Annotated in this window: 107 protein-coding genes and 1 riboswitch (2 of these 108 cut by a window edge); of the genes, 60 read left to right on the forward strand and 47 right to left on the reverse strand. The window is 65.7% G+C overall.

Annotated elements, in window-relative coordinates; genetic code table 11:
• Positions 1 to 1,010: the 3' end of a valine--tRNA ligase gene (locus tag IM816_RS13900; RefSeq protein ID WP_250338529.1), read on the forward strand. The gene continues 1,744 nt to the left of window position 1, outside the view; 1,010 of the gene's 2,754 nt are visible here — the last part of the coding sequence; its start codon lies off the left edge, out of view; the stop codon is at positions 1,008 to 1,010.
• Positions 1,011 to 1,218: 208 nt separating this feature from the next.
• On the opposite strand, the gene IM816_RS13905 is transcribed toward IM816_RS13900, so the two are convergent.
• Positions 1,219 to 1,641, reverse strand: a complete 423-nt coding sequence (locus IM816_RS13905; protein WP_250338530.1) for a DNA polymerase III subunit chi — start codon at positions 1,639 to 1,641, stop codon at positions 1,219 to 1,221.
• A 10-nt stretch (positions 1,642 to 1,651) separates the two neighbouring features.
• Positions 1,652 to 3,142: a leucyl aminopeptidase gene (locus IM816_RS13910; protein WP_250338531.1), complete on the reverse strand. Its 1,491-nt coding sequence runs from the start codon at positions 3,140 to 3,142 to the stop codon at positions 1,652 to 1,654.
• Positions 3,143 to 3,240: 98 nt separating this feature from the next.
• On the opposite strand from IM816_RS13910, the gene lptF reads away from it, so the two are divergent.
• Both lptF and lptG read left to right on the forward strand, forming a co-directional pair.
• Positions 3,241 to 4,344: an LPS export ABC transporter permease LptF gene (gene lptF, locus IM816_RS13915; protein WP_250338532.1), complete on the forward strand. Its 1,104-nt coding sequence runs from the start codon at positions 3,241 to 3,243 to the stop codon at positions 4,342 to 4,344.
• Entirely contained in the window at positions 4,344 to 5,441 is a 1,098-nt protein-coding gene (gene lptG / locus IM816_RS13920; RefSeq protein ID WP_072321809.1) for an LPS export ABC transporter permease LptG, read from the forward strand. The genes lptF and lptG overlap by 1 nt, the downstream gene beginning before the upstream one ends.
• A gap of 48 nt (positions 5,442 to 5,489) precedes the next feature.
• Here lptG and IM816_RS13925 read toward each other — a convergent pair whose 3' ends face one another.
• Complete coding sequence (locus IM816_RS13925; RefSeq protein WP_250338533.1) at positions 5,490 to 8,954, reverse strand: hybrid sensor histidine kinase/response regulator; 3,465 nt, start codon at positions 8,952 to 8,954, stop codon at positions 5,490 to 5,492.
• A 142-nt stretch (positions 8,955 to 9,096) separates the two neighbouring features.
• Between IM816_RS13925 and IM816_RS13930 the strand changes: the two genes are divergently transcribed.
• The 5 genes from IM816_RS13930 to IM816_RS13950 all read left to right on the forward strand — a co-directional run bounded on the left by IM816_RS13930 (position 9,097) and on the right by IM816_RS13950 (position 13,780).
• Positions 9,097 to 10,563 (forward strand): GTPase, encoded by a 1,467-nt coding sequence (locus IM816_RS13930; RefSeq protein ID WP_250338534.1) that lies wholly within the window; start codon positions 9,097 to 9,099, stop codon positions 10,561 to 10,563.
• Between the two features lie 105 nt (positions 10,564 to 10,668).
• Positions 10,669 to 11,298, forward strand: a complete 630-nt coding sequence (locus tag IM816_RS13935; RefSeq protein WP_250338535.1) for a YceI family protein — start codon at positions 10,669 to 10,671, stop codon at positions 11,296 to 11,298.
• Positions 11,282 to 11,866, forward strand: a complete 585-nt coding sequence (locus IM816_RS13940; RefSeq protein ID WP_072321812.1) for a cytochrome b — start codon at positions 11,282 to 11,284, stop codon at positions 11,864 to 11,866. The genes IM816_RS13935 and IM816_RS13940 overlap by 17 nt, the downstream gene beginning before the upstream one ends.
• Complete coding sequence (locus IM816_RS13945; protein WP_072321813.1) at positions 11,863 to 12,423, forward strand: YceI family protein; 561 nt, start codon at positions 11,863 to 11,865, stop codon at positions 12,421 to 12,423. Before IM816_RS13940 ends, IM816_RS13945 begins: the two co-directional genes overlap by 4 nt.
• 7 nt (positions 12,424 to 12,430) lie before the next feature.
• Entirely contained in the window at positions 12,431 to 13,780 is a 1,350-nt protein-coding gene (locus IM816_RS13950) for a GTP-binding protein (RefSeq protein WP_250338536.1), read from the forward strand.
• A 6-nt stretch (positions 13,781 to 13,786) separates the two neighbouring features.
• Here IM816_RS13950 and IM816_RS13955 read toward each other — a convergent pair whose 3' ends face one another.
• Positions 13,787 to 14,026 (reverse strand): glutaredoxin family protein, encoded by a 240-nt coding sequence (locus IM816_RS13955; protein ID WP_250338537.1) that lies wholly within the window; start codon positions 14,024 to 14,026, stop codon positions 13,787 to 13,789.
• 73 nt (positions 14,027 to 14,099) lie between these two features.
• Between IM816_RS13955 and IM816_RS13960 the strand changes: the two genes are divergently transcribed.
• Entirely contained in the window at positions 14,100 to 15,482 is a 1,383-nt protein-coding gene (locus tag IM816_RS13960; protein ID WP_250338538.1) for an L-serine ammonia-lyase, read from the forward strand.
• Between the two features lie 239 nt (positions 15,483 to 15,721).
• Here IM816_RS13960 and IM816_RS13965 read toward each other — a convergent pair whose 3' ends face one another.
• Complete coding sequence (locus IM816_RS13965) at positions 15,722 to 16,102, reverse strand: hypothetical protein (RefSeq protein ID WP_250338539.1); 381 nt, start codon at positions 16,100 to 16,102, stop codon at positions 15,722 to 15,724.
• 160 nt (positions 16,103 to 16,262) lie between these two features.
• Between IM816_RS13965 and IM816_RS13970 the strand changes: the two genes are divergently transcribed.
• Positions 16,263 to 17,933: an APC family permease gene (locus tag IM816_RS13970; protein ID WP_250338540.1), complete on the forward strand. Its 1,671-nt coding sequence runs from the start codon at positions 16,263 to 16,265 to the stop codon at positions 17,931 to 17,933.
• 231 nt (positions 17,934 to 18,164) lie between these two features.
• Here the strand turns inward: IM816_RS13970 and IM816_RS13975 are convergent, their stop codons facing one another.
• From IM816_RS13975 to metX, 3 genes are read right to left on the reverse strand one after another with little or no spacing between them, the layout of a single operon-like run.
• Complete coding sequence (locus IM816_RS13975) at positions 18,165 to 19,232, reverse strand: homoserine dehydrogenase family protein (RefSeq protein WP_250338541.1); 1,068 nt, start codon at positions 19,230 to 19,232, stop codon at positions 18,165 to 18,167.
• Positions 19,229 to 20,443 (reverse strand): cystathionine gamma-synthase, encoded by a 1,215-nt coding sequence (gene metB / locus IM816_RS13980; protein ID WP_425602646.1) that lies wholly within the window; start codon positions 20,441 to 20,443, stop codon positions 19,229 to 19,231. Before metB ends, IM816_RS13975 begins: the two co-directional genes overlap by 4 nt.
• A complete protein-coding gene (gene metX / locus IM816_RS13985; RefSeq protein ID WP_250338543.1) occupies positions 20,425 to 21,462 on the reverse strand; it encodes a homoserine O-succinyltransferase MetX in 1,038 nt (345 codons plus the stop codon). The genes metB and metX overlap by 19 nt, the downstream gene beginning before the upstream one ends.
• A 95-nt stretch (positions 21,463 to 21,557) precedes the next feature.
• Positions 21,558 to 21,670, reverse strand: a riboswitch (SAM riboswitch).
• Between the two features lie 213 nt (positions 21,671 to 21,883).
• Between metX and IM816_RS13990 the strand changes: the two genes are divergently transcribed.
• Positions 21,884 to 22,900, forward strand: coding sequence for a cysteine synthase A (locus IM816_RS13990; protein ID WP_250338544.1), 1,017 nt, complete (start codon positions 21,884 to 21,886; stop codon positions 22,898 to 22,900).
• A gap of 81 nt (positions 22,901 to 22,981) precedes the next feature.
• Positions 22,982 to 24,583: a peptide chain release factor 3 gene (locus tag IM816_RS13995; RefSeq protein WP_072321822.1), complete on the forward strand. Its 1,602-nt coding sequence runs from the start codon at positions 22,982 to 22,984 to the stop codon at positions 24,581 to 24,583.
• Between the two features lie 43 nt (positions 24,584 to 24,626).
• Here IM816_RS13995 and IM816_RS14000 read toward each other — a convergent pair whose 3' ends face one another.
• Positions 24,627 to 26,285 (reverse strand): FAD-dependent oxidoreductase, encoded by a 1,659-nt coding sequence (locus IM816_RS14000; protein WP_250338545.1) that lies wholly within the window; start codon positions 26,283 to 26,285, stop codon positions 24,627 to 24,629.
• A 132-nt stretch (positions 26,286 to 26,417) separates the two neighbouring features.
• Between IM816_RS14000 and IM816_RS14005 the strand changes: the two genes are divergently transcribed.
• From IM816_RS14005 to IM816_RS14025, 5 genes are all read left to right on the forward strand, one after another.
• A complete protein-coding gene (locus IM816_RS14005) occupies positions 26,418 to 27,323 on the forward strand; it encodes a CPBP family intramembrane glutamic endopeptidase (protein WP_250338546.1) in 906 nt (301 codons plus the stop codon).
• 96 nt (positions 27,324 to 27,419) lie between these two features.
• Entirely contained in the window at positions 27,420 to 31,073 is a 3,654-nt protein-coding gene (locus IM816_RS14010; protein ID WP_250338547.1) for a response regulator, read from the forward strand.
• Between the two features lies 1 nt (position 31,074).
• Positions 31,075 to 31,914: a CheR family methyltransferase gene (locus IM816_RS14015; protein ID WP_250338548.1), complete on the forward strand. Its 840-nt coding sequence runs from the start codon at positions 31,075 to 31,077 to the stop codon at positions 31,912 to 31,914.
• Entirely contained in the window at positions 31,911 to 32,480 is a 570-nt protein-coding gene (locus IM816_RS14020; RefSeq protein WP_250338549.1) for a chemotaxis protein CheB, read from the forward strand. Before IM816_RS14015 ends, IM816_RS14020 begins: the two co-directional genes overlap by 4 nt.
• Complete coding sequence (locus tag IM816_RS14025; RefSeq protein WP_250338550.1) at positions 32,477 to 33,466, forward strand: diguanylate cyclase domain-containing protein; 990 nt, start codon at positions 32,477 to 32,479, stop codon at positions 33,464 to 33,466. The genes IM816_RS14020 and IM816_RS14025 overlap by 4 nt, the downstream gene beginning before the upstream one ends.
• A gap of 12 nt (positions 33,467 to 33,478) precedes the next feature.
• Here IM816_RS14025 and IM816_RS14030 read toward each other — a convergent pair whose 3' ends face one another.
• Positions 33,479 to 34,354 (reverse strand): LysR family transcriptional regulator, encoded by an 876-nt coding sequence (locus tag IM816_RS14030; protein ID WP_250338551.1) that lies wholly within the window; start codon positions 34,352 to 34,354, stop codon positions 33,479 to 33,481.
• Positions 34,355 to 34,446: 92 nt separating this feature from the next.
• Here IM816_RS14030 and IM816_RS14035 point away from each other — a divergent pair, with 92 nt between their 5' ends.
• Entirely contained in the window at positions 34,447 to 35,460 is a 1,014-nt protein-coding gene (locus IM816_RS14035) for a YeiH family protein (protein WP_250338552.1), read from the forward strand.
• Here the strand turns inward: IM816_RS14035 and IM816_RS14040 are convergent.
• Genes IM816_RS14040 through IM816_RS14055 form a run of 4 tightly spaced genes read right to left on the reverse strand, consistent with a single transcriptional unit; the run spans position 35,420 to position 39,497 of the window.
• Positions 35,420 to 36,322 carry an arginase family protein gene (locus IM816_RS14040; protein WP_250338553.1) on the reverse strand — a complete coding sequence of 301 codons (903 nt, stop codon included), beginning with the start codon at positions 36,320 to 36,322 and terminating at the stop codon, positions 35,420 to 35,422. The two genes, IM816_RS14035 and IM816_RS14040, sit on opposite strands and share 41 nt — an antisense overlap.
• On the reverse strand, positions 36,300 to 37,364 hold the full coding sequence (locus IM816_RS14045) for a GNAT family N-acetyltransferase (RefSeq protein WP_250338554.1): 1,065 nt from the start codon (positions 37,362 to 37,364) through the stop codon (positions 36,300 to 36,302). The genes IM816_RS14040 and IM816_RS14045 overlap by 23 nt, the downstream gene beginning before the upstream one ends.
• Positions 37,365 to 37,380: 16 nt before the next feature.
• Positions 37,381 to 38,784, reverse strand: a complete 1,404-nt coding sequence (locus IM816_RS14050; RefSeq protein WP_250338555.1) for an aspartate aminotransferase family protein — start codon at positions 38,782 to 38,784, stop codon at positions 37,381 to 37,383.
• Positions 38,781 to 39,497 (reverse strand): MtnX-like HAD-IB family phosphatase, encoded by a 717-nt coding sequence (locus IM816_RS14055; RefSeq protein WP_250338556.1) that lies wholly within the window; start codon positions 39,495 to 39,497, stop codon positions 38,781 to 38,783. The genes IM816_RS14050 and IM816_RS14055 overlap by 4 nt, the downstream gene beginning before the upstream one ends.
• A 133-nt stretch (positions 39,498 to 39,630) precedes the next feature.
• On the opposite strand from IM816_RS14055, the gene IM816_RS14060 reads away from it, so the two are divergent.
• Positions 39,631 to 40,401: a MipA/OmpV family protein gene (locus IM816_RS14060; RefSeq protein WP_250338557.1), complete on the forward strand. Its 771-nt coding sequence runs from the start codon at positions 39,631 to 39,633 to the stop codon at positions 40,399 to 40,401.
• A 22-nt stretch (positions 40,402 to 40,423) separates the two neighbouring features.
• Here IM816_RS14060 and IM816_RS14065 read toward each other — a convergent pair whose 3' ends face one another.
• The 8 genes from IM816_RS14065 to IM816_RS14100 all read right to left on the reverse strand — a co-directional run bounded on the left by IM816_RS14065 (position 40,424) and on the right by IM816_RS14100 (position 47,053).
• Entirely contained in the window at positions 40,424 to 40,738 is a 315-nt protein-coding gene (locus IM816_RS14065; RefSeq protein ID WP_072321835.1) for a non-heme iron oxygenase ferredoxin subunit, read from the reverse strand.
• Complete coding sequence (locus IM816_RS14070; protein ID WP_250340770.1) at positions 40,735 to 41,262, reverse strand: GNAT family N-acetyltransferase; 528 nt, start codon at positions 41,260 to 41,262, stop codon at positions 40,735 to 40,737. The genes IM816_RS14065 and IM816_RS14070 overlap by 4 nt, the downstream gene beginning before the upstream one ends.
• Before the next feature lie 66 nt (positions 41,263 to 41,328).
• The gene (locus IM816_RS14075; protein WP_250338558.1) at positions 41,329 to 42,576 is read right to left on the reverse strand and encodes an aminotransferase class V-fold PLP-dependent enzyme; all 1,248 of its coding nucleotides are present in this window, start codon (positions 42,574 to 42,576) and stop codon (positions 41,329 to 41,331) included.
• 16 nt (positions 42,577 to 42,592) lie between these two features.
• On the reverse strand, positions 42,593 to 43,915 hold the full coding sequence (gene sufD / locus IM816_RS14080; protein ID WP_250338559.1) for a Fe-S cluster assembly protein SufD: 1,323 nt from the start codon (positions 43,913 to 43,915) through the stop codon (positions 42,593 to 42,595).
• The gene (gene sufC / locus IM816_RS14085) at positions 43,912 to 44,697 is read right to left on the reverse strand and encodes a Fe-S cluster assembly ATPase SufC (RefSeq protein WP_072322303.1); all 786 of its coding nucleotides are present in this window, start codon (positions 44,695 to 44,697) and stop codon (positions 43,912 to 43,914) included. The genes sufD and sufC overlap by 4 nt, the downstream gene beginning before the upstream one ends.
• Before the next feature lie 18 nt (positions 44,698 to 44,715).
• Positions 44,716 to 45,123 carry an ACT domain-containing protein gene (locus tag IM816_RS14090; RefSeq protein WP_250338560.1) on the reverse strand — a complete coding sequence of 136 codons (408 nt, stop codon included), beginning with the start codon at positions 45,121 to 45,123 and terminating at the stop codon, positions 44,716 to 44,718.
• A 2-nt stretch (positions 45,124 to 45,125) separates the two neighbouring features.
• Positions 45,126 to 46,586 (reverse strand): Fe-S cluster assembly protein SufB, encoded by a 1,461-nt coding sequence (gene sufB / locus IM816_RS14095; RefSeq protein WP_250340771.1) that lies wholly within the window; start codon positions 46,584 to 46,586, stop codon positions 45,126 to 45,128.
• Positions 46,587 to 46,600: 14 nt separating this feature from the next.
• Complete coding sequence (locus IM816_RS14100) at positions 46,601 to 47,053, reverse strand: SUF system Fe-S cluster assembly regulator (protein WP_250338561.1); 453 nt, start codon at positions 47,051 to 47,053, stop codon at positions 46,601 to 46,603.
• Positions 47,054 to 47,277: 224 nt separating this feature from the next.
• Between IM816_RS14100 and IM816_RS14105 the strand changes: the two genes are divergently transcribed.
• A complete protein-coding gene (locus IM816_RS14105) occupies positions 47,278 to 47,616 on the forward strand; it encodes a P-II family nitrogen regulator (protein ID WP_250338562.1) in 339 nt (112 codons plus the stop codon).
• On the forward strand, positions 47,606 to 48,928 hold the full coding sequence (locus tag IM816_RS14110; RefSeq protein WP_250338563.1) for an ammonium transporter: 1,323 nt from the start codon (positions 47,606 to 47,608) through the stop codon (positions 48,926 to 48,928). Before IM816_RS14105 ends, IM816_RS14110 begins: the two co-directional genes overlap by 11 nt.
• Before the next feature lie 53 nt (positions 48,929 to 48,981).
• On the opposite strand, the gene IM816_RS14115 is transcribed toward IM816_RS14110, so the two are convergent.
• The 3 genes from IM816_RS14115 to IM816_RS14125 are packed head-to-tail and all read right to left on the reverse strand — an operon-like array spanning position 48,982 to position 51,485.
• Complete coding sequence (locus tag IM816_RS14115; RefSeq protein ID WP_250340772.1) at positions 48,982 to 49,467, reverse strand: RidA family protein; 486 nt, start codon at positions 49,465 to 49,467, stop codon at positions 48,982 to 48,984.
• A 9-nt stretch (positions 49,468 to 49,476) separates the two neighbouring features.
• Positions 49,477 to 49,887 carry a c-type cytochrome gene (locus tag IM816_RS14120; protein WP_250338564.1) on the reverse strand — a complete coding sequence of 137 codons (411 nt, stop codon included), beginning with the start codon at positions 49,885 to 49,887 and terminating at the stop codon, positions 49,477 to 49,479.
• Positions 49,884 to 51,485, reverse strand: a complete 1,602-nt coding sequence (locus IM816_RS14125) for a flavin monoamine oxidase family protein (protein WP_250338565.1) — start codon at positions 51,483 to 51,485, stop codon at positions 49,884 to 49,886. Before IM816_RS14125 ends, IM816_RS14120 begins: the two co-directional genes overlap by 4 nt.
• A 143-nt stretch (positions 51,486 to 51,628) precedes the next feature.
• On the opposite strand from IM816_RS14125, the gene IM816_RS14130 reads away from it, so the two are divergent.
• Both IM816_RS14130 and murU read left to right on the forward strand, forming a co-directional pair.
• Positions 51,629 to 52,642: an aminoglycoside phosphotransferase family protein gene (locus IM816_RS14130; RefSeq protein WP_250338566.1), complete on the forward strand. Its 1,014-nt coding sequence runs from the start codon at positions 51,629 to 51,631 to the stop codon at positions 52,640 to 52,642.
• The gene (gene murU, locus IM816_RS14135) at positions 52,639 to 53,316 is read left to right on the forward strand and encodes an N-acetylmuramate alpha-1-phosphate uridylyltransferase MurU (protein WP_256470180.1); all 678 of its coding nucleotides are present in this window, start codon (positions 52,639 to 52,641) and stop codon (positions 53,314 to 53,316) included. The genes IM816_RS14130 and murU overlap by 4 nt, the downstream gene beginning before the upstream one ends.
• Before the next feature lie 26 nt (positions 53,317 to 53,342).
• On the opposite strand, the gene IM816_RS14140 is transcribed toward murU, so the two are convergent.
• Complete coding sequence (locus IM816_RS14140; RefSeq protein ID WP_250338567.1) at positions 53,343 to 53,570, reverse strand: hypothetical protein; 228 nt, start codon at positions 53,568 to 53,570, stop codon at positions 53,343 to 53,345.
• Positions 53,571 to 53,655: 85 nt separating this feature from the next.
• Positions 53,656 to 55,470, reverse strand: a complete 1,815-nt coding sequence (gene recQ, locus IM816_RS14145; protein WP_250338568.1) for a DNA helicase RecQ — start codon at positions 55,468 to 55,470, stop codon at positions 53,656 to 53,658.
• Between the two features lie 173 nt (positions 55,471 to 55,643).
• On the opposite strand from recQ, the gene IM816_RS14150 reads away from it, so the two are divergent.
• Positions 55,644 to 55,934 (forward strand): hypothetical protein, encoded by a 291-nt coding sequence (locus IM816_RS14150; protein ID WP_250338569.1) that lies wholly within the window; start codon positions 55,644 to 55,646, stop codon positions 55,932 to 55,934.
• Positions 55,935 to 55,949: 15 nt separating this feature from the next.
• On the opposite strand, the gene IM816_RS14155 is transcribed toward IM816_RS14150, so the two are convergent.
• Positions 55,950 to 56,318, reverse strand: a complete 369-nt coding sequence (locus IM816_RS14155; protein WP_072321848.1) for an MGMT family protein — start codon at positions 56,316 to 56,318, stop codon at positions 55,950 to 55,952.
• A 75-nt stretch (positions 56,319 to 56,393) separates the two neighbouring features.
• On the opposite strand from IM816_RS14155, the gene IM816_RS14160 reads away from it, so the two are divergent.
• On the forward strand, positions 56,394 to 56,798 hold the full coding sequence (locus IM816_RS14160) for a hypothetical protein (protein ID WP_072321849.1): 405 nt from the start codon (positions 56,394 to 56,396) through the stop codon (positions 56,796 to 56,798).
• A 36-nt stretch (positions 56,799 to 56,834) separates the two neighbouring features.
• On the opposite strand, the gene IM816_RS14165 is transcribed toward IM816_RS14160, so the two are convergent.
• Complete coding sequence (locus IM816_RS14165) at positions 56,835 to 57,959, reverse strand: inorganic phosphate transporter (RefSeq protein ID WP_072321850.1); 1,125 nt, start codon at positions 57,957 to 57,959, stop codon at positions 56,835 to 56,837.
• Positions 57,960 to 57,972: 13 nt separating this feature from the next.
• Entirely contained in the window at positions 57,973 to 58,602 is a 630-nt protein-coding gene (locus tag IM816_RS14170) for a DUF47 domain-containing protein (protein WP_072321851.1), read from the reverse strand.
• Positions 58,603 to 58,718: 116 nt separating this feature from the next.
• Here IM816_RS14170 and IM816_RS14175 point away from each other — a divergent pair, with 116 nt between their 5' ends.
• Positions 58,719 to 60,038 (forward strand): hemolysin family protein, encoded by a 1,320-nt coding sequence (locus IM816_RS14175; protein WP_250338570.1) that lies wholly within the window; start codon positions 58,719 to 58,721, stop codon positions 60,036 to 60,038.
• Between the two features lie 56 nt (positions 60,039 to 60,094).
• Entirely contained in the window at positions 60,095 to 60,703 is a 609-nt protein-coding gene (locus IM816_RS14180; RefSeq protein ID WP_250338571.1) for an exopolysaccharide biosynthesis protein, read from the forward strand.
• A gap of 6 nt (positions 60,704 to 60,709) precedes the next feature.
• Here the strand turns inward: IM816_RS14180 and IM816_RS14185 are convergent, their stop codons facing one another.
• A complete protein-coding gene (locus IM816_RS14185) occupies positions 60,710 to 61,483 on the reverse strand; it encodes an RNA methyltransferase (RefSeq protein ID WP_250338572.1) in 774 nt (257 codons plus the stop codon).
• A gap of 135 nt (positions 61,484 to 61,618) precedes the next feature.
• Between IM816_RS14185 and IM816_RS14190 the strand changes: the two genes are divergently transcribed.
• Entirely contained in the window at positions 61,619 to 62,425 is an 807-nt protein-coding gene (locus tag IM816_RS14190; RefSeq protein WP_250338573.1) for an inositol monophosphatase family protein, read from the forward strand.
• A gap of 139 nt (positions 62,426 to 62,564) precedes the next feature.
• The gene (locus tag IM816_RS14195; RefSeq protein ID WP_250338574.1) at positions 62,565 to 63,605 is read left to right on the forward strand and encodes a metallophosphoesterase; all 1,041 of its coding nucleotides are present in this window, start codon (positions 62,565 to 62,567) and stop codon (positions 63,603 to 63,605) included.
• A gap of 4 nt (positions 63,606 to 63,609) precedes the next feature.
• On the opposite strand, the gene hda is transcribed toward IM816_RS14195, so the two are convergent.
• From hda to IM816_RS14210, 3 genes are all read right to left on the reverse strand, one after another.
• Positions 63,610 to 64,305: a DnaA regulatory inactivator Hda gene (gene hda, locus IM816_RS14200; RefSeq protein ID WP_250338575.1), complete on the reverse strand. Its 696-nt coding sequence runs from the start codon at positions 64,303 to 64,305 to the stop codon at positions 63,610 to 63,612.
• The gene (locus IM816_RS14205) at positions 64,302 to 65,444 is read right to left on the reverse strand and encodes an AI-2E family transporter (protein WP_072321858.1); all 1,143 of its coding nucleotides are present in this window, start codon (positions 65,442 to 65,444) and stop codon (positions 64,302 to 64,304) included. The genes hda and IM816_RS14205 overlap by 4 nt, the downstream gene beginning before the upstream one ends.
• Positions 65,445 to 65,540: 96 nt before the next feature.
• On the reverse strand, positions 65,541 to 66,527 hold the full coding sequence (locus tag IM816_RS14210) for a DUF2066 domain-containing protein (RefSeq protein WP_250338576.1): 987 nt from the start codon (positions 66,525 to 66,527) through the stop codon (positions 65,541 to 65,543).
• A 138-nt stretch (positions 66,528 to 66,665) separates the two neighbouring features.
• Between IM816_RS14210 and purM the strand changes: the two genes are divergently transcribed.
• From purM to IM816_RS14225, 3 genes are read left to right on the forward strand one after another with little or no spacing between them, the layout of a single operon-like run.
• Positions 66,666 to 67,703 carry a phosphoribosylformylglycinamidine cyclo-ligase gene (gene purM / locus IM816_RS14215; protein WP_250338577.1) on the forward strand — a complete coding sequence of 346 codons (1,038 nt, stop codon included), beginning with the start codon at positions 66,666 to 66,668 and terminating at the stop codon, positions 67,701 to 67,703.
• A gap of 7 nt (positions 67,704 to 67,710) precedes the next feature.
• Entirely contained in the window at positions 67,711 to 68,358 is a 648-nt protein-coding gene (purN, locus tag IM816_RS14220) for a phosphoribosylglycinamide formyltransferase (RefSeq protein WP_250338578.1), read from the forward strand.
• A gap of 48 nt (positions 68,359 to 68,406) precedes the next feature.
• Positions 68,407 to 69,108 carry a DUF3108 domain-containing protein gene (locus IM816_RS14225; RefSeq protein ID WP_250338579.1) on the forward strand — a complete coding sequence of 234 codons (702 nt, stop codon included), beginning with the start codon at positions 68,407 to 68,409 and terminating at the stop codon, positions 69,106 to 69,108.
• A 267-nt stretch (positions 69,109 to 69,375) separates the two neighbouring features.
• Here the strand turns inward: IM816_RS14225 and murA are convergent, their stop codons facing one another.
• Positions 69,376 to 70,635, reverse strand: coding sequence for a UDP-N-acetylglucosamine 1-carboxyvinyltransferase (gene murA, locus IM816_RS14230; protein ID WP_250338580.1), 1,260 nt, complete (start codon positions 70,633 to 70,635; stop codon positions 69,376 to 69,378).
• A 54-nt stretch (positions 70,636 to 70,689) separates the two neighbouring features.
• A complete protein-coding gene (locus IM816_RS14235) occupies positions 70,690 to 70,929 on the reverse strand; it encodes a BolA family protein (protein ID WP_250338581.1) in 240 nt (79 codons plus the stop codon).
• 172 nt (positions 70,930 to 71,101) lie between these two features.
• Here IM816_RS14235 and IM816_RS14240 point away from each other — a divergent pair, with 172 nt between their 5' ends.
• The 12 genes from IM816_RS14240 (at position 71,102) to ptsP (ending at position 81,073) form a co-directional block, all read left to right on the forward strand.
• Complete coding sequence (locus tag IM816_RS14240; RefSeq protein ID WP_072321865.1) at positions 71,102 to 72,115, forward strand: KpsF/GutQ family sugar-phosphate isomerase; 1,014 nt, start codon at positions 71,102 to 71,104, stop codon at positions 72,113 to 72,115.
• A 55-nt stretch (positions 72,116 to 72,170) separates the two neighbouring features.
• Entirely contained in the window at positions 72,171 to 72,719 is a 549-nt protein-coding gene (locus tag IM816_RS14245; protein WP_250338582.1) for a KdsC family phosphatase, read from the forward strand.
• On the forward strand, positions 72,716 to 73,315 hold the full coding sequence (lptC, locus tag IM816_RS14250) for an LPS export ABC transporter periplasmic protein LptC (protein ID WP_343124043.1): 600 nt from the start codon (positions 72,716 to 72,718) through the stop codon (positions 73,313 to 73,315). Before IM816_RS14245 ends, lptC begins: the two co-directional genes overlap by 4 nt.
• On the forward strand, positions 73,278 to 73,853 hold the full coding sequence (gene lptA / locus IM816_RS14255; RefSeq protein WP_250338583.1) for a lipopolysaccharide transport periplasmic protein LptA: 576 nt from the start codon (positions 73,278 to 73,280) through the stop codon (positions 73,851 to 73,853). The genes lptC and lptA overlap by 38 nt, the downstream gene beginning before the upstream one ends.
• A 4-nt stretch (positions 73,854 to 73,857) precedes the next feature.
• Positions 73,858 to 74,577 (forward strand): LPS export ABC transporter ATP-binding protein, encoded by a 720-nt coding sequence (gene lptB, locus IM816_RS14260; protein ID WP_250338584.1) that lies wholly within the window; start codon positions 73,858 to 73,860, stop codon positions 74,575 to 74,577.
• Positions 74,578 to 74,677: 100 nt separating this feature from the next.
• Entirely contained in the window at positions 74,678 to 76,165 is a 1,488-nt protein-coding gene (locus IM816_RS14265; protein WP_250338585.1) for an RNA polymerase factor sigma-54, read from the forward strand.
• Positions 76,166 to 76,284: 119 nt separating this feature from the next.
• Positions 76,285 to 76,632, forward strand: a complete 348-nt coding sequence (gene hpf, locus IM816_RS14270) for a ribosome hibernation-promoting factor, HPF/YfiA family (RefSeq protein ID WP_072321870.1) — start codon at positions 76,285 to 76,287, stop codon at positions 76,630 to 76,632.
• A 109-nt stretch (positions 76,633 to 76,741) separates the two neighbouring features.
• Positions 76,742 to 77,692, forward strand: coding sequence for an HPr(Ser) kinase/phosphatase (gene hprK, locus IM816_RS14275; protein WP_072321871.1), 951 nt, complete (start codon positions 76,742 to 76,744; stop codon positions 77,690 to 77,692).
• 20 nt (positions 77,693 to 77,712) lie between these two features.
• Positions 77,713 to 78,594 (forward strand): RNase adapter RapZ, encoded by an 882-nt coding sequence (rapZ, locus tag IM816_RS14280; protein ID WP_143144518.1) that lies wholly within the window; start codon positions 77,713 to 77,715, stop codon positions 78,592 to 78,594.
• A 38-nt stretch (positions 78,595 to 78,632) separates the two neighbouring features.
• On the forward strand, positions 78,633 to 79,025 hold the full coding sequence (locus IM816_RS14285; protein ID WP_072321872.1) for a PTS sugar transporter subunit IIA: 393 nt from the start codon (positions 78,633 to 78,635) through the stop codon (positions 79,023 to 79,025).
• Positions 79,018 to 79,287: an HPr family phosphocarrier protein gene (locus IM816_RS14290; RefSeq protein ID WP_072321873.1), complete on the forward strand. Its 270-nt coding sequence runs from the start codon at positions 79,018 to 79,020 to the stop codon at positions 79,285 to 79,287. Before IM816_RS14285 ends, IM816_RS14290 begins: the two co-directional genes overlap by 8 nt.
• 31 nt (positions 79,288 to 79,318) lie before the next feature.
• Positions 79,319 to 81,073: a phosphoenolpyruvate--protein phosphotransferase gene (gene ptsP / locus IM816_RS14295; RefSeq protein WP_250338586.1), complete on the forward strand. Its 1,755-nt coding sequence runs from the start codon at positions 79,319 to 79,321 to the stop codon at positions 81,071 to 81,073.
• Positions 81,074 to 81,398: 325 nt separating this feature from the next.
• On the opposite strand, the gene IM816_RS14300 is transcribed toward ptsP, so the two are convergent.
• Both IM816_RS14300 and IM816_RS14305 read right to left on the reverse strand, forming a co-directional pair.
• The gene (locus tag IM816_RS14300) at positions 81,399 to 83,870 is read right to left on the reverse strand and encodes an acyl-CoA dehydrogenase (protein ID WP_250338587.1); all 2,472 of its coding nucleotides are present in this window, start codon (positions 83,868 to 83,870) and stop codon (positions 81,399 to 81,401) included.
• A gap of 71 nt (positions 83,871 to 83,941) precedes the next feature.
• Positions 83,942 to 84,799: an alpha/beta hydrolase gene (locus IM816_RS14305; RefSeq protein WP_250338588.1), complete on the reverse strand. Its 858-nt coding sequence runs from the start codon at positions 84,797 to 84,799 to the stop codon at positions 83,942 to 83,944.
• A gap of 161 nt (positions 84,800 to 84,960) precedes the next feature.
• Here IM816_RS14305 and IM816_RS14310 point away from each other — a divergent pair, with 161 nt between their 5' ends.
• The 5 genes from IM816_RS14310 (at position 84,961) to IM816_RS14330 (ending at position 89,466) form a co-directional block, all read left to right on the forward strand.
• The gene (locus IM816_RS14310) at positions 84,961 to 85,551 is read left to right on the forward strand and encodes a TetR/AcrR family transcriptional regulator (protein ID WP_250338589.1); all 591 of its coding nucleotides are present in this window, start codon (positions 84,961 to 84,963) and stop codon (positions 85,549 to 85,551) included.
• A 97-nt stretch (positions 85,552 to 85,648) separates the two neighbouring features.
• The gene (locus IM816_RS14315) at positions 85,649 to 87,439 is read left to right on the forward strand and encodes a phosphoenolpyruvate carboxykinase (GTP) (RefSeq protein ID WP_250338590.1); all 1,791 of its coding nucleotides are present in this window, start codon (positions 85,649 to 85,651) and stop codon (positions 87,437 to 87,439) included.
• A gap of 120 nt (positions 87,440 to 87,559) precedes the next feature.
• On the forward strand, positions 87,560 to 88,114 hold the full coding sequence (locus tag IM816_RS14320) for an RNA polymerase sigma factor (protein WP_072322312.1): 555 nt from the start codon (positions 87,560 to 87,562) through the stop codon (positions 88,112 to 88,114).
• Positions 88,111 to 88,533 carry a hypothetical protein gene (locus tag IM816_RS14325; RefSeq protein ID WP_250338591.1) on the forward strand — a complete coding sequence of 141 codons (423 nt, stop codon included), beginning with the start codon at positions 88,111 to 88,113 and terminating at the stop codon, positions 88,531 to 88,533. The genes IM816_RS14320 and IM816_RS14325 overlap by 4 nt, the downstream gene beginning before the upstream one ends.
• Before the next feature lie 24 nt (positions 88,534 to 88,557).
• Positions 88,558 to 89,466: a DUF4097 family beta strand repeat-containing protein gene (locus IM816_RS14330; protein ID WP_250338592.1), complete on the forward strand. Its 909-nt coding sequence runs from the start codon at positions 88,558 to 88,560 to the stop codon at positions 89,464 to 89,466.
• Positions 89,467 to 89,564: 98 nt separating this feature from the next.
• On the opposite strand, the gene IM816_RS14335 is transcribed toward IM816_RS14330, so the two are convergent.
• A complete protein-coding gene (locus IM816_RS14335) occupies positions 89,565 to 90,512 on the reverse strand; it encodes a hypothetical protein (protein ID WP_250338593.1) in 948 nt (315 codons plus the stop codon).
• A 258-nt stretch (positions 90,513 to 90,770) separates the two neighbouring features.
• Between IM816_RS14335 and IM816_RS14340 the strand changes: the two genes are divergently transcribed.
• Positions 90,771 to 93,665, forward strand: coding sequence for a bifunctional diguanylate cyclase/phosphodiesterase (locus IM816_RS14340; RefSeq protein ID WP_250338594.1), 2,895 nt, complete (start codon positions 90,771 to 90,773; stop codon positions 93,663 to 93,665).
• Positions 93,666 to 93,705: 40 nt separating this feature from the next.
• Here the strand turns inward: IM816_RS14340 and hslO are convergent, their stop codons facing one another.
• Positions 93,706 to 94,629 (reverse strand): Hsp33 family molecular chaperone HslO, encoded by a 924-nt coding sequence (gene hslO, locus IM816_RS14345; protein WP_256470181.1) that lies wholly within the window; start codon positions 94,627 to 94,629, stop codon positions 93,706 to 93,708.
• 96 nt (positions 94,630 to 94,725) lie between these two features.
• Between hslO and mtgA the strand changes: the two genes are divergently transcribed.
• From mtgA to IM816_RS14360, 3 genes are all read left to right on the forward strand, one after another.
• Positions 94,726 to 95,466, forward strand: coding sequence for a monofunctional biosynthetic peptidoglycan transglycosylase (gene mtgA / locus IM816_RS14350; RefSeq protein WP_250338595.1), 741 nt, complete (start codon positions 94,726 to 94,728; stop codon positions 95,464 to 95,466).
• A gap of 8 nt (positions 95,467 to 95,474) precedes the next feature.
• Positions 95,475 to 96,419, forward strand: a complete 945-nt coding sequence (locus tag IM816_RS14355; RefSeq protein ID WP_250338596.1) for a glycosyltransferase family 2 protein — start codon at positions 95,475 to 95,477, stop codon at positions 96,417 to 96,419.
• A gap of 78 nt (positions 96,420 to 96,497) precedes the next feature.
• Entirely contained in the window at positions 96,498 to 96,926 is a 429-nt protein-coding gene (locus IM816_RS14360) for a CBS domain-containing protein (RefSeq protein WP_072321882.1), read from the forward strand.
• A 288-nt stretch (positions 96,927 to 97,214) separates the two neighbouring features.
• On the opposite strand, the gene IM816_RS14365 is transcribed toward IM816_RS14360, so the two are convergent.
• On the reverse strand, positions 97,215 to 98,495 hold the full coding sequence (locus IM816_RS14365) for an NTP/NDP exchange transporter (RefSeq protein WP_250338597.1): 1,281 nt from the start codon (positions 98,493 to 98,495) through the stop codon (positions 97,215 to 97,217).
• Positions 98,496 to 98,680: 185 nt separating this feature from the next.
• On the opposite strand from IM816_RS14365, the gene IM816_RS14370 reads away from it, so the two are divergent.
• Positions 98,681 to 100,021 (forward strand): serine hydrolase domain-containing protein, encoded by a 1,341-nt coding sequence (locus IM816_RS14370; protein WP_250338598.1) that lies wholly within the window; start codon positions 98,681 to 98,683, stop codon positions 100,019 to 100,021.
• A 166-nt stretch (positions 100,022 to 100,187) separates the two neighbouring features.
• Here IM816_RS14370 and IM816_RS14375 read toward each other — a convergent pair whose 3' ends face one another.
• From IM816_RS14375 to gcvH, 3 genes are all read right to left on the reverse strand, one after another.
• A complete protein-coding gene (locus IM816_RS14375; protein ID WP_250338599.1) occupies positions 100,188 to 101,219 on the reverse strand; it encodes an energy transducer TonB in 1,032 nt (343 codons plus the stop codon).
• A 258-nt stretch (positions 101,220 to 101,477) separates the two neighbouring features.
• Positions 101,478 to 102,065 carry a met regulon transcriptional regulator MetJ gene (gene metJ, locus IM816_RS18805; RefSeq protein WP_072321885.1) on the reverse strand — a complete coding sequence of 196 codons (588 nt, stop codon included), beginning with the start codon at positions 102,063 to 102,065 and terminating at the stop codon, positions 101,478 to 101,480.
• A gap of 429 nt (positions 102,066 to 102,494) precedes the next feature.
• Positions 102,495 to 102,893 (reverse strand): glycine cleavage system protein GcvH, encoded by a 399-nt coding sequence (gcvH, locus tag IM816_RS14385; protein WP_250338600.1) that lies wholly within the window; start codon positions 102,891 to 102,893, stop codon positions 102,495 to 102,497.
• A 285-nt stretch (positions 102,894 to 103,178) separates the two neighbouring features.
• Here gcvH and IM816_RS14390 point away from each other — a divergent pair, with 285 nt between their 5' ends.
• Positions 103,179 to 104,462, forward strand: a complete 1,284-nt coding sequence (locus IM816_RS14390) for a DUF3103 family protein (RefSeq protein WP_250338601.1) — start codon at positions 103,179 to 103,181, stop codon at positions 104,460 to 104,462.
• Between the two features lie 63 nt (positions 104,463 to 104,525).
• Here IM816_RS14390 and gcvT read toward each other — a convergent pair whose 3' ends face one another.
• Positions 104,526 to 105,632, reverse strand: coding sequence for a glycine cleavage system aminomethyltransferase GcvT (gcvT, locus tag IM816_RS14395; protein ID WP_250338602.1), 1,107 nt, complete (start codon positions 105,630 to 105,632; stop codon positions 104,526 to 104,528).
• A 126-nt stretch (positions 105,633 to 105,758) separates the two neighbouring features.
• On the opposite strand from gcvT, the gene IM816_RS14400 reads away from it, so the two are divergent.
• The 4 genes from IM816_RS14400 to IM816_RS14415 are packed head-to-tail and all read left to right on the forward strand — an operon-like array spanning position 105,759 to position 109,236.
• Complete coding sequence (locus IM816_RS14400; protein WP_250338603.1) at positions 105,759 to 106,901, forward strand: MlaE family ABC transporter permease; 1,143 nt, start codon at positions 105,759 to 105,761, stop codon at positions 106,899 to 106,901.
• 8 nt (positions 106,902 to 106,909) lie between these two features.
• Positions 106,910 to 107,692, forward strand: a complete 783-nt coding sequence (locus tag IM816_RS14405) for an ABC transporter ATP-binding protein (RefSeq protein ID WP_250340776.1) — start codon at positions 106,910 to 106,912, stop codon at positions 107,690 to 107,692.
• 3 nt (positions 107,693 to 107,695) lie between these two features.
• Entirely contained in the window at positions 107,696 to 108,634 is a 939-nt protein-coding gene (locus IM816_RS14410) for an MlaD family protein (protein WP_072321890.1), read from the forward strand.
• A complete protein-coding gene (locus IM816_RS14415) occupies positions 108,631 to 109,236 on the forward strand; it encodes an ABC-type transport auxiliary lipoprotein family protein (protein WP_250338604.1) in 606 nt (201 codons plus the stop codon). The genes IM816_RS14410 and IM816_RS14415 overlap by 4 nt, the downstream gene beginning before the upstream one ends.
• 13 nt (positions 109,237 to 109,249) lie before the next feature.
• On the opposite strand, the gene IM816_RS14420 is transcribed toward IM816_RS14415, so the two are convergent.
• Positions 109,250 to 109,831, reverse strand: coding sequence for an alpha-ketoglutarate-dependent dioxygenase AlkB family protein (locus tag IM816_RS14420; RefSeq protein ID WP_250340777.1), 582 nt, complete (start codon positions 109,829 to 109,831; stop codon positions 109,250 to 109,252).
• Positions 109,832 to 109,836: 5 nt separating this feature from the next.
• A complete protein-coding gene (locus tag IM816_RS14425; protein ID WP_250338605.1) occupies positions 109,837 to 111,237 on the reverse strand; it encodes an amidase in 1,401 nt (466 codons plus the stop codon).
• A gap of 160 nt (positions 111,238 to 111,397) precedes the next feature.
• Between IM816_RS14425 and IM816_RS14430 the strand changes: the two genes are divergently transcribed.
• A protein-coding gene (locus tag IM816_RS14430) for an electron transfer flavoprotein-ubiquinone oxidoreductase (RefSeq protein WP_250338606.1) crosses the window boundary here: on the forward strand, positions 111,398 to 112,826 show its 5' portion. Its footprint extends 176 nt past the window's final position; only the first 1,429 of its 1,605 coding nucleotides appear in the window; the start codon lies at positions 111,398 to 111,400; its stop codon lies off the right edge, out of view.

Raw genomic sequence — 112,826 nt, forward strand, 5'->3', positions numbered from 1 at the left:
TCGGTGCCGATGCGCTGCGCTTCACCTTTGCCTCGCTCGCCACCCATGGCCGCGACATCAAGTTCGACCTGGAGCGCTGCGGCGGCTACAAGGCGTTCGTCAACAAGCTCTGGAACGCGTCGCGCTTCGTGCTGATGAACCTCGGCGACGGCGCCGTGACGCCCATGGCACCGGCCACGGAAGCCGAGCGCTGGATCCTCACCCGTCTCGGCGAGACGCTGGCAACGGTGAAGGAGCAGCTCGCGCTGTACCGTTTCGATCTCGTGGCGCAGGCGCTGTACGAGTTCACCTGGAACGAGTTCTGCGACTGGTTCCTCGAACTGTCGAAGCCCGCGCTGCAGGGCAGTGACGCGCAGGCCGTGGCGTCCACCCGTTACACACTCGTCCACGTGCTTGAAACGCTGCTGCGCGCGCTGCATCCGCTCGTGCCCTTCGTGACCGAAGAGATCTGGCAGCACGTGCGGCCGCTGCTCGGCATCGACGGCGACACGATCATGCTGCGCCCCTACCCCGAAGCCTCCGACGTCACCGCCGACGCTGCGGCCACAGCGGAGATCGAATGGGTCAAGGACGTGCTGACCGGCGTGCGCCGTATCCGCGCCGAGATGAACATCGCTCCGGGCAAGACCATTCCGCTGCTGCTCGCCGACGGCGATGCGGCAGATCGCGCACGGGCCGAGAAGTTCGCCGCGCAGATCGCCTTCCTGGGTCGTGTCGAGTCCCCCGCCTGGGTGGGCGCCGATGAACCCGCCGCCGCGGTTGCCGTCGTCGGCGGCATGCGTGTGCTGATCCCCCTCGAAGGGCTGATCGACGTCACGGCGGAAAAGGCGCGCCTCGCGAAGGAAATCGCCCGCGTGGAAGGCGAGGTTCGCAAGTGCGAAGCCAAGCTCGGCAACGCCAACTTCGTGGCGAACGCACCGGCCGAGGTGGTGGAGCAGGAACGCCAGCGCATCGCGGACTGGACCCGTCAGGCGGATGCCATGCGCGAGCAGGCTCGCAAGCTGGGCTAAGGACGCTTGGTGGGAACCGCTTCAGCGGCGATGAGGTCCTTGCGGCCAGCTCGCCCGCTGTCGCAGGATCGCCGCTGAAGTGGAAGAAGGTGCGGCCCGCCTGGCATCTGCTGGTGGGAGCCATCCTGATGGCGATGGGGGCCTGCCTCACTCCTACACCGCTCCGTTGGCTTTTCGCCACCAGGGTGGCTCCCACCAACGGCACCGCTCACATGTCGTGCTTGGTGACCTCGAAGCCCAGTTTCTTGTACTGAGTCCAGCGGACGCGGGAGCCGTCGCGCTCCGCCGGGTCGGCTGCGACCACTTCGAGCACGCGATCGAAATGCCCCGGCGCGCAGGTGTCGCGCAGGTTGATCACCAGCGGACGATCCGGCGTGTCGACACCGGGAGGCACGATGAGGACCGCGCAGATCGCGTCGTCCTCGTCGCCCGCCAGTTGGTGCGGCACGTAGACGTCCTCGCCCAGATCCCACAGGCGCTCGTCGATGGCTTCGGCCTGTTCGAAGTCGCGCGTGAGGATCAGCGTGGGCTGCTGCGCGCCGACCGCTCGCTTGGCGAGTTCGCACACGAGCAGCAGCGGATCCTCGCGAAAACGCGGCTTGTCGATCAGGTAGAAGTCCGCGCGCGGCATGCCGAAGCGATCAGCCGGCCGCGACGCGGTCGAGCAGCCACTGGGTCAGCAGCGGCACCGGGCGGCCGGTGGCCATGCCCTTGCGCCCCTCGTCCCACGCCGTACCCGCGATGTCGAGATGCGCCCAGCGGCGCCCCTCGGTGAAGCGGGCGAGGAAGCAGCCAGCCGTGATGGCACCGGCGTACTTGCCGCCGATATTCGCCACGTCGGCAAAGGTGGACTCTAGCTGGCTCTGGTAGTCGTCCCACAGCGGCAGGCGCCATGCACGATCGAGCGTGGCCTCGCCGGCGGCGAGCAACTCGGCCGACAGGGTCTCGTCCTTGGTCATGAGGCCGCTGGCATGCTTGCCCAGGGCGACGACGCAGGCGCCGGTCAGGGTGGCGGCGTCGATGAGGGTGTGCGGATCGAAGCGCTTGCCCGTGTAGGTCAGCGCATCGCAAAGGATGAGGCGGCCTTCGGCGTCGGTGTTCAGCACCTCGATCGTGATGCCGGCGAGGCTCGTGAGCACGTCGCCCGGACGGTAGGACGCGCCGTCGGGCATGTTCTCTACCGCGGGCACCACGCAGACCAGGTTCACCGGGAGGCGCAGCTTCACGGCGGCCACGAAGGCGCCGAGCACGCCCGCCGCACCGCACATGTCGAATTTCATTTCTTCCATGCCGGGGCCGGGCTTCAAGCTGATGCCACCGGTATCGAAGGTGATGCCCTTGCCGACGAAGGCATAAGGACGCTCGCCCTCCTTGCCACCGTTCCACTGGAGGATGACCAGGCGCGGTGCGTTGGCGGAACCGCGGGCCACGGCAAGCAGCGAGCCGAAGCCTTCGCGCTCCATGTCGGCGCGATCCAGCGCCTCGTAGGTGACGCCTTCATGGGCTTCCGCGAAGGCGCGGGCCTGTTCGGCGATGTAGTCCGGATTGCAGATGTTCGGCGGCAGATTGCCCAGCTCGCGGGCATAGCGCACGCCCTCGGCGATGGCACGCGCCTCGTTCAGGCCGGCTTCGCCCTCGGCGGGACCCACCAGGGTCAGGCTGGTCAGTTCCGGCTGGGCCTTGTCGCGCGGCTTCACCGTGGCGGTGTACCGATACGCGGCGTGGTCGGTCGCGAGGGCGGCCACACGCAGGCGCCACGCGGCGTCGCGCCCCGGAACGTCGATTTCAGGCAGCCAGCTCACGGCCTCCGACACCGGCAGCCGGCCGATGGCGCGAGCCGCTTCCATCGCGACCCGCTGGTAGCGCGCGGCATCGAACGACTTCTGCGGGCCCAGGCCCAGGACCAGCACGCGCTCGGCGGACACGCCGGCCGGATGCAGCAGGGTAACGACCTGGCCCACCTTGCCGTTGATGTCGCCAGCCTCGACGAGGCGCTTGATCGCCCCGCTGGCGGCGGTGTCGATCCGTGCCGCGGCACTGGTCAGGACACCGTTCTCGTAGACGCCGACCACGGCCACCGGGGTGGCGGTCGATTCGGGAGCATTGGAACCGAGGCTGAACTGAACCGTCATAGCTAACTGCCTTGCGAAAGCCCGCCGGGGGTCCGGACAGGCTAGACTTGTGGTTTGCCGGCCGGGACTGACGCGGCACGAACCGCCAATTCTATCAAATGCTCAGCATCCTCGACCGTTATTTCCTGCGCGAACTCGCCTATGGGGTCCTGGCGACAGCCATCGTGCTGCTGGTGATCTTTGCCGGCGGTGCCTTTGCGACCGTGCTGCAGAAGGTGGCCAACGGCAGCATCCAGCCCAGCGTCATGTTCGAGGTGCTCGGTCTGCAGATGGTGGACCTGCTCTCGACCCTGCTCCCCATGTCCGCCTTCCTGGGCACCCTGATCGCGCTCGGCCGCATGTACCGCGAGAGCGAGATGCACGTACTCGCCTCCTCCGGCATGGGCCCCCGCGGCATGCTGCGCCCGGTCACCCTGCTGGCGGTGGTGGCGACCATCGTGGTCGGCCTCGTCTCGCTCTGGCTGGGGCCTCTTTCGTCGCGCACGGCCGATCAGGTGATCGCCGCGGCCAACAAATCGGTCATCGCCGCCGGCCTCGATGCCGGCCGCTTCACCGAACTGCCCGGCAAGGGCGGCATCATCTTCGTCGACACGCTCAGCCGCGACGGCACCGTGCTGGGCAAGACCTTCCTCGCCACGGACCGGGTGGACAGCGACGGCAAGCCCCAGGTCCGCGTCGTGAATGCCAAGCATGGCCAGATGTATCAGGAAAGCGATGGCCAGAACCGGTTCCTCGCCTTGTTCGACGGCTGGCAATACGAAATCCCGCTGGGCGCCGACAACTGGCGTCGGATGAAGTACGAGCGCAACGACATTTCGCTGTCCAACATCACCGACGATGACGACGACACCGATCCGGCGCACGAGGCAAGCACGACCGATCTGTTCAAGATGAATACGGCCGATGGTCTGGGCGAGCTGGTATCCCGCTTTGCCGCGCCGGTCAGCACGCTCGTGCTGATGATGATGGTGCTGCCGATGTCGCGGCAGGCGCCCCGCGACGCCCGCTACGGGCGCCTGCTGATCGCTGTGCTGGCGTATTTCCTCTATGTGGTCTGGCAGTTGATCGCGCGCGCGCAGATCATCAAGGGTCACCTGCATACCTCCGCGCCGATCTGGCTGTTGCACGCCATCGTGTTCGGTGTGGCGGCCTGGTACTTCTGGCGACAGAACACCGCCCGGCGCGTGAAGGGAGCTGGCTGATGGCGACGTTGACGATCAAGCGCGCCGATCGTCTGATCGGCGCCAGCGTGCTCGGCACGCTGTTGCTGGTGTGGCTGGTGCTCACCGGCTTCGATGCGCTCACGCAGTTCGTGCGCCAGTTGGGCAACATCGGCAAGAACGGCTTCACCCTGTACGACGCCATCGCGTACATCATGCTCACGGTGCCGCGGCGCCTGTATCAGATGTTCAGCAATGCCGCGCTCATCGGCGGCCTGCTCGGCCTCGGCGGCCTGGCCGCCACCGGCGAGCTGACCGCGCTCCGCGCAGCAGGCATGTCGAAGCTGCGCATTGCGGCATCGGCAGCCGGCGTCATCGCCGTACTGACTGCGGGCGTCGTCGTCATGGGCGAGACTGCGGCGCCCTATGGCGACCAGCACGCCCAGGCCATCCAGGTGAGGATGCGATCGAGCAACCTCGGCTCGACGAGCAGCGGGCTGTGGGCACGCGACGGCGGCAAGATCATCAACGCGAAGTCGGCCATCGCGACGCAGGACGGCGATCGCACCACGGTCAAGCTGGTGGACGTTCGCGTGTACTCGTTCACCCCTGACGGCCAGGTGACCACGTTCGCGCACGGCGACAGTGCCATCCACGACGGCAACCACTGGATCATGACCAACGTGCGCACTACGGCACTCGATGCCCAGGGTACGCATTCCTCCCACGCGGACACGCAGACGTGGGAATCCCGGCTCAATCCGCACGTGCTCGAGCAGTCGGTGATCCATCCCGAATACCTGTCGATGGCGGACCTTCGCCGCAACATGCGCTACCTGGAAGCCAACGGACAGAATCCGGGTGCCTACGCCGTCGCGTTCTGGGGCCGGGCGCTGTTCGCCCTGAATACGCTCGTACTCGTGCTGTGCGCCATGCCGTTCGCGTTTGGCTCGCTTCGCTCGGGCGGCCTCGGCAAGCGCCTTTTCGTCGGCATCATCCTCGCCATCGGCTGGTACTTCCTGCAAGGCGCCATGGTGAACTTCGGCACCGTGTACGGATTGCCGCCGTTGCTCGCAAACCTTCTGCCAACGTCGCTGCTGATCGTCGGCGCACTGGCTTACTTCAGACGATTCGGTTAGCCGGTCTCTTCGCCATTCGGTGAACAAGGCGAAACAGCGCGCCGCATTTCACGACGCGCGCGCGGCGCAGACGCTTTCCAGCGTGGCGTCGAGATCGTCGCCCGTCATAGGCTTGCGCAGCAGCGCATTCATGCCGGCTTCGCGGATGGCCGTCACCTCGTCGCCAGCCGATCGCGCGGTAACCGCCACGATCGGCAGGCCGTCGAGGTGATCCATGCGCCGCACGAGACGCGCGACCTGAAAGCCGTCCACCACGGGAAGATCGAGGTCGAGCAGCAGCGCATCGAAGTTACCCTGGGCCAATTCGGTCATGGCGGCAAGACCGTCGCCCACCGCGTTGACGACGTGGCCACGCTGGCGCAGCAACCCGGCGATGACGTCGCTGACTACCGGATCGTCTTCGACGAGCAGCAGGCGCTTACCCGACGTCACCGTCGGAGTGGCAGGAGCCGCACCCGATGAGCACGCCTCGCACGTGCATGGCAGCAAGGGCAGTCGAACGATGAAGGCGCTGCCACTGCCCGGCTCGCTGCGCACATGGATGTTGCCGCCCATAAGGGTGCAAAGCTCGTGGCAGATCGCGAGACCGAGACCGCAGCCCTGCGACCGTTGCGGCGACCCGCCCTGCTCGAAACGAGAAAACACGCGAGCACACAGCTCCGGACACATGCCCGGCCCCGTATCGTTTACCGTCATGACCAGCCACGTACCGTCGCGCGCCACGTGTACGGACACGCCCCCGCCGTCCGTGAACTTCACGCCGTTGTTCACCAGGTTCTGCAGGATCTGACGAAGGCGAATGGCGTCGCCACGAAGGGTCGCAGGCACATCGGCATCGACCGATGAGGTGAGGGTCAGGCCTTTGTCCTTCGCCGCGCCCACCGCCAGCGCAACGACCTCTTCCGTCAGGATGCGAATGGGCACGCACTCCGATTCGAGCACCAGGCGACGCGCTTCGATGCGCGTAATGTCCAACGCGTCGTTCACGAGCCGCAGCAGTGTCGTGCCCGATCGACGCACGGCTTCGACATAGGCGCGCTGGGTGTCGTCGAGCGCCGTCTGCGCCATCAACTCGGCCATGCCAAGCACGCCGGTCATCGGCGTCCTTATCTCGTGACCCAGCGTCGCCATGAAGTCGGTCTTGGCCGCATTGGCTTCTTCCGCGAGCCGCCGCTGTTGCTCCGCGAGCTTGAGCCGCATGGCCTGACGGACGCGGCGCCGTGCGCCGATCACGATGGTGCCGACCGCCGCGAGGGCGAGTGCGGCATACGTCAACCACGCCCACCAGCGCAGCCACGGCGGCGCATCGACCACGATCGTGAGCGGGCGATCGAGCGACCCGTTCACGCCGTCGCGTCCCGAGCCCGAGATCGCCAGCCGGTACGTGCCCGCGGCGAGCGGGCCGAACGCGCGCCGTCCATACTTGTCCGTGTGCAATTCCGTTGTCTCACTGCCCTGAGCGAGGGTGAACACGAGATGGTTGCGGTCGGGATTGACGTACGAGAGCGCGCGCGCACGCACGATGAGTTCCCTGTCGTTCCAGCCGAGCCGCAGGACGCCGCCCTCCATGGCGATGGGCTGGCGCATACCGTTGCGGGATACGCTGGCACCGAGCACGACGATGGAAGGCTTGCGTGTGTGATCGCGCTGACGATCGGGACGGAAGCCCACCAGACCGCCGAGGGTGGCACCGTACATCGTGCCGTCGTCGAGCTGGACCGTGGTGCCATTGGTGAACTCGCCGCTCGCAAGACCGTCCGCGAGGCCAAAGGGGCGGAACGTAGCGGTACCGGGATCGAAACGCCACACGCCGGTCTCGCCGTATAGCCATATGCGGCCTGCCACATCCCTGCGCACGTTCAATATGTCGGCTGACGGGAAGCCCTCGGTGCCGCCGATGCATCGATCCCGCTCGGCACGTCGACCGTCCCAGCGATAGTGTTCCAGCGCGTCCGAGCGCACCAGCCAGAAGCCGTCTTCGTCCGGCTCGAATGCATTGATGCGACCACGCGCCACGCCGTCGACGAACTCCATCCGGCCCGACGCCCTGTCCAATCGCGTGAGCCCGGCAAGGCTCGCCTGCCACAGTTCATCACCGACGACCTCGATCTGGCGCGTGTCCGCCACACCGCGCTGCGCGACGGCGAACGGAATCTCGCGTGCGCGGGACAGGCTGCTGTCCAGTGCGAACAACCCTTGACCGAGCGCAGCCGCGTAAACCGTCCCGTCAGGTGCCGACACCAGCGAGATCACGGGATGATGGATGGCACTACGCAGCAACGGCCGTGACTTGCCGGCATGCGCGATGAAGAGTCCTTCAACGGTGCCGACGAGCAAGCCACGCGGCACCTCGAGCAACGATTGCACGCGCAGCGAATCGAGAGTGAAGCCCTCGGCGGTCTTGCCGGTGGCAGGGTCGAAGCTGCGGACCCATCCGCGCAGGCCGCCCACCCAGAGCTGCGTATTGCCCTGCGCGGCGACGGCCGTCACGGTGCGGCCGGGGAAACTGAAAACATCGGTCGCCACGTGGGCGAAGCGGGTGAAGTCCTCCCAGGCAGGACCGAGATACGCGAGCCCGCCGTCACTCAGCGCAAACCAGAGTCCATGTTCGCGGTCCTCCAACATGCCGCGAACCGCGCGTCCCGGCAGTCCGCCCGACGCCGTCCACGACCCGCGGATATCATGCAGGCGCCCGTAACGATCGAGCATGGAGAGCCCATGCGGACCCGCGACCCATAACGTGCCGTGGCTGTCGGCGAGCGATGCGTGGAAGGCCGATATCGGCAGCCGGCGATCGCGTCGCAGCTGCCCGTCATGAGCGAGCCGGTACAGGCCACGGTCCGTGGAAAAACGCAGCTCCGCGGCGTGTCCGTCGATTCGCAGGACGCGAGGCCGGCTGCCATCTTCGAACGGCACGGGCGTCATGACGCCCATGGCATCGACAACGTCCACACCAGCGTCCGAGCCAATCCATACTCGGCCGTCATCCGACGCGTGCAGCGCGTGGACCGAGGGCGAGGAAGGTCCGTCTTCGCCCGCAGCAAGACGCGTGAGCCCACTGCCATCGGCGCGCATGTGTGCAAGCCCACCCGACGTACCGACCCAGATCGTGCCGTCACGCGCCTGTGCGATGGCGCGCACATCGTCGTCGATGAGACCATCGCGCCAATGCACGAAACCGCCGGTCGCCGGGTCGTAGCGCCCCAGGCCCATGTCGGGGCCGCCGATCCAGAGACGATTTTCCGAATCCACCAGCAAGGCATTCACACTGCCCGACGGGAGCGGATGCGAGCGGTCCGGGCCGATCGCCGGCGTGGTGAATTCCACGCCGTCGAAGCGCGAAAGGCCAACGGCTGTGCCGACCCAGATGAATCCGTGACCATCCTGCGCCACGGCCTGCACCTTGCTGCTGGGCAGGCCCTCGTGCAGACCATAGCTGCGGAATTGCGGCGTGGGCACGGGCGGCATGGTGGCTGCCGTGGCGATCGGAAGGGTCACGATCGAACCGATCATGACCACGAGGATCCATCTCGTGATGAGCGTGCAGTGCATTCGCGGGTTCCTGGTGCGGCGCCGATCATGCCATGCGTCACGAAGGGAAAAAACCTGAATGGCACGTAGGTGGATACCCACACCGTGCGCTTAGAATGCAGACATGTCCCGTCGACTCCGCCTGCTCGTGACAACCGTAGGCCTGGCCGCTCTCGCCTGGCTCCTGCTGGCGTCGATCGAGCGCGCCATAGCGCTGGCAGAGCGCTTCGAGGGCCTTCCGCAAGGCGTGCGCTGGCTCGTGGGCGGTGTGTTGCTGTTGCTCGTGAGCCTCGGCGCGGCGGTGACGGTATGGTGGTTGCGGCCGCGCAGACCGCGTGCGCCCGTGACGGCACCGGATCGCACGTCGCTCGAAGCGCGCATCGCGCAACTGCGCCACGACGACGCCGGCGTTGAGGAACTTCGTAGTGAGCTGACGGAACTCGACCGCCGTCGCGCGAGTGCCCGCACGTATCTCGCCGTTTTTGGTGAGATCTCGACGGGCAAGTCGTCGCTGATCGCAGCCATGGTGCCCGGCGCGGCGCCTGCAAGCGATGCGCGCGGGGGCACCACGCGCGAGGTCACGCATTACGAGACGTCCGCGTGGGGCGACGGGTGGACCATTGCCGACGTGCCCGGCTCCGCCGAGGCAGGTGGCGAAGCCCGCGAACGTCTCGCACGCGCGGAAGCGCTGCGCGCGCATGCGGTGGTCTACGTCTGCGCTGGCGATCTCACCCGTTCGCAGGCCGAGGAACTGCGCTGGCTCGGCGACTTCGGCAAGCCGCTCGTGCTGGCGGTCAACAAGGCCGATCAATGGACTGACATCGAACGCGACCAGATTCTGCAACACGTTCGCGAACAGGCCGACGGCATCCCGGATGCCGTGCTCGCGATCAGTGCCGGCGGCGAAGAGCGCTTCACCCGTCGGCTTGCGGACGGCAGCACTGAGGACGTCACGCGGCGCCGGCCCGCGCAATGGCAGCCGTTGCGCGACGCCCTGCGCCGCCTGCTCGCCGCGGGCCCGTCGGCGCTGGAAGCGCAGCGCGAGAACGCCGTGCTGGCGAGCCTTCACGAACGCACCGGCGAACGCGAGCGCGCCTATCGCGCCGACGAGGCGGAACGCATCGTCAGCCGCTACGCACGGCGCGCCATCGTCGGGGCGATGGCGGCCGTAGCGCCGGGCAGCGACCTCGTCATCCAGGGAGCGCTCGCCGCCAGCATGGTGCGGGCGCTGGCGTCGCTGCACGACGTGCGCGTCACCGACGTGGAAGTGGACAACCTTTTGCGCCAGGTTCGCATGACCTTGCGCACCGGAACGTCGGTGGTCCTCGCCGTGGCGGGCAACGCCCTCAAGGCGTTTCCAGGCCTCGGCACGCTGGGCGGCGGCGTGCTGCACGCCTTCGCCTACGCCTTGATCTTCGACAGTTTCGGTCGCGCGCTCGCGGCCACGCTTGCCGAGCGTCAGGCGCTCGACCAGGCCGATGCGGGCGAGCGCATGCGCGAACTGCTGAACGAGGTGGACGCCTCGCGGCTGCGACGATTGGCCGACCTCACTGGTGAGGCGCTGCGGTTGCGTCACGAACCTTCCGATTAGGTGAACAATCCGTTCGCGGCGGCCCCCGCTGACAAGGCCGCCGCGCTCGGCCACACTTGGCTCCCACGGCCGCTCGACGGCCCTTCGCGCGACAGGCCAGCCCGTATGCGTCACGCCCGTTACCTGATCCCCATCGCGCTGGCGACGCTCCCCGTCGTCTCGATGGCCGCCCCCGTCGCCTACACCATCGACCCGGTGCACAGCCAGGTCGTGTTCAACGTCGATCACAACGGGTTCTCCCGCTCCTTCGGACGCCTGCGCATCACCGAAGGCACGATCGTCTTCGATCGCGACGACTGGTCGAAATCGTCGGTGCAGGCCACCGTCGACCTTGCGTCGGTCGACATGGGCGATGCCTCATGGGACAAGGCCGTTCGCGGCTCCAGCCTGCTCGACAGCGATCGCGCATCGACCGCACGCTACGTCAGCGAATCGGTAGAGAAGCGCAACGACGACGAAGGCGTCGTCCATGGCAAGCTCACCCTGCGCGGTACCACGTTGCCGCTGGACATCCCGTTCCGCGTGAACCGCATCGGCAAGACCATCTACGGCCTGCATACGGTGGCGGGCTTTTCTGCGCAGGTGACGCTCGACCGCACCGCCTACGGCATGACATCCAATCGCAATTCGATCGGCACTAACGTATCCGTCTGGCTGGAGATCGAAGGCATTCGCAGCGGCGAAGCCAGCCGCACATCCGACGAGAAGGAGACTACCCATGCCCCTGCGCAGTGACGCCACCCGCTGGAGCACCATCACCAAGACCTTCCACTGGACGATGGCATTGCTGATTCTCGGCAACGGCTTCTTCGCCCTGTGGATGGACGGCCTCAAGCCGTCGATGGAAAAGATCAACATGTTCGCGCTGCACAAATCGATCGGATTGACCGTGCTGGCGCTGTTCTTCCTGCGTCTGGTGTGGCGCCTGGCCGATCGTCGGCCGCCGGAGGATGCGGCGCCCCGATGGCAGCGTGTCGCTGCACAGGTGGTGCATGGTTTCCTCTATCTGCTCATCGTGGCGTTGCCGCTTACCGGCTGGGCCTTCAACTCGGCACACGGTTATCCGCTGCAGTACTTCAAGCAGTTCAACCTGCCGGCGCTGGTGGAAAAGAACGACGCCTTGTCCAGCGTATTCGGCGAAGTGCACGAATACCTGTTCTGGTTCCTGATCCTCGTGCTCGTCGCTCACGTCGGCGGCGCGCTGAAGCATCACCTCATCGACCGCGACGACACGCTTCGCCGCATGCTGCCCTTCGGTCGCGCCAAGCGCGCCACCCCCACCCTGCCTGGAGACACGCCATGAATCCGACCATCCGCCGCCTGTCCGCTCTTGCCCTCGCGCTCGCCTTGCCTTTCGCCGCCAGCGCGGCCGACTACAAGGTGGGCCCGGGCAGCACCCTCGGCTTCAGCGGCAAGTTCCAGGGCCAGCAGTTCGACGGCAGCTTCGGCAAGTTCGACGCCGCCATCAGCTACGACCCCGCCAATCTCGCCACGGCAAAGTTCGACGTGACGGTGGACGTCGCCACGGCCAAGACCGGCGACAACGACCGCGACAATGCCCTGCCCGGCAGCGATTTCTTCGACGCCGCCAAGTATCGTCAGGCGCATTACGTCACCACGGGCTTCAGCAAAGACGCCAAGGGAAATGTCATCGCCAACGGTAACCTCACGCTGCACGGGGTCACCAAGCCGGTGCAACTCAAGGTCGTGTTCAATCCGAATGCCGGTGGCGCGCGTCTGTCGGTGACCGGCACGCTCAACCGCCTCGACTTCGGCGTCGGCAGCGGTGAGTACAAGGACACCTCGACCATTGCGAACGAGGTGCTGGTCAACGGCTCGCTCAATCTGCTGCCGAAGTAAGCGCCAAGTGACCGACTGGCGCGAACGCCTGCACGGCCTCACGTCGCGCTTTCGTCGCGGCGGGCACACGCGGCCCGCCGATGACGAACGCGGTGGCGCGGTGGCCGCCAGCCTTCGCGACCTGCTCCACGATGCGTCGATCCCGGCCGACGTTCGCGCCGCCATGGCGGCAGATTTCGAACGCGTGGAGCGCATGCTCGACCGACTGGAGAGCGACGAGCTTCACGTGGCGGTGTTCGGCCGCGTCTCGGCGGGCAAGTCGGCGCTGTGCAATGCCTTGCTCGGCCGCGACGCGTTCGCGGTAGGCGTGTTGCATGGCACGACCACCGAGGCGGATGCCGCGCGGCTCGACGAGGCCGCGTCGGCCGGGCTCGTGCTCATCGACACGCCGGGCATCAACGAACTGGGTGGCGAGGCCCGCGAGAAACTCGCCTTCGAGGTCGCAGAGGTCAGCGACCTCATCGTTTTCGTGGCCGACGGCGATCTCACTCGCGAGGAACGCGATGCGCTGCGCACGCTGGCCGCCACCCGCCGTCCTCTGCTGCTGGTACTCAACAAGGCCGACCGGTACGGCGACGACGAGCGCGACGGCCTGCTGGAAAGGTTGCGTGAGCATGCCGCGGGACTGATCCGTCGTGAGGACGTGCTGGCGACGATGGCACGCCCCGCACCACAACACGTGGTGGAAGTGGACGCGCAGGGGCACGAGCGGCGCTTGAGTGAAGCCCGCGCGGCTGACGTCGAAGCACTCAAGGCCCGGCTGCTCGCCATCGCGGAGCGGGAGGGCAAGACCCTGTCGGCCATCAACGCGGGCCTGTTCGCCGGCAAGCTCACCGATCAGGTCACCGCGCGCATCGCCAGCACCCGACGCGAGGTCGCCGATGGCGTCATTCGCCAGTATTGCATCGCCAAAGCGGTCGCCGTGGCACTCAATCCCGTGCCGGTGGCGGACCTGCTGCTGGCCGGCGGCCTCGATGCCGCGATGGTCGTGCAGCTCGGCCGGGTCTACGGGTTACCGCTCACGCGCAGCGAATCCGGCCGGCTCGTCGCCGTCATCAGCACGCAGCTCGCCGCGCTCATGGGTGCGGTGTGGGGCGTGCAACTGGCGGCGTCGGCGCTCAAGGGCCTGAGCGGTGGTCTGTCCGTCGTGGTGACCGCTGCCGCCCAGGGCGCACTCGGCTGGTACGCCACGGTGCTCATCGGCCGGGTCGCGGAGCATTACCTGGTGTCCGGCAAGTCCTGGGGCGAGCACGGGGCGAAGCGTGCCGTGGCCGATATCGTGGCGGGACTCGACCGGGATTCCATCCTCCGCGAGGCGCGTGAGGAAATTCTGCGGCGGCTGAAGACGGCGCGCTGATCGCGCCTAGGGCGCATCCACTGCGATAGAGAAAGCCTGCACCGTCGCCACATCGAACGGCCAATCCAGTTCGGCGCCGTCGGCCCGGCGTAGAACAGGCACCCGCGCACCGTAACTCGCTTCCAGCGCGTCGTCCTCGTCGATCCAGATCGACGTGAAATCCGGAAAGCGGGCCTGCGCCAGCACGGCCAGTGCCTGATCGCAGAGATGACAATCGTCGCGCTGGTAAAGAGTGAAGGCGTGCATGCGCGGGTGTATGGGGTCGGTGGACACGGCAGCGTAGAATAACCGGTCATTCCCCGCAGCCCACCTCCCCGCCATGGCAGTCAGCGTCTTCGACCTTTTCAAGATCGGCATCGGCCCGTCCTCGTCGCACACGGTAGGTCCGATGCGCGCGGGTGCGCGTTTTGCCGAGCATTGGCTGGAGGAAAAGGGCGTACTGGATCGTGTGTCGCGGGTCCGCTGCGAACTGTTCGGCTCGCTGGCGATGACCGGGCGCGGCCATGGTACCGACAAGGCCGTGCTGCTCGGTTTCGAGGGCGAATGGCCGGACCGCGTGGACCCCGACAGCATTCCCGCGACGCTGGAACGCATCCGTTCCAGCAAGCGCATACGCATCCTGGGCCGGCACGAGATTCCGTTCGACGAGAAGGCCGACCTGGTCTTCAACAAGCGGCAGAAACTTCCGTTCCATACGAACGGCATGCGTTTCTCGGCGTACGACCACGCCGGCAACGAACTCGCCACGCGCGACTACTACTCGGTGGGCGGCGGCTTCGTGGTGAATCCCGACGAAGCGGCGGAAGATCGCATCGTCGCCGACACCAGCGAACAGCCGTTCCCGTTCTCCACGGGCGACCAGCTCATGTCGCTGTGCAAGGAACACGGGCTCACGATCGCGCAGCTCATGATGCGCAACGAAAGCATCTGGCGCCCCGAGCACGACACCCGAGCCGGTCTGCTACGCATCTGGAAGGCCATGCAGGACTGCGTGGCGCGTGGGCTGCGCTCGCCTGGCGTATTGCCCGGCGGCCTCAAGGTGAACCGCCGCGCGCCTGCCATGGCCGCCGAACTCCGTGCGCAACCGGAAGCGTCGCTACGCGACCCGCTGACGATCCTCGACTGGGTGAACCTCTACGCGCTCGCGGTCAACGAGGAAAACGCTGCGGGCGGCAGCGTCGTCACGGCACCGACCAACGGCGCCGCCGGCATTGTGCCGGCCGTGCTGCATTACTACCGTCATTTCTGCCCGAGCGCCTCGGAAGACGGCGTCATCGAGTTCCTGCTCACGGCCGGTGCCATCGGCATCCTCTACAAGGAAAACGCCTCGATCTCCGGCGCCGAGGTCGGCTGTCAGGGCGAGGTGGGCGTGGCCTGCTCCATGGCCGCAGGCGGTCTTGCCGCGGCCCTCGGCGGCAGCGTGACCCAGGTGGAAAACGCCGCCGAGATCGGCATGGAGCACAACCTGGGACTCACCTGCGATCCCATCGGCGGCCTGGTGCAGATCCCGTGCATCGAGCGCAACGCCATGGGCGCGGTAAAGGCGATCAACGCCAGCCGCATGGCGCTCAAGAGCGACGGCAAGCATCACGTGTCGCTAGACAAGGTGATCGCCACCATGCGCGACACCGGCCGCGACATGAAGGACAAGTACAAGGAAACCTCCCGCGGCGGCCTGGCAGTGAATGTCATCGAGTGCTGAAAAGCACGGAGCCGCCAACAGAGCGCATGTGGGAGCCGCTATAGCGGCGAGAAGCCAACAAAGCGAGGGTAGGAGCCACCCTGGTGGCGAAAAGCCAACGAAGCGGTGTAGCCGTGAGGCAAATTCCCATCGCCAGCAGGCTGGCTCCCACCCGCAAGTTCCCATCGCCAGCAGGCTGGCTCCCACCGGCAAGTTCCCACCAGCAGGTTCCCCACCATAGGCTCCGACCGGCAGGACCGTCAGCGTGACGGGCACAGCCGCGGGAGGCGGTCCACCGTCTCCACGCGCACCGGTTCGTCCTCGCCCCACCAGTTCGCGACCGCCGTGTAGCAGATCCGCAGCTTGCCCCGGCGGGTGTCGAACCGCTGCTTGCTGGTGTAGGCGAAGCAGGACACCGAGGCCAGATGCCCCAGTTCGCGCATGGCAATGGCGCAGCGCCGCACGGATTCCACCGGATCTTCGCCAGGGTACAGCGTGAAGTAAAAACCCTTGGCGGTACGGTCGTAGGACTCCGAATCGATCAGTCGACCCTTGTCGCTCCAGGGCTCTTCGGCTGCGGCAACGCCGCATACCGTCAAGGCCATGAGCAACATGCCGCTGGCGACCACCTTCGAACGCATCCGAACCCCTTCGTCCCTACCGCGTCGGCCAGTGTATATCGATGACGTGGCGGTTGGGGTGGGCCATCGCTGGCTGACATGAGCGGCCGGGGCTGTCATCATCCGGCCCTTGTGCCGCCCTGGGTCGGGTTCCAACCCGTCCCGTCCGACCGGAGTCACCATGTCTCACAGCGCTATCCGCCGCGATGTCGGCGCCTTTGCCCTCATGCTTACCGGCCTGGGCTCGATCATCGGCTCAGGCTGGCTGTTCGGCGCCTGGCACGCGGCGCAGCTCGCCGGCCCCGGCGCCATCTACGCCTGGATCATCGGCGCCGTCATCATCCTGTTCATCGCCCTCACCTACGCCGAACTCGGCGCGATGTTCCCCGAATCGGGTGGCATGGTGCGCTACGGCCACTATTCGCACGGCTCGCTCGTGGGCTTCATCGCCGGCTGGGCAAACTGGATCGCGATCGTGTCGGTGATTCCGGTGGAAGCCGAGGCCTCCGTCCAGTACATGGCGTCGTGGCCGTGGGAATGGGCTGCGTGGACGAAAGAACTCTACGTCGTCACCAACGGACACGGCGAGCTGACGCCTCCCGGCCTCGCCATCGCTGCCGTGCTGGTGATGGTGTATTTCTTCCTCAATTTCTGGAGCGTGAAGCTCTTTGCCAAGAGCAACACCGCTATCACGGTCTTCAAGCTCGTGGTTCCCGCCGCCACCGGCATCGCGCTGATCGCCACCAGCTACAACCCGGGCAACTTCGACATCGGCGCGCATGGCGGCACCCACGCCATCGACATTTCGTCGATCCTGACCGCCGTTGCCATCTCGGGCATCGTCTTCAGCTTCAACGGCTTCCAGAGCCCGGTGAACCTCGCCGGCGAAGCGCGCAATCCGGGCCGCAGCGTGCCGTTCGCGGTCATCGGCTCGATCCTGCTCGCAACCGTCGTTTACGTGCTGCTGCAAGTGGCCTTCATCGGCGCCGTGCCGCCCGACCAGCTCGGCAAGGGCTGGGCCGGCCTCGAATACGCGTCGCCCTTCGCCCAGCTCGCCACCGCACTGATGATCAACTGGATGGCCATCCTGCTCTACGCGGATGCCTTCGTCAGCCCGAGCGGCACGGGTGCCACCTATACGGCGACCACCGCGCGCATGATCTACGCCATGGAGCGTAACGGGCAGTTGCCGAAGATCTTCGGCCACATCCATCCGCGCTTCGGCATTCCGCGCCCGGCGATGTGGCTGAACCTCGTGGTGAGCTTCATCTTCCTGTTCTTCTTCCGCGGCTGGGGCACGCTGGCCGCGGTGATCTCGGTCTCCACGATCATTTCGTACCTGACCGGCCCGGTCAGCGTGATGACCCTGCGTCGCACTGCGCCGGAACTCAAGCGCCCGCTGCGTATCCCCGGCCTGCCGATCCTCGCCGCACTCGCCTTCATCTTCGCCACCGAACTGCTGTACTGGGCGAAGTGGCCGCTGACGGGCGAGATCATCCTGCTGATGGTCGTGGCGCTGCCGATCTACTTCTACTACACCGCCAAGAGCGGCTGGGAAGACTTCCGTCGGCACCTGAAGGGCGCGTGGTGGCTGATCGTGTACCTGCCGGTGATCGCCGCCGTGTCTTGGGGCGGCAGCAAGACCTTCGGTGGGCACGACTACATCCCGTACGGCTACGACCTGGCCCTGGTCGCCGTGATCGGTGTGGTGTTCTATTTCTGGGGCATTGCCACCGGCTGGCGCACGCCGATGGTGGAAGCGGCGCGCTTCCACCACGACGACGGTCTGCCCGGTGACCCGGAGCTTCCGCCGAGCGTGGACGAGGCCGAGCGAGTCACCGGCCACCGCTGACCAAACCTCGAGGCAAGTTCCCCTCGCCGCCATGGCGGCTCCCATCTTTGCTTGGGAGCTACCCTGATGGCGAAGGGAATCTGCTGGTGGGAGCCAGCCTGCTGGCGATGGGGATCTGCCTCACGGCTACACCGCTCCGTTGGCTTATCGCCACCAGGGTGGCTCCTACCTTTGCGCTGGTGGGAGCCGCCATGGCGGCGAGAAGCCAACAGGGCGGCGACGCCGGAACCCTTAGACGGCCAGGATGTCGCCCAGCAAGGCCTGCGCCGTGATTTCGGGGCCTGCACCGGGCCCTTGGATCACCAGCGGTGTGGCGTGGTATCGCGTGGTGGTCAACGCGAACTGATTGTCGGTGCCCGAGAGCCGCGCGGCGGGGTGATCGGCGTCCACCTCGACGAGGCCCACGCGCGCCCGTCCGCGCTGGTTAAGTCGTGCGAGATAGCGCAACCGCTTGCCGTTGGCCTTGGCTTGCGCATGACGCGCGCGCAGCGGTTCGTCCAGTTCCTCGAGGCGATCGAGAAACGTCTGCGTGTCGACGCCACGAAGCGCCTCGGGTACCAGACTCTCGACCTCCACCTCGTCGCTGCCGAGCGCAAAGCCGGCATGGCGGGCGATGATCAGCAGCTTGCGCGCCACGTCCTCGCCGGAAAGATCCGAACGCGGATCGGGCTCGGTGAAACCAAGCCGGCGCGCATCGCGCAGCAAGGCTGAAAACGGACGACTTCCGTCGTACTGGTTGAACAACCACGACAGCGAGCCGGAAAACACGCCTTCGAGCGTGAGCAGGCTGTCGCCGCACTGGCGCAGGCGTCGAAGCGTGGACAGCACCGGAAGGCCCGCGCCAACCGTGGCGGCGTCGCCGTAGACTGCGCCGTGGGCAAGCGCCTTCTGCAGGGCACGCCAACCGGCAAGCTGCCCCCCGGCCAGCGCCTTGTTCGCTGTGACGACGTGGTATCCCGCGGCGAGCCAGTCCGCATGACGCCCTGCTTCGATTGTGCAGGCCGTGGCATCCACGACGATCTTGTGGGTCGCACCGGCTGCGTCCAACGCCGCCAACAAGGGTCCGTTGTCGCGCCCTTCGTGGCTGCGGGCGAGGTGTTCGACGGCATCGCCGGGTAACGCACCATCGGGCAGCACATGCTGGCGCCTCGAATTGGCAGCGCCGACAAGGCGCAAGGAGGCTGCCGCGGGTGTTCCGAGCAACGTCAGCAAGGCACGTCCGACGACGCCCGTGCCCAAAAGGACAAGCGCGCTGCGCGGCGCGGTATCGACGCGCGGAGCGAAGGCCACCGCGCTCATGCGCCAACCAGACGCTGGGAAGCGACGGCGCCCGCGGCGGCAGCACGCGCCAGACCGGCTTCCAGATCGGCGAGCAGGTCGTCGCCGTCTTCGATGCCGATCGACAGACGCAGAAGATTGTCGGCGATACCGGCAACGCGACGGGCCTCCGGTGCCATGGCCGCATGCGTCATCGTGGCCGGATGGGCCACCAGGCTCTCTACGCCACCCAACGATTCGGCGAGCGAGAAGAAGCGCAGGCCATCGACGAAGGCCTCGATCGCGGGAATGCCACCGGCGATCTCGAAGCTCAGCATGGCGCCGAAGCCAAGTTGTTGGCGCTGCGCCAGCGCATGCCCCGGGTGCGACGCGAGACCGGGGTAGTACACCCGCTCCACCACCTCATGCGCATCCAGGCGTGCCGCAATACGCCGCGCATTTTCCTCGTGCGCGCGCAGTCGCACGGCCAGGGTACGTACGCCGCGCAACGTCAGAAAGCTGTCGAACGGCGAACCGGTCAGGCCATTGCAGTTGCCCCACCACTTCAACTGCTCGGCCACGACGGGGTCGGCGGCGATCACCGCGCCACCCACGACGTCGCTGTGTCCATTGATGTACTTCGTGGTCGAATGCACGACGATGTCGGCACCCAGTTTCAAAGGCTGCTGCAAAGCGGGCGAAAGAAAGGTGTTGTCCACGACGACGAGCGCGCCCACGGTATGCGCGGCCTGGGCCACATGGCGGACATCGGTGATACGCAGCAACGGATTCGACGGGGTCTCGATCCATACCAGCGCGGGGCGGGCGGCGAGGCCATCCGCAAGCGCCGTCGGGTCGGTGAAATCGACGAAGCGGACCGCAAAGCGGCCCTTCTTCGCCCACGCGTCGAGCAGACGCCAGGTGCCGCCGTAGCAATCGTGCGCCGCCAGGACCAACGCGCCGGCCGGAACCAGTTCGAGAGCCAGGGCGACGGCAGACATGCCGCTGCCGGTGACGACGGTGCCCGCGCCCTCTTCCAGCTCGGTGAGCGCTTCCGCGAGCAGATCGCGCGTGGGATTGCCGCTGCGCGAGTAGTCGTAGGCGCGCTTGCGACCGAATCCCTCGAACGAGTAGTTGGTGGACAGGTGCAGGGGCGGCACCACGGCCCCATGCTGGGTATCGGATTCGATGCCGGCGCGCACGGCACGGGTACAAAGACGGGAATCGGTCATGGTCAGCGGTCTCCGCGACAGTCGTTGAGTGCGTGACGCAGCACGGGAGCGAGCTGCACGGTCTCTTTCAGAAAGGCATCGTGGCCGTAAGGCGAATCGACGACCTCAAGCGTCGCGGTGCCACCGAGGCGGCGCTGCAGTTCGCACAGGTCGGCAAGCGGCACGAGGCGGTCGGAAGGAAAGCCGACCAGGGTGGTCGTTGCGTGGATGCGTTCGGGTGCGATGTCGTGCAGATCGATCGATTCCGACAGTGCGAGGAATCGCGACGCATCGAAGCGCTCGACGAAACGTCGGCCGGCGTGCTCCAGGTAATCCTCCACAGGGAAGTGGAAGCGTCCCTCGCGCAGCTCCGGGCCGGCGGCGAAGCGGCGGGAGAACTCCTCGCTGCCGCGATAGGTGGTCATGGCCAGTTGCCGTGCCAGCGCGAGCGCTTCGTCCGTGCATCCCGTGGCAAGACCCAGCCGCACGATGCCGCGCTGTACCGAGCGCTGCGCCGTGGCGAGCGGATGCGGACGATGGGCGCCGGCCAGCAGCACCAGTGACTTCACCTTGTCGGCATGGTTCGCCGCGAAGGCCAGCCCGACCATGGCGCCGTAGGAACTGCCGACGAACGCCTGCACGCGACCGATGCCGAGTTCGTCCACCAGTGCCGCAAGCGCCGCGGCCTGATCTTCGCTCGAGACCGAGGGCACGCCTTCGAGTTCCGCGGGCACGATCCAGTCGATCGAGAGCACGCGGCATTCCAAAAGGTCGATGGCCGCACCCTGCCCCACCAGATCCTGCCACCATCCTCCGACGCGCTCACGGCCAGCGCAGACGTCGCGATCGGCCGATATGCCACCCTGGACGATGACCGTCGGGGCATGTGGCGCGCCGCACCACAGATAGCGAATGTCGACCTCGACCGGACCGCTGCCGTACTTCGGCGTAAAGACGACGCGGCGCGTACCGCGGTGTTCGGTGAGATCGGCCGCGCGTCGCGCCGCAGCGGGGGCAGCCACTTCAGGGAGGGAGATCACGGTAAGGGGCTCTGCTGACATGTCCGGAGGTTCCTGCGTTCGGGATCGAGGCCCCCGCGGATACCGGCGTCGGATTGTCTGCGCCACGGGTACGCCAAAGCGCGCCCAGAACGGACATCCCATCTATCGGCTGGCGTGAAACACGCCCCGCAGGAGTTGGCACCGTCGCGGAAATCCGCAGGTTGCCCCGGCTTCAAAGGGCCTGTCCCTCAGCCGGTCTCGATGAGTGAAACCGACGATACGCTCGCCAAACCATGCTGTCAACAGACGTTTAGACGTCCAGATGTCCAGACGTCCTATCGCAATGCCACTGCTTGGATTACCGCCCATCGCTTGGCGCGCATGGCTTCCAGCGCCAATTCATGCGCCACGACAGCGCACATATCGAGACATCAGCCACGATCTCGATCACCCGCGGACTTCTGCGGGTTACGATCCACCCATGACTATCCATGCCAACTTCGCGGCCGCCATCGGCCATACGCCGCTCATACGCCTTCGCAACGCCTCCGAAGCCACGGGCTGCGAGATCCTCGCCAAGGCCGAATTCCTCAATCCCGGCGGTTCCGTGAAGGACCGCACCGCCCTTGGCCTGGTCGACGACGCCGAGCGTCGCGGACTCCTCCGCGCCGGAGGCACCGTGGTCGAAGGCACCGCGGGCAACACAGGCATCGGGCTGGCCCTGCTGGGCGCCAGCCGCGGGTATCGCACCGTGATCGTCATGCCCGAGACGCAGAGCCGCGAGAAGATCGACGCCTTGCGCGTCACGGGTGCCGAGGTGCGCCTCGTGCCCGCCGCACCATACAAGGACCCCGGCCACTACGCGCACGTCGCCCGCGCGTTGGCCGAGGCATTGAACGCCCGCGATCCGGGCAGCGCCTGGTTCGCCAACCAGTTCGACAACACCGCCAACCGGGACTGGCACGAGGTCCATACCGGCGCCGAGATCTGGGCCCAGACGGACGGCCGCATCGATGGCTTCGTCTGTGCCGCAGGTACGGGAGGCACGCTGGCCGGCGTCGGTCGCGCCTTAAAGGCACGGCGTAGCGACATTCGCATCGCCCTGGCAGACCCTTGTGGCTCGGCCCTCGCCCATTTCGTTACCCATGGCGAACTGCACGCGGAAGGGAACTCGATCAGCGAGGGCATCGGCAGCAGTCGGATCACGGCCAATTTCGCCGATGCGCCCGTGGACCTGGCCTGGTCCATCCCCGACGACGAATCGCTGCCCCTGGTCCACGACCTGCTGCATGCGGAAGGCTATTGCGTGGGCGGCTCCAGCGGCGTCAACGTGGCCGGGGCGATCCGCCTGGCGCGGGAACTGGGCCCCGGCCACACCGTCGTCACGGTGCTGTGCGACGGCGGCATGCGCTATCAGGGCAAGCTGTTCAATCCAGCGTTCCTGCGCGGGAAAGGCCTGCCAGTGCCCGACTGGCTGGACGCCGCGTTTCCCGGCTAGCCGCCCGTACGAGCGTTGCCTGAGCGCCGGCCCTAACCCCCTGATACAATTCGCGGTTAGCCCTTCGATCCGGCCCGCCTCATGTCCTCACACCTCACCGAAACCCGCCGTCGGCGCAGCTTCGCCATCGTCAGCCATCCCGACGCCGGCAAGACCACGCTGACCGAAAAGCTCCTCCTGTTCGGCGGTGCGATCCAGATGGCCGGCTCCGTGAAGAGCCGCAAGGCCGCCCGCCACGCCACCTCGGACTGGATGGCCCTTGAAAAGGAGCGCGGCATTTCCGTGACCTCCTCGGTCATGCAGTTTCCGTACAACGACGCCATCGTGAATCTGCTCGACACCCCGGGCCACGCGGACTTCTCGGAAGATACCTACCGCGTGCTCACCGCGGTGGACTCCGCTCTGATGGTGATCGACTGCGCCAAGGGCGTCGAGGAACGCACGATCAAGCTGATGGAGGTCTGCCGGCTGCGCGACACGCCGATCATGACCTTCATCAACAAGCTCGACCGCGAGGGCCGCTCGCCGATCGAACTGCTCGATGAAGTGGAATCGGTGCTCGGTATCGCCTGCGCCCCGCTCACCTGGCCGATCGGCATGGGCTCGCGCCTTAAGGGCGTGTATCACGTGCTGCTCGACGAAGTGCACGTGTTCGAGCCGGGCAAGAACTTCACGCGCCAGGACTCCACGATCTTCAAGGGTCTGGATCATCCGGACCTTGCCGGCCGCATCGGGCAGGCCGCGCTCGACGAACTGCGCGACGAGCTGGAACTGGTGCTCGGGGCGTCCAATCCATTCGACGTGGAGGCCTATCTCGCCGGCACGCAGACGCCCGTCTTCTTCGGCTCGGCCGTGAACAACTTCGGCGTGCAGCTGCTGCTCGACTTCTTCGTGGAGCACGCGCCGTCGCCGCGTCCGCGCAACACGCTCACGCGTGAGGTGAAGCCCGAGGAAGAAAAGCTGACCGGCTTCGTCTTCAAGATCCAGGCGAACATGGACCCGGCACATCGTGACCGCGTGGCGTTCATGCGCGTCTGTTCCGGCACCTATACCGCCGGCATGAAGATGCAGCAGACGCGCACGGGCAAGGAAGTCCGCATCGCCAACGCCCTCACCTTCATGGCGTCGGATCGCGAAATCGTCGAGCGCGCCTATCCGGGCGACGTCATCGGCCTGCACAACCACGGCACCATCACCATCGGCGATACGTTCACCGAGGGCGAGCCGCTGTCGTTCACCGGCATCCCCAACTTCGCGCCCGAGCTGTTCCGCCGCGCACGGCTGCGCGATCCGATGAAGATGAAGGCGTTGCAGAAGGGCCTCGCCCAGCTCTCCGAAGAAGGCGCCACGCAGTTCTTCCGTCCGCTGATGTCGAACGACCTCATCCTCGGTGCGGTCGGTGTGCTGCAGTTCGACGTGGTCGCGTATCGCCTGAAGGACGAATACAACGTCGACGCGACATTCGAGCAGGTCGGCGTCGCCACGGCGCGCTGGATCCACTGCGACGATGCGAAGAAGCTGGAGGAGTTCCGCGAGAAGAACGCGGGCAATCTCGCCATCGATGCCGCCGGTGAACTGGTGTACCTCGCGCCGACGCGCGTCAACCTGCAACTGGCGCAGGAACGCTGGCCGGGTGTTCGCTTCTCGGCCACGCGTGAGCACGCGGCCTCGGTAGAAGTCTGATGGCGATGCCGGCGGCGCAGGGGAGGCGCCGCCGCGACCCGCGTTACAAGGGCGACGGATTCAGGAAGCGATGGATCGCCTGCACCACCACCGAGCCCTCGCCCACGCTCGATGCCACACGCTTGATCGAACCCGAACGCACGTCGCCCACGGCGAACACACCGCGCAGCGTGGTCGCGAAGGGCGACGGCGTGGCGTAGCCGTCAGCATCGCGACCCGTGACCACAAAACCCTTGCGGTCAAGATCGAGACAACCTTCCAGCCAGGCGGTATTCGGCTCAGCACCGATCATCACGAACAGGCTTCCCGCCTTGACTCGCGTCTGCGTGCCGTCGACGCAACGCCAGCCCACCTCGCGCAGATAGGCGTCGCCGTCGAGATGGTCGATCGTGCAGCGCGTGTGCAGCGTGATCCGCGGCGATTGAAGAATGCGCTGTACGAGATAGTCGGACATGGTGGACGCGAGGCCATCGCCGCGCACGAGGATGTGCACGTGCTTCACGGTACGCGCGAGGAACACCGCGGCCTGGCCTGCACTGTTGCCGCCGCCGACCACCACGACGTCCTCGCCGGCGCAGAGGGTCGCTTCCATCGCCGTGGCGGCATAGTGAATGCCTTGCCCTTCGAAGCGCTCGTAGTCGAGATGATCGAGCTTGCGATAACGTGCGCCCGTCGCCACGATCACCGCGCGGGCGCGCACCGATGTGCCGTCGTCGAGCATCAGGCGGTAGGGGTGCCTGCTGCAATCCATCGCCTGCACCGATCTCGCCATCGCCATGTGCGCACCGAACTTCATGGCCTGGACCTGGGCGCGCCCCGCCAGGGCTTCGCCCGAGATGCCCGTCGGAAAACCGAGATAGTTTTCGATCTTCGAACTCGTACCGGCCTGCCCACCGGGCGCGAGCGCTTCGAGCACCAGCGTGTCGAGTCCCTCGGACGCGGCATAGACGGCTGCTGCCAACCCGGCTGGCCCTGCCCCGATCACCGCCACATCGTGAATGTGCTCGCTGTCGAGGTGAATGGAGATACCAAGCTCGTCTGCCAGCTCGCGCGTGGTGGGGCAACGCAGCACACGGCGGTCGGGCATGATCACCACCGGACACTCGGACGGATCGAGCCCGAACCCGTCGATGAGGTGCCTTGCGTCTTCGTCGATGTCGGTATCCAGCAGGCGATACGGATAACCATTGCGGATGAGGAAGCTGCGCAGGCGCACGGTATCCGCCGCGTGCGCGGAGCCGGCAAGCGTGACGCCACCCTGCCCGCTCTGGATGAGCCCGACGCGCCGCAGGATGAAGGCGCGCATGATGACTTCGCCGATGTCCGGCTCGCCGGAGACCAGCTTGCGGAAGTTCACCGGGTCCACGCGCACCAGCCGCGTCTCGGAACCGGTGCGGCCGTTGACCATGATCTGGCGTTCGCTGAACAGATCGACCTCGCCCGTGAACTGGTTGGGCCCGTGTACCGTGAAGACGTTGGGCTGGCCGTTCTCGTCGAGATCGTAGACCTCGATGCAGCCCTCGATCACGAAGAAGTAGTCGATCCGCCGATCGCCGCGCCGGAACAGCACGGTACCTTCGGGAACCACCTCCTCGACGCCGTACTTCACCAGCCGCGTCGCCATGTCCTCGTTGAGACGCGGGAAGGTCTGCTCCTTGCGGTTCTGCGGGCTGGCGGGATCGTTCTGGGACGGAATGGCCATCGGGGGGTCCAGGTGGTCGGGGCGGGCACGGCCGAGACCGCAACCCTAACGGAAGCGACGCGACACGATCTTGTATCGGAGCACCATCATGCCTGCGTAGACTGCGGCTGCAAGCCCCTCCACGAGCCCTCCATGCCCACCGAACCGAACGCCGTCACGACATCATCCCTGCCTCTGCGCCTGCTGCGATCGCCGCTTGGACGCATCCTCGTCTTCTTCCTCACGCTGACCCTCATCGGCATGGTGCTGGGGCGCATCTACAGCGGCCTGAACCTGCCGCAGGGCCATCTCGCCATGCGCGACGTCACGCCCCTGCTGGCGGCATTCAAGATCGCGCCCGCCGTGCTCGCCTACTGGCTGCTCGTACGTACGATCGAGAACCGGCGGGTCGACGAACTGGCGCCCCGCAAGGCCCTGCCCCATCTGCTTGCCGGCATCGCCGCGGGCGCGCTGGTGTTCTCGCTCGTCGTCGGCAGCCTGTGGGCCTTCGGCGCCTATGTGGTGGACGGTACGAACCGCGACGTGGCCTGGCTCGGGCCGATCCTCGTGCTGGGCGTGGGCGCGGGCGTGGTCGAGGAAATCATCAGCCGCGGCGTCATCTTCCGCATCGTGGAGGAAGGGCTCGGAACCTGGGCGGCGCTGTTCATCTCCGCGGCGCTGTTCGGCGGGCTGCATATCTGGAATCCCAACGCCACGGCATGGAGCGCCATCGCCATCGCCCTGGAAGCGGGCCTGCTGTTCGGCCTGCTCTATCACGTCACCCGCTCGCTGTGGGTGTGCATGGGCGCGCATGCGGCGTGGAATGTCACGCAAGGTCCGGTCTACGGCATTCCGGTATCCGGCTTCGAACAGCAAGGCCTGCTGAGATCGCATATGCAGGGGCCGGACTGGCTGACCGGCGGCGCGTTTGGCGCCGAGGCTTCCGTGGTCGCTCTGGCCATCTGTTCCATGGTGACGGCGGGCTGCCTGGCCGTTGCCGTCCGCCGCGGCTCGCTGGTAGTACCCGCATGGCGCCGGAAACGCGTCACGTCGGCCTGACAGCATCCCCGTTATGTGGTCCCTGCCATGGAAGGCGGCACGACCGGATGTCACAGTTGCCACGCCCTCGCCTTATCGAGAACCGACGGTCCACGCATGAATTCTTCCGACAATCGGCATACCTGGCTGGCCGACCAGCCGCTGCAGCGCAAGATCGTCTTGGTCATCGGCGCCTTGCTTGCCCTCTTCGTGGCGACGAATCTCGGCAATCTCCTGTCGCTGTCGCGCGATCAGGAAGTCCGCGGGTGGACCGCACATACCCACGACGTCCTGCTCTCGCTCGAGACCCTGGACAGCGCTGCACTGACCCGACAGGTCGCGGTGCGAGGCTACCTCTTGAGCCAGGCCGAGAGTGAATACGCCGACTTCGAGACCTCCGACCGCGCGGTGACACGCGAACTGGCGAATCTGAGGGCACTCACCTCCGACAACCCGCTGCAACAGGCGCGGATCGATCGCCTCCAGGACATGCTGGAGCGCTGGAAAACCGAAGCCGTGCAGATCGGCCTGGAACCGATACGCGCGGTCGGCAGCGCCGACTCGCCCAGCCTGGTGGAAACCCGCGTCGGCATTCAGCGGAATTACCTCGCCCATCGCACCGTCCATATGGAGGAGATCCGCGCACTCCTTGCCGAGATGTCAGCCACGGAGCGCACCTTGCTGGCGCAGCGCAGCGCGGCGGTGGATCGGCAACAGACGATCACCACGTACTTCGACATCGGCTCGCTGGTGCTGTGCCTGATCTTTGGCGGCTTCGTCATCGGCATGACCTTCCGCCTGATCACCCGGCCGATCGTGCGAATGACCGGGCTGATGACGCGGCTCGCCAACCACGATCACACGATCGAGGTGCGTCAACTGAACCGCGCCGACGAGATCGGCGAGATGGCCCGCGCCCTGCAGGTGTTCAAGGAAATGGCGATCGAGACGGCGGGACAGACCTGGCTGAAGTCCACCGTCACCCGGATCTCCAATCGCCTGCAGGAAGCCACCTCCTATCGCGAGTTCGCCGGCACGCTGATGTCGGAACTGGTGCCCTGTGTGCAGGCTGGCCTGGGCATGTTCTACGTATTCCGCGAAGACATGGCGCGACTCGAACTGCTCGGCAGTTACGGCTACAAGGAACGTCGCCACGTCACGCCCGAATACGCCCTGGGCGAAGGGCTCGTCGGCCAAGCCGCCATCGAGCGGCACATGATCGTGCTGCAGGACGTACCCGACGATTACGTGCGCATCCATTCCGGCAGTGGCGAGGCGTCGCCGCGCAGCGTCGTGGTGGTTCCCGTGCTGTCGCGCGATACCCTGCTCGGCGTGATCGAGATCGCGAGCTTCGCGCACCTCACCGGCTTGCATGAACGCCTGCTCGAAGAACTCATGCCGATCGTCGCGCTGTCGCTGGAAAATCTCGCGCGCGCCCTGCGCACCAGCGACCTGCTGGAACAGACCCGCAGCCAGGCCGACGAGTTGCGCGCCTCCGAGGAGGCCCTGCGTTCGCAGCAGGAAGACCTGCGCACGACCAACGACGAACTCAAGGCGAAGACAATCGAACTGCAGGAGCAGTCGCAGCGCCTTGTCGCCTCCGAAGAAGAGCTCCGCGTGCAGACCGAGGAACTGCACGCCTCCAACGAGGAGCTGCGCGAGAAGGGCGTCGTGCTCCATCGCCAGAAGGAGGCACTGGAAGCGCTGCAGAAGGACACCCAGGAGAAAGCAGAGGAACTGGCGCGCGCGAGCCAGTACAAGTCGGAATTCCTGGCGAACATGTCGCACGAGCTGCGCACGCCGTTGAACAGCCTGCTGATCCTGTCGCGCAGCCTGGCCGACAACGATGACGAGAATCTCAATGCCGAGCAGGTGGAATCGGCGCGGATCATCCACGATGCGGGCTCCAACCTTCTGCGCCTCATCAACGACATTCTCGATCTGTCTAAGGTCGAGGCCGGGAAGATGGAACTGGCGGTCGAGCCGTTCCCACTGGCCGACCTGGTCCGCACACTGGGGCGCACCTTCAACCACGTCGCCCAGGAAAAGAAGCTCGCCTTCCAGGTGCACCTGTCGCCCGACCTGCCCGGCACGATCCGCACCGACGGCGGCAAACTCGAACAGGTGGTCAACAACCTGTTGAGCAATGCATTCAAATTCACGGCCAACGGCGGCGTCACGGTGACGATCGGCCGACCGGCCCCGGGCGACGAGGTACCGGAGGGGATCGACCGGGCACGGAGCATCGCCCTCGCGGTCACGGATTCCGGCATCGGCATTCCGCCGGAGAAATTCCAACGGGTCTTCCACGCGTTCGAGCAGGTGGATGCCAGCACGAGCCGCCAGTACGGCGGTACCGGCCTGGGGCTTGCCATCTCGCGACGCATTGCCATGTTGCTCGGCGGCGATATCGCGCTGCGCAGCGTGCCCGGCGAAGGCAGCACGTTCACCGTCTACCTTCCCGAAGAGCCCACCCACAGCGGAAGCGGCCCCGTCTCGGTGCCCCTGGAGCAGGCCGCCGCGGAAGCCACGCTGCCGCTTTCACCGGGCTTGCTCGCGGAGCGCATCGACGACGATCGTGACACGCTCGCCCCTGGCGACACGGTCATCCTCGTGGTGGAGGACGATCCCGCTTTTGCCCGCATCCTCGCCGACATGATCCACCGCAAGGGCCATCGCGTTCTCGCCGCAGCCGACGGCGAATCGGGGCTCGCACTGGCTCGCCGCTATCGCCCCACCGGCATCCTGCTCGACGTGATGCTGCCCGGCATGGACGGCTGGACCGTCATCGATCGGCTCAAGCACGATCCCGCCACGCGGCACATCCCGGTGCACTTCATCTCAGCCACCGACGACGCGACGCGCGGCCTGGAACTCGGCGCGGTAGGCTTCCTGACCAAACCTGTCAGCCGCGAGGCGATCACGACCGCCTTCGATCGCCTGATGCATTTCGCCGAGGGTCGCATGCGCCACCTCCTGGTGGTCGACGACGACGCCAGCGCGCGCGCCGCGGTACGCACGCTGCTCAAGGACGATGCCGTGGCTATCGAGGAAGCCTCGTCCGGCGAAGAAGCGCTCGCCAAGACGGCCAGCGAAGCCTACGACTGCATCGTGCTCGACCTCGGCCTGCCCGGCATGTCGGGCTTCGAATTCCTGGAGCAGATGGCACAGCGAGGGCATACGCCGCCCGTGGTGGTGTATTCGGGCCGCGACCTTTCACGCGAGGAGAGCCTGCGCATTCGCCAGTACACCGACAGCATCGTGGTCAAGGGCGCGCGCTCACCCGACCGCCTGCTCGACGAAGTGAGCCTGTTCCTGCATTCGATCCGCCACGGCAACGCCACGAGCGCGGATGAGGCGCGGCCGGCGGGGGGTGTGGACGAAGCCGATCTGCGCGGCCGTCGCGTACTGATCGTGGACGACGACATGCGCAACCTCTTTGCGCTGTCGAAAGTCCTGCGCACGAAGGGCGTGGACGTCGCCATGGCCCAGGACGGCCGCAAGGCAATCGATACGCTCGAAAAGGACCCGGCCATCGAGCTGGTCCTGATGGACATCATGATGCCGGTGATGGACGGCTACGACACGATGCGCGCCATCCGCGAGCAGCACGCCTTCGCCAGGCTGCCGATCATCGCGCTCACGGCCAAGGCCATGCGTGGCGACCGCGAGAAGTGTCTCGAAGCGGGCGCGAACGATTACCTGTCCAAGCCGATCGACGTGGACCGCCTGCTTTCGATGATTCGCGTCTGGTTGCCCCCGCGGAGTTGACATGGACGTCGAGGACATCGAGATCCAGCTCTTCATCCAGGCGATGCAGTTGCGCCACGGCCATGACTTCAGCGGCTACGCGCCAGCATCGTTAAAGCGACGCGTGCTGGAACTCGTGCGCATGCACGCCACCGGCACTATCAGTGAATTGAATCGACGCGTGCTGCACGACGAGGGTTTCGTCAGCAGGGTGATCGAAGGACTGTCCGTGCCCGTCTCGGAGATGTTCCGCGATCCGTTCGTGTTCAAGACCTTGCGCGAGACGATACTCCCCGTACTCGCCTCGCATCCGCAGATCAACGTCTGGCAGGCCGGTTGCGCGCAGGGGCAGGAAGTCTATTCGCTGGCGATCCTGCTCGAAGAGGAGGGACTCTACGAGCGCACGCGGATCTACGCCACCGACTTCAACGACGCCGCACTGGCGGCGGCCGGCGAAGGCATCTACGCCACGCGCGACGCACGCGACTGGTCGCGCAACTACCTCGAAGCCGGTGGCAAACGCTCCTTCAGCGATTACTACAGCGCCCGCTACGATTTCATCAAGCTCGACCAGCGGCTGCGGCGCAACGTCACCTTCTTCAACCACAACCTCGTCACCGACGTCGTGTTCTGCGAGGCGCATCTCATCCTTTGCCGCAATGTGCTGATCTACTTCGGCAATGCCTTGCAGGACCGAACACTCGGACTGTTTCGCGACAGTCTCGTCCGTGGCGGCTTCCTCTGCCTCGGAACGCGCGAGAACATCGACTTCTCGCCGCTGGCGGCCGATTTCCAGGAAGTGGACTCGGCGGCACGCATCTACCGTGTCGGTAATCAGGGCACACGGCCATCGGTGCGATGAGCCACCATGCCGCGATCGTCATGGGATGCAGTGCCGGCGGCCTGACCGCCCTGCAGCGCGTGCTACCGCGCCTCGATGCACGCCTGCCGGTTCCCATCGTGATCTGTTGCCACACCGGATCGCCGGACGTGTCGTTACTGGTCGAATTGCTGGCACATGCATCGTCGCTTCCCGTCGTCGAAGCGCAGGAACGTTCGATGGCGGCGCCAGGCGTGGTTCACGTCGCGCCCACCGGCTACCATCTGCTGGTCGAAGCGGACCTGCACTTTTCTCTCAGCGTCGATCCGAAGGTCACCTATGCGCGACCATCGATCGACGTCTTGTTCGAAGCGGCCGCAGACGCATGGCGCGAGACGCTGATCGCCGCGTTGATGACCGGCGCGAATTCCGACGGCGCAAACGGGTTGCTCGCGGTTCGCCGAGCGGGCGGTTACGCGATCGTACAAGACCCGGACGAGGCGGAATCGGATGTCATGCCACGAGCGGGACTGGCGGTAGCGGGCGCGGACGCTTGCTTGCCACTCGATGAAATTGCCACGAGATTGAACGCACTGTGCCTGCCATGACTTCGAACCGTCCCAAGATCCTCGTCGTCGACGATACGCCTGCGAATCTGGTGGCAATGCGTCGCCTGCTTGCGCGGGCGGATGCCGATATCTTCGAAGCCGCCAGCGGCAACGAAGCGCTGGCGCTGTGCCTCGATCACCAGTTCGCGCTGGTGCTGCTCGACGTCAACATGCCTGAGATGGACGGCTTCGAGGTGGCGAAGCTGATTTCCGAAAGCGATCATCTGAGCGAGACGCCCATCATCTTCGTCACGGCCGCCTACGCGGATGACGTCAACCGGATCAAGGGCTATACGTCGGGCGCGGTCGATTACATCGCCAAGCCAATCAACGACGTGATCCTGCAGTCGAAGGTCCGGGTTTTCCTGGAGCTGTACCGGGCGCGCGCACTGCTTCAACAGGCGCTCGACGAACTGTCGCTGCGCAACGAGCAGCTCAGTGCAGAGGTTGCCGAACGTACGCGCATGGAGGAGCTGGTTCGCCATCAGGCCACGCACGACGCGCTCACGGGCATACCCAACCGCGTGCTGTTCCGCGATCGCCTGGAAGCGGCTATCGCCCTTGCCGAGGAACGGGATGCGCCGTTCGCCCTAGCCTATATCGACATCGACGGTTTCAAGGGCGTCAACGACAACGAAGGCCATGCTGCCGGCGACGCGCTGCTCAAGGTGATCGCTGCGCGTATCGCCGGCCGCACGCGGGCGTCCGACACCGTGGCCCGGCTGGGCGGCGACGAGTTCGCCGTGCTGCTGCACGACGCCCCGGACGCCTCGACTGCCCTTGCCCGCTGCCAGACGCTCTGCGACGTGATCGCGCAGCCGTACACGCTGGACGTGGGCGACCGCCATGTGCCTGCGCAGGTCGGCGCAAGCATCGGTGTGACGCTCTATCGTGCCGGTGCCGCCTACGACGATATCGTCGCCGCGGCCGACGAAGCGATGTACACCGCCAAGCGCAGCGGAAAGAACCGCTGCGTGCTCGGCTGACGGCGGCGTCGATCAGACGCTTGCCAGGAAGGCGTCCAGTACCGGACCGCGATAGCGCTGCCGGTGCAGAAGTACCGAAAGGGTCCGTTTGAGGTCGAGGAACGGCGTCGGCAGCACCGCGATTCGCCCTGCCTGCACCGCGTCGCCGACGGCGACTTCGGGCACGCAGGCAATGCCCAGACCTGCGATCACCGCCTGCTTGATCGCTTCGGACTGATCCAGTTCGAGCACCGTGCGCCCTTCGGGCAACGCCGCGAGCGCCCGCTCGCTCAGGGCGCGCGTTGCCGAACCGCGCTCGCGCAAGACCCAGTGCTGACCGGCGAAGTCCTCTCGCCGCAGACGTTTCTTGGCCGTGAGCGGGTGGCCCGGCCGTGCGCACACCACCAGCCTATCCTCGCGCCAGGGCCTCACCTCCAGCGAAGGATGCGTCACGGGGCCCTCGACGCAACCCACGTCGAAGTCGTGATCGAGCACGCCCTGCGCAATCCTCGCCGTGTTCGCCACGCCCAGCCGCAGCGAGACAGCGGGATGCGCCGAAGCGAACGGCCCCAACAGATCGCCGACGAGGTAATTGCCGATCGTGTTGCTGGCGCCCACCCCGATCTCGCCACTCAGTTCCGCCGCGGTGCCGCGCGCGCGCCGGCCGAATTCCGCCTGCCGTTCCAGCAGCTCCCGCGCCAGAGGCAGCAGGTCGCGTCCGCGATCGTTGAGCCGGAGGCGTCCGCGCTCACGGGCGAACAGGGGAAAGCCGATCTGCCGTTCGAGTTCGGCCAGCGCCATGCTGGCGGCCGGTTGACTGAGGAAGAGCCGTTCGCTCGCGGCTCGCACGCTGCCGGTGGTCGCGATAGCGACAAAGACCTCGAGCTGTCGGGGACTGGGCGATTGCATAACCAATGCTTATGGGATGGATAAAGTATTTTCAATATACTTTAAGCCACCCCAGCGTCGACAATGCGTCCACTTCTTCAAGGATCGCCGCCGTGTCCGCCGCTTCCCTCCCCGTTGCCTCGCCTTCCCGCCTTCCGGGCATCCTGCTTGCCTTTGCTGTCGCTGCCGTAGCCTACGGGCTCGGCCGCATGCTGCCGCTGGTCGGCGGCGCGGTCTTCGGCATCGTGCTCGGCATCGTGGTGCGCCAGGTCGTACCGCTCGATGCTCGCTTCCAGTCGGGCATTCGCTTCGCCTCCAAGCAGGTGCTGCAGTGGTCGATCATCGCGCTGGGGTTCGGCCTGAGCATCACGCAGGTGGCGCGCACGGGACTCGAGTCCCTCTCGGTCACGCTCGCTACGGTGACGGCCGCCGGCCTGGCGGCCTGGGGTCTGGGCCGACTGCTGCGTGTGCATGACGCACTGAAACTGCTGATTGGCATCGGCACGGCGATTTGCGGTGGCTCGGCCATCGCCGCTGTCGTACCCATCCTCAAGCCCGACGAGCACGACACGGCCTTCGCCATATCCACGATTTTCCTGTTCAACCTCGTGGCCGTGCTGACCTTTCCCGCGCTGGGGCACTGGATGGGCCTTTCCGATCTCGGCTTCGGCTTGTGGGCTGGCACGGCCATCAACGATACGTCCTCCGTGGTGGCTGCCGGCTACGCCTATAGCCACGCCGCGGGCGACTACGCCACGATCGTGAAACTCACCCGCGCCACGCTGATCATTCCCATCTGTCTCGTGATCGCGCTCGTCGTGGCGTGGAAGCACAAGCGCAGCGGCGCCACGGATTTCAGCCTGGCACGCATCTTTCCGTGGTTCATCCTGTGGTTTCTGGTGGCCTCGGCCATCCGCACAGCCGGCGTGATTCCTGCCGCGGCCTTGCCGGTGATCCACTTCGTTGCCGAGTGCCTGATCATCGTGGCGCTGACCGCCATCGGTCTGTCTGCCGACCTGCGCCGCATGGCATCCACCGGTCCGCGACCGATCCTGCTAGGGCTGGGCGTATGGGCTGCGGTGGCGCTTACCAGCCTGCTGGTACAGCACCTGATCGGGCGCTGGTGAGGTTCGCCTCGATCAGCGCAAGCAGGCGCAGGTTCAGTGCATGCTGCTGCGCCTGCCAGGTCGCAAGCAGCGCAGCATCGGGTTCCACCTGACCATCCATCGCACTCAATCGGCGTTTCCACCAGGTGCGATAGCGGTAGCGGGAGATGTCACCGGTCACGTCGCTGCCAACGATACGACCACGCAGCGATGTGACGATCGCGGCACCGCCGGCCTCGCTCAGGGTGCCCTGGTCCCAGTTCGTCATCGCCACGTCGGGCGCGTAGGCGTCCTTGTCGATCGACAGGTACGCCGGGCGGGATCCGCCCCCCTGCTCGCTCACGAAAGCATCGACCATGGCATCGGCCGACGGAAATGTACGGAACGCCGCGCCGAGACCGAGGCGCTGTGCCCAGCCGACATCCACACCATTGGACCAGTAGGTGAGCTTGCCGGCGCGCAGCGGACCGAGGTAGTTCTCCCACGCGTGGCCGCGGCCGATGTCGCCCGAGGTGATACCGATGACGTGCACGTGCGCTACCTGCGGCAGCATCGCCACGCGACGGACCCACGAACCGCAATGCACGCCGAAGGGAAAGCGCATGTTGTCGGGATGATTGTCGAGCACCACCACCTCGAAGCGCTCGCCGAGGTCCACGCGCTCGACAAGCGGCCAGGTGAGATGGTGGAAATCGCCACTGCCAAGGAACACCGTGCCATGCTTGCGCGGCAGCGTCTCGTCAAGCATCCGTTGAAAGCGACGCATGCGACCGAGCGAACAACCGAAGCGGATCGACTCCTCCCACTCGCGCAGCACGAGTACCGTGGCGTGAGTCAGACGTCCGACCGAACCGTCGAGATCAAGAACGACTGGCGACCGCATCCGGCGTTCCCCATTGGCTGTCAGATTCAAAATGATGCGCGAAGCGCCTGAGCACCGCGCGAAGCAGCGGATGGCGCACGAACACCGCGTGTCGCGTCAGGTGGAACTTGGCACCGAGCGAGGCCTTGACCTCCGGATCGGTCCATCCCGCGACATAGAACTGCAGCCCGCGTTCCAGGGCGTATTCCAGATTGACGAACCAACTCACGAAGTAGAGATCGAGTTCCCGCGCCATCGGGTAGGCAAACCCGACGTACTTGTCGAGCAGGTTCCCGCCATGCTCGTAGCAGAGGTTCCAGCCGATCAGTGTGCCTTCCGCTCGGTAGCTGAACACGATGCCGCCGGGTTGCCGCAACACGGCCGCGAAGAACTCGCGCGTGGGCTTGTCGAACTGCATCTCGCCCTGTGCGCGAACGTTCTCGAACAGTGCGTAATACGCATCGACGACGGCATCGCTGGCGAAAGTCGCCCCCGTCTCCAGGCGGTGGATATCGAGGCGTTCGCGCGAACGCAGCTTGCGCCGGAGGTTCTTCCGCCGCGACGCGGACAGCCGTGAAAGATAGTCGTCGATCGACATGAAGTCGATCGGCACATAGGCCAATGCCTGTCCCTCGACGATGAGATAGCCGGCATCACGCGCGGCATCGAGAAAGCGCGCTGTCCACGACCGATCGGCCTGCGTGGTGAGCGGCGAATCCAGTGCGAGATCCTTCACGATCAGCAACGGATACTCGCGACCGAACGTGCGCGCCCACGCCGTGGGCACGGTCGTCGGATCGCTCGACGCCGAGAACAGCGCATATTCCGAGATGGTCGTACCGGCGAAGCAGGTTCGCGGCGTAAGCAGGCGACGAAGCCAACGCTGCAGCGGCAGCGACGCGACGCGCTTGCGCAGGTCGGCGTCGGCGGTGGTCAAAAGATCGAACGGCGCCACGAAAAGTGGCGCGCCATCCGCCGCACGAACGGGGACGAAGTCGTGCGGCGGATGGCGCTCGAACTGCTCGAGCAGCGCGTCAGGCTCGAGCTGGTTTACGAAGGCCACCGAGGGCTGCCGGAGATCAGCCGCGCTTGGCCAGCGTGATGAGCTGGTCGAGCAACGCGATGGCGAGGTCGATTTCCTCGTGACTGATGTCGAGCGACGGGGCGAACGTGATCACGTTCTTGTACCAGCCGCCCACGTCGAGCACGAGACCGATCTTCTTTCCTTCGTGTACCAGGCCGCCGGCCAGACCGATGTCGACCATGCGGTCGAGCAGCGCCTTGTTCGGCGTAAAGCCATCGTCGGTGCAGATTTCGGCACGCAGGGCGAGGCCCAGGCCGTCCACGTCACCGATTTCCTTGTGGCGCTTCTGCAGGTCGCGCAGGCCGTCCAGGAAGTGCTTGCCCTTCTCCGCCACCTTGGTGCCGTAGTCGAGCTCGTAGCCCATCTTGATCACTTCCAGGCCCAGCGCCGTACCGAGCGGGTTGGAATTGAACGTGGAATGCGTGGAGCCGGGCGGGAACACCGTCGGGTTGATGAGCTCTTCGCGGGCCCAGATGCCGGACAATGGATTGAGGCCGTTGGTCAGCGCCTTGCCGAAGACGAGCACGTCCGGCTGCACGCCGAAATGCTCGATCGACCAGAGCTTGCCCGTGCGCCAGAAGCCCATCTGGATTTCGTCGACAACCATCAGGATGCCGTACTTGTCGAGCACCTTCTTCAAGTCGATGAAGAAGTTCTTCGGCGGTACGACGTAGCCACCCGTGCCCTGGATGGGCTCCACGTAGAAGGCCGCGTATTCCGCCTCGTTGACCTTGGGGTCCCACACGCCGTTGTATTCGGTTTCGAACAGACGCTCGAACTGGCGCACGCAGGCGTCCGAGTATTCCTCGGGCGTCATGCCCTTCGGGCGACGGAACGGATACGGGAACGGGATGAACATCGCGCGCTCACCGAAGTGGCCGAAACGGCGACGGTAGCGGTAGCTGGACGTGATGGCCGAAGCGCCGAGCGTGCGCCCGTGATAGCCGCCCTCGAACGCGAACATGAGGCTCTTGCCGCCGCGCGCGTTGCGCACGAGCTTCAGGGAGTCCTCGACCGCCTGAGCGCCGCCGACGTTGAAATGCACGCGACCGTCCAGACCGAACTTCTGCTTGGCATCCACGGCGATCGTCTTCGCGAGTTCGATCTTGCCCTGGTGCAGGTACTGGCTGGCTACCTGCGGCAGCAGGTCGATCTGCGCCTTGAGCGTGTCGTTGAGGCGCTTGTTGCCGTAGCCGAAGTTGACGGCCGAGTACCACATCTGCAGATCGAGGAACGGGATGTTTTCGCTGTCGTAGATGTAGCTGCCTTCCGCGTGACGGAAGATCTTCGGCGGGTCCACGTAATGCACCGTGTCACCGAAGGAGCAGTACTTCGCCTCGTCGGCGAGCAGGGTCGCGTCGTCGATGACGAGCTGCGGATTCTTGGCGAGGATGTTCATGCGAGGGTTTCCTGGTGAATCGGCGCGGGAACAGGCAGGACGGTGCGCGGCGGGAGCCGGCCGTCGAGAAGGTCGGGAAGCAGGGCCAGGGCTTCGTCGAAGCTGGCGATCGGCGCGTACGGAATACCGGCGGCGCGGCAATGTTCGATAAGGCGGTTCTTGGCGAAGACGAAGTCCACGCGGTCGGCGGCGCAGAAGTCCGAGGCACCGTCGCCGATCAGCAGCGTCTTGCCACCGCGCTGGCGTGCAGCGTCCACACGCGCGCACTTGCAGGTACCGCTGCGGCAACCGGGCACCGAGAACGGCGAGGTCAGTTCCCAGCGGCGGGCAGCGGACTGGCGCAGGTGATTGGCCGATGCCGACAAGCCGTCGATACCGTGATTGGCGAGGATCGCGTGGATGGCGTGATCGAGTCCGTCGCTCACGATTTCCATCGGGATGGCATGCTCGATGGTGGCGCGCACGAACGCAGCAAAGCCGTGGTCGATGCGCAGCCCGCCCAGGTGTTCCTGGAGTTCGCCGTGGCTCATGTCGAGCAGCGCCACCTGTCCCGCCATGCACACGGCAGAACCGATGAGGCCCGCACGCCAGTCGCGTTCGAGCACCTCCCAGCCGGGACGGCCGAAGCGATCGAGCAAGGAGTCGATCACGTCCTCCACGGCGATCGTGCCGTCGAAGTCGCAGAGAATGTTCCAGGAGGGAGAGCTGAGCACGAGGGATGCGCCATTGGCCATTTCGATGCGGAGGCTAAAGGGGTATCCTTTCCGAGCCCTTTCCCACGCAGAAAGCCATTCGTAAGGCGCTTGTGCCACCGTTTGGCTGATGATCCGCACCGGCTCTCCGCGCATGCGTCTTACTCGCGTCTCCCTCGTTCTCCCGCTGCTGCTCTTGACGATCACCGCTGCGCGGGCGGCTGACGACAGTGCGCCAAGCTATGCCTTTGGCGCCGGTGTCCAGCGCATGCCGTCCTGGATGGGCGCCAAAGACCAGCGCAACCAGGCGATCCCGTACGTGGATATCGAGCTTCCCGGCGTCGGGGAGCTTTCCACCGCGGACGGGCTGACCCTCGATCTCATCGACGGGGAGCACTGGCACGGCGGAATCTATGGCAATTGGCTCTGGGGCCGCACACACAACGACCTCGGCACGCTGGGCGGCAAGGTGGCCTCGCTGTCGCCGCGCTTCCAGGGTGGCGGCTACCTCGAATATGCCTTCGACAAGCGCTTCAGCGTCGGCGGCCACCTGGCCCACGACACCGACGGCGCGGGCGCATACGCCGCGCTGTACGCCGATTACACGCTGCCGAACATCTGGTACATCGAGCATTCGCTTGAAGTGCAGGTGGAGGGCATGAACGGCCCGGCCATGCGCCGCTTTTTCGGCGTCACGCCCACCGAGGCCGCCGTGCTTGGCACCTCGTCATGGCGTCCGGGAGCCGGCTGGCAGGCAGCCCACATCGAATACGACGCCTTCGTGCCCACCTCGCAACACACGGGCTTCGCCCTTTCCGTCTCGTACGGAAAGCTGTTCGGCAATGCGTCGGACAGCCCGCTCGTGCGCCACTTCGGCTCGACGCGCCAGGTCACCGAGACGCTGGCGTTCGTCTACCACTTCTAGTCGAAACGCTCGCGCTTGCCGCTCAGCGGTCGTCGCGCGTCCAGATGAGTCCGTCGGCTTCACGCACGGGAAAGGTCGTCACCGGCTCGTAGGCCGGCGGGCAGGTTACCGCGCCGGTACGCAGGTCGAAACGCGCGCCGTGACGCACGCATTCCACCTCGAAGCCCTCGACCGGACCGCCAGCCAGTTCGCCGCCGTCGTGCGTGCAGACGTCCTCGATGGCGTAGAGGTCGCCGTCGATGTTGTAGACGGCAATGGCCGTATCGCCATCCCAGACCACGCGAAATTCGCCCGGAAGCAGCTCACCACGTGTACCGACACGCACCCAGCCGTTCATGCCAGCGCCTTCGTGAGGTATTCGAAACGGAGATCGTCGCGCTGCGGCAGGCCGAAATGGTCGTCATCGTACGGGAACGGCTTGGTGATGCCCGTGCGGGCATAACCGCGGCGTTCGTACCAGGCGATCAATTCGGCACGGATGTCGATCACGGTCATTTCCACGCGACCGCATCGCCATTCGTCCCGCGCGATGCGTTCCACCTCCGCCAGCACGAGGCGACCGATGCCCGAGCCCTGCAGGGGCGGATGCACAGAGAACATGCCGAAATAACACGCACTGCCCTGCTTCTCGATGTAGCACGACGCGACCACGGTGCCGTTCCGTTCAAGGAGCAAGAAGCGCGCGTTCGCCTTCGCCATCAGCTCCTCGATTTCCGCAGCGTCGGTGCGCCGTCCATGCAGAAAATCGGCCTCGGTGGTCCAGCCGACCCGGCTCGCATCCCCGCGATAGGCGGATTCGACGAGCGCGGCAATGGTCGGGACGTCAGCCGGGGTGGCAAAGCGAAAGATGTCTGTGCTGATCATGCGGCCATGTTAGCGCCAGCCAGCCGGCGCGTGCATACCTCGCGGCGAGCCGCCGTACGCCATTTACATCAGCAGCTTGCGGACGCGCCCGATGGCATCGACGAACCCGTCCACTTCGGCCTTCGTGTTGTAGAAGGCGAGCGAGGCACGCAACGTGGCAGGCACCCCGAAGAAGTGCATCAGCGGGTGAGCGCAGTGGTGGCCCGAACGAACGGCCACGCCTTGCAGATCAAGCAGGGTCGCCATGTCGTTGGCATGCGCACCTTCCAGCAGGAACGAGATGACAGGCTCCTTTTCCTTCGCGCGCCCGAAGATCCGAATACCTGGCAGGTTTTCGAGCGCCGCCGTGGCGTACGCCAGGAGATCCTGCTCGTACGCCTTCAGGCGATCGAAGCCGATGCCTTCCAGATACTCGATGGCGGCGGCCACGCCGGCAAAACCGGCGATGTTCGGCGTGCCCGCCTCGAAGCGATGCGGCGGATCGGCGAACACCGTCCCTTCGAAGCGCACTTCGCGGATCATCTCGCCGCCACCGAAAAACGGCGGCATCGCCATCAGGTGCTCGCGCTTCGCCCACAGCGCGCCCGTACCCGTCGGGGCGAGCATCTTGTGGCCGGTGATGGCGTAGAAGTCGCAGCCCAGCGCCTGCACGTCGATCGGACGATGCGGTGCCGCCTGCGAGCCATCGACCAGCAGCGGGATGCCACGCTTACGGCATTCCCTGGCGATCTCGCGAATGGGATTCACCGTGCCGAGTACGTTCGACACGTGGGTGACGCAGGCGAGCTTGACCTCGGGGGTCAGCATTTCCACGAACCGTTCGACGATCAGTTCCCCGTTGGCATCGATCGGCGCCGCTTTCACCGTAGCGCCCGTGCGCTCGGCCACGAGCTGCCACGGCACGATGTTCGCGTGATGCTCCATGACCGTGGTGAGGATCGCGTCGCCCGCCTTGAGGCGCGGCAACGCGTAGCTGTAGGCCACGAGATTGATCGATTGCGTGGTACCGGAGGTGAGAATCACCTCGTCACGCGAAGGCGCGTGGATGAAGCGGGCGATCGCGTCGCGTGCGCCCTCGTAGGCTGCCGTGGCCTCCTCACCCAACAGATGGACCGCACGCGCCACGTTGGCGTTGTGCTCGCGATAGTGCCGGTCCACCGCCTCGATCACCGAACGAGGTTTCTGCCCGGTGTTCGCGTTGTCGAAATAGATCAGCGGCTTGTCGTGCACCTTGCGCGCCAGCAACGGGAAGTCGGCGCGGATGCGCTCGACGTCCAGCGGCGGCAGGAGGGGCTCGGGCTTGGCGTTCATGGCGTGGCTCCAGGCGTCAGTCGGCAGCGGGACCGGTCGGCAGATGCGCGACCAACCGCTCACCGAGATGCTCGCGCAGGACGGCGTTGGGCAAGGATTCGAGCGCGGCGCGGCAGAACGCCAGCGTCAGCAGGCTGCGCGCTTCGGCGGACGGAATGCCGCGCGAACGCAGATAGAACAGCGAACGTTCGTCGAGCTGGCCGATGGTGGCGCCATGGGCGGCCTTCACCTCGTCCGCGTAGATTTCCAGTTCGGGCTTCGTATCGATCTCCGCCTGACCGGACAGGAGCAGATTCTTGTTGCTGAGCGAGGCGTCGGTACCGTCGGCGCCCTCGGCAACCACGATAGCCCCGCGGAAGACGCCACGCGAGCGACCGTCGGCCACGCCGCGCCAGAGCGCATCGGAGGCCGTGTCGCGGGCCATATGGCGCACCTCTAGCTGGGTGTCCACATGCTGGCGGCCGGACAGCGCGAACACGCCGCGGGAATCGAAGCGCGAGCGATCGCCCGTCAGTTCCGCCTGCAGTTCGTGCCGGACCATCGCGCCGCCGAGTTCAAGCGCATGCACCGTCGCTTCGGCACCGGCATCCAGGCGTACCTGGGTGCGACGAACCAGCGTCGTGGCGGTGGAGGCATCCTGCAACGCCATGAGACCCAGCCTGCCGCCTTCGCGCACGTTAACGTTCGCGACCACGGTACCGAGTTGCGCGGCGTCGCCAGCGGTGGCGAAGTGCTCCACCACATCGAGGGCGGCGTGCTTGCCGATCTCGATCAGCAAGCGAACGTGCCAGGCGCTATCCGGCTGGACACCACTGGAAAGATGCACGACGTGCAGCGGCCGGCTCGCGACCACGCCGTCCGTCACGCGGACGACCAGACCATCCGTCGCCAGGGCGGCATTGAGGTGAGCGAACGCGTCCGCGGCACCGTGCGGGTAGCGATGAGCGAGCGCGAAGCGCAGGGGCTCGGGCTGCTCCGCAAGCGCGACGGCGAGGGGAACGAGTTCGATGCCGTGCCCGTCCAGCGAGGACAGATCGCCGCGGAACGCACCGTCGACAAAGACCACGCAAGCGCCTTCCACGCCCGGCAAGGCGTAGTTCGACGGATCGACCGCGAGACCGGCGGCCACCGTGCGATCGGCCAGCGCCAAGGCGCGTTGTGACAGCGCGCGCAACGGCGTGTATTTCCAAGCTTCGTTGCGTCCTTCGGGCAGGCCCGCCGCGGCAAAGGCTTCCAGGTTCTCGCGACGCGCGGCGTCCAGCCAGGCGATGCCGCTGGCCGGCGTGGCGGAAGCGGCATCCAGGGCCGCCCGCACGAACGGGGACGGCACGGAGTTCATGCCGGCGCCCCCGTGAGGTCGGCCTTGCGCAGTTCGGGATGCGCATCGGCGAGCCATGCGTAGCCCTGCTCTTCGAGCTTGAGCGCCAGATGCCGATCACCACTCTCGACGATGCGTCCGCCGGCAAGCACGTGCACGAAGTCGGGCTGGATGTAGTCGAGCAGGCGCTGGTAATGCGTGACGAGCACGAACGAGCGCTCCGGCGAACGGAGCGCATTCACGCCTTCGGCCACCTGCTTGAGCGCATCGATGTCGAGGCCGGAATCGGTTTCGTCGAGGATGGCGAGCTTCGGTTCGAGCACAGCCATCTGGAAGATCTCGTTGCGCTTCTTCTCGCCGCCCGAGAAGCCTTCGTTCACGGCGCGATGCAGCAACTCGTCGGAGATCTGCATCACCTTGAGCTTCTCGCGCACGAGCTTCAGGAAGCGCATGGAATCCAGTTCGTCTTCACCACGGTACTTCCGCTGCGCGTTGAGCGCGGCACGCAGGAAGTAGGTGTTGTTCACCCCGGGGATTTCAACCGGGTACTGGAAGGCGAGGAATACGCCGACCGCGGCGCGCTCTTCAGGCTCCAGCGAGAGCAGGTCGCGACCCGCGAAGTCCACGGTGCCGGCGGTGACCTCGTAACCCTCGCGGCCGGCCAGCACGTTACCGAGCGTGGACTTGCCCGCCCCGTTCGGGCCCATGATGGCGTGCACCTCGCCCGGGTTCACCGTGAGCGAGAGGCCTTTGAGGATCTCCTTGCCTTCGACGCGGGCGTGGAGGTTGTCGATCTTGAGCATGTGCATGGCGCGGTCCAATCAGGGCGTGAGGTGCGAGAGCGCATCGAGGGCGTCGTCGCGGCGTTCCCAGGGCACGAAGAGGTGATCGTGCAGGAACGCGGATACGGGGTTGCAGGGAATGCCGCGCTTCGCGAGCGCAGCGGATACGGCGGCCATCATGCCCACCGCGGTGAGGCTGGACTGCACGCGCAGGGTGATGTGCGCCCAGAGCATCCGCTCGCCGCCCGACGCCTCGGGATCGACGTCGACGATCAGCGTGCTGCCCTCGGCCTCGCGAAACATCATCAAGGCTTCGGGAAGCCGCTCGCGCGCCTTCTCGTGCGACACGTGCAGGAAGCGCTTCGGAATGGGGTCCACCTCGGGATCCAGCGCAGCGAGCAACGCGCGCAGATCGGTGACGCCCGGTGCAGAGCCGGCGATACCCATCGTCAGCCCACCGCGCCTTCGAGAGAGACCTCGAGCAGCTTCTTCGCCTCCACCGCGAACTCCATCGGCAGTTCGCGGAAGACCTGCTTGCAGAAGCCGTCGACGATCATCGAGACCGCGTCTTCCTCGCCGATGCCGCGCGAGAGGCAATAGAACAACTGGTCGTCCGAGATCTTGGAGGTGGTGGCTTCGTGTTCCACGATGGCGCCCGGGTTCTTCACTTCCATGTACGGGAAGGTGTGGGCACCGCACTTCTTGCCGATCAACAGCGAGTCGCACTGCGTGTAGTTGCGTGCGCCATCCGCGCCCTTCTCGATCTTCACGAGGCCGCGATAGCTGTTCGAACTGCGTCCGGCGCTGATGCCCTTGGCGACGATCTTGGACTTGGTGCCCTTGCCGATGTGGATCATCTTGGTGCCGGTGTCGGCCTGCTGACGATGGTGCGTGAGCGCCACCGAATAGAACTCGCCCACCGAACGGTCGCCGCGCAGCACGCAGCTCGGATATTTCCAGGTGATGGCCGATCCGGTTTCCACCTGGGTCCACGAGATCTTCGAGTCCGCGCCGCGGCAGTCGCCGCGCTTGGTCACGAAGTTGTAGATGCCGCCGACACCGTTCTCGTCGCCCGGGTACCAGTTCTGCACCGTGGAGTACTTGATCTGCGCACGCTCCAGGGCGACCAGTTCCACCACCGCGGCGTGCAACTGGTTCTCGTCGCGCATCGGCGCGGTGCAGCCTTCGAGGTAGGACACATAGGAGTCGTCTTCGGCAACGATCAGCGTGCGCTCGAACTGCCCGGTATTCATGGCGTTGATACGGAAATACGTGGACAGTTCCATCGGGCAGCGCACGCCCTTGGGAATGAACACGAAGCTGCCATCGGAGAACACGGCCGAGTTGAGCGCGGCAAAATAGTTGTCGCCCGCGGGCACCACGCTGCCAAGGTACTGGCGCACCAGATCGCCGTGCTCGCGGATCGCTTCCGACATCGAGCAGAAGATCACGCCGGTTTCCGCCAGTTCCTTGCGGAAGGTGGTGCCGACAGAGACCGAATCGAACACGGCATCCACAGCCACACCGGCGAGACGCGCGCGCTCATGCAGCGGTACGCCCAGCTTTTCGTACGTTTCCAGCAGCTTCGGATCGACCTCGTCGAGCGACTTCGGACCGGCCTTCGGTGCCGAGTAGTAACTCACGGCCTGGTAATCGATGGGTGCAATCTCGAGCTTCGCCCAGTCCGGCTCCGGCATGGTGAGCCAATGCCGGTACGCGGCGAGGCGCCACTCGGTCATCCACTCCGGCTCGCCCTTGATCGCGGACAACTGGCGCACGGTGTCCTCGTTGAGGCCCGGCGGCAGGGTCGTGGACTCGATGTCGGTGACGAAACCGGCCTCGTAGCGACGATTGAGGGCCGCTTCGACTTCGGCGTTGTCGTGCACCGGCGCTGCCACTTCGCGTGTCATGTTCTCGCTCTCGTTCATGCGTTTGCCTGTGCGGCGTGTGCCGCCTCCGTGGCCGGCGCCGTCGGGCGCGCAGCCAGCATCTGTGCAAGGGTCATGGCGCGCAGCAGGCCATCGATCGCCCCGGAAACGGATCGCCAGCTACCGCTGACGCCGCACTGCGACTGCCGCTCGCACTGGCCCTGAGCCATGCTGCATTCGGTGAGGCCGATCGGCCCTTCCATCGCTTCGACGATCTCGGCAAGGCTGATCGCCTCGGCCGGCCGTGCGAGCCGGTAGCCACCGTTGACCCCGCGAAACGATTCCACCAGCCCTGCGTGACCAAGCAGCTTCAGCAGCTTCGACACGGTGGGCAGCTCAAGGCGCGCCTCTTCCGCGATCTGGGCAGTGCTCAGAACGTCATTCGGGTGGGCGGCGATGCAGGTCATCACCACCGTCGCGTAATCGGTCAGTCGGCTGACACGCAGCATGGGGAAAGGGGAGTCGTCAATACCGGACCAAAATGGTACTGATTTTGGCGCCCTGGCGCAATGGCGGGGCTCGCTGCGCATAGCCCTTGTATAGGGCGAAATGCACCAATATGGTGCGCCAGTTTGCTACCTACGGCGCGCCATGCCGCATTGCACAAGGGCCGAGGCGCTGGCACGCATCCTGCTCTACCCCTCGTAGGCCAACGATAGGGGACGCACGCTCCATGAAGTGGATCAACGCGATTATCAAGCCGTTTACGCTGGACGACGTCCGCGAGGCCCTGGCCGAAGTCGGCGTGCAGGGCATGACAGTGACCGAGGTGAAGGGGTTCGGCCGCCAGCATGGCCACACGGAGCTATATCGGGGCGCGGAGTACGTGGTCGATTTCCTGCCCAAGCTGAAGATCGAGATCGCCGTGACCGACGAGCAGGTCGAACGCGCGGTCGAGGCGATCGGCACCGCCGCGCGCACCGGCAAGATCGGCGACGGCAAGATCTTTGTGATCGACCTCGAACAGGCCATCCGCATTCGCACGCAGGAGGTGGACGCCGATGCGCTCTAAGACCATCGCCACCCTCGCCGTCTCTGCCCTGCTTCCCGGCCTGGCCTTCGCCCAGACCACCACCCCCACAAAACTGGACAGCGGCGACACCGCCTGGATGCTAACGTCCAGCATGCTCGTGCTGTTGATGACGATTCCCGGCCTCGCCTTGTTCTACGGCGGCATGGTGCGGGCGAAGAACCTCCTGTCGGTGCTGATGCAGTGCTTTGCGATCACGGCGCTGGTGACGGTGCTGTGGGTCGTCTACGGCTATTCCATGGCGTTCGACGCGACCGGCATGGCCGTGGGTACGACGGGACTGCATTCGTTCGTCGGCGGACTCGGACGCGCGATGCTTGCGGGGCTCGCGCCAGGGAGCCTCTACAACACGGTGCCGGAAGCGGTGTTCGTGATGTTCCAGATGACCTTCGCGATCATCACGCCTGCCCTCATCGTCGGTGCCATCGCCGAGCGCATGAAGTTCTCTGCCCTGCTCGTCTTCACGGCGCTGTGGTTCACCGTGGTCTACCTGCCGATGGCGCACATGGTCTGGGGCGGCCCGGGTTCGTTCCTCGGCGACCTCGGCGTGATCGACTTTGCCGGCGGCACGGTGGTGCACATCAACGCGGGCATCGCCGGCTTGGTGGGATGTCTGGTCATCGGCAAACGGCGCGGCTATCCCACGACGCCGATGCCGCCCCACAACCTCGGCTACACCCTCGTGGGTGCGAGCATGCTCTGGCTCGGCTGGTTCGGTTTCAACGCGGGCTCCGCGGTTGCTGCCAACGGCAGCGCCGGCATGGCGATGCTGGTGACGCAGATCGCCACCGCCGCCGCAGCGATCGGTTGGACGGCCGTCGAGTGGTTGACCCACCGTCGCCCGAGCGTCCTGGGCATCGCATCCGGTGCTGTGGCGGGCCTCGTGGCAGTCACTCCCGCCGCGGGCACCTGCGGCCCGGGTGGCGCCCTGCTGATTGGCTTTGCCGCCGGCATCGTGTGCTTCTTCTGCGCCACGCGGCTCAAGCGCCGGTTCGGCTATGACGATTCACTTGACGTGTTCGGCGTGCATGCCGTCGCCGGCATCATCGGCGCGCTGCTCACCGGTCCCTTCGCCGCGCATGCGCTCGGTGGATTCGGCACGGTGACAGACCTGGGCCTGTCGCTATGGGTCCAGTTCAAGGGCGTGGCCTTCACCGTGGTCTACAGCGGCGTGCTCAGCTACGCGATTTTCAAGGGCATCGCAGTGACCATGGGCCTGCGCGTGGACGAGGAACAGGAACAGGTGGGCCTGGACATCGCGTTGCACGAAGAGCGCGGCTACAACCTCTCCTGATCGCACCGCGCTTCGTACGATGGCCCGGCCAACCGGCCGGGCCTGGTGACGCTCTAGTGGCGCACCGCGGTCACTTCGATCTCGACAAGAAACGCGGGTGACGCCAGTCCTGCCACCTGCATCGCGGAACGCGACGGCAGGTTCGGCTGCGTCGGCGTGCCGAAGAACTGCGTGTATCCCGCCATGAAGCCGGCGAAGTCCATCTTGCCGCCCTTCGCCGGATCGCCCACCAGGAACACCTGCATCTTCACCACGTCGCTCATCGACAGACCCATGTCCTTGAGCTGCTTCTCGATCGAGCGCAACACGCCGATCGTCTGCGTCTTCGTATCGCCGTAGGCCTGCGGGCTGTCCTTGGACGCGTTGCTGTCCGCCACGGGCGGCACCACGCCACTCAGAAAAACGAGCGTGCTGCCGGCGGGCACTTCGACGGCTGCCGAAATCGGGAAGGTGCTGTTGGGAATCTTGTGCCGGACCACGTCGCCGCCGAAGGCCGGCGCCGCGAGGGCGAACGAGAGGGACAACAAGGCGGCGTGCATACGCATGGATCAATGCTCCTCGGGATGGGGGGCGGGTCGGAACGCTTTCACGTCTTCCGCCGTCAGCGCGTCTTGGTAGGTATTGCCGAAATGGGTACGGACGTAGTTCACCACGTCTGCCACCTGCGCGTCGCTGAGAAGCATACCGAACGGCGGCATACCGCCGCGGCCGTTGATGACCATGGCCGCAGGATAGGCCGCGGAGGCCAGCTTGGGATTGCCGGCCAACGCGGGATATCTGCCCGCACCGACCGCGCCTTTCGCGTCGGGCATGTGGCAGCCCTGACATACGTGCGTGAAGATCTGTTCCCCAGTGACGTGCGCGGCGTCCTTGCGGTCAATGAACTCGGCATCCGTCGCCTGCGCCGATGCAGCGCTGCACACCAACAGCAACGCCAGGCCAAGACGTACGGCGTTCATGCGGCGGCTCCCGCCGTGGCGCGCCGATGCAGCGCATCGATGGCCGAAAGCGACGAAAGAATCGCCCCCTCCTGCCACGCGGGAAGATAGGACGCGTGCTCGCCGGCCAGCACGATGCGGCCATCCATCGAGCACAGGTTGGCGTAATGCTTCTCGCGCAAGGCATCCGTCCACCAACCGAAGCAGCCGAGCGTGAACGGTGCACGATGCCAGGCGACGGCCATCCCGTTCTCGAAGGCTTCCGTGTACTGCGGATGGATCTGCGCACCGTATTCCACGGCCTTGCGAATCCGTGTGGCGGGATCGAGCGCGGTGAATTCGTAGGCTTCGAGAAAGAACGTATACGAACCCAGCAACACGCCCTTCTTCGTACCGATGCCATGGCTGGGATAGGCAATGAAACCGATCGGCAGATCGGTGGTAGTGATGCCGCCGTAGATCGCCTCGTCCTCTTCCCAGAAACGGCGTTTGAACTGCAGGCCGATCTTCGAGGAGGCCATGTAAGGCACGGCCGAGATCGCCGCCCGCTTCGCATCGGATACCTGGACCGGAAGCTGGCTCAGGATCGACAACGGAATCGTGCAGACGCACCAGTCTGCCGTGGCCTGGTGCGTCGTGCCCGGCGACGCGGTGTCTTCATAGGTAACGGTCACGCCGCGATCGTCCTGCGCAATGGCGGTGACCTTCGCGCCGTAACGAATCACGCCGCCGCCAATCTCGCGCACGAATGCCTTGCCGATCGCATCCATGCCACCGACAGGCTGCAACAACGTGGTCTGGTATTCGTAAAGCTCGCTCATGCCCAGCGCCTTCCACAGACGCGCATTGAGCATGTCGGAGATGCCGATGGGCTGGGAGAACGTCGGCTTGCCATCGGGACCGCCGCCCGGTGGCTTTGCGTAACCGCGGTGCTCATTACTCTCGCGGCCGGCCACGTAGCGAAACTGGTGATCGAGCCCGCCGAAGTCGCGCAAGGCTTCGAGCAGGATCTCGCTATCCTCCTTACTCACCGCATCGTCCAGGCCACCCTTCCCCGCCACCTTCGCCAGCAGCTCGGCGATGCCGCCGTGGAAATCCGCCTGCACTTCGCGAAGACGTTGCGGCTTGCCACCGAATGCATTCGTTCCATGCGCATAGGCGTTGTAGTTCACCTGCACGAAGGGTTCGAGGGTGACGCCGAACTGGCGACAGTAATCGAGCACGCCATGGTGGTGATACGGAATGCGCCACGGGCCGGGATTGAAATACTGACCTTCGTCGTAGCGGCACTCCTGGCGATGGCCGCCAAGCTCGGTGTAGACGTCGCCGCCGCGCAGCGTCCAGTTACGCCCGCCAGCGCGATTGTTGTACTCGAGCACCTGCACGCGATAGCCCGCCTTGCGCAGCTCGTACGCCGCGACGAGGCCCGCCAGCCCGGCACCAAGCACGAGCACGCTGCCGCGACCGGACCCTTGCAACGGAGCGGGACGCTTGTACGTCGAAGGGCTGGCGAAACCGAGACCGGCCATCGCCTGGTACATCACGGCGCCACCACCGGCGAGGCCGATCATGCGCAGGAGGTCGCGCCGCGTGATGGGCGCCGTATCCTCGTGTTTCATCGACCCATTCCCCGATGCCACCCCGACGACCGAGCATAGACACACTCGGGATGCACAACAATAAGACCGACGGCCAGCCTTGCCATGACAGTCATGCCCAAAGGCTCTAAGCTCCCCGCGGCATTCGCTTATCAGTGACCCGCATGACTCCGATCGCCGACCGCTCCGCCGCACGACTCGCCTGGGCCCGCCACGCAACGGGTGCGCCCGCGCTCGTTCTGGAACCCGCTTCCGCCGACGCGAGTTTCCGCAGCTATTGGCGCGGCTACGTGGACGGGCAGCCAGTGATCGTGATGGATTCGCCGCCCGATCGCGAAGACCCCGCGCCATGGGTCGAGATCGGTCAGCGACTGGCCGCGGCAGGCCTGCACGTGCCGACGGTGATGGTTGCCGACCTGACGCAGGGCTTCCTGCTGATCGAGGATCTGGGCACGCGCACCTACCTGCCGGAGCTGAGCGACACGACAGTGGACGCGCTCTACGGGGACGCGCTGGACGCCCTCCTGCGCATGCAACGGCAGGTGGACACCGCGGGCCTGCCTGCGTTCGATCACGCCTGGCAGACGATGGAACTCGAACTCATGCCGACCTGGCTGATCGAGCGACACCTGGGCATGAGCCTCGCGTGCGAGGAATGGGACGTGGTGGAATCCGCGTTCACCGCGATCATGCACGCGATCGCCGAACAGCCGCGTGCCTTCATGCATCGCGACTATCACAGCCGCAACCTGCTGGTGACGGCGGAACGTTCGCCCGGGATCATCGACTTCCAGGGCGCGATGTCCGGCCCGATCACCTACGACCTCGCCTCGCTGCTTCGCGATGCGTACGTGGTATGGGACAACGAGCGCGTGGAAGGTTGGGTGGAGGCCTATCGCCTTCGCCTGCTCGATGCACGACTGCTCGACGAGACCGTGGACACCGACCGGTTTCGCCGCTGGTTCGACCTCACCGGCCTGCAGCGACACATCAAGATTCTTGGCCTGTTCTGCCGCCTCTGCTATCGCGACGGAAAACCCGGTTACCTCGACGACCTGCCGCGTGTGCTCCGCTACGTGCTCGACACCGCGCGCCGCCATGCAGACATCGCACCGCTGGCCGACCTGATCGAGGCAAAGATCGGCGATCGTGACATTCGCCAGGCGACACACGCGTGAGGCACGCACTCATTCTCGCGGCGGGCCTCGGCGAACGCATGCGGCCACTGACCGATCACACGCCGAAGCCACTGCTTCACGTCGCCGGCAAGCCACTCATCGTTCACCACATCGAGAAGCTCGCCGCCGCCGACGTGCGCTACATCGTCGTCAATACGTCGCACCTGGCCGAACACTTTCCCGAGGCGCTGGGCGACGGATCGCGCTGGGGTGTCCGCATCCGTTATTCGTATGAAGGGCCGACGCCACTGGAAACCGGGGGTGGCATGTTGAAGGCGTTGCCCTTGCTGGGTGCCGATCCCTTCATCGTGGTGAGCGCGGACATCTGGAGCGATGTCGATTACGCCGCGCTGCCGCGCGAACCGCAGGGTGTGGCGCACCTGGTCATGGTGCCCAATCCCTCGTTCCATCCACATGGGGACTTTTCACTCGCCGACGGTCGCCTTTACGACGCCAACGGTCCCGCAGGCGCCGAACGCCTGACCTTCGGCAACGTGGGGGTCTATCGCCGGGAAATCGTGGAGCACGAGCAACCCGGACGCTTCAAGCTGTTGCCGATGTATCGCAAGGCCATCGCCGAAGGTCGCCTGACTGGCGAACGCTTCGACGGTTTCTGGCGCAACGTGGGCACGCCGGCACAACTGGACGAACTGCGCGCCATCGCCGGCGCGTAGCGCTGTGAAAGCGATGCCGCCGGGATTTACTGCACGGTATCGACGCCGAGTTCGCGTAGCCGCTCGTGCCCGAGCGCGAACGCTTCATTGAAGGCGCTGGTGATATCCGAGAAATCGTTGGTGCCCGTGCTGGCTTCGATTTCCTCGCCGATATGGTCGAGGATGCGGTAGCTGGCTCGGTAGACTTGCTCGCCCGCCTGGCCGTTATGTTTTACCGCCTTCGCTACCACTCTGTATTTACTGTGATTTTCCACTGCGCGTCCCCTCCCCTGTTCCTCGATACTGCCGGGGCGGGGTGACCGTTGCAAGTGACTTCGATGGCGATCCTGCGTCAGCCCGTCAGCCGGCCGCGGTCAGCACGGCGAGGAAATCCCTGCCGTAGCGCTTCAGCTTGTTCTCGCCCACGCCACTGATCGAGCCCAGTTCTTCTTCATTACCGGGCAGCGCACGCAACATCGCGAGCAATGTCGCGTCGTGGAAAATCACATAGGCCGGGACGCCATGCTGCTTGGCAAGTTCCGCACGCACCCGGCGCAGTTCGTTCCACAGCGGCAGCTCGATCTCCTCGATGCCCAGCGACGTACCCGTCGCAGCAGGCGTGGCACGTGCCGCGCGACGTCCCTTCGCAGGACGCGCATCCTCGCGCAGCCAGACCTTGCATTCACCCTTCAACACCGGGCCGCTCTGCGTCGACAAACGCAAGGTGCCGTAGCCGTCGGGATCGGCTTCGATCAGTCCTGCTGCGAGCAACTGGCGAAACACCGAGCGCCATTGCGTCGCATCCATGTCGGCACCCACGCCGAAGACGCGCAATTGATCGTGACCGAGATTGCGCAGGCGCTCGTTACCCTCGCCTCGTAGAACGTCGATGAGATGGCCCGCGCCGTAACGCTGCCCCGTGCGATAGATGCACGACATGGCCTTCTGCGCAGCGAGCGTGGCATCCCACGTCTTCGGCGGCGCCAGGCAGTTGTCGCAATTGCCGCAGGGCTCGGGATAAATCTCCGCGAAGGCTTCGAGCAGAAGCTGACGACGGCAACGCGTGGCTTCCGCATAGCCCAGCAAGGAATCCAGCTTCAGGCGTTCGATGCGCTTGCGATCGTCGCCCGCTTCCGACTGCGCGATCATCTGGCTCATCGTAACGACGTCGCCGAGACCGTAGACCATCCACGCCTCGGCCGGCAGGCCATCGCGACCGGCACGACCGGTCTCCTGGTAATAGCCTTCCATGCTGCGCGGAAGATCGAGGTGGGCGACGAAGCGCACGTCGGGTTTGTCGATGCCCATACCGAAGGCCACCGTAGCGACCATGACGACACCGTCTTCGCGCAGGAACCTTTGCTGGTGCCGCGTACGCGTTTGCGCGTCGAGGCCCGCGTGGTAAGGCAGCGATTCCACGCCCGCCTCGGCGAGCCACGCGGCGGTCTCATCCACCTTGCGCCGGCTGAGGCAATAGACGATGCCCGCCTCGCCGCGATGCCCGTCGAGAAAGTCCAGCAACTGCCGGCGCGCGTTCTGTCGCGGCGCCACGCGATAACGGATGTTCGGGCGATCAAAGCTTGAAACGAAGCGTCGTGCCGCCTGCAAACCGAGCCGCTCGACGATCTCCTCGCGAGTGCGCTCATCGGCGGTGGCCGTGAGTGCGATGCGCGGCACCTCCGGAAAGCGCTCGTGCAGGATCGCCAGCTCACGGTATTCCGGACGGAAGTCGTGTCCCCACTGGGACACGCAGTGCGCTTCGTCGATGGCGAACAGCGCAATCGGCACGCGATCGAGCAAGCCAAGAAAACGCCCGGTGAGCAGGCGTTCGGGCGCGACGTAGAGCATGTCCAGTTCGCCCCCCAGCATGAGGTCTTCGACCTCGCGCTGCGTCATCGCGTCCAGGCTGGAGTTCAGATACCGCGCCTTCACGCCTGCTTCGTTGAGCGCATCGACCTGGTCCTGCATCAGAGCGATCAAGGGCGAGACGACGATGCCGATACCTTGGCGTATGAGAGCAGGAATCTGGAAGCACAGCGACTTGCCACCGCCCGTGGGCATCAGCACGAGGGCGTCGCCACCCTCGGCGACGTGTTCGACGATGGCCTGCTGTTGACCGCGGAAACCGGGGTAGCCGAAAACGGAATGGAGAAGATCGAGGGCTGGGGAAGACATGTGCGCCATGCTAGCAAACCCGTGATCTGCGCCTTCACACAGTGCGCGCTGAACGGGCGGTTTTCCTACACCGATTTGAGACAAAGATCGTTTTATTTTTCCTGGCGCCAGCAGGTAATGAGGCCGGGGTTCCCACCTATCAACAGCGTTTCCATGTCCCAGAAGGGGATGCCATGAAGCAAGCGCTCGTACGCACCGTCCTGCTCGCCGTCAGTGTCTTTGCCGGCGCCCTTCCCACGCATGCTGCGGAGGGCCACCTCGGCTTCCAGGGCGCCATCACGGAGGTCACCTGTCGTGCCGATGGCGCGAGACTCGCCTGCCCTCAAGGGCGATCCATTCCAACAAACGTTCGCTGGTTCCACACCGGCACCGCCGCCGGCCTGGACCACACCGCCTTGTTCGCCTATGCCCGGCAACGGGACGCTTCGACCTCATGGCGAATCATGGAGATCACCTACCGCTGACCGCCGGCCAGCCGGTCAAGCCGGTGAGCCCCAGATGGCGCGATCCAGATCGTGATCGAGGCCAAAAGCGCTCATCGGTACGCGTCCTTCCTTCACCGTCACGCCTTCCGAGGTGAGCCGCCGGCACTGCTCGCGGTAACCGCGCGTGCCCGCGGGAATGCCTATACGACCGTCGGCACGGAGCACACGGTGCCAGGGCAGGTCGGCGCGGTTCGGCGCATCGCCGAGCACCTTGCCGATCAGCCGGGCGCGACCTGGGTAACCCGCGCGCGCCGCGATGGCGCCGTAGCTGGCAACGCGGCCGCGCGGAATGGCTGCGACCGCGTCGATGATCCGTTGCGCACGCAGCGCGCGGGCTTCGTCATCGTCGACTTCATCGTTCATGGTGATTTCGTGCATGTTTGGTCTCGCATGTCAGCGTACCATCAGGCTTCTCTGACGACGGACCGGTACAAGCCCATGCGGCACTTCGAAGCGATTCGCTCCCATGTCGGCAGCATCCACAGGCTCCGCCAGAACGAGCCCTACATCATCAGCTTCGACCTCGAGCTACCCGACGGGCGGCATCAGGGTATCTATCTCGCCGAACTGGAAGACGCGGACGGCCAACGCTTCCTGCGCCTGTCCACGCCGATCGGGCCGCTGGTAGGCGTGGATGCGCGGCGCTGCCTGCGCTTCAACTGGGAGCAACGCACGGGCTACCTGGCCGAGGCCGATCTGGACGGCTCTCCCTATCTGCACCTGTGCGAGAACCGTCCCTACGACTATCTCGACGAGCGCGAGCTGGCTCGCCTGATCGAAGAACTGGGCGCGACCGGCGATCAGCTGGAACAACTGGTCAACGGGGAAGCGGACGCGCTCTGAGCGTCCGCACGCAGCAAGAGCCTCAGAACAGCGGCCTCAGAACAGCAGGTGGCCCAGCTTCACCAGGCCGTAGCCGATGCCGGCCGTGATGGGCAGCGTGAGTATCCAGGCCCAGACCATGCGCTCGACCACCGACCAGCGGATGGCATTGAACCGCTTCGCCGCACCCACGCCCATGATCGATGCCGACACATTGTGCGTGGTCGAGACCGGCACGCCGAGCACCGATGCCGTGAGAATCACGGCGGCCGAACTGCCTTCCGCAGCGAAGCCGTTGATCGGATGCAATTTCACCATTTTGTGGCCGAGCGTCTTGATGATGCGCCAGCCGCCACCTGCCGTGCCGCCCGCCATCGTCAGCGCGCAAACGACCTTGACCCAGATCGGAATCGGAAAGCCGCCCGCGGCGGCCGGGTCGTGCGGAATGCGGAGGAAATGCAGAAAGGTCGGCAGGTGATCGAACTGGCCCGCGGCGGTGGCGCCGGCAAGCGCCAGCGCGATGATACCCATGCTCTTCTGCGCATCGTTCATGCCGTGGGAGATGCCCATGGCGCTGGCCGAGAAGATCTGCGCCTTGCCGAAGAAACTGTTCACGAACGGCGTGCGGCCGAATCGACGCAGGGGACCCTTGCGGCTGGAGAAGAAGCCGAGCAGCGCGTACAGCCCGCCCATGATCAGGAAACCGATCACGAAGCCCAGGAACGGCGAGACGATCATCGGCACGATCACCTTGGGCAGCACGCCCTTGCCGAGCCACCAGTGCGCGCCGCCCTCCCACCAGATGATGGAATGGAAGTTGTCGCCCGCCGCGGCCAGGGCGGCACCGCACAGGCCGCCCACGAGGGCATGGCTGGAACTCGACGGCAGGCCGAGCCACCAGGTGATGAGGTTCCAGATCGTGGCGCCCAGCAGCGCGCTGATGAGCAGTTGCGAGCCGACCTCGACGACGCCGGTGTCGATCAGGCCGGACGCGATCGTCGCGGCGACGGCGGTGCCCCACAGCGCACCGGCGAGATTGGTGACCGCCGCCAGCAGCACAGCCTGCCCCGGCGTGAGTACCTTGGTGGCGACCACGGTCGCAATGGAGTTCGCCGTGTCGTGGAAGCCATTGATGTACGTGAACGCGAGGGCGATCAGAACGACCGCGATGACCATGCTCATGGGACGCCCGCCGTCAGGAGTTCTTGAGCACGATGGAATAGACGACGTTGCCCACGTCCCGGCACTTGTCCACGGCTTTCTCGATCAGCTCGAACAGATCCTTGGCGAGAATGGCGCGCAACGGGTCCGACGCCTCGGCGTACAACGTGCGGTAGGGGTCGAGAAGAAGCCGGTCGGCTTCCGATTCCAGAGCCTGGAGCTGATCGCGCAGCTTCTTCACCGGGTCGATCTTCAGCCCATGGCGCAACTGGCCGATCATCGCCACCACCACGTCGGCCGACCGTTCGAGCAGCGCGGCGCGCTGGCTGAAATCGATGCCCTGGAGGCGCTCGGCGACGATCACGTAGCGCTCGGCGAACTTCTCGATGGTCTTGGGGATCTTGTACAGCGCCGAGTTCAGCGCCTCGATGTCTTCGCGGTCCAGCGCGGTGACGAAGGTGTTCACCAGTTCCTCGCCGATCTGCGCGTGCAGGGCCTTCTCGCGGGCGCGTGCCGTGCTGAAGGCGGCCATGACGGGGGTGCGATCGGTCTGGATGACCAGCTCATGCATGGCCTTGGCGCTCTCGCGAGCAGCCTCGGCGCTCGCTTCGAGCAGGCCGTAGAACTTGTCGCCCTTACCGAAGATCGTCTGGAGTGAAAACATGGCGTCGCCTGGGGAACCTGGGGATTTGTGACGACAATGTTACCGGACTGGCCCGTCGCTGGGGTGGGCGAGCCCCTGCAGGACCGATCCGGCCCCATCTGCTATATAAGCGGCCGATGCTCACCGAACTCCTGCTGGTCCTCTTCTTGTCCCTCGGCAACGGGTTCTTCGCCCTGTCCGAAATGTCCGTGGTCGCCTCCCGCAAGAGCCGCCTCAAGCAGCTCGCGCGGGACAGCCGGCGCGCGCGGGTGGCCCTGCAACTGGCCGAAGCGCCGGAGCGCTTCCTGTCCACCGTGCAGGTCGGCATGACCTTGATCATCCTGGTCACCGGCGCCGTGGCAGGCGATGGCCTGGGCGAACGGTTCACCGACATCGTCCACGGCGACGGGCCCGCCTGGCTGGAGCCTTATGCCCGTATCGTGGGCTGGCTGCTCGGCTTCCTGCTCATGTCGCTGGTGCAGATCGTCATCGGCGAGCTGGTGCCGAAGCGCGCGGCGCTCTCGGCGCCCGAGCGGATCGCCTGCCAGATCGCCGTGCCGATGCTGATCGTGTCGCGGATCACGCTGCCCATGGTCTGGCTGCTGAACCACCTGTCCACCGGCATTCTGCGCGTGTTGCGCCTGCACCGGGCCGGCGCCAATGCCGCCACCGAAGAAGAGATCCGCCTGCTGGTCGCCGAAAGCGCGGAACAGGGCATCCTCGACAGCGACGAGCGGAACATGGTCAACCGCGTGTTGCGCCTGGGCGATCGCAGCGTGGACTCCGTGATGACCCCGCGCATGAAGATCGCCTGGCTGGACATCGCCGCGTCGCGCGAAGACAACCTGGACGTTCTGAGGGAAAGCCAGTTCTCCCGCTACCCGGTGTACCGGCGCGACGAGAGCGAGGTGGTCGGCACGGTCGAGGTGAAATCGCTCATCGGATCGCTGGAAGGTGGCGAGGCCGATTTGTTCGCGCACATGGCCCGCCCCTTGTTCGTGCCCGCGACCGCTCGCGCGCTCGACCTCCTCGAAGCCTTTCGCGACGCCGACACGCAACTGGCGCTCGCCGTGGACGAGTACGGCGACATCGAAGGCCTGGTCACGCTGAACGACCTGCTCGGCGCGGTCATCGGTGCCACGGCTCCCGCAGCGGACGATGCGACCCAGGATGGCCCCATCATCCGGCGCGACGACGGCAGTTGGCTGATCGATGGCTCGCTGCCGGCGGACGACCTGCGCGAGCTGCTGCAGCTCGACCGCCTGCCCAATGAAGAGGCGCACGATTTCCGCACGGTCGCGGGCATGGTCACGACGCAATTCGGCCACATCCCCCGCGCAGGCGAATCCTTCCTATGGCAAGGCCGCCGCTTCGAAGTGATGGACATGGATGGCGCACGCATCGACAAGATTCTCGTGAGCGAGGCTACCGTCGACGAACCGGCCATCGAGGAATAGCGCCCCCCCCGGTACGATTCAATACCGGTTCAAGGCGGTGCAGCGAGAGTCACCGCATGGACCCCGCCGAGCCCCGCGAAGAAAAGACCGTCGCCCTGCTGAGGGCGGCACTGATGGCGGCTTCGGACGAGCGCATCTCCGTGGAGGAACTGCTCGATTCCTTGAAGCGCCGGGCCTTCGGTTTCGTGCTGCTGCTACTCGCCATTCCGAACTTCATCCCCGTGCCGCTGGGCATCGGCGGCATCATGGGCGTGTTGGTGATTGGCCTGGGGCTCGAAATGCTGATCGGCCTGGAACATCCGTGGATTCCGGGCTTCCTGCGCCGCCGGACGATTTCACGGGAAGGCCTGCTGCGCTTCCTCGACCGCATCGCCCCGTTCAGCGGGCGCCTGGAGCGGATCTGCAAACCGCGGCTGCAACGGCTCACGCGGCGGCCATTCACCTTCGTGTCCGGCGCGATCATGCTCCTCGTCGGCATCCTGCTCGCCCTGCCGATCCCCTTCACCAACTACGTGTTCGGCGGCATGCTCATCGCCTTCGCCTTCGCGCTGGTGGAGCGCGATGGCGTCCTGCTGGCCATGGTCTGGGTGACCACGGTGGCGATCGTGATTGCGTCCGCCACGTTCAGCCACGCCCTGGCCGGGTTCTTTCGCGACCTGTTCTAGCCGCCCCTACGGCGTCTTGTCGCCTTCGTGCGCGATGCTCGCCATGCGCTGGGCGTCCGCCAGAATCCCGTGCAGAATGCGCAGCTCGCGCAATTCGGGCCTCGCGCGAAGGAACAGCTTGCGCAGTTTCAGCATGATGGTCGTGGGCGACCGCCCCTTGTGAAACTCGATGTCATCGAGCGTCTGGCCGAGATGATCGAAGAACCGTTCGAGCTGCTCGGCGTCGGCCGGCGCCTCGTCGGGGTCCAGTGTGACGACCGGGGCAGCAGCTTCGTCGGCGAGCAGGGCCAGGCGCACCTCGTAGGCCACCACCTGCACGGCCTGCGACAGGTTGAGCGAGCTGAAGTCGTCCACGCTGGGGATACGGACCATGGCATGGCAGCGCGACAGCTCGTCGTTCTCCAGCCCCGTGCGCTCGTTGCCGAACACGAGGGCCACCTGCTCGCCGCGCTTCGCGGCGGCTACGGCCTGGGCAGCCCCTTCCCGAGGGTCCAACTCCGGAAGGTTCACGCCGCGACGGCGCGCGGAGAGGCCGAGCGAAAACGTCGCACCGGCCAGACCCGACACGAGATCGTCGTGAATCGCCGCCTGGGCGAGCACATCGTCCGCGCCCGCCGCGAGCGCCGTCGCCTCGGGGTCGGGAAAACGGTGCGGCGCCACGAGGGTCAGACGGTCGAAGCCCATGGTGCGGATGGCGCGCGCCGCCGAACCGATGTTCCCCGAATGCGAGGTGCGGACGAGGACGAAGCGGAGGCGGTCGTGAAGCTCGGAAAGGGCCATGGCGGGCGGGGTGGCTGACGGCAGGACCGGAAAGTCTACAACGGCAATGACTTGGGCGAGGCGCGAGGGGATGGTAAACTCCCCGGCCGACGCGGCTTTCGACCGCTCCTTCGTTCTTTTGCCAAGCCGATCCCCATGCCAAGACCCGCCGTCAACGTCGCGGCGCGCGCCGCGCGCTCCGCAGGAAACATCATCCTGCGCTACATGAATCGCATCGAAGGCCTTGCGGTCGTCGAGAAGCAGCGGATGGACTTCGCCTCCGAGGTCGACCGGCTCGCCGAAGCCGAGATCGTCAAGGAACTCCGCCGCGCCTACCCCACCCACGCCATCGTGGGCGAGGAATCGGGGCAGACCGGCAAGGGCGGCCCGCTCACATGGGTGATCGATCCCCTGGACGGCACGCACAATTACCTGCGCGGCATCCCCCATTTCAGCGTATCCATCGCGCTGCTCGACAAGGGCGAGCCCGTATACGGCGTGGTTTTCGATCCCCTGCGCGATGAACTGTTCACCGCGAGCAAGGGCGATGGCGCCTACCTCAACGACCGCCGCATTCGCGTAGCCAAGCGCGAGAACCTGACCGGCGCATTGATCGGCACCGGCTTCCCGTACCGTGTGCGCAACCATCTCGAATCGCAATTGGCCATGACGGCTGCCCTGCTCAAGGAAGCCGAGGATGTCCGCCGCATGGGCTCCGCAGCCCTCGACCTGGCCTACGTGGCCACCGGTCGTCTCGACGGCTACTTCGAGCCGGGCCTCAACGTGTGGGACATCGCTGCAGGCGCCCTGCTCGTGCGCGAAGCCGGCGGCGTGTACGGCGACTTCGCCGGACGCGAAGGCCTGCCCGAGAGCGGCAACATCATCGCAGCCAACCACAAGGTGGCCGCCGCCATGACCGAGGTCATCGGTGCCAACGCCACGCCGCGCCTGCTCGGCGTGTAAAGGCCTCACGGCGGTGTAGGAAAACCCTGCACCGCCGCCTTCCCTGCGCCTACATACGGGCGCGGGCACGGCCCCTAATCTGTCGCCGCGAACGGGACGTTCGCTTTCCCCTACGACGGATCAAGGAAACTACGCCGTGATGTACCCCCCATCCCCCTTCGGCCGCCTGTCGGCCGCGCTGACGCTTGCCTTGGCTTCGGCCTGTCTTGTCCCGACGGCCTCCGCCGAAGTACGCACCATGATCGTCACCTCCGATCCGCAATACCCGTGGACGAGCAAAACGGATGCCAAGCTACCGGAGAGCGACGCGCAGACACAGGCAGAGTCGGAGCGCCTCATCGAGGAACAGTACCGCAGCATTGCCGCTTACCGTGCCGCACGACCGGATCAGCAGATCCCCGTCTTCATCAATGGCGACCTCACCGCGTACGGGCACGGTTGGCAACGCGCAGTCATGGAGCGCATGTACCGGATTCTGGGCGACAACGTGCACCTGGGTCTCGGTAACCACGACTACGCGAACAATATCCGCGAAGCCGACGGCAGTGGCTGCTACAACAATGGCTGTGCCCGCGACAGCATCAACGATCTCGTTCGCCACGTTCGCAACAAGCGGAGCACCGTGGCGTTCGACTTCGCCGACATGTCGCAAGGCCTTTTCAAGAAGAGCTACTACGGAAGCCTGGGCTATGCCGTCGAAACACCGGGACTCGAACGCGTACTCAACGTGCAGCTCAACTACCACCCGACCTACACGGTGAGCTTCGACACCACCGAAAAGCTCCGGCCCGCACACTACGAGATCGTGTCATCGCTGCCATGGCTGGACGGTCTGCTGGACACGCACCTGTCGGTACCGCGCTATGGCACGCCCGCCGATCGTGCCTACGACTTCGCCATCCTGCACATGCACGATCCGCTTGAGGATGCCTGGGAACTGGAAGGGCTGCCCGATCGCGAGCACATCGCTGCCATCTTCGGCGGGCATATCCACGCACTCATGGGCCGCTATCCCAACGAAAACGGCATACCGATCTTCTTGAGCGGCTCGGCGTCGCAACGCACGTATCTCGTCGTCGAACACGATACCGATGCGGCCGTACTCCGCGTCTACGGCGTGTACCGAAACGATCCCGAACGCAAGCAGTTGCTGAGTGTCGTCCCCGTCCCGACGTCCTGACGTTTCAGTCGCTGCGCAACAGATGCCGCAGGAACGGCACCGTCACTCGTCGCTGTGCGGCGAGTGAGGCGCGATCGAGGGTATCGAGCAGATCCAGCAAGGTGCCGAGATCACGGGCATGGTGAGCGAACAGCCAGTCCAGCACCACGTCGTCCAACTCGATGCCACGCGCACTCGCCTGCTCGCGCAGCACCGCGCGGCGCTCGCTGTCGTCGAGCGGTTTCAGCACGGCCTGGGTGAGCGAGCCCAGGCGCGAGCGCAGATCGGGCAAGGCGATCTCCAACGACGCCGGCGCCCCGTTCGCGGAGAAGAGCAAGGTGCATCCTTCGGCGCGATAGCGGTTGAACGTGTCGAACAGCGCATGCTCGGCATCGCCTTCACCCGCAATGGCATCGATGTCGTCGATGGCGAGCAGATCGCTGCCGGCCATGCCACGAATCGCTGCTGCACGCGGGCCGCGCATGCCTGCCAGTGGCAGGTATTGCGCAGTACGCCCCGCGTCGATCGCCGCCTGGCATGCTGCGATCAGGAGATGCGTGCGGCCGCTGCCGATCGGTCCAGCGACAAACACCCAGGGAGCATCCGCGTGCGTAGCGGCAGCGCGGACCGCTTCGACGGCCACCGCATTCTCACCCGCGCGAAAATGCTCGAAGCGCTGGCGTCGCGGCCAGCGCAGGGCGAGAGGAAGCTGGGTCGTCATGGCGCCTCGTCGCGCGGCGACGGCGGCCGTTCGTCGATGGTGACTTCAACATCCACCTCGATCGCTTCCGCGTTGGCGGCCGGCTCGGTATACAGCTGGCTTTCCCGGTAGCGCTCGACCATGTAGCGCAGCAGCACCACCACCACCGATGCCGCAGGCAGCGCCAGCAGCACGCCGAGAAAACCGAACAGATGGCCACCCGCGAGCACGGCGAAGATGACCGCCACCGGATGCAGGCCGATCTTGCCACCCACCAGTCGCGGCACGAGCACGTACCCTTCGAGCAACTGGCCGATGGTGAAGACGACGACCACCAGGATGACGTGCATCCAGTCGCCGTACTGCACGAGCGCGGCGATCATCGCCGCCACGAAGCCGATCATGAAGCCGAGGTAGGGCACGAAGCTCAGCAGTCCGGCGACCATGCCGATCAGCGGGCCGATGGAGATACCCACGAGGGTAAGACCCAGACCGTAGAACACGCCGAGAGCGAGCATGACCAGCAACTGGCCGCGCACGAAGGCGCCGAGCACGTGGTCCGACTCGCGCGCCAGATGCACCACCGTCGGCTCGATCGAACGCGGCAGCAGGCGCTGGATCTGCGCAATCATCTTGTCCCAGTCGCGCAGCAGATAGAACGCCACGACCGGAATCAGCACCGCGTTCGTCAACCAGGTGACGATGCCCATGCCGGACTGCGTGACCTTCGCCACCGCCTTCGCGGCGACGCTGCCAACCGAACCGATGTGCTCGCGCACGGTAGCAAGCAGGCGATCCGTATCGAAGACGCCCGGATCAAGTCGCAGCCGCGCCTGGATCCACGGCAAGGCGGTACCGCGCACCCAATCCACGTAGCGCGGCAGGTTCTCGGCCAGGCTCTCGAACTGGTGCTGGATCAGCGGGATCAACAGCAGCACCACACCGATGAAGACCAGCGAGATCACCGTGAAAACGATGCTGACCGCCCACGTACGCCCCATGCCGAGGCGCTGCAGGCGATCAGCCAACGGATCGCCGAGATAGGCCAGCATCGCTGCCAGGGCGAAAGGCATGAGCACCGGCGCCAGCAGCCAGATGACGAAGACGATGACGGCGGTGATCGCGAGCAGTTGCCAGCGGCGCGAAGTGTCGTGGTTCATGCGAGTCCAGGTTCGGCAAAGGGGCACCGGCCGCGTTCCGTGGCGGCGGTGAGGCGATTGTCGCGGATCGGCCCCCTCTCGGCGAACATGCGGCCGTCAGGGTACCCAGCGAACGGCGAGGTCGGCGCCGTCGTGCCCATCGGCGGCCAGGATATGCCCGCCTGCTGCGTAACCGGCGACAAGTCGGGCGAGCGGGGTCGAGGCGTTCACGGTCAGCATCACACCGTCCGCGGTGGCACCGATCGGCGCCACGGATTTCACCGACGGATCGTTCTGGAACGTGGACAGCAGGCCGGCGTAGTCAGCGGCGGAGTGCAGGCCCGATACCCAGACCTTGCCGCTGGTGCTGCCGCCCTGGGTGGCGGCGAGCTGACGGTCGAGCTTGTCGGCCATGGCGTTGGCGCCGTTGCTGAGCAACGCCGCACGGGCTTCGCCGCTGTCCTTCCAGCTCGTGGTGCGGCCCGCCGAAACGAGCGTCCAATCGGTCTGGTCGTCGCCGATCTTGCCGACGAGCACGACGGCGGTGTTGTACTGACGTGCGGCCGCGGCGACCGCGGCGGCGTCGCCACTGGCCAGGGCGGCCGGGTCGGCGATGGTGCCGTCCTTCGGCACCACGACCTGATAGCCGCGCGTATCGGCCATCTGCGCCAGCGGGACAATGTCCTGCTGACCAAGCAACTTTCCGCTGGCATCGCGCGCCACCACCAGCACCGACGGCTTCGGCGCTGCAGCTGTGGCGTCGCCGACGGCCAGGACGCGACGGATCGCACCCGGATCGAACACGATCTCCAGGCTCAGCGGCGCGCCGTTGGCGCCGCCCGTGCGGGAGTAGTGGTACTGCTGAACAAGCCCGCCCGGCTGCTTCATGGCGTCGGTATAACCTGGTTTGCCGCGTGGATCGGCGCCGTTGGAGGCTCGTGCGAGCACCTGGGTCAGCCCGTTGGCGAAGGCCTGGTCGCGGACCGCGGCGCTGGTATCCGGCACCGGTACAGCCACCGTATAGATGGTCGTCTGCGCTACGGCGACGCCGAGGCTGGCCGCCAGGAGGAACATCATGGAAACGATGAGGCGGACTGGGCGCATGGGCTTTGGGTGTCGCTGTGTGAGGGCGGGAAGTCTGCCCAAACCTTGCCATGGCGTCCATCCAAGCGGCGTGCAGGGCTGGCCGGGCGCCGCTTGCTGCTATCATGCGCGGTTTCCAACACGCGCCGGTTACCGCTTATGTCCTCCGACCAGGGCTCCCTCACCTACCGCGACGCGGGCGTCGACATCGATGCCGGCAATGCGCTCGTCGAGCGCATCAAGCCCCTGGTCAAGCGGACCTTCCGTCCCGAGGTGATGGGCGGGCTCGGCGGCTTCGGCGGCCTGTTCGACCTCTCCGGCCGCTACCGCGAGCCGGTGCTGGTATCCGGCACCGACGGCGTGGGCACCAAGCTCAAGCTCGCCCAGCAGTTGGGCCGGCACGACACGATCGGCATCGACCTGGTCGGCATGTGCGTCAACGACGTGCTGGTCCAAGGTGCCGAGCCCTTGTTCTTCCTCGACTACTTTGCGACCGGCAAGCTCGACGTCGATACGGCGGCTGCCGTCGTCGGCGGCATCGCGCGCGGTTGCGAACTGGCCGGCTGCGCACTGATCGGTGGCGAAACGGCGGAAATGCCGGACATGTACCCGCCGGGCGAATACGACCTCGCCGGCTTCACCGTCGGGGCGGTAGAGAAATCCGCGATGAACGACGGCTCGTCGATCGTGGCGGGCGACGTCATCCTCGGCGTTGCCTCGTCCGGCCCGCATTCCAACGGGTACTCGCTGATCCGCCGCATCCTCGAACGGGCCGGCTCGCCGCTGGAGACCGACCTGGGTGGCGTAACGCTGGTCGATGCCCTGATGGCGCCGACCACGATCTACGTGAAGCCCATGCTCGACCTGATCGGCAAGGTGGACGTGCATGGCATGGCCCACATCACCGGCGGCGGCTTGAAGGAAAACATCATCCGCGTGGTGCCCGATGGGCTCGGCCTGCGCATCGACGCTACCTCGTGGGAACCGCCGCCCGTCTTCCAGTGGCTGCAGCGCGAGGGCAACGTCACGCACGAGGAAATGTGGCGCACCTTCAATTGCGGCATCGGCTTCACGGTGCTGCTGGCGCAGGATCAGATCGGAGCGGCCAAGGCCGTGCTCGCCGCTCATGGCCTCGACAGCCGCGTGATCGGCTCGGTCGTCGCCGCTACGGGCGACGAACGCGTCCACATCGCCTGATCCAAACATGGCTCGCCCGCTTCGCGTCGCCGCCCTGGCCTCCGGGCGCGGCAGCAATCTTGCCGCTCTGATCGCCGCGCGCGACGCCGGGCAGCTGCCGATCGAATTCACGCTGGTCGGCAGCGATCGCGCCCAGGCCGGTGCGCTGGACGTTGCGACGGCTGCGGGCATTCCGACCCTCGCACTGAACCCGAAGGACTACCCCTCGCGCGCCGCGTTCGACGCGGCACTCTTCGACCGCATCGCGCAGAGCGGCGCCGAGTTGCTGGTGCTGGCCGGTTTCATGCGCATCGTCGATGCCGCCGTGGTGTCGGCGTGGGAAGGTCGCGCCATCAACGTGCATCCTTCCCTGCTGCCGAAGTATCGCGGCCTGCACACGCACCGCCGCTGCCTGGAAGCGGGCGACGCGGAGCACGGCGCGAGCGTGCATTACGTCACCGCAGAACTCGACGGCGGCCCGGTCGTCGCGCAGGCACGTATCGCCGTCCGTACCGGGGATACCGAGGCCGACCTTGCCGAGCGTCTGCTCGTCGAAGAACACAAGCTGCTGCCGGCCGTCGTCGGCGCGATCGCGATGGGTCGACTGCGTTGGCAGGACGGGCCGGTGTTCGACGAAGCACCACTGACGCGTCCGCTCGATCTCGGCGAACTGTAACGGTCGGCGCTCGCCCGGGATTCAGGCGAGGTGGCTAAACTCGGCGGCATGACGACCAAGACCCTGTTCCGCGCCGGCCTCGCGCTGGCTCTCGCCCTGCCCGTCGCCGCGTTCGCCGCCGACGTCCCGCAGTCCTTCACGGCTACCTATCAGGTCCTCAAGGATGGCGGCCCGCTCGGCGAAGCCACGGTCACGCTGAAATCCGCCGGTGGCGGCCAGTTCGAATACACGAATCAGACCAAGGGCACGTCCGGCCTCGCGGCGATGCTCGGTGCCAACGTTTCGGAGACCTCGCGCTTCACCTGGGCCGGCCAGGTACCGCAGGCCGTCAGCTACCACTACCAGCTCGACGCAGCGGTCAAGTCCAAGACGCGCGACCTCACCGTCCAGGGCGGCAACGTCCAGGTGCAGGACAACAAGAAGAGCTTCACCTATACCGCCGTCCCAGGCATGGTCGAGCGCAATACCTTGCCGCTTGCGCTGGGCCTGGCGCTTCGCTCGGGACAGCAGCAGGTCGCATTCCCCGTCGCCGTGAAGCAGCAGGTGGAGAACCAGCAGTTCAAGGTGTCGGCGAAGGAAAAGATCACGGTGCCGGCGGGCGCGTTCGATGCCATCCGCGTCGACCGCACCGACGCCGACCGCGGCTTCAACGCGTGGTATGTGCCGTCGAAGTATCCGGTGCCGGTGAAGCTGGCGCAGAAGGACGGCGGCGACCTGACGATGGAACTGGTGAAGTACGAGGCACGCTGACGCGTGATCTCGCGAGCGTCGACGCCGCGATAGTGCCTGTTGGCAAGAACCCTGTGGGAGCCGCCATGGCGGCGAGAAGCCCACGAAGCCATGAAGCGGAGAGGTAGGCTTCCTCGCCGCTTTAGCGGCTCCTACAAGGCACGAGTTGCGGATTGCCGCTAGCGTTGTGGGAGCCGCCATGGCGGCGAGAAGCCGACGGCGCGATGAAGCGGAGAGGGAGCATTCCCTCGCCGCTATAGGCACCGATGCCAACCCATACGGGCTGGATCAGCCCGGCAGGCGCCTGATCCGCGCACCGAGTACGCCGAGCTTTTCCTCGATGTTCTCGTAGCCGCGATCGATGTGGTACACGCGGTCCACGGTCGTGTCGCCTTCGGCCACGAGCCCGGCGAGCACCAGGCAGGCGGAGGCACGCAGATCGGTGGCCATGATCGGCGCACCGCTCATCTTCGGCACGCCGGTGATGATCGCGGTATTGCCTTCCAGGCGAATGTCGGCCCCGAGGCGCTGCAATTCCAGCGCGTGCATGAAGCGGTTCTCGAATACCGTTTCGGTAATGACGCCCACGCCTTCGGCCACGCAATTCAACGCCGTGAACTGCGCCTGCATGTCGGTGGGGAACGCCGGGTAAGGCGCGGTCACCAGGTTCACGGCCTTCGGCCGGCGGCCCTGCATGTCCAGCTCGATCCAGTCCTTGCCGGTGCTGATGTGCGCGCCGGATTCCTCGAGCTTCTGCAGCACGGCGTCCATCGTGTCGGCCCGCGCGCCGCGTGCACGCACCTTGCCGCCCGTCATCGCGGCGCCCACGAGGAAGGTGCCGGTCTCGATGCGATCGGGCAGCACTTCGTAGTGCGCGCCGTGCAGGCGTTCGACGCCCTCGACGACCAGGGTGGACGTGCCGATGCCGTCGATCTTCGCGCCCATCGCCATCAGGCAATACGCAAGATCGACCACCTCGGGCTCCTGCGCGGCGTTCTCGATGATCGTGGTGCCCTGGGCGAGGGTGGCCGCCATCAGGATGTTTTCGGTACCGGTCACGGTGACCATGTCCATGACGATGCGAGCGCCTTTCAGACGACCCGCGCGAGCCTTGATATAGCCATTCTCCACGCTGACCTCGGCGCCCAGCGCCTGCAGGCCACGGATGTGCTGGTCGACTGGGCGCGAGCCGATGGCGCAGCCACCGGGCAGCGACACTTCCGCCTTGCCGTAGCGAGCCACCAGCGGGCCCAGCACCAGGATCGACGCACGCATCGTCCGGACCAGGTCGTACGGCGCGACGCAGGAATTCTCCGGGCGCGGATCGATGTGCATCTTCATGCGATCGTCGAGGACGACCCGGACGCCCATGCGGCCGAGCAGTTCGATGAAGGTGGTGACGTCATGCAGGTGCGGCACGTTGCCGATGCTGACCGGCTCGTCCGCAAGCAGGCAGGAAGCGAGGATGGGCAGGACGGCGTTCTTCGCGCCGGAAATGCCGACCTCGCCATGAAGCGGCTGACCGCCGCTGATCAGGATCTTGGCCATGGGAATGCCTTGGATGTGGGATGACGGGGACGAAGGGCGATGCGGCGCGCGTGCTCAGCGGCGACCGGCGGCTTCGTCGGGAGTGAAGGTCTTGAGGCCGAGTGCATGGATGGCGCCACCCATGAGATCGCCCAGGGTCGCGTAGACGAGGCGGTGACGAGCCAGGGGCAATTTGCCGGTGAACTGCTCCGAGATCACCTCGGCCTCGAAATGAACGCCGTCGTCGCCGCGAACGTCCACCCGCGCGCCGGGCAAGCCGGCCTCGATCAATGCCTGGATGCGCGCAGCGTCCATGGATACTCCGGTAGGGGGTTGCCGCGGGTGCGAGGGTTCCGAAACGGAGCCTGAACCGCCCATCGATGGCAGCAACGATATAATGAGAATATGTAATGGTAATGGAAATCCGGTGTCGCAGAAATGGACATCCCGGGTAACCAGGGAGTGCCCACCCGGAACAAGAGGTCGCATGAACGCCCGCACCGCCCCGCCCACCGACCACCGCCTCGTGAATGCCGATACCGTGATTCGCAGCGCCCGCAACGTCATCAAGACGGAGGCGGCCGCCATTCGTGCGCTGGAAGCGAAGGTGGACGCGGCCTTCGTGCAGGCCTGCCAGATGATCCTGGCCTGCAAGGGCCGGGTGGTCGTCTCGGGCATGGGCAAGTCGGGCCACATCGCGCGAAAGATCGCCGCGACGCTGGCCTCCACCGGCACCCCCTCTTTCTTCGTGCATCCGGGCGAGGCCAGCCACGGCGACCTCGGCATGATCCAGCCGGACGACCTCCTACTGGGCATTTCCTATTCCGGCGAGACCGACGAGCTTCTCTACATTCTCCCGGCGATCAAGCGCCAGGGTATCGGCCTCATCTCGATCACGGGCAACCCGAAATCCTCGCTGGCGACGCAGGCCGACCTCAACCTGGATGCCAACGTCGCGTCCGAAGCGTGCCCTCACGGCCTGGCGCCGACGGCCAGCACGACGGCGGCCCTGGTCATGGGCGATGCCCTGGCCGTGGCGCTGCTGGAAGCCCGCGGCTTCACCTCCGACGATTTCGCCCGTTCGCATCCCGCCGGCAGCCTCGGGCGCCGACTGTTGCTGCACATCGCAGATGTGATGCATTCGGGCGACGACGTGCCGCGCGTAACGCTGGAGGCAACGCTGAGCGAGGCCCTGGTGGAAATGTCGCGCAAGCGCCTGGGCATGACCGCGGTGGTCGATGCCGATCAGCGCCTGCTCGGCGTGTTCACCGACGGCGACCTGCGCCGCGCATTGGACGACGATGGCGTAGACCTGCGCAGCGCGTCGGTGGCGCAGCTCATGACGCGCGGTCCGAAGACGATCGGCTCGGACAAGCTCGCCGTCGAAGCTGCCCAGCTCATGGAAAAACACCAGATCAACGCCCTGCTCGTCGTGGACGCGGAAAACCGTGTGGTCGGCGCACTCAACATCCACGACCTGCTCCGCGCCCGCGTCGTCTGACGACCGGGCCAGCCGGCGCTCCCATCGGCGCCGCCACGTCCCCATATAGCGAACCATGGCCTACACCCACTACACCGAGATCCCCGCCGACGTTGCGGAACGCGCCGCCAAGGTGCGCATCGTCGTCTTCGACGTCGACGGCACGCTCACCGACGGCCGGCTCTGGTACGGCGAGGATGGCCGGGAGACCAAGGTCTTCCACGTCCATGACGGACTCGGCCTGAAGGCCCTGGAACGGAACGGCGTCAAGGTCGCGATCATTACCGCACGGATCAGCCACCCCGTGTCGTTGCGGGCGGAGGAACTGGGCATCGCCCACGTGTACCAGGGCCAGAAGGACAAGCGCGCCTGCCTGACCGGCCTGCTCGAAGCGCTGCGCCTGGCGCCCGAGCAGTCCGCCTTTGTCGGTGACGACCTGCCCGACCTGCCTGCCATGAGCATCGCCGGTCTGGCCGTCGCCACGGCGAACGCCCATCCGTGGGTCGCCGAGCGGGCGCATTGGCGCACTCGGCTTTCGGGCGGCTACGGGGCGGCCCGTGAAGTGGCCGACATGATTCTTGCCGCGCAAGGCAAGGCTGAAGCCGAGCGGGACCGCTGGCTGTGAGTGTGCTCAACCTGTTCAAGGATCGCAGCGCGACGGGCATGGCGGGCATGCTCGCCGTCGCCCTGGGCGCCAGCGTCCTGCTCTATTACTGGGCGGCACCGGAGAAGAAGGTGCAGGACTTCGTCGGTCCACCGCGTTCGGGGTACGTGCTCACCAACTTCGACCTCGACTCGTACAACGACCAGGGCAAGCCGGCGTTCAAGCTGATCGCGCCGCACCTGGAGCGCCGCGAAGGCGACGAGTCGCTGTACATCAATGCACCGGATTTCGTCCTGCCCTCCACGACCGAGACGGACGTCCCGCCGTGGAAAGGACACTCGCAATATGGCTGGGTGAACAAGGATGGCAGCCTCCTGAAGCTGCAGGGCAAGGTCCACATGGATCGCCCCGCCTTCGGTACCACCCAGGCCGCCAGCATCGACACCTCCGAGGTCACCGCCTGGCCGAAGGAGAACCGCCTTGAGACGGCCGAGGCAGCCCGCATCGTCCAGGGAACCTCTACAATGGACGGCGTTGGCATGCGCGCCAATCTCGACACCAAGCACCTGGAGCTCCTCGATGCAGTCCACACGACGTATCAGCCGCGTAAGCGCTAACGCCCTCCTCGCGCTGCTCGGGGTGGCACTTGCTGCCAGTTCGCCGGTCATGGCGAAGCAGTCCGACCGCGATCAGCCGGCCGATGTCACGTCCAAGTCGTTCGACGGCTCGCAGCAGCCGAATGGCAAGGTGATCTGGACGGGCAACGTGGTGCTCACGCAGGGCACGCTGAAGATCACCGGAAGCAAAGCCACCGGATACCTCGACAGCGACAACTCCATCATCCGTGTGGTCGTCGATGGCTCCCCCGCCACCATCCACCAGCTGGACGACGCTAACCAGCCGATGGACGGCAAGGCCGCCAACATCGACTACAAGATCGACCAGGATTTCGCCGTGCTCACGGGCAAGGCGGAAGTCCACCAGCCGGTCAAGGGCAGCGCCGAAGGCGACAAGCTCACCTACAACACGAAAGACAGCACGATGACGGGCGAAAGCAACGGCGGCGCCCCCGTGCACATGACCTTCCAGCCGAAGAACAAGACGCCAGGCGCCGCACCTGCGACGCCAGCGCCGCCTGCCAAGAAGAAGCCCTGACCCGATGCTCTCAGCCCAAGGCCTGCAGAAGCGCTTCCGTGCGCGCCAGGTAGTCCGCGATTTCGCATTTTCCATTCGCGAAGGTGAAGTGGTGGGTCTGCTCGGCCCCAACGGTGCCGGCAAGACCACCTGCTTCTACATGGTGGTCGGCCTCATCCAGGCGGATGCCGGGTCGATCAAGCTCGACGAGCAGGACATCACCGGCCTGCCCATGCACTCGCGGGCGAAGCTCGGTATCGGCTACCTGCCGCAGGAAGCCTCGGTGTTCCGTCGACTCAGCGTCTCCGACAACATCCTGGCCGTGCTCGAGTTGCGCGACGGCATGACCCAGAAGCAACGCGAGGACGAGCTGGAAAGCCTTCTCGACGAACTCAAGATCGCCCATATCGCCGAGCAGAAAGGCATCAGCCTCTCCGGTGGCGAGCGTCGTCGCGTCGAGATTGCCCGCGCCCTGGCGGCGCGCCCGCGCTACATGCTTCTGGACGAACCCTTCGCGGGCGTGGACCCGATTTCCGTCGGCGAGATCCAGCGCATCGTCCGCCACCTGAAGGAACGCGGCATCGGGGTACTCATCACCGACCACAACGTCCGCGAGACGCTCGGCATCTGCGACCGGGCGTACATCCTGAACGACGGCGAGGTCCTCTCCCGGGGCACACCTCAGCACATCCTCGCCGACGAAAAGGTGCGCGAGGTGTACCTGGGGCGTGAATTCCGTATCTGACACACGCGTCGCATTCCGACGGGCGGCCTAGCCGTAACGGTGCTGGTTTGCGCGGCCCGTAAGGGGTTACGATGGCTGCGTAACCCAAAGCGCCGAAGGCATGAAACCCGGACTTCAGTTTCGCCTCCATCAGCAGCTCACGCTGACCCCGCAGCTCCAACAGGCCATCCGCCTGCTGCAGTTGTCACAGCTCGAGCTCGAGGCCGAACTCCGCCAGATCGCGGAAAGCAACCCGCTGCTCGAATTCGCGGAAGACGCCGAGGCCGAGCCGGAGGCGGAGGGCGAGGCAGACGAGGGTTACGAAAGCCCCGAGTTCCTCTCGCGCGAGCAGCAGCCCACCAAGGCGTCGAAAGAAGACGAGGAATCGACCGCCACGCCGTCGGAAGAACTGGCGCCCGAATGGGATGACGACCGTTTCCACGGTGAAGCAGGCGACTACTCCGGCTCGTCCTCGCGGACGGGAGGCGGCGACGAAGATGGCTTCGAGCCTCAGAACGCCGCACCGGAAAGCCTTCAGCAGCACCTGGAGTGGCAGCTCAATCTGTCGCAGTTCTCGCCGCGCGATCACGCCATCGCCATGGCGATCATCCACGCACTGGACGAGGACGGTTACCTGCGTGACGGCGTGGCCGCTGTCGAAGCCGCCCTGCCCGCTCAACTGCATGCCAGCGCCGAGGAAATCGAAGCGGTGCGGCAGCGCGTACAACGGTTCGACCCTACCGGCATCGCCAGCCTCGATCTCCGCGATTGCCTGTTCTGCCAGCTGTCCCAGTTCTCGTTCGAGACGCCGCATCGCGAACTCGCGATCCGCATCGTCAACGAGGAGCTGGAGCTGCTGGCGCGCAACGACGCGGCGAAGATCGCCCGCCGCCTGAAGGCGCCCGAGGCAGACGTTGCGGCAGCCGCCGCCCTGATCCGCAGCCTGGACCCGCGCCCCGGTGCGGCACTGGATGCCACGCCCGTGGAATACGTGGCGCCGGACGTCTACGCACGCCGGGAGAACGGACGCTGGCAGGTCAGTCTGAATCCGGATGCCCAGCCGCGCCTTGGCCTCAACCAGCACTACTGCAACCTCATTGCCCGCGCGCGCGGCGACGATGCCACGTGGATGAAGGGCCAGCTGCAGGAAGCCCGTTGGTTGCTGAAGAGCCTGCAATCCCGTGCGGAAACGCTGCAGAAGGTGGCGGAGGTGATCGTCCGGCGGCAAAGCGCGTTCCTCGACTACGGCCCGGAAGCCATGCATCCGCTCGTGCTCCGCGAGGTCGCCGAGGAAGTGGGCATGCACGAATCGACCATTTCCCGCGTCACCACCCGCAAGTACATGCACACGCCACGCGGCACCTTCGAGCTCAAACACTTTTTTTCCAGCGGCGTCGCCACCGAAGACGGCGGCAGTGCGTCGGCCACGGCCATCCAGGCCATGCTGCGCAAGCTGATCCTCGGCGAAGACGCGCGCCGCCCCCTGTCCGACCAGGCCCTGGCGGAAGAACTGCATCGACGCGGCATTCAGGTCGCCCGACGTACGGTGGCCAAGTACCGCGAAGCGATGCGCATCCCCAGTTCCAGCGAACGTATTCGCGCCAGTTGACGACCGAGGGAACCCCAAAGCACACCTACGGTCCCACAGATTCAGGCTAGAGAGGCGGTGTTTCCGCCGCCTCGATCTCGTCGCCGCGAGGCGGCACCCTCAGCAAGAAGGAGGCGTCAATGCAAATCCAGATCAGCGGCCAGCACATCCAAATCACCCCGGCTCTGCGTGAGCGCGTGGAACAGCAGATCAGCCGCTTCGAACGCCTTTTCGACAACATCAAGGGCCTCGACGTCGTTCTTTCCGTGGACAAGAACGAGCACAAGGCCGGTGGCACCCTGCATTGCGCCGGTACGCGGCTGCATGCGGACGGCATTGCCCGGCTCGAGGACGACAACAAGAACGACACGATGTACACGGCGATCGACGCCATGATCGCCAAGCTGGCGGACCAGCTCCGCAAGCATAAGGAAAAGCTCAAGGATCACCACAACAGCGAGGGGCGCGACGCCCGCGCAGCGAGCTGAGCCCCGCCGGGCAGACGCCCGGGCCGCCGCCCCACCGCCCTTGATGGCACAATAGGACCCAGGCCGGCACGCCTTGCGTGCCGGCCTTTCCATCTCAAGGGACCCAAGCGTGGACCGGCTTACCGCCAGACAACTCTTCGACGGGGTACACGAGCGCATGGCCTTGCGCTGGGTGGCGGGCATGCGTGGCGAGTCCCGCGTCCTCGAACCCAACGCCAAGCAGAGCCGCCGCCCGTCGCTGGTGGGCTACCTCAACGTGATCTACCCCAACAAGGTGCAGATCATCGGTACCGAGGAGCTCAACTACCTCGATGGCATGGACTCCCGCCAACGCTGGGAAGCGATCCATAAGATCGCCGCCTACCAGCCCGCCGCGCTGATCGTCACGAAGGATCAGCCGATCCCGTCGGACCTGCGCGAAGTGGCGGAAGAAACCGATACGCCGCTGTGGCAGAGCACCAAGCGCGGCCACGAGCTGCTTACCTACCTGCAATACCACCTGGCGCGCACCTTGGCGCCGCGGGTGACGCTGCATGGCGTGTTTCTCGAAGTGTTCTCCATCGGCGTGCTCATCACCGGCGAGCCGGGTTCGGGCAAGAGTGAGCTTGCGCTGGAACTGATCAGCCGCGGTCATCGCCTGGTCGCCGACGATGCCACCGAGTTCACCCTGATTGCACCCGACGTCATCGACGGCGCCTGTCCGGAGCTGCTGCAGGACCTGCTCGAAGTGCGCGGTCTCGGTGTGCTCAACATCCGCGAGATGTTCGGCCACACGGCGGTGAAACCGTCCAAGTACCTGCGCCTGGTGGTTCACCTGAAACCGCTGCGCGACGGTGAGGAAACCGACGCCATGACCCGACTCACCGGCGACGTCAGCCGGCGCAACGTGCTCGACGTCGACGTGCCAAAGATCACCATTCCCGTCGCGCCCGGCCGCAACCTCGCGGTGCTGGTCGAGGCCGCCGTGCGCAACCACGTGCTCAAGAGCAAGGGCATCGACCCGGCACAGACCTTCATCGATCGACAGGCGCACCAGATGCGTCGCTTCTCCCCGTGGTGACCTCCGTGACTGACGACCTCATGAATCCGATCGTCGACCCCGACGGCATCCATCTGGTGGTGCTTACCGGCATGTCCGGCGGCGGTAAGACCGTGGCGCTGCGCGCGCTTGAAGACCTCGAGTTCTATTGCGTCGACAACCTGCCCGCGGAACTGATTCCGCAACTGGTTGCCGCCGTGAGCCAGGGCGAGCACGGGCCGCGTCGGCGCATCGCCGTCGGCGTGGACGTTCGCAATCGCCGGGTCGATCTGTCGCGCATGCCGCACGTGCTCTCCGAGCTGTCGACGGCCGGCGTACACGTGCACCTGATCTTCCTCGACAGCCGCGACGACGTCCTGATCAAGCGCTATTCGGAAACGCGCCGTCGCCATCCGCTGGCGGCGGAAAAGCTCTCCCTGGCCGATTCCATCGCCCAGGAACGCAAGCTGCTCCGGCCGCTGGTGTCGATCGCCGAGAAGGTCATTGATTCCAGCGATCTCAACGTCCACCAATTGCGCCGCCTTTTTGCCACCGGCTACGCGGCGGCGTCGGACGGCACCACCATCCTCTTCGAGTCCTTCGCCTACCGGCGGGGGCTGCCTTCCGACGCAGATTTCGTCTTCGATGCGCGCTGCCTGCCGAATCCCCACTGGGATCCCCGGCTTCGTCCGTTCTCCGGCAAGGATCTCCCCGTCCGGGAGTTTCTCGACGCGAACCCGCTCGTGGGCGAGTACTATGCCGACGTGGCCCGGTGGCTGGACACGTGGCTGCCGCGCTTCGAGGGGGAGGACCGCAGCTACGTCACGGTTTCCATCGGCTGCACCGGCGGGCGCCATCGTTCGGTTTACCTGGTCGAGAAGCTTGCACAGCATTTTCGCTCCGAACGCGGCAACGTACTGACCTTCCATCGCGAGCTCGAGTGACCCATGATCCTGCCCAAGCCATTACGAGATACCGGGCGATGAGCGTCGGCGTCCTCCTCATGACCCACGAAGCCGTCGGTAAGGCGCTGATTTCGGCCGCCCGCCACGTGATGCCCAAGCTGCCGCTCGAAGTGGACGCCGTCGAGGTACCTCCGAGTGCCGACCCGGACGTCATGCGCACACTTACCGCGCACCATGCCCGAGAACTCGACCACGGCGAAGGTGTGCTCGTGCTAGCGGATCTCTATGGCGCCACACCGTGCAACATCGGCCTGTCGCTGAGCGAACTGGGCGTGCATCTGCGCTGCGTATCCGGGCTCAACCTGCCCATGCTGCTGCGCGTCCTCAACTATTCGGAAAAATCGTTGACCGAGCTGGCCGAGATTGCAGCCAGCGGCGGTCGCGGAGGGATATTCATCGATCATGCTTGAACGGGACATCGTGGTATCCAACCGGCTCGGCCTTCACGCGCGAGCGTCCGCCAAGCTCGTACAGCTCGTTTCGGGATTCAAATCGACCGTCTGGCTCATCAGTCGCGGTCGCGAAGTCAACGCGCAGAGCATCATGGGCGTGATGATGCTGGCAGCCGGCATCGGTACGGCACTCACCGTTCGCGCCGAAGGTGAGGACGAGGAAGCGGCGGTCCAGGCCGTCGTCGATCTCTTCGACCGCAAGTTCGACGAAGGCGCCTGAGCATGGACCGCTCGCCACGGCCGAGGTCTCCATGAGAATCGTGCTGAAAGGCACCCCTGCCGCACGCGGCATGACGCTTGGCCGAGCGCGCCTCGTCCAGCCGAGCATTCTCGCCGTCGACATGCGGATGCTGGAAGACGCCGAGGTCGGCCCCGAGATCGAGCGCCTGCACAAGGCCATCGATACGGCCCGTACGGAACTCCGCGAACTGCGCGGCAAGCTGCATGGCGCCCTCGCTCGCGAGGTCGGCGACTTCATCGATGCGCACAGCCTGCTGCTCGACGACGAAGAACTGCTGCGCGGTCTCGATGACCTGGTGGCCGTCGGCCATTACACGGCCAGCGCCGCGTTGAAGATGCAGCGCGACCGGCTCGCTGCCGTGTTCGACGCCATGAACGACCCGTACCTCAAGAGCCGCGGCGAAGACATCGACCAGGTCATCGGACGCGTCATGTCCGCGCTCAACCAGCCTTCGAGCCGCGAAGAGCGCAAGCTGGCCTCGCGCGTCGGCGAGATCGTCGTCAGCGATACCGTGGCGCCGGCCGATATGGCAGGTATGGCCGGTCAGGGCATGCTCGGCGTCATCGCCAGCGCCGGCAGCATCTATTCGCACAGCGCCATTCTGGCGCGCAGCTTCAATCTGCCGATGCTCGTCGGCACCCGCGATGCGCTTGCCACGATCAACGACGACGACCTCGTCCTGATCGACGCGGAACTCGGCGAGGTCATCGTGCATCCCACGGCACAGGATCTCGCGCGATACCGGCAATGGCAGCGCCAGGCCGCTGCCGAAGGTCGCCGCCTGGCGGCGCTCGCCACGGCGCCCACGCTCACCCGCGACGGTGCACACGTGCGGCTTTACGCCAACGCGGAACTGGCGGGCGACATCACTCTGGCGCGCGCGCGTGGCGCGGATGGCATCGGCCTGTACCGCTCCGAATTCCTGTTCCTGCGCCAGCGCGGCTTGCCGTCGGAAGACGAACAGTTCGCCGCCTATCGTGACGTCGTGCTCGGCATGGGCGGGCTTCCCGTCACCATTCGCACGCTCGATCTGGGCGCCGACAAAGCCGATTCCGCGGGGCTCGCGCTACGTGGCGAGGAAAATCCGGCTCTGGGCGTACGCGGCATCCGGCTGTCCTTACGTTACGCCGACATCTTCAGCGTGCAATTGCGCGCCATCCTGCGCGCCGCCTGCTATGGCCCGGTGCGCATCCTCATTCCGATGGTCACGCATCTGGGCGAACTCACCGCGGTTCGCAACCTGATCAAGAAGGCGCGCGAGGATCTCGCACGGCAGGGTCAGGAGCTGCCAGAACGACTGGACATCGGCGCCATGATCGAAGTCCCGGCAGCGGCAATCAGCGTCACATCGATTCTCGCGAAGGCCGACTTCCTCGCCATCGGCACCAACGATCTCGCGCAATACGTCCTTGCTGCCGATCGCAACAACGATGCACTGGACGGCATCTACGACCCGCTGCAGCCGGCATTCCTGCGCCTCATCGCCCATGTGATTGCCAGCGCGCGCCGCGCGAAGAAGCCGGTGAGCCTTTGCGGTGAGATCGCCGGCGACACGCAGTTCACCGCCCTCCTCCTCGCCATGGGCCTCGAGGAATTCAGCATGCATCCTGGGCAGCTTCTCCAGGTGCGCGACCGATTGACCAAGCTCGATTGCGCCGCCCTGCGTCGCGCCGCGCCACGCCTCTTCCGAGCGCACACGCGCGACGAAGTCGAAGAGCGCCTGCTTGAAGTGGTGGCGAAGCAAGAAGGCTGCGGCGAGACCTGATCGGGTTTCACCTCGCACAGGCCTAGCGCATGCACTGAAAGATGCGTGGCTCGCGAGCCCCCCTTGTGGGAGCCGCCATGGCGGCGAGAAGCCAACGAAGCGGTGTAGCCACGAGGCAAGCTGCCCTCGCCGCCATGGCGGCTCCCACAGTACCAGCGCCGTGTGGGGCTGGCTTCGTCATCTTCTCGCCGCTATGGCGACCCAAAGTAGCGGCGCTTTTGCAGGAGTCGCCTGACGGCTCGCCAGTGCCCTCCCGGTCATGCGTGAACAACAAAAAAAGGCCGCGATCGCTCGCGGCCTTTCTTGTTTCCATCCCTGAGAGGGCTTATGCAGCCCGCACCGCGTTCATGGTCTCGGCGTTGCGTACCACGTTCGCACGCAGTTCGTCGCTGTCGAAGTCGTCCACCGAAATGAACTCGGCGACGCCGTCGCGGACGCGCTGCAGCAGTTCGCGTTCCGCAGCGGTGATGGCGCCCAGCTTCTCGGCTTCGGCCAGTTGCTCGTTGTACGTATGCGAGCGGAGCTGGCCGCCCTTGAACGCCTTGAGGAACTTGCGCTCGACCGGCTCGGCCGCGATCACGTCGGGCAGGATCTGGTTCATGCGACCCACGGTGTTGTTCGCCGTGGGCGTGAGGTAGGTCCACGCGGTGAGGCGATCGCGTGCCTCGCTCGGCGCCGTGATGAGCGCCGCCACGCGACGACCGAGGCGATCCGACGGCGGAACCTCGCGGCGACCGAACGGGAACACGAGCGCACGCAGCAGCCACGCGACGGGACGCACGGGGAAGTTGCGGATCACGCCATCGAGCGCCATCTGCATCTTCCATACGCACTCGTGGAACGCCCAGGCAAGCAGCGGACGATCCGCTTCGGGGCGACCGGTGTCTTCGTAGCGCTTCAGCATCGCGCTGGCGATGTAGAGGTACGACAGCGTGTCACCCAGGCGAGCCGACAGCTTTTCCTTGAACTTCAGCTTGCCGCCCAGCACGCCCATCGACACGTCGGCGCACAGCGCGAGCGCTGCCGAATAGCGATTGAGCTTGCGGTAGTAGCGACGCGTATACGCATCGCCCGCGGTGTCGCCGATCTTCGCAGCGGTCAGGCCGAGCACGAAGCTACGCACGGCGTTCGAGATACCGAAGCCGATGTGGCCGAACAACGCCTGGTCGAAGGTCTTGAGACGCTCACGGTAGTCCGCGATGTTCAGCGCCTGCATTTCCTTCAACACGTAAGGATGGCAGCGGATGGCGCCCTGCCCGAAGATCATCAGGCTGCGCGTCATGATGTTCGCGCCCTCGACCGTGATGGCGATGGGCACGCTCTGCCAACCGCGGCCCATGTAGTTCTTCGGGCCGAGGATCACGCCCTTACCGCCATGGACGTCCATGGCGTCGGAAGCGATCTGACGACACCACTCCGTGGCGTGGTACTTGGCGATGGCCGACGGCACTGCGGGCTTCTCACCGCGATCCACCGCAGCGGCAGTGGCACGCGACAAGGCCTGCGTGGCGTACGTGAGACCACCGATACGCGCCAGCGCTTCTTCAACGCCCTCGAAACGACCGATCGCCAGACCGAACTGCTTGCGCATGCGTGCATACGCACCGGTTGCTGCAACGGCCATGCGCGACGCGCCGGTCGCGTTCGACGGCAGCGAGATCGCGCGACCCACCGACAGGCACTCGACCAGCATGCGCCAGCCGTGGCCGGCCATGTGCGGGCCACCGATCAACACCGACAAGGGCACGAACATGTCCTTGGCGTGCACCGGGCCGTTCTGGAACGGCGTGTTGAGCGGGAAGTGACGGCGACCGATTTCCATTCCCGGCGTTTCGCGCGGCAGCAGTGCCAGCGTGATGCCCAGGTCTTCCTTGTCACCCAGGAGTTTCTCGGGGTCGTACATGCGGAACGCCAGGCCGACGATCGTCGCTACCGGCGCCAGGGTGATGTAGCGCTTGTCGAAGGTCAGGCGGATGCCGAGCGCTTCCTCGCCATTCCACATGCCCTTGGTGACGATGCCGAAGTCGGGAATCGAGGTGGCGTCCGAACCGGCGTAGGGACCGGTGAGCGCGAAGCACGGAATCTCGCGACCGTCGGCGAGGCGCGGCAAGTAGTGGTTCTTCTGCTCGTCGCTGCCGTAATGCATCAGCAGTTCGCCCGGCCCGAGCGAGTTCGGCACGGCGACGGTGGAAGCCAGCGTCTGCGACATACTGGACAGCTTCTGCAGCACGGCCGAATGCGCCAGCGCGGAGAACCCGAGACCGCCGTAGCTCTTCGGGATGATCATGCCGAAGAACTTGTTCTTCTTGATGAAATCCCAGACCTCGGGCGGCAGGTCCGCCAGTTCGTGGGTGATCTGCCAGTCGTCGATCATGCCGCAGAGTTCCTCGACGGGACCGTCGAGGAACGCCTGCTCTTCGACAGAAAGCTCGGGCTTCGGCTGGCGCAGCAGCTCCGACCAGTTCGGCTTGCCCGAGAACAACTGACCTTCGAAACCGACGGTGCCGGCTTCGAGCGCAGTCTGCTCGGTCTCGGAGAGCTTCGGCGTGACCTTCGCGAACATCGAGAGCAGCGGCGCGCTGATCTTCTTGCGACGGAAGTCCACCATCATCAGCGGCACCGCGACGATGGCGAGCAGGATCAGCAGGACGACGGTGGTGGCCGGAGCCCGGGCAATCACACCCACGACCAGGATCGTGGCCGCCGTGGCAATGGCCCACGTCCGGAGGGACGTGCGGTGGTAGGCACAGGCACCGGAGGCAATGAGCGCCGCCAGCACAACTAGGATCGCAGACATCGGAATTACCTCATCACAGTCGGGTCGTTGCTGTCGTTCGTTACGTAAAACATTGAATCAAAGCGGGTGAATCAAAGCGTATGCATGAAGGCCGCGATCTCGCGAGTGAAGGCGTCGTTGGCATCGCCCGCCACCATGTGCGTGGCATCTGCCAGCGCCACGTGGCGCGCATGCGGTACGAGGCGGAGAAATTCGTCGACGGTGTGGCTGGAGACCACGTCGCTGCGCGAACCGGACAGCAACAGCACGGGCACATCGACACGCGCAGCGGCAGCGAACAGGCGCGGCTGGTAGCGCTCGCTCTCCTGGACCACGCCATCGAGCAGGGCCGGATCCCAATGCCAGCGCAGACGACCGTCGGTGTCCTGGCGCAGCAACGGCTTCAACTGCGCTTCCGTCTTGCGCTCGCGCCGATGCGGCAGGTACGCCTCAACGGCCGAGGCCGCCTCGTCATAGTTCGCGAAACCTTGGGGGTGAGCGCGCATGAAGCCGAGGATACGTTCCACACCCGCCGTTTCCCACCGCGGTGTGATATCGACCAGGACCAACGCCGAGAACGGCGCCTTGGCTCCTGCCGACTCGCCTGCCGCGACCAGGCCGAGCAGACCGCCCATCGACGCACCCACCAGCACGGGCGGACGACCATCGGCCGACGGCGATACGTCGGCGACGGCGAGCAGGTCCGCCACGAACTGTTCCATGTGATAGTCGCCGCGCGGCACACGCTCGCTTTCGCCATGACCACGCGCGTCGAACGTCGTGGCATCGAAACCCTGCGCTGCGAGTGCGCGCGCCGCGCCGTTCCAGGCGTGACGGGTCTGCCCGAAGCCGTGGGCGAAGAGCAGCGACGGCGAGCGTTCGCCGCGCCAGCGCTGGGTCGCAAGCGCCAGGCCGTCCAGGGAGACGACGCTTGCGCGGGCAGAGGACATGTGGGCGGGATCGGCAACCATACGGCCGAGTATGTGATGCGCCAGCGGCTGCGTCAATACGCCCGCGTACGGTCAGGTAAGCGCTTCCAAGTCAAGGTCTTATGCAGCATGCGTCGCAGCGCCCCGATTGCAAACGCCCGCGTCTCGGCTACCATGCGTCGATGAACGACGGTGCAAAGAACGAACGCGTCCGCCTCTCCGCCGAGGACTGGGAAGATGGCGCCCTGGCACTCATCGCCGAACAAGGCGTCGGCGCGCTTGCCGTCGAGGCCCTGGCGCGGCGGCTGGGCGTCACCAAGGGCAGTTTCTACTGGCATTTCCGCACGCGCGAAGCCCTGCTCCAGGCCGCCCTGGAGCGCTGGGAAGAGTACGGGGAACGCGAGGTCCTCGCCGAGATCGAGCGCATCGCCGATCCGCGTAAACGACTGCCGGAGCTGTTCCGCCGCGTGGCTCACGAGCTGCAGCCGCACCGCGTGTATGCCGCGTTGCTCAAGGCACTGGATCATCCGCAGGTCGTGCCGGTGATGTCGCGCGTCTCGCAACGCCGGATCGACTTCCTCACTCGCATGTATCAAGAGGCCGGTCTGGAGCCCGTCGTGGCCCTGCATCGTGCGCGGCTGACGTACGCGGCCTACGTGGGTTTCCTCCAGCTCAACTTCACCCTCGGACTGCCTCGCCTCTCGCACGAGGAATTCGACGCCTACGTCGAACACGTCATCACCACGCTGACGCCGGCCAAGTCCGTCGACTGATCCTGAACGGGCAGCCTGTTTTGCTGCGCCGTGCCTTGCCAATACCAGGAATCGCAAACTACTGTCGCGGCTTGCGTTTAACTGGAGACCACCAAGGATGCGATCGCACGGCAGTTCACTGGATGCATTGAATCGATGGGTCGACGAGGTCGCCCAGCTGACGGAGCCCGCCTCCATCCGCTGGTGCGATGGGTCCGACGCGGAATATGCGGACCTCGTCCAGACCATGCTCGCCAGTGGCGACCTCCTCCCGCTCAACGAGGCCACCCACCCGCGCAGCTATCTGCATCGCTCGCATCCGTCCGACGTGGCTCGCGTGGAGCATCTCACCTTCGTCTGCACGAGCGACGAAGCCGACGCCGGCCCGAACAACCATTGGATGGCGCCCGCAGACGCCCACGCAAAGATCGACGCGCTGTTTGCCGGCGCCATGCGCGGCCGCACGATGTACGTCATTCCCTATTGCATGGGTCCCATCGATTCCCCGCTCGCGCGCTGCGGCGTCGAGATCACCGACAGCCCCTATGTCGTCGCCAACATGCGCATCATGACGCGCATGGGTTCGGCGGCGCTGGCGCGCATCGAGCGCGAGGGTCGGTTCGTGAAGGGCCTGCATTCCACGGGCGATCTCGACCCCGAGCGCCGTTTCATCATGCACTTCCCCGAAGAGCTCTCGATCAAGTCGATCGGTTCGGGCTACGGCGGCAACGCACTTCTCGGCAAGAAGTGCCATGCGCTGCGCATTGCCAGCTACCAGGCGCGCAGTGAAGGCTGGCTCGCCGAACACATGCTGATCGTGGGCGTCGAGAATCCCAAGGGTGAGAAGCACTACATCGCGGCCGCGTTTCCGTCGGCGTGCGGGAAAACCAATCTCGCCATGCTCATTCCGAGTGAGGGCTATCGCAAGGCCGGCTGGAAGGTCTGGACGGTGGGCGACGACATCTGCTGGATGACGCCTGGTGCCGACGGCCGCCTGTGGGCGATCAATCCGGAAGCGGGCTATTTCGGCGTGGCTCCCGGCACCAGCGCGGGCACCAATCCGACCGCACTCGAGACGCTGGGCCACGATGCCATCTTCACCAACGTGGCGCTCACGGCGGACAACCAGCCGTGGTGGGAAGGCCTCGGCCACGGCGAACCGGTCGCCGACTGGCAGGGGCGTCCTCACGATCCCGCCAACGGTCCGGCAGCCCATCCCAACTCGCGCTTCACCGTCAGTGCGAAGCAGTGCCCGAGCTGGGCGCCGGAGGCGGAACATGCGGCCGGCGTCCCGATCTCGGCCATCGTCTTCGGTGGTCGCCGCCCGTCGCTCGTGCCGCTGGTCTTCGAAGCGAAGGACTGGGCACACGGCGTGCTGGTTGGCGCCGCCATGGGTTCGGAAACCACGGCCGCTGCCACCGGCGCCGTCGGCGTGCTTCGTCGTGACTCAATGGCGATGAAACCCTTCTGCGGCTACAACTTCGCCGATTACTTCGCGCATTGGCTGTCGTTCGACAAGCCAGGCGCCAAGCTGCCACGGATCTTCCACGTGAACTGGTTCCGCAAGGACGCCGACGGTCGTTTCATGTGGCCGGGTTACGGCGAGAATCTGCGCGTGCTCGACTGGATGATCAGCCGCGTGGAAGGCATGGCCAAGGGTGTGGAAACGCCCATCGGCATCCTGCCGAGCCGCGACGAACTCAATCTCGACGGCCTGAGCCTGCCCACGGGCGTGGTAGACGAACTGCTCCGGGTGGACGTCGAAGGCTGGCAGGAAGAACTGCGCGCCATCGGCCTTTACCTCGACGGCTTCGGCGAACGCATGCCGGAGCGACTCAAGGCAGAACGCGTGCGTGTGACCAAGGCACTCGATGCCGCCGTCGCCCGCCCGGCGGCCCACGTCGCCTGACGCACATGGCGGGAGCGCGCCACGCGCTCCCGCCGTTTCATCCCCGCCTTAAACGGTTTCCCCCTTGCCGGCATCCAAGCTGGCAAGATGAACGCCCTATGCCTCGCCGCCACATCCTTCATGCAGCCTGAGCTGCCCGTCGCCTCGTCCGACGACGATGTCGTACGTGCCGCGGTGGCTGGCGACCGCAAGGCTTTCGAAACGCTTTACCGGCGCCACGCCGATCGCGTCTACGGCGCCGTGCTTCGACTGGCCGGCTTCGACCACGCTCGCGCCGAAGACCTCACGCAGGAAGCCTTCGTCCGTGCCTGGCAGAAGCTCGAAGGGTTCCGCTTCGAAAGCGCTTTCGGCACCTGGGTCTACCGGCTGGCAGTGAACGTGGCGCTGATGTCCATACGCGCCCGCAACGCCGACCCGGTCACCATCGTCGACGACGAACATCTGCCTGACGTTGCCGACCTCGACAATCCCGTCCGCGCCTTCGAACGCGGCGAACTGGAACAAGCCATCGCGGCACTGCCGCCACGGGCTCGCGCCGTCCTCGTGCTGCATGACGTGGAAGGCTGGAAACACGAGGAGATCGCCATCGAGTTGTCGATGGCGGTCGGTTCCTCGAAAGCACAGTTGCACCGTGCACGCGGCCTGCTCCGTCGCGTGCTGGGAGATAAGCCATGAACGAACTCGATTACCTGCGCCAGATGCGCTCGCTCAACCGCCCGGTGTCGCCGCCGCGCGACCTGTGGGCCGATATCGACCGACAACTGGATGCCGCCACCGTGGCCCCGCGTCGTCGACGCGATCGCGCCCGGCCCTGGTTGATGGCCGCGGCGATCGCTGGCGTGGCGGTGCTGGGCGGCGGGCTCGGGCTGCATCTGGTGGCACCGGCCGGCGACAACAGCCTCGCCACGACCGGTCACGCCTGGAAACCGAGCGATCCTCGTCTGGCGGGCGCGGCGGTGGAACTCGACGCCGCGCACATGGAACTCACCCAGGCGATACAGGACTCACCGGAGTCGGCAGCGCTGCAGCGCCTGCTGATTCGCACCGAACGCCAGCGCGAGCGCCTGCGCAACCTCGACAAGCAAGCCAGTTAACACGCGAACAGCCAGGACATCCCCATGAAAACGCTCTACCTCTCCCCCCTGCTGCTGGCGCTGTCGATCGGACAGGCATTCGCCTCGACTCCGATCAACCTGTCGAAGGACATCCGGCCCAACGCGAAGGTCAACATCGACAACGTCCGAGGCGAAGTCACGGTCACGACCTGGGACAAGAATCAGGTCCAGGTCTCCGGCACCCTCGGCGACGGCGCGCGTCCGCTCGAGATCGAAGGAGACGAGCGCAACGTCGACATCCGCGTCCAGAGCGGCGAGCAGAAAGGCAACTGGTTCAGTTGGGGCAACGATTCCAGCATGCAGCCCACCACCCTCAACGTGCGCGTGCCGCGTTCGGTCGAGATCCATATCAACGTCGTCAGCGCCCCTGTCAGCATGGATGGCCTCGACGGCGGCAAGATCGACGTGGAATCGGTGAGCGGACGCATCCGCGCGAACCTGAAGTCGCCCGAGGTCAGCATGCAGACCGTCAGCGGCACCATCGATCTCGCCGGCCGCGCCGGCAAGGCCGACTTGCAGACGGTGTCCGGCGACATCACCGCACCCAACGTCGTCGACAAGATCGATGCACAGACCGTGTCGGGGCGCATGACCATCGGCGGCGGCCCGTGGAAGGAAGCCAGCTTCAGCACCGTGTCTGGCGACACCCAGGTCAACGGCGGCCCCGCGCGCGACGGCAAACTCAACATCGACTCGATGAGCGGCGACGTCCAGCTTCAGTTGCCGCCCGACACCATGGCACGCCTGGAAGCCTCCACCTTCAGTGGCGACCTGCGCAGCGACTGGGGCACGCCATCGAAAGGCGAGGACGGTCCGGGCAAGGAATTGAAGACCACGATCGGCGGCGGTGGTGCGTACATCCACGTGGAATCGTTCAGTGGCGACGTACGCGTGCGCAACGCCGGGCACTGAGTGAGCCATCGGCCTATGGGGCGGCATGCGCTGCGCCCCATAACGAAGAAGCCGCCCTTGGGGCGGCTTCTTCGTTGGAGAACTCGCGAGAGGTTCTGCTAGAGGTCCTGGTGATACTGGACGTACGGCGTACGGGACTGATCCGGTTCCGGCCCGGTCGGTCCGCTCGGCGCATTCCCGGACGACCACACGTTCTGCGCGCCGACGGACAACTCGCCGCGCCATGGCAAGCGCCAGGTCACGCCCAGATCGATGGCGCTCCAGCGGCGATCGGGATTGAGACCGTTCACTGCCGTGGCTTCGGGCTGCATGGTGCGCCCCGTGATCGAGCCCGACAGCGGACCACGATCCACGCCGAAACTCAGTGCCTTCTGATCGACCGAACCGATGCCCAGGAGGTTGCCCGGCAGCAGGCGAATGCGCCCGATGCTGGCGCCAAGGTCGATGCCGCTGCGTCCGCCGAGATCGACACGGCCGTGGGCATTCAACTCGGTGCTGGACGAAAGGGCGCTGATCGGCAGGCCGGACGCCGTGGTCAGACCGGGCAGCACGCGCGGCAGGCCGGCAACGGTGCCGGTGGGACGGCTCGAACCGACACCGAGGCCGACACTGTAACCGGTGCCACGGAAGGTGGCCCCTACTTCGCTGCCTACGATACGCGGCGGCGCGCCGGGCGAACTGCAACGATCGGGTTTCGCCGACGCGCCGCAGGATTCGGCGGAATTGATCCAGCCCTGCCCGCTGACGCTGGCATGAGCCTGGACGCGCGGGCCAAGGTCGTATTGCAGTCCGCTGGACAGCGCAGTGCCGGCCTCGACGGGACGCAGGGCGAGCGGATGCGACGGATCGGCGCGATCGCTGGACTCAAGGCTCAGCTTGCGACCATCCGGTGCCACCCACAGCGGCAGGCTCGCCTGATCGGCGCGGCCACGCTCGGAGGGACCATTCAGCAGACGGGACGCCGTGTCATCCGAACCGACCGGCGCAACCTGTCCTGCCGCGGCGAGCGGCATCATCAGGAGCATGGTGAGTAAGGATCGGCGCATGATTAGTCTGTCGGCATCGGCTGAGATTCCCCGAGCCCCCGCCTCAGCCTGGACGGGAGACGGGCTCAGTGTATCCCATTTTACTTTTTACTAACACCCTTCCGGGACCCCTTCAGGAACCAGGATAGCTGCCGTTTATGACGACAGGGGCCGGCTCCAGGGGAGTCGCATGAATGATGAGACGACGCGAGCGCCCCATCGCGCGGCCACGACAACGCATATAGACTGAACCGACCACGACCGGAACCTCGTCAGGCGATGACTATCGCTCCATCCCAAAGCCCGACTCTTCAGGCGCCCGGTCGCGGCGAGGTCGAGCCGTTGCAGGCTGCCGTCGAGCGGCTGCTGCGCGCGGGCGATGCGGAGGCGGTCAGAACGGAGTGCGAGGCCTTCGTCCGATGCCTGTCGTCGGATGCCGGCATCGTCTGGCGCACCGATGGGATTTCCCCGGTGGACAAGGCCCGAGTATTCGAGCTGGCCGTCGATCCGCAGAACGAGCGGATACTCGACGCCGTGGCCAGCGACACCGACCTCGTCACATGGTCCGACATGCTCGGCTGGCTGGGACGCCTGGCGTCTGTGCGTCTGCGTCAGCTGGCGGAAACCGCCAACCTTTACGAAGCCATATCGCGCCTCGCCCTGGCCGAACGCCTGCAACGCGCGCTCTACGCAATCGCGGAGCAGGCCGGCGCCGAGCACAACATGAAGGACATGATGAGCGCACTCCACGCCATCGTGGGTAGCCTCATGTATGCCGAGAACTTTTTCATCGTTCTCTACGATGCGCAGAATCGCACGGTGCGCTTCCCCTATTTCGTGGACACGGAAGACAAGGACATCCCCGATCCGGAAGGCATCCGGCCCATCGAGGCCATCGAGAACACACTCACCTGGCACGTATTGCAGAGCGGGCGCGCCATGATGGGCGCGAGCACAGAGCTGGAAAAGAATCTGCCGGGTCCGCGCGTTCCCATTGGGCCGCCGAGCGACGACTGGCTCGGCGTGCCGATGAAGCGCGGTGAGGACGTGGTCGGCGCCCTGGTAGTGCAGAGCTATCGAGCGGATACGCATTTTTCCGAGAACGACCGGGACCTGCTGACTTACGTGGCCCAGCACGTGCAAACGGCGCTGGAACGACGTCAGGCGCACGAGGAACTGGAACGCCGCGTCACCACACGCACGGCGGCGCTGCGCGAAGCGAACCGCGTGTTGCGGCAGCAAGTGCTGCAGCGCCAGCGTGGCGAGCGCCTTCAGGCGGCGCTGTTCCGCATCGCGGAACTGGCGAACACGTCGGACAGCATCGAGAATTTCTACGCCGCCGTGCACCGGGTCATCGGCGGCCTGCTATACGCGCGCAATTTCTACATTGCCCTGCTTTCGGAAGACCAGAACAAGCTGACCTTTCCTTATTCGGTCGATGAACTCGACGGCGTGCGCGAGCCGCGCGAGTTGGGTCGTGGCCTCACCGAGTACGTACTGCGCAACGGCAAGGCCTTGCTCGCCGACCGCGAAGAGATCGACCGACTCAACCGTGACCAGGTGCTCACCGCGAGTGGTTCGCGATCCCTGCACTGGCTCGGTGTGCCGCTCATCTGGAACGAGAAGTCGATGGGTGTGCTGGCCGTGCAGAGCTACACGCCGGAACATACCTACAGCGCTCGCGACCAGGAGCTGCTGACCTTCGTCAGCTACCACATCGCGAACGCATTGCAGCGCAAGTACACCACCGAGTCGTTGAAACAGGCGTACGCCAGCCTCGAACGCCGCGTCACCGAACGCACACGCGCCCTGGCGCTGGCCAACCGCGACCTGCGCGAGCAGATCGCCGAACGCGAGCGCGTCGAACGCCGGCTCAAGTACGAAACACTGCACGACTCGCTCACCGGCCTGCCCAATCGCACGTTGCTGTTGCAACGCCTGGAACAGGCGTTGAACCACTATCGCGAAAATCCGGCAGAGCTCTTCGCGGTGCTGTTCATCGATCTAGACCGATTCAAGGTCATCAACGATTCGGTCGGCCACCTCGTGGGCGACGACCTCCTCTTCCAGGTCGGCGGGCGCATTCGCGCGTGCTTGAAGACGCGTGACGTGGTGGCCCGCCTTGGCGGTGACGAATTCGCCGTGCTGGTCGAGGGCATCGTCGATCCGCACGCCGCGACGCATATCGCCGAACGCATCATCGCTCAGTTGCAGACGCCATTCCGCCTGGGTGCAAAGGAAATCTTCACCTCCGCATCGATCGGCATCGCCCTGCCCACCTCCGAATACACGCGTCCCGAGGAGCTGCTTCGCGACGCCGATTCGGCGATGTATCGCGCCAAGGACGAAGGCCGCCACCGCGCGGCCGTCTTCGACGACCGCCTTCGACGTGAAGCGCTTTCCTTGCTGGAGTTGGAAGGCGACCTGCGACGCGCCCTCACGCGTAACGAATTCGTACCTTTCTTCCAGCCGATCGTGGACCTCGAACAACTCCGCGTCGTTGGCTACGAGGCGCTGCTGCGCTGGCGTCATCCGGAGCGCGGCATCCTGCCGCCGGGCGATTTTCTCGCCGTGGCGGAAGACACCGGATGTTCGGAAGCCATCGATTGGCAGATCTTCGAGCAGGTGGCACGTCAGGCACGCGCGCTCGTGGGCGACGAAGGTTTCATCAGCATCAACGTCTCGGGCAGCCACTTCCGCTCGCCGGATCTCGACCAACGGCTGCTCGACCTGCTGGCCCAGCACAACGTGCCAGCACGCTCCATACGCGTCGAGGTGACCGAGCGCGCGCTGCTCGAGAATCCCGCGCAAGTGAAAAGGATTCTGGAAAATCTCCGCGATCACGGCGTAGGTATCGCGCTGGACGACTTCGGCACCGGTTACTCGTCGCTCAGTTACCTGCACCAGTATCCGATCGAGACCTTGAAGATCGATCGATCGTTCGTCGTCGAGCTACCCGTGGAGGACAGCGAGGCGCACAGCACCGCCGTAGTGCGGGCCATCCAGGCGCTGGCCGATTCGCTGCGCATGCAGGTGATCGCCGAAGGCATCGAGACCGAAGCACAGATGCGCGTGCTGCGCCGTATCGGCTGTCGTTTCGGACAGGGTTTCCTGTTCGCCCAGCCAGCGCCCGCAAGCAAATGGCTGGGCTCGCCGCTGTCCCTTCACGCCTGATCGCCGCGCCAGGGCCTGACGCGGCAATCTTCTTAGATCACTATTGCAACGTCGACGGTGATGGCGGCGTCTCGACCTGGGTAAGCAGCCGTTCCGCATCCACGCGGTCGAACACGTAACGCGTGGCGCAGAATTCGCAGATCACCTCGATCTCGCCACCACGATCGACCAGCGTCGCTTCTACTTCGTCGCGACCGAGCGCGCGCAGCATCCCTTCGACCCGCTCCTGGGAACAGGTGCAACCGAATGCCAGGGGCTTCGGATCGTAGAGGCGCACCGTCTCCTCGTGATAAAGCCGGTAGAGCAGCTCCTCCGGCCGGGTGGCGAGCATCTCGCTGGCGCTCAGGGTTGCCGTGAGGTGGCCGACCCGCGCCCACGCATCGTCATCGTCATCGTCGGCGGCGCTGTGACCACCCTCGCCGGGTATCGGCTGCAGCATGAGGCCAACGGCATGCTTGCCGTCCGCCGCCAGCAGGATGCGCGCAGGCAACTGCTCGGAACGCTCGAAGTAGTTCTCCAGCGCTTCACCGATCGAGGCGTTCTCGTCCAACTCCACCACACCCTGGTAGCGCCCACGCTCGGCGTGACCGATGGTGATGGCCAGCATGGCCTCCGGAAGCCGCCCGAGATCTACGCTCGCCGGCAACGCCTGTGCGTCATAGCGCGCAAGACCACGCAGGCGCCCCTTGTCGGTGCATTCGGTAAACAGCAGATGCAGCGGACCCTGGCTCTTGAATTCCAGCGACAAGGACCCCTCGAACTTGATGTTGCCCGTGAGCAAGGCGCTCGCGGCCACCGCCTGTCCGAGCGTGTCGCGCAAGCCGGACGGGTAATCGGCGCGAGAGGCAATTTCGTGCCAGCTCGCACCGAGGCGCACGAGAACGCCGCGCACGCCAGCCTTCTCCAGCATGAAGCGATGGAGCACGTCCTCGGACGCAAGGGTATCGACGATCGAATCAGTCACGGCGGCCTCCTGGTAATCCGACGAAAAATGGGGGCGCGCGGGGGCACCGACAAGTCCACGCCCGTATACTGCGCCATCCTTCGTCATCGCGCCGCCATGAGTCCGACGCCTCGCTCACCTCTACGCCGGATCGCCCGCCTGCTCGGCCTTGTCGTCGTCGCCTGGCTGGCGCTCTCGTGCGCCATCGTGATGGTGCTGCGCTTCGTACCGCCCTGGACCAGCGCCACGATGATGGAGCGCCGCCTGGAAGCGCTGACGAGCGGCGAGAAGGATTTCACGCTTCGCCACCGGTGGGTGCCTTGGGATCGGATTTCGCCGCAGGTGGGCATTGCGATGGTCGCGGCCGAGGACCAGAAATTTCCGTTCCATCACGGATTCGACGTCGATGCTATCCAGGACGCCATCGATGCGGCGGACGAAGGCAAGCGCCTGCGCGGCGCGAGCACGATCAGCCAGCAGGTGGCCAAGAACCTGTTCCTCTGGAACGGTCGCAGCTTCGTGCGCAAGGGCCTGGAAGCGTACTTCACCGTGCTGATCGAGGCGCTGTGGCCGAAGCAGCGCATTCTCGAGGTCTACGTGAACATCGCGGAGTTCGGCGACGGCGTTTACGGTGTCGGCGCAGCGAGCGACGTCTTCTTCCACACCACGCCCGATCGCCTCGGCGTCACCCAGGCGGCACGCTTGGCCGCCGTACTGCCGAACCCGCAGCGTTTCCGCGTCGATGCCCCCAGCGCCTACGTCCAGCGCCGTACCGCGTGGATCACGCAGCAGATCGGCCAGCTCGGCGGGCCCGCCTATCTCACCCGTCCTGCGCCCGTGTCCGGCCGCACTCGCTGAGAACCGCCATGCCCTTCTCCTTCGCCGTCATCGTTCCCGCCTATAACGAAGCGGAAGTGCTCGCCGATTTCCATGCCCGGCTCGGCGCCGTGCTCGACGGGATCGACGCCGTCTCACAGATCATCTACGTGGACGACGGCAGCGGCGACGACACATGGCAACGGCTGCGCAGCCTCGCCGACGCCGATCCGCGCGTGCAGGCGCTGCGCCTTTCGCGCAATTTCGGCAAGGAGGCGGCCATGACGGCCGGCTTCGACGAAGTGGACGCCGATGCGGTGGTCATCATCGACGCGGACCTGCAAGACCCGCCCGAACTCATTCCGGAACTCATCGCCCGGTGGCAGGACGGCAACGACGTCGTCTACGCCACCCGCGGCGAGCGCGATGGCGAAACCCGCACCAAGCGTTTCACCTCGGCCGCCTTCTACCGTGTCATGGAGCGCCTGTCGGACACGCCGCTCCCGCGCGACACGGGCGACTTCCGGCTGCTTTCGCGCCGCGCGGTGGAGGCATTGCGCGAACTCCGCGAACGCCAGCGTTTCATGAAAGGCCTGTTCGCCTGGATCGGCTATCGGCAGACATCGGTCGTCTACCACCGCGATGCCCGCCATGCGGGCCGCACGAAATGGAATTACTGGCGGCTGACGAATCTTGCGGTCGAAGGCATCACCTCGTTCTCGACCGCGCCGCTGCGGGTAGCGACATGGCTCGGCGTCTCCGCCGCCGGCCTCGCCTTTCTGTACGGCTTGTGGGTGCTGCTGAAGGCGCTGATCTGGGGCGATCCGGTGCGCGGCTACCCCACCCTCATGGTGGTGATCCTGTTCCTGGGCGGGGCGCAGTTGCTTGCGCTCGGGGTCATCGGCGAATACGTGGGTCGCACCTATTCGGAAGCGAAGCGACGCCCGCTCTATTACGTGGAATCGCGCCACGGCGGTCGGCCGCCTTTCACCTGAACGTTACCCAGCGCACCTCGCCTCGGCGGTAAACTCGGCCAAGGCGGCCACCGGCCGCGCCATCACCGGGAGTCGAGCATGCAGCAGGTCAAGCATCTTCTGGCAGGCAAGGGCAGCGCCGTATACGCCGTGGCGCCCGATGCATCGGTCTACGAGGCCATCCAGCAGATGGCCGAGAAGAACGTCGGCGCACTGGCGGTCATCAAGGGGGATCAGCTCGTGGGCATCCTTTCCGAGCGCGACTACGCGCGCAAGGTCATCCTCAAGGACCGCTCCTCCCGCGACACCCTGGTCGGCGACATCATGACGCCGAGCGTCGTGACCGTCGGTCTCGACGTCAGCGTGGACGACTGCATGCGTCTTTGCACCGACGGTCGCCTGCGCCACCTGCCCGTCCTCGACGACGGGCGCGTGGTGGGCATGGTATCCATCGGCGATCTGGTCAAGGCGACCATCTCCGAGCAGCGGGAAACGATCAGCCAGCTCGAGAGCTATATCGTCGGTTAGGGATGCTCTGAATAAGTTCTCGCAAGCGCCATGACGTCAGGAAGGGCTGCCAAGGTGGCTGCGTCGTGCCGGGAAGGGTGGTTCCCTTGTCAAGCGACGCGGGCGCCTTGGCGGCCCTTCCTGACGTCACCCTATCCTTTTGTTTTTTATGCGTGAGGGCCGAGCCTGTCTGTCCGCAGCTCTTCGGTGCGCCGGCTCAACAGACGGCCAGTCTGCCTTCGCCGACGCCCCTGTGATCTGCGAACAGACAGGCTCGGTGGCGCTTGCGAGAACTTGTTCAGAGCATCCCTAGGCGTCGTCGCGAATCTTCGACTCCGGCGCCAGATCGGGCGAGGTCGCTGCGCGCCGTGCCACCTCGGTGGCCACGGCGGCCAGCCCCGCGCAGATGAGGCCGATGCCGGCGATTCCGACGCCCGCGGCACGCAGGCCGTTCAAGCCGCTGGTGACGAGCAGGTCGCCGAATCGCCACACGGTAGTCTCGATGAAATTCTTGCCCTTGTAACGCGCCTCGCGCGGCATGCGCGTATACAGCGCATCCGAGGCAGGCTTGGCCATGCCATAGGTCAGGCCACGCGTGCCCACCTGCACAATCGCTATCAAGGGCACGGCCACGCCGAACAGCATCGCGTCCGTGGGTCCGTGTAGCGCCAGCCATCCCAAGAGGCAAAGGTTCACCAGCGAAGGCAGCACAAGGGCCCACGCGGTGCCCAGACTACGCAGGATCAGCGGCGTGAGCGTGAGTTGCAGCAGCGCGCCGAGCCCGTTGATCCAGAGATCGAGGTCCGCATAGAACGCAGTGCGGGCCGCATTGTCCGCGAAGTGGGCCTTGGTGTAATCGGCCATGAGGGCGTAGGCCATCGTGGCGATGCCGTCGCTCAACAGCATCAGCAAGCCCATGTAGCGCAGGAACGGCTGCGCAAACGCCGCCTTGGCACCCTCGATGATGGAACCGCCCATCGGAGCGCCATCGCTGTAATCGTTGCCATGCGCATGACGCGTCGCCGCGAGCAAGGCGCCGAGCGCGAGCAACAAGGTGACCGCCGAGACCACGAGCATGGACGGCACGCCCAGGCGCACCACGAGCGTGCGGGTGAGCAACGGGCCCACCAGCGCCCCGGCCATGCCGCCAAAGGCGATGAATGGAAACACCAGGCGCGCCTCCACGTTGGAGAACACATCCGCCATCACGCTCCAGAACAGCGACACCACGAACAGGTTGAACACGCTCACCCAGACGAAGAAGACGTTACCCAGCACCGCCGCTCCGATCCGATCCTGCGCAACGAAGGCGGGCACGAAAGCCACCAGGCACACGACGAAGAAAAGGTAACTGCCCAGCAACACCCGCCGACGCGGGAAGTGCGACACCAGCCAACCGAACACCGGCGTCAGCGCCAGCATCACGACGAAGACGATGGCGTAGAAGGTTGCGAGCGATGCGGAGCCCGCCGCGCCGACGAGCTGGTCGCGCACGGGCCGGAGGACGTAATAGGACGTCAGCACCAGGAAGAAGGCGATGACGCAGAGCGCGAGGGTAGTTCCCCGTGCGGCGTGCGGACGAGCGTTCACGATAGCCGGCATGTCCGGTGGAGGCGGGGGCAAGCCTAGCATGAGCGCCTTTCGTTCAGGGTCGTCAAGAAGCTTCCGTTGTCGCGGACGAGGAAGTAAAAGACAATGCCTTGGACCATGCCCGGGGCGTCCCGGCATACCTGAATCCGCGGCGTGCCCCCACGCCTCGATCGCGCGAGATAAGCATGTCGTTCCGTTCCGCATCCCTGCTCGCCTGTGCGCTTGCCTGCGCCGTTGCCGCTCCCTCCGCCCTCGCCGCACCACCGCCCAAACCGCCCGTCGTTCACGCGGACCCGGAAGCGGTAAAGCTGCCGCCGGAACGGGTGAAAGAGACCGTCGAGAACTACAAGCGCTGGCTCGATGAGGCGGAGGCGAGGGATGCCGCGCCCGCCATCGTGACCGCCGTCATCGTCGACGACAAGGTCGTCTACGAGCGCGCCATCGGCTACGCCAATGCGAAGACCAAGGAGCCGGCCACGCCCGACACCGTGTTTCGTCTGGCGTCGTTGTCGAAGGCCTTCGCCACCGGCGTCACGGCCGTCCTGGTGCGGGCCGGGTTCCTGAGCTGGGACACCAAGCTCATCGATACCATTCCCTACTTCAAGCTCAAGGACATGCAGGCCGCGCAGCAGGCGACGGTGCGCGACATCCTGGGCCAGCGCCTCGGCCTTCCGCGCAACACGTACGACTCCGCGCTCGAAGCGGATGCTCCCTACGAGGAGCTGGTGCGCAAGCTGGACGAAGTGGACCTCTCCTGCAAGGTCGGCGAATGCTACGGCTACCAGAACGTCGCCTTCAGCATGATCGGCGACGTGATCTACGCGCAGACCGGCGATTATTTCTTTCGCCAGGTGGAGCGTCGCATCTTCACGCCGCTCGGCATGACCACCGCCAGCTACGGTCGCGACGCCCTTGAAGCGAGCAAGAGCTGGGCCCGTCCCCACCGCGGCGGCCCGCACAACTGGATTCCCTACGAGCCCAACGACAGCTATTACCGCGTGGCCCCCGCCGCGGGCGTCAACGCCAGCCTGCGTGACATGGAGCAGTGGTTGATGGCGCAGATGGGCGGTCGTCCCGACGTCCTGCCCACGCCGCTACTGGATGTTCTGCACGCCCCGGAAGTGCCGACACCTTCCGAGGAGCGCTCGCTGCCATGGCGCCGCGCGCGCGTTACCGACGCCCATTACGCCCTCGGCTGGCGCGTGTTCAAGTACGCCAACGAGGACCTGATCTATCACGCGGGCGCCGTATCGGGTTACCGCACCATGATCGGGTTCTTCCCGAAGTACCACGCGGGTGTCGTTACGATGTGGAACGCGGCGGGCCCCGTCCCCGCGGGCCTGATGCCCATGGTGTTCGACAGCCTGCTGGGGCTGCCGCACGTGGATTGGGCCGGCGTCGAGGGCCCGGTGCATGCCGCGCCGGCCGCCGCACCGAAGGCCAAAGCCAAGGCCGCGGCAACGAAAAAGGCCGCCCCGACGAAGACCAAGACGCCCCCAAAGAAAAAGAAGAAAGCCGGAAGCTGACGCACCACCTTCTGGCTTCTCAGCTCACGTCGCAACCCGGCGACGCATGCACGCCACGCCGAGGCAACGGGCGAAGCAAATCCGATGGCTCGCCGCTGCGGACGCATGACGACGCCAAGGGACGAAAAAAGAAACGGCCTCCTGCACACGCAGGAGGCCGTCTTCGTTAGCGGCCGAGGTTGAACTGCAGGCGACGCCGCAACGTCACGGTCATCGGCTCGCCATTGCGGGTGGCCGGTTTGTACTCCCAGCGGCTGACCGCATCGATCGCCGAACGGTCGAACACATGCTTGGGCTGCGAATCGACGACCGTGACATTGCTCACCGAACCATCGGTGCTCACCGAGAATTCGACGTCCACCCAACCTTCCTGGTTGGCGCGCATCGCCGCGGTCGGGTAGCGCGGGCTGACCTGGCGGACGAGCACCGCATCGCTGATGGGCTCGGCGTCCGCCGACGTGGGCTTCGGCGTCGGCGCTGCAGCAGGGCGTGCGGCATTCGCCGCCGGGGACTGCTGGGCTGCCACACGCGACGCCTGTTCGCGCGCGGCCTGCTGGCGCTGCGCTTCCGCCGCGGCAGCCTGTTCCGCCTGCTGCTTCGCCGCGGCTGCCGCATTCTGCTGGGCGAGCTGCTGCGCCTTCTGTGCGTCCACTGCCTGCTGCTGTTCGCGGTCGAGCGTCTTGCGCTGGGCATCGAGCTTCGAGCGCAGGATCGTCAACGTGTAGTTTTCGGGGTCCGCTTTTGCCAGCAGATCGATCTCGCGCTGCGCTTCGTTGAAGTCGCGCTGGTTGATCGTCTGCTCGGTCGCCGCGGCCCCGTAAGAGAAGGTCTCGCGCAATGCGTCTGCCGCGACGGGATTACCCGGCTGCTTCTGCAGCACCTTCATGTAGAACTCGAACGCGTTGTTGCCCGCCGGGGCCACGAGGCGCTGCTCGTTCATCGCGGTTCGCGCCTCGGAGAGCAGCTGGTCGACGCTGAGCGAATCGACGTCGGCCGGAGGCGCTTCGCGCTTCGCGACGCTCTTCTGCGTGGCTGCCGACGCGGGTGTCGCCGCTTCAGCGGCGTCGCGGTAGGGCTTGATGATGAGGAACCAGGCTGCGACGGCGAGCGCGACGACGATGACGACGACGGCAAGGGTCACAGGATTGACGGCGCCACGCATACGGCGGCGCGCAAGGAAGCGATAACGGTTATCCATGGCGGTTGGTACCGGACTCCGCAAAGCGCGCGCCCCCTGATGGCTTGACGCGAAAGACCCCCCGTCTTTCGCAGCGCGATGTGGCGACAAGGTAACCGTAATGGCCGCGTGAATCCAGTTCGCTGGCCTAGGAGCTTTTCCGGACGCCAGAAACGAACGACCCCGGCCAGGCCGGGGTCAAGTCTCGAAGTGACTCCCCGCGCTGGGCACCGCGGGGAGCTAATTCGCAAAACGTACTTTCTTATTGAGTCGTAACGCTTACTTGGCCTTGGCGGCCTTGGTTGCGCGAGCCACCTTGGTGGCGGCAACCTTCTTCGAAGCGGCCTTGCGCGGCGAAGCCTTGCGCGTAGCCTTCTTGGCGGTGGCCTTCTTGACGGCCTTCTTCACCGCCTTCTTGGCGGCGACCTTGCGAGCAGGCGCCTTGCGGGCGACCTTCTTTGCAGCAGCCTTCTTGGCCGGCGACTTGCGGGTCGCAGCCTTCTTGGTCGCGACCTTACGGGTCGAGGCCTTCTTTGCCGGCGACTTGCGCGCGGCGGTCTTCTTCACGGTCGACTTCTTCGTCGCCTTCTTGGCGGCGGATTTCTTGGCAGTGGCTTTCTTGGCAGTGGCCATGGTTCGTCTCAGCTCCTCATCAGTTGGCAGTGGTTGCCCAGTAAAAGCGTGAAGGAACGCTTCAACCAGCAGATCGCTGTTCGTTGCGTGCCTTAAATTGTTCACCTGGCGGCGAGTACGTTCATCGGAAAGTAGGCGGAGAACATGCAGCGGAATCGATACTGTGATCTTGCGAACCGAACCCGCTTTCGAACCATGCTCCACATACGGCCTGATGAATTTTCCTGTTTCCATTTCCGGTTCCCCGTCAATTGACGCAAAAGCTATTCCTGAACATTTCCGCTGTCAATAAATTTTGGCTCTAAATTGAAGACCTTGCGCCGCCATGACGGCACCTCGAGAGGCATAGTCCGAGCCCGCCGCAAGCGACCCGAAGAATGCGTTTCGTATTTAGACTGCCGAAACAAAACACACTGCGTCAGAAAAAGAGTTCAGCAAACTACTTAAATAAAGGCATTTCTTGCGTGTGCTGCAAAATGTCTCAAGCGAAAGACGCGCAAAGCCTCCGCGCGCCAAAGTTGCTCCGAGCGTGTCCGACGGGGTCGATCTCGGGGATGAACAAAGTTCAACCGGCCGCAAAAAAAAATTTCCGCCGCCCCCTCTTCGGGACAAAAAAATGCCGGTCGAAGTCGACCGGCATCCAATCGAAGCTGCCGCTTGGTCTCAGTGATCTTCGTTTTCGATCAGTTCCTGATACTCGTCCGGCGTGAGCAACTGGTCGAGTTCACTCTTGTCGGCGATGGTCAGCTTGAAGATCCAACCGTCGCCGAAGGCATCCTCGTTGATCGTTTCCGGCTTATCGCTAAGAGCCTCGTTGACCGCGGCAACCTCGCCGGAGATCGGCGCGTAGATGTCCGAAGCAGCTTTCACTGATTCGACCACGGCAACACCGGCCCCTGCGGTTACGGAACTGCCGACTTCAGGAAGCTCGACGTAGACCAGGTCGCCCAGCGCGCCTTGCGCGTGGTCGGAGATGCCCACGGTGACGGTCTTGCCGTCGTCGGACACGCGCACCCACTCGTGGGACTTCAAGAATTTCAGATCGCCTGGGATTTCACTCATGGGATAAGCCTCGTTAGCTCGGGACAGGTGCGCTGATGGGACGGGCAATTGTACCGGTATGGAGGTTTCCGGGAAGCGGCAACTGTCGTGATGCGCCCGACCCTCCTCAGCGATACCTGACTCCGATCCCGGCGAGCACCGACACCGACCTGCGCGGCGCCTGACAGCGCCGCGCCGGCTCGCACGACTAATTTGTTATCGCGGGCCGCATCTCGGTGCCGCGCCGGCCGACACCTTCCCCCTACGAGGTCACGCCGGCATCTCTCCCTCGACAAGGAACCTCCCATGAAACGGACTCTCAAAGTCTCGCTCCTCAGCGCCGCGTTGGCGTTTACCTTCTCCTCGCCGCTGATGGCCACCGAAGCCACATCCGTGAGCGACGTTCGCGACCAGGTCGCCCGCAGTATCGCCACTCTCGTGAACGACCCCGCCTTTGAAGCGGCCGTGCAGGACAAGCTGAGCAAGAACAAGGCAGCGCTCGCCGACGTGGTGCGCCAGTACGCCGCCGACACCACCGCACGTAACCAGGGTGTCGTGGACGAACTCCGCGACCTCGAACGTCAGGCCGTCCACTTGCGCGGTCTGGATGGCGCCATCGACAACGTGATCGATCTCCGCGTGCTCGGCGGCGACGCGCAGGATTCGGCCGCCAACGTTCATGGCACCTGGGTCGGCACCGTGGTGAAGGATCAGGCCACCGGGACCAAGCAACTGGTCGCCTACGGCCCGTCGGGAGAGAAGCAGCAGTTTTCGGCCGATCAGGCCCCAGGCGTCCCGATGCTGCTCGTCGAGTCGGATTCGACTCGCAGCACGCAGGCTGGCATGCAGGTCATGAACGAAGCGCTTCGCCGCGAGGGCGCGCAGACTCCCCGGACGCAACCGATGTCTCGCTCCGCGCTGCGTTCTTCCTTGCGTTCTTCCGCGCGGGATGTTTCGCGCCTCGCTCCGACGACCCTTTCCCGCTTCGCTCCGCCGTCCGTGGAGAACCTTGCCGTGCCGGAGGCGGAAGAGCTGACCATCCTCTCCGAGATCTGGCTGGCCGACGACCGCGAGCCGAACACCGCCTTCGACGCCGAGATCTTCGCAGTGATTACCGGCGTCAGTCCCGAGGGCAAGGTGCAGGTCATCACCAAGGACATGCCGTGGCTGGACCACGACAAGTTCTTGTACAAGCCTGGCATGGACCTGATCAACTGGAAGGACTTCGGTCCGAGCTACGTGAACGTGCAGCTCTTTGAGGACGACGGCGACACGAACTTCAAGAACCTGGCGTCGGCAGTCACCAGTGCGGTGGGCGACGTCTCCCTGCTGGTCTCGCCGACGGCACCCCAGGCACTCGTGATCTCCGGCGTGTCCAAGATCGCGAGCAAGGTGCTCGACGCGATGGACTCCAAGTGGTTCCAGAACGATGCCGACTACATCGATTCGTTCTATGTGATCGAGCGTGGCGGCAACTACGGCACGCACGATGCCCCTCTGGTCGGCGCACGTGGCTGGGCGAAGATGGTGCTCAAGCCCTATCAGGTGAAGAACCGCGTGTTCAAGGAGACGGTGAACAAGACCCCTTGATCTCTCATACGAAGGGCGGCCTCGGCCGCCCTTCGCTTTCTCTATATATATAGAGAGTGTCGATCAGCCGACGATGCCCGGCATCGGACGGCCGTCACGGACGAAGGGGAACGTCACGACGCGCACCGGCACTTCACGGCCGCGGATGTCGACCCGAACATCACCCAGCTCGCCAGCGGGCACGCGTGCAAACGCAACAGACTTGCCCAGCGTGGGGGCGAAACCGCCGGACAGGATCTCACCGTCACCGGCAGCGGTGAGCACCTTCTGCCCGTGGCGCAGCACGCCCTTGTCGTCCATCACCAGCCCCACCATGACGCGCGGCACGCCGGCAGCCTTCTGCTTCTCCAGCGCTGCACGGCCGATGAAGTCGCGACCCTCGTCCAGCGACACCGTCCACGCGAGCGCCGCCTCCCAGGGCGTGACGCTCTCATCCATGTCCTGTCCATACAGATTCATGCCGGCCTCGAGACGCAGGGTGTCGCGCGCGCCCAGACCCGCCGGAGCTACACCCGCCTCGCGGAGGCGATTCCACAACTCGACGACGCGCGTGTTAGGCACCACGACCTCGAAACCATCTTCGCCGGTGTAACCGGTCCGCGCGAGGAACAACGGCATGCCCTCCGGGCCTTCGATCTCGATAGCAGCGAACTTGCCGAGCTTGCTCGCCTTCGCGCGCACGTCCTCCGGCAGCAGGCCGATCAGCTTCTCGCGGGCGTTGGGGCCCTGCACGGCGATCATGCCGAATTCGCTGCGCTCGCGAACGGCGACACCGAAGGCGGCCGCCTGCTTTTCGATCCAGGCCAGATCCTTTGCGCGAGTGGCAGCATTCACCACGAGGCGGAAAAAGTCCTCGCGCAGGAAGTAAACGATGAGGTCATCGATCACCCCACCGTTCTCGTCGAGCATGCAGGTGTAGAGCGCCTTGCCGGACTTGGCGAGCTTGTCGACATTGTTCGCCACCAGCTTGCGCAGGAACTCCCGAGTGCGCTCACCGACAATATCCACGACCGTCATGTGCGACACGTCGAACATGCCGGCATCCTTGCGTACGGCGTGATGCTCTTCGATCTGCGACCCATAGGCGATGGGCATGTCCCAGCCACCGAAGTCGACCATGCGGGCACCGAGTTCGCGGTGGGTGGCGTTGAGTTCGGTCTTGTCGGTCATCGTCGTACCTTGAAGGAGAATGGCGGCGGGATCAGCCCGGCATTATCGGCCTGCCGGGCCCGGAAGGCCAATCGTGCGCCGCTCCGCATCCCCCAAGGCACCACCGAGTCCTGCTAGCCTTCGCTCATGGCAACGGCATCCTTCCCCGGCTCGGTGACGCTCACCCGCGAGGCGGGCGGACCCCGGCTGATCCTTTCCGGCGACTGGACCCTCCCCCATTACAGCGACCTGCACCGGCGAGCGACGGAACTGGCCGGGTCGATCGACAGCCACGCCACGATCGACATCCACGGACTGGGGGCCATGGACACATCGGGCGCCTTCATCATTGCCGAACTGCTGGGCAGCGCTCGCACGCAGGCGCTGGCCCAGGAAGAGGTGCTGCCCCCCGAACGTCGCGCCCTCCTGAAAACGGTCGGCGACGCGATCGACACCTATTGCACGGGCATCACTCGACCGCGCGATGCCGGCTTCGTCGTCATGCTGGAGCGCATCGGCAAGGCGATGTCCGGCTTCTGGAAGCAGACCGCCAAACTGCTCGCCTTCATCGGCATCACGCTCCAGGGCTTTCTCGCCACGATCTGGCGGCCACGCCGCTGGCGGGTCACCTCGCTGGTCTCGCACATCGAACAGACCGGTCTCGACGCCGTGCCGATCCTGGCGCTGTTGTCCTTCATGGTCGGTTGCGTGGTGGCCTTCCTCGGTTCGACGGCGCTTGCGAGCTACGGCGCCAGCCTGTTCACCGTGGACCTGGTCGGCTACGCCTTCCTCCGCGAGTTCGGCGTGCTGCTCACGGCCATCCTCCTCGCGGGCCGCACCGCGAGTGCATTCACCGCGCAAATCGGTTCGATGAAGGCCCGCGAGGAAATCGACGCGATCCGCACGTTGGGCCTCGATCCGGTGGAACTGCTGGTACTGCCGCGCGTGCTTGCCTTGCTGGTGTCGCTACCTCTGCTTACGTTCATTTCCATGGTGGCGGGCGTGGTCGGCGGCGGTGTCGTGTGTCTCGCCGTATTGAAGATGTCGCCATCGATGTTCCTGACGATGTTCCAGGCGGACATTTCGCTGACCCAGTTCCTGGTCGGTATCGCCAAGGCCCCCGTGTTCGCCTTCATGATCGCCGTGATCGGCTGCATGGAGGGCTTCAAGGTCTCCGGCAGCGCGCAGTCCGTGGGCCAACACACCACTTCGGCCGTCGTGCAGTCGATCTTCGTGGTGATACTGCTGGATGCACTGGCCGCCCTCTTCTATATGGAGATGGGCTGGTGAACGCACAGATGCATCCAAAGCCGTCTCGCGAGACCGTGATCGAAGTGCGCGGCCTGCTCAACCGCTTCGGTGCGCAGACCGTCCACGAGCACCTGGACCTCGACGTCTACCGCGGCGAAATCCTCGGTATCGTCGGCGGATCGGGTACGGGTAAATCCGTACTGCTGCGGACCATCGTCGGGCTGGTGCGGCCGGTAGCTGGCGAAGTGCGGGTGTTCGGCGAAAACCTGCTGGCCCTGTCCGACGAACGCCGCTCGGAGGTGGAACGGCGATTCGGTGTGCTTTTCCAGAGTGGCGCCCTGTTCTCCTCGCTGACTGTGGCCGAGAACGTGGCGCTTCCGCTGGTCGAGCACGCCGGCCTGCCGCGCGTGGATGCGCAACGGCTGGCGGGCGTGAAGCTGGCGCTGGCCGGGCTGCCCGTCGACGCGGGACGCAAGTATCCCGCGCAGCTCTCTGGCGGCATGATCAAGCGCGCTGCGCTGGCCCGTGCACTGGCGCTGGATCCGGAAATCCTCTTCCTCGACGAACCCACCGCCGGCCTCGATCCGATCAGCGCCGCGGCGTTCGACAGCTTGATCGTGACCCTGCGCAACGCGCTCGGACTGACCGTGTTCCTCGTCACCCACGATCTCGACACTTTGTATACGACCTGCGATCGCGTGGCCGTACTCTCTCAGCGTCGCGTGCTCGCCGCAGCGCCCATCGACGAAGTGGCACGCACCGACGATGCCTGGGTCCAGGCATATTTCAACGGCCCGCGCGGCCGCGCAGCACACAAAGGCAAGGACTGAACCATGGAAACCCGGGCCCACCACGTCCTCATCGGACTGTTCACCGTCCTGGTCGTTCTCTTCGGCCTCGGCTTCGGCGTCTGGCTCGCCAAGGCGCATTCGGACCAGGAATGGAATTACTACGACATCGTGTTCAATGAAGCCGTGACCGGCCTGTCGCGCGGGGGCGCCGTGCAGTACAACGGCATCCGCTTGGGCGACGTGATGCAGCTGCGACTCGATCCCGACGACCCGCGCCGCGTACTCGCACGCATCCGCGTCGAGGGCGATACACCGCTGCGCAAGGATACCCACGCCAAGCTCGCCCTCACCGGCGTGACCGGCGTGGCGATCATCCAGTTGTCCGGCGGTTCGCCGGGCAGCCCGACGTTGGTGGGACATGACGGCGAGGTACCGGTGATCATCGCCGACCCGTCGCCCTTCGCGCGCATCCTTGCCAACGGCGAGGATCTCATCACCAACATCAACCAGGCCGCCGCCCGCGCCAGCGAACTCCTGTCAAAGGAAAACGTGCACCGTATCGAGCGCACGCTGGATCACCTGGACAAGACCACGGGCGTGATCGCCGACGAGCGCGAGGACATCCGCGCGCTCATCAAGCAACTGGCTGCCGCCACACAGCAGGCGAACGATACGCTCGCCGAAAGCCGCTCACTGGTGCACAACGCCAACGGTCTGGTCGAAGGCCAGGGCAAGGCCACGCTGGAAAGCGCACAGCGCGCCATGGCCTCGCTCGAACATTCGATGGCATCGATCGACCGGCTCCTCAACGACAACAGCGATGCGATCAATGGCGGCGCCGCCAGCCTCGGCGAGCTGGCTCCGGCACTGCACGAACTGCGCGACACGCTCGGTTCGTTGCGCTCCATCACCCGTCGCCTCGACGAGAACCCCAGCGGCTACCTGTTCGGCCGAGAGAAGACCAAGGAGTTCACCCCATGAGCCGTGCCCGCCTCGCCGCCCCGCTGATTCTCGCGCTGCTGACGGCATGCTCGATCCTGCCCAAGGCGGAGTCGCCCCATATCTACACGCTGCCTGCCGCGCCAGGCGCGCGACCGGCAGCAGCCAGCCCGGTCCCTTGGGCGCTGCGTGTCGCCACCCCGAACGCACCACGCGCGCTCGACAACGCGCGCATCGCTGTGGTCCCCGAGGCCAACACCATCACGGTCTATGCCGGCGCACGATGGGCCGACAGCGCGCCCAAGCTGTTCCGCGAACGGCTGGCCGATGCGTTCCGCGACGGTGGGCGCGTACCCGCCATCAGCACCGACGACAGCAACCTCGCCGCCGACTACGAACTCGGTGGCAGCCTCAGCGCGTTCCAGACCGAATACACGAACGGCAAACCGGAAGTCGTCGTGCGTTACGACGCTGTGCTCGCGGCAACCCGCAAGCACCAGATCGTGAGCAGCCGGCGCTTCGAAGTGCGCGAGCCCGTCGATGGCAAGGAGGTGCCGAAAGTGGTGGAAGCGTTCGGCCGCGCCATGGACAAGGTATCCGGCGACGTCGTCCGCTGGACGATGGACAGCATACCTGCGCGCTAACGGCGCGCTGCCATCATGCGCCTATCAGGCGAAACGTCAGGTTGATGCGCGGCGCGGCAATACGCGCCCGCGCCGGAAGCTCGTGCTTGTACAACCGCTGCGTGGCGCCCGCCATACGCAGCAGGCTGCCATGACCCAGTTCCACCGCGACGGCCTCGCCACCGGATTTCGCACGAAAGCGGAAAGTCCGCTCTGCCCCCAAGCTCAACGATGCGATCAACGGCTCGGGACCGAGTTCCGGCTCGTCATCGCTGTGCCAGCCCATGCGGTCGCCACCGCTGCGATACAGATTGGCGAGCACGCTGTTGAAGCGGGCGCCACACGCCTCGGCGACCCGATCGCGCAGCGCCTGTAACGATGGGGTCCAGGGATGCGGGACGAATCGCGTGCCCGAATAACGATAGGTAGCATCCGCGTCGCCGATCCACGCGCTGAGACGCGGGGAATCGACGACACGGCCGAACATCCGGATGCGATGGACTTCCCAGGGAAGCTCGTCGGTGAGTCGCGCCAGCAGCTCATCCGCTTCTTCGCGCTCCAGCCATCCCGGCGCGACAGTAACATCCGCGCCGGGAAGACCAATGCGCGACCAGATGCCGCTCAGTGTGGCTCCACCGGGTAGGCCGGTTCCGCATCCAGCGAGGAGGCGCAGACGCCGGCAAGTTCGAGCAGGCGCAGATCCGAGCCACGCGCACCGACCAGTTGGAGACCGATCGGCATCCCGTTGGGCAACGTACCCATGGGGATGCTCACGGCGGGACAGCCGGCCAGGCTGGCGAAGCTGCACAGGTCCGCTTGCGACGATGGCACCGGGCCGTCGAGCGGGAACGCGCCCTGCGGCGTGGTCGGCAGTACGAGCACGTCCACCTGCGCGAAGAGGCGGCGCATCTTGAGCGTGGCGGCATCCAGCACGAGATCGGCCGCAACATAGTCGGCGGCGGATTTGCGCGCGGCGAAATCCACCATGTCGCGGAAACCCGATGACACCGGATACGCCTCGTCGGCCAGCTCCGTGGCGAAGGTGTTGAGCATCTCGGCCTCCATCAGCAGGAGACCGGCGCGTCGGGTGCGGGCGAAATCCCAGTCGGAGAAGTCGACGGTACGCCGCTCGCCCAGTTCACCCTTCAATTTGGACAACGCGTCCTCGAACACGTCGATGACGTCGCGCTCCACACCGACCGCCGCAAGGTCCGGCAGGAAGCCGGCGCGCAGGTTGCCTGGTTCCCAGTCCGGCGGCGAGAAGGCCACGCGGCGGCGGCGCGAGCGAGCATCGTCGGCGTCGTAGCCAGCCAGGGTCTGCAAGAGCACCGTAAGGTCGTCGACGCCACGCGCCAGCAGACCCACGGCATCGAGGCGGCGCGCCGCAGGAACGAGACCGCGCGCCGAGATCTCGCCATGGGTGGGCTTGATCGCGTAGACGCCGCAATAGCTGGCCGGCACGCGAATCGAGCCCAGCGTATCGGAGCCGATCGCGGCGACGGCCAAGCCCGCCGCCACGGCAGCAGCGGCGCCACCCGACGATCCTCCGGCGGTGTAACCGAGCCGGTGCGGATTGTGCGTTGCGCCATGAAACGGATTATTGGTGGCGAGGCCAAGCGCGCCCTCATCCATGTTCGTCTTGCCCAGCAGCACGGCACCCGAGGCGCGCAGCCGGGCCACCACGTGAGCGTCTTCCTCCGGCACGACGGTGCGCCGCCGCATACCGGCGCGCGTGGGCACGCCGGCCACGTCAAAGTTGTCCTTGATCGCGATCGGCATACCGTCCAGCCGACCGATGACACCGTCACGACGGCGGCGGTCAGCCGCCAGCGCCTGCTCCTGGATGAGGGAGACGCTGAAATCGACGAACGCGTTGAGCCGGGGATTCAGGCGCTCGATGGCGTCCTGATAGACGTCGGACAGGGCCTGGGGCTGGACCCGTCCAATCGCCAGCCAATGCAGGATCTGCAGCAATGTGGCGCGGCGCATATCGACATCGGCGACCGGCGGCATCGTATTCATGAACTCTCCTTGTGCTTAAGGAGATTATGAACGGGATACGTGAAGATCGTGCAACCCTTAGGGACACTCCCTAGCGTTTCAAACGTCCCATTTGCCCCGCTACCGGCGAACCCGGACAATACCGGGCCGATTCCGCAGCCAGCCTTTGAGTGAGCCAGCCATGAGCGAACGCGAAACCATGGAATACGACCTCGTGGTCGTCGGGGCCGGCCCCGCCGGTCTCGCGTTCGCGATCCGCACGAAACAACTCAATCCCGAGATCTCGGTCTGCGTGATCGAGAAGGCCTCGACGATCGGGGCGCAGATCCTGTCGGGCGCCGTGATCGAGACGGGTCCGCTCGACCGCCTGCTGCCCAACTGGCGCGACAATCCGCCGCCGGTCTGCGTGCCGGTGACCAAGGACGAGTTCTGGATGCTGCGCGACCATGCGTCTGGCACCAAGATGCCGCTGACGCCGCCGCAGATGAACAACCACGGCAACGTCATCGTCAGTCTCGGCGCCCTGTGTGCATGGTTGGCACCGCAGGCCGAGGCGCTCGGCGTCGATGTCTTCCCCGGCTACGCGGCCGCGGAAGCGCTGATCGAGGACGGCAAGGTCGCTGGCGTACGCATCGGCGACATGGGCGTCGCGCGCGACGGCAGCCACAAGCCGGGCTACACCGAAGGCATCGACATCCGCGCGAAGGTCACCGTGCTCGCCGAAGGTTGCCGCGGCCACATCAGCAAGGCGCTCATCAAGCAGTTCGACCTCGACGCGAACAGCGACCCGCAGACCTACGGCATCGGCCTCAAGGAGCTCTGGCAGCTTCCGCCGGGTCGTGGCGAGCCGGGCAAGGTGGTGCATACGGTGGGCTGGCCGTTGCCGAGCGACATCTACGGCGGCAGCTTCCTCTATCACCTCGACAACGACCGCGTCGCCGTGGGTTTCGTGGTGGGCCTCGACTATCCCGATCCGAACTTCTCGCCGTTCGAGGCGTTCCAGCAGTTCAAGCACCACCCCAACGTGAAAGGCCTGCTCGACGGCGGCACCATCGTCTCGGGTGGCGCGCGCGCGATCATCGAAGGCGGTTACCAGTCGTTGCCGAAGGTGGACATGCCCGGTGCGATCCTCATCGGCGACTCCGCGGGCCTGGTCAACGTGCCCAAGATCAAGGGCACCCACCAGGCCATCGCCTCCGCCATGCTCGCGGCGGAACATCTGGCCGGCAACGGCCTCGACCCGACAGGTTGGGATGGCGTGCTGCGCGGCTCCGCGGTCATGGCGGAGCTGAAGAAAGTGCGCAACATCCGCCCTGGATTCAACAAGGGCCTGTGGCGCGGACTCATCAACGCCGCGTGGGAAACCGTCACGGGCGGCCGCTCGCCGTGGACGCTCAAGAACCACGCCGACTGGTCCGCGCTGGACAAGCTCGGCCAATACGAAGCGCCGAAGAAAGACTACGTCGATCGCACGCTCGCCCCGCGCGACCGTCTCGCCAGCGTCTACTTCGCCGCCACCGAGCACGACGAGGACCAGCCGGTCCACCTCAAGGTGCTCGACACGAGCATCTGCGTCGACCGCTGCACCACCGAATACGGCAACCCCTGCC

Origin of the sequence: Luteibacter flocculans, assembly GCF_023612255.1 — a bacterium.
In the GTDB taxonomy this organism is placed as follows: domain Bacteria; phylum Pseudomonadota; class Gammaproteobacteria; order Xanthomonadales; family Rhodanobacteraceae; genus Luteibacter; species Luteibacter flocculans.

What these genes read in the sequence shown, in the direction of transcription:
- IM816_RS13905 (WP_250338530.1), bottom strand. Translation starts at nt 1,641, where the DNA reads ATGCCGCGCGCGGACTTCTACCTGATCGACAAGCCGCGTTTTCGCGAG.
- IM816_RS13910 (WP_250338531.1), bottom strand. Translation starts at nt 3,142, where the DNA reads ATGACGGTTCAGTTCAGCCTCGGTTCCAATGCTCCCGAATCGACCGCC.
- lptF (WP_250338532.1), top strand. Translation starts at nt 3,241, where the DNA reads ATGCTCAGCATCCTCGACCGTTATTTCCTGCGCGAACTCGCCTATGGG.
- lptG (WP_072321809.1), top strand. Translation starts at nt 4,344, where the DNA reads ATGGCGACGTTGACGATCAAGCGCGCCGATCGTCTGATCGGCGCCAGC.
- IM816_RS13925 (WP_250338533.1), bottom strand. Translation starts at nt 8,954, where the DNA reads ATGATCGGTTCGATCGTGACCCTTCCGATCGCCACGGCAGCCACCATG.
- IM816_RS13930 (WP_250338534.1), top strand. Translation starts at nt 9,097, where the DNA reads ATGTCCCGTCGACTCCGCCTGCTCGTGACAACCGTAGGCCTGGCCGCT.
- IM816_RS13935 (WP_250338535.1), top strand. Translation starts at nt 10,669, where the DNA reads ATGCGTCACGCCCGTTACCTGATCCCCATCGCGCTGGCGACGCTCCCC.
- IM816_RS13940 (WP_072321812.1), top strand. Translation starts at nt 11,282, where the DNA reads ATGCCCCTGCGCAGTGACGCCACCCGCTGGAGCACCATCACCAAGACC.
- IM816_RS13945 (WP_072321813.1), top strand. Translation starts at nt 11,863, where the DNA reads ATGAATCCGACCATCCGCCGCCTGTCCGCTCTTGCCCTCGCGCTCGCC.
- IM816_RS13955 (WP_250338537.1), bottom strand. Translation starts at nt 14,026, where the DNA reads ATGCACGCCTTCACTCTTTACCAGCGCGACGATTGTCATCTCTGCGAT.
- IM816_RS13960 (WP_250338538.1), top strand. Translation starts at nt 14,100, where the DNA reads ATGGCAGTCAGCGTCTTCGACCTTTTCAAGATCGGCATCGGCCCGTCC.
- IM816_RS13965 (WP_250338539.1), bottom strand. Translation starts at nt 16,102, where the DNA reads ATGCGTTCGAAGGTGGTCGCCAGCGGCATGTTGCTCATGGCCTTGACG.
- IM816_RS13970 (WP_250338540.1), top strand. Translation starts at nt 16,263, where the DNA reads ATGTCTCACAGCGCTATCCGCCGCGATGTCGGCGCCTTTGCCCTCATG.
- IM816_RS13975 (WP_250338541.1), bottom strand. Translation starts at nt 19,232, where the DNA reads ATGAGCGCGGTGGCCTTCGCTCCGCGCGTCGATACCGCGCCGCGCAGC.
- metX (WP_250338543.1), bottom strand. Translation starts at nt 21,462, where the DNA reads ATGTCAGCAGAGCCCCTTACCGTGATCTCCCTCCCTGAAGTGGCTGCC.
- IM816_RS13990 (WP_250338544.1), top strand. Translation starts at nt 21,884, where the DNA reads ATGACTATCCATGCCAACTTCGCGGCCGCCATCGGCCATACGCCGCTC.
- IM816_RS13995 (WP_072321822.1), top strand. Translation starts at nt 22,982, where the DNA reads ATGTCCTCACACCTCACCGAAACCCGCCGTCGGCGCAGCTTCGCCATC.
- IM816_RS14000 (WP_250338545.1), bottom strand. Translation starts at nt 26,285, where the DNA reads ATGGCCATTCCGTCCCAGAACGATCCCGCCAGCCCGCAGAACCGCAAG.
- IM816_RS14005 (WP_250338546.1), top strand. Translation starts at nt 26,418, where the DNA reads ATGCCCACCGAACCGAACGCCGTCACGACATCATCCCTGCCTCTGCGC.
- IM816_RS14010 (WP_250338547.1), top strand. Translation starts at nt 27,420, where the DNA reads ATGAATTCTTCCGACAATCGGCATACCTGGCTGGCCGACCAGCCGCTG.
- IM816_RS14015 (WP_250338548.1), top strand. Translation starts at nt 31,075, where the DNA reads ATGGACGTCGAGGACATCGAGATCCAGCTCTTCATCCAGGCGATGCAG.
- IM816_RS14020 (WP_250338549.1), top strand. Translation starts at nt 31,911, where the DNA reads ATGAGCCACCATGCCGCGATCGTCATGGGATGCAGTGCCGGCGGCCTG.
- IM816_RS14025 (WP_250338550.1), top strand. Translation starts at nt 32,477, where the DNA reads ATGACTTCGAACCGTCCCAAGATCCTCGTCGTCGACGATACGCCTGCG.
- IM816_RS14030 (WP_250338551.1), bottom strand. Translation starts at nt 34,354, where the DNA reads ATGCAATCGCCCAGTCCCCGACAGCTCGAGGTCTTTGTCGCTATCGCG.
- IM816_RS14040 (WP_250338553.1), bottom strand. Translation starts at nt 36,322, where the DNA reads ATGCGGTCGCCAGTCGTTCTTGATCTCGACGGTTCGGTCGGACGTCTG.
- IM816_RS14050 (WP_250338555.1), bottom strand. Translation starts at nt 38,784, where the DNA reads ATGAACATCCTCGCCAAGAATCCGCAGCTCGTCATCGACGACGCGACC.
- IM816_RS14060 (WP_250338557.1), top strand. Translation starts at nt 39,631, where the DNA reads ATGCGTCTTACTCGCGTCTCCCTCGTTCTCCCGCTGCTGCTCTTGACG.
- IM816_RS14065 (WP_072321835.1), bottom strand. Translation starts at nt 40,738, where the DNA reads ATGAACGGCTGGGTGCGTGTCGGTACACGTGGTGAGCTGCTTCCGGGC.
- IM816_RS14075 (WP_250338558.1), bottom strand. Translation starts at nt 42,576, where the DNA reads ATGAACGCCAAGCCCGAGCCCCTCCTGCCGCCGCTGGACGTCGAGCGC.
- sufD (WP_250338559.1), bottom strand. Translation starts at nt 43,915, where the DNA reads ATGAACTCCGTGCCGTCCCCGTTCGTGCGGGCGGCCCTGGATGCCGCT.
- sufC (WP_072322303.1), bottom strand. Translation starts at nt 44,697, where the DNA reads ATGCTCAAGATCGACAACCTCCACGCCCGCGTCGAAGGCAAGGAGATC.
- IM816_RS14090 (WP_250338560.1), bottom strand. Translation starts at nt 45,123, where the DNA reads ATGGGTATCGCCGGCTCTGCACCGGGCGTCACCGATCTGCGCGCGTTG.
- sufB (WP_250340771.1), bottom strand. Translation starts at nt 46,586, where the DNA reads ATGACACGCGAAGTGGCAGCGCCGGTGCACGACAACGCCGAAGTCGAA.
- IM816_RS14100 (WP_250338561.1), bottom strand. Translation starts at nt 47,053, where the DNA reads ATGCTGCGTGTCAGCCGACTGACCGATTACGCGACGGTGGTGATGACC.
- IM816_RS14105 (WP_250338562.1), top strand. Translation starts at nt 47,278, where the DNA reads ATGAAGTGGATCAACGCGATTATCAAGCCGTTTACGCTGGACGACGTC.
- IM816_RS14110 (WP_250338563.1), top strand. Translation starts at nt 47,606, where the DNA reads ATGCGCTCTAAGACCATCGCCACCCTCGCCGTCTCTGCCCTGCTTCCC.
- IM816_RS14115 (WP_250340772.1), bottom strand. Translation starts at nt 49,467, where the DNA reads ATGCACGCCGCCTTGTTGTCCCTCTCGTTCGCCCTCGCGGCGCCGGCC.
- IM816_RS14120 (WP_250338564.1), bottom strand. Translation starts at nt 49,887, where the DNA reads ATGAACGCCGTACGTCTTGGCCTGGCGTTGCTGTTGGTGTGCAGCGCT.
- IM816_RS14125 (WP_250338565.1), bottom strand. Translation starts at nt 51,485, where the DNA reads ATGAAACACGAGGATACGGCGCCCATCACGCGGCGCGACCTCCTGCGC.
- IM816_RS14130 (WP_250338566.1), top strand. Translation starts at nt 51,629, where the DNA reads ATGACTCCGATCGCCGACCGCTCCGCCGCACGACTCGCCTGGGCCCGC.
- recQ (WP_250338568.1), bottom strand. Translation starts at nt 55,470, where the DNA reads ATGTCTTCCCCAGCCCTCGATCTTCTCCATTCCGTTTTCGGCTACCCC.
- IM816_RS14150 (WP_250338569.1), top strand. Translation starts at nt 55,644, where the DNA reads ATGAAGCAAGCGCTCGTACGCACCGTCCTGCTCGCCGTCAGTGTCTTT.
- IM816_RS14155 (WP_072321848.1), bottom strand. Translation starts at nt 56,318, where the DNA reads ATGAACGATGAAGTCGACGATGACGAAGCCCGCGCGCTGCGTGCGCAA.
- IM816_RS14160 (WP_072321849.1), top strand. Translation starts at nt 56,394, where the DNA reads ATGCGGCACTTCGAAGCGATTCGCTCCCATGTCGGCAGCATCCACAGG.
- IM816_RS14165 (WP_072321850.1), bottom strand. Translation starts at nt 57,959, where the DNA reads ATGAGCATGGTCATCGCGGTCGTTCTGATCGCCCTCGCGTTCACGTAC.
- IM816_RS14170 (WP_072321851.1), bottom strand. Translation starts at nt 58,602, where the DNA reads ATGTTTTCACTCCAGACGATCTTCGGTAAGGGCGACAAGTTCTACGGC.
- IM816_RS14175 (WP_250338570.1), top strand. Translation starts at nt 58,719, where the DNA reads ATGCTCACCGAACTCCTGCTGGTCCTCTTCTTGTCCCTCGGCAACGGG.
- IM816_RS14180 (WP_250338571.1), top strand. Translation starts at nt 60,095, where the DNA reads ATGGACCCCGCCGAGCCCCGCGAAGAAAAGACCGTCGCCCTGCTGAGG.
- IM816_RS14185 (WP_250338572.1), bottom strand. Translation starts at nt 61,483, where the DNA reads ATGGCCCTTTCCGAGCTTCACGACCGCCTCCGCTTCGTCCTCGTCCGC.
- IM816_RS14190 (WP_250338573.1), top strand. Translation starts at nt 61,619, where the DNA reads ATGCCAAGACCCGCCGTCAACGTCGCGGCGCGCGCCGCGCGCTCCGCA.
- IM816_RS14195 (WP_250338574.1), top strand. Translation starts at nt 62,565, where the DNA reads ATGTACCCCCCATCCCCCTTCGGCCGCCTGTCGGCCGCGCTGACGCTT.
- hda (WP_250338575.1), bottom strand. Translation starts at nt 64,305, where the DNA reads ATGACGACCCAGCTTCCTCTCGCCCTGCGCTGGCCGCGACGCCAGCGC.
- IM816_RS14205 (WP_072321858.1), bottom strand. Translation starts at nt 65,444, where the DNA reads ATGAACCACGACACTTCGCGCCGCTGGCAACTGCTCGCGATCACCGCC.
- IM816_RS14210 (WP_250338576.1), bottom strand. Translation starts at nt 66,527, where the DNA reads ATGCGCCCAGTCCGCCTCATCGTTTCCATGATGTTCCTCCTGGCGGCC.
- purM (WP_250338577.1), top strand. Translation starts at nt 66,666, where the DNA reads ATGTCCTCCGACCAGGGCTCCCTCACCTACCGCGACGCGGGCGTCGAC.
- purN (WP_250338578.1), top strand. Translation starts at nt 67,711, where the DNA reads ATGGCTCGCCCGCTTCGCGTCGCCGCCCTGGCCTCCGGGCGCGGCAGC.
- IM816_RS14225 (WP_250338579.1), top strand. Translation starts at nt 68,407, where the DNA reads ATGACGACCAAGACCCTGTTCCGCGCCGGCCTCGCGCTGGCTCTCGCC.
- murA (WP_250338580.1), bottom strand. Translation starts at nt 70,635, where the DNA reads ATGGCCAAGATCCTGATCAGCGGCGGTCAGCCGCTTCATGGCGAGGTC.
- IM816_RS14235 (WP_250338581.1), bottom strand. Translation starts at nt 70,929, where the DNA reads ATGGACGCTGCGCGCATCCAGGCATTGATCGAGGCCGGCTTGCCCGGC.
- IM816_RS14240 (WP_072321865.1), top strand. Translation starts at nt 71,102, where the DNA reads ATGAACGCCCGCACCGCCCCGCCCACCGACCACCGCCTCGTGAATGCC.
- IM816_RS14245 (WP_250338582.1), top strand. Translation starts at nt 72,171, where the DNA reads ATGGCCTACACCCACTACACCGAGATCCCCGCCGACGTTGCGGAACGC.
- lptA (WP_250338583.1), top strand. Translation starts at nt 73,278, where the DNA reads ATGCAGTCCACACGACGTATCAGCCGCGTAAGCGCTAACGCCCTCCTC.
- lptB (WP_250338584.1), top strand. Translation starts at nt 73,858, where the DNA reads ATGCTCTCAGCCCAAGGCCTGCAGAAGCGCTTCCGTGCGCGCCAGGTA.
- IM816_RS14265 (WP_250338585.1), top strand. Translation starts at nt 74,678, where the DNA reads ATGAAACCCGGACTTCAGTTTCGCCTCCATCAGCAGCTCACGCTGACC.
- hpf (WP_072321870.1), top strand. Translation starts at nt 76,285, where the DNA reads ATGCAAATCCAGATCAGCGGCCAGCACATCCAAATCACCCCGGCTCTG.
- rapZ (WP_143144518.1), top strand. Translation starts at nt 77,713, where the DNA reads ATGAATCCGATCGTCGACCCCGACGGCATCCATCTGGTGGTGCTTACC.
- IM816_RS14285 (WP_072321872.1), top strand. Translation starts at nt 78,633, where the DNA reads ATGAGCGTCGGCGTCCTCCTCATGACCCACGAAGCCGTCGGTAAGGCG.
- IM816_RS14290 (WP_072321873.1), top strand. Translation starts at nt 79,018, where the DNA reads ATGCTTGAACGGGACATCGTGGTATCCAACCGGCTCGGCCTTCACGCG.
- ptsP (WP_250338586.1), top strand. Translation starts at nt 79,319, where the DNA reads ATGAGAATCGTGCTGAAAGGCACCCCTGCCGCACGCGGCATGACGCTT.
- IM816_RS14300 (WP_250338587.1), bottom strand. Translation starts at nt 83,870, where the DNA reads ATGTCTGCGATCCTAGTTGTGCTGGCGGCGCTCATTGCCTCCGGTGCC.
- IM816_RS14305 (WP_250338588.1), bottom strand. Translation starts at nt 84,799, where the DNA reads ATGTCCTCTGCCCGCGCAAGCGTCGTCTCCCTGGACGGCCTGGCGCTT.
- IM816_RS14310 (WP_250338589.1), top strand. Translation starts at nt 84,961, where the DNA reads ATGAACGACGGTGCAAAGAACGAACGCGTCCGCCTCTCCGCCGAGGAC.
- IM816_RS14315 (WP_250338590.1), top strand. Translation starts at nt 85,649, where the DNA reads ATGCGATCGCACGGCAGTTCACTGGATGCATTGAATCGATGGGTCGAC.
- IM816_RS14320 (WP_072322312.1), top strand. Translation starts at nt 87,560, where the DNA reads ATGCAGCCTGAGCTGCCCGTCGCCTCGTCCGACGACGATGTCGTACGT.
- IM816_RS14325 (WP_250338591.1), top strand. Translation starts at nt 88,111, where the DNA reads ATGAACGAACTCGATTACCTGCGCCAGATGCGCTCGCTCAACCGCCCG.
- IM816_RS14330 (WP_250338592.1), top strand. Translation starts at nt 88,558, where the DNA reads ATGAAAACGCTCTACCTCTCCCCCCTGCTGCTGGCGCTGTCGATCGGA.
- IM816_RS14335 (WP_250338593.1), bottom strand. Translation starts at nt 90,512, where the DNA reads ATGCGCCGATCCTTACTCACCATGCTCCTGATGATGCCGCTCGCCGCG.
- IM816_RS14340 (WP_250338594.1), top strand. Translation starts at nt 90,771, where the DNA reads ATGACTATCGCTCCATCCCAAAGCCCGACTCTTCAGGCGCCCGGTCGC.
- mtgA (WP_250338595.1), top strand. Translation starts at nt 94,726, where the DNA reads ATGAGTCCGACGCCTCGCTCACCTCTACGCCGGATCGCCCGCCTGCTC.
- IM816_RS14355 (WP_250338596.1), top strand. Translation starts at nt 95,475, where the DNA reads ATGCCCTTCTCCTTCGCCGTCATCGTTCCCGCCTATAACGAAGCGGAA.
- IM816_RS14360 (WP_072321882.1), top strand. Translation starts at nt 96,498, where the DNA reads ATGCAGCAGGTCAAGCATCTTCTGGCAGGCAAGGGCAGCGCCGTATAC.
- IM816_RS14370 (WP_250338598.1), top strand. Translation starts at nt 98,681, where the DNA reads ATGTCGTTCCGTTCCGCATCCCTGCTCGCCTGTGCGCTTGCCTGCGCC.
- IM816_RS14375 (WP_250338599.1), bottom strand. Translation starts at nt 101,219, where the DNA reads ATGGATAACCGTTATCGCTTCCTTGCGCGCCGCCGTATGCGTGGCGCC.
- metJ (WP_072321885.1), bottom strand. Translation starts at nt 102,065, where the DNA reads ATGGAAACAGGAAAATTCATCAGGCCGTATGTGGAGCATGGTTCGAAA.
- gcvH (WP_250338600.1), bottom strand. Translation starts at nt 102,893, where the DNA reads ATGAGTGAAATCCCAGGCGATCTGAAATTCTTGAAGTCCCACGAGTGG.
- IM816_RS14390 (WP_250338601.1), top strand. Translation starts at nt 103,179, where the DNA reads ATGAAACGGACTCTCAAAGTCTCGCTCCTCAGCGCCGCGTTGGCGTTT.
- gcvT (WP_250338602.1), bottom strand. Translation starts at nt 105,632, where the DNA reads ATGACCGACAAGACCGAACTCAACGCCACCCACCGCGAACTCGGTGCC.
- IM816_RS14400 (WP_250338603.1), top strand. Translation starts at nt 105,759, where the DNA reads ATGGCAACGGCATCCTTCCCCGGCTCGGTGACGCTCACCCGCGAGGCG.
- IM816_RS14405 (WP_250340776.1), top strand. Translation starts at nt 106,910, where the DNA reads ATGCATCCAAAGCCGTCTCGCGAGACCGTGATCGAAGTGCGCGGCCTG.
- IM816_RS14410 (WP_072321890.1), top strand. Translation starts at nt 107,696, where the DNA reads ATGGAAACCCGGGCCCACCACGTCCTCATCGGACTGTTCACCGTCCTG.
- IM816_RS14415 (WP_250338604.1), top strand. Translation starts at nt 108,631, where the DNA reads ATGAGCCGTGCCCGCCTCGCCGCCCCGCTGATTCTCGCGCTGCTGACG.
- IM816_RS14425 (WP_250338605.1), bottom strand. Translation starts at nt 111,237, where the DNA reads ATGAATACGATGCCGCCGGTCGCCGATGTCGATATGCGCCGCGCCACA.